Here is a 113059-nt window from a genome sequence, read left to right as displayed (position 1 = left end):
GGAGCCGGCGGGCCGCGCCTCCCGCCGCGCGTCGCCTTCGACCGTCGCGGGCCAGGCCTAGCGGGCCGGGCTCAGCTCGCGATCGCGAGCGACGATTGGCGCACCTTGTGGGCCGACGCGCTGATCGACCCGGTCGCCTTCGCGATGCCCTCCATGCTGGCGGATATCGCCGCTACGCCCGCGGCCGCGGTCTGCATGTTGGTCGACATGGTGGCCGCGACCGCGTTCTGCTCCTCGACCGCGGCCGCGATGGCGCCGGAGATCTCGTTGATCGAGGTGATGGTCGCCGCGATCGCCTCGATCGCCTCGACGGCGTTCACGGTCGCGGCCTGGCTGCGCGCGATCTGGGTCTCGATCTCCTCCGTCGCCTTGCGGGTCTGGCATGCGAGGTTCTTGACCTCGGACGCCACCACCGCGAAGCCCCGTCCGGCCTCCCCGGCGCGGGCCGCCTCGATGGTGGCGTTCAGCGCGAGCAGGTTGGTCTGGCCCGCGATGTTCCCGATCAGGTCCACGATCTGCCCGATCCGCTCGGCGGAGGCGGCGAGGCCGGACACCACCTCGTTGGTCTCCTTCGCCTGCCGGACCGCATGATCCGAGATGCTCAACGCCCGTCCGAGCTGCTGGCTGATCTCCCCGATGGAAGCGCCGAGCTCGCCGACGCCGTGCGACACGGCGGTCACGTTGGCCGAGACGTCCTTGGAGGCGCCGGCGGCCCCGTTGGTCTGGGCGGCGACGTCCGAGATCGCGTCGCTGATCTCGCTGACGTCCCGGTCGATCATCACCTGCAGGCCGGACCGCCGGGCGCGATCCTGAACCTGGGCGGTCACGTCGGTCGCGAACTTGACCACCTTGAACGGAACGCCGTCCGGCGAGAGCACGGGGTTGTAGGAGGCCTGGATCCAGATCTCCCGGCCGCCGGCCCCGACCCGCCGGAACTCGGCCGATTTGTACTCGCCGCCACGAAGGGCGTCCCAGAAAGCTCGGTACTCCGCGCTCTGGGCGTGGGCCGGCTCGACGAACATGCTGTGATGTCGCCCGCGGATTTCGTCGATCGAGTAGCCGAGAACCGCGAGGAAGTTCGCGTTGGCGTCGAGCACGACTCCGTCCAGCGTGAACTCGATGACGCCTTGCGAGCGATAGATCGCCTTGATCTGCGCGTCGTCGTCAGCCGCCTTGAGCTTCTGCGCCGTGACGTCGACGGCGAGCTTCATGATCCTCACGGGCCTGCCGTGGCGCAGCACCGGGTTGTAGGAGGCCTGCAGCCAGACGGAGCGTCCGTCCTTGGCGATGCGACGGTACTCCGCAGAACGGTGCTGGCCGCTTCTCAGAGCCTCCCAGAAAGCCGCATAGTCCGGGCGGCGCGCGTCTTCCTCGGGGACAAAGATGCTGTGATGCTTGCCCCGGATCTCCTCGAGCTCATAGCCGACGACGTCAAGAAAGTTCCGGTTCGCGGTCACGATCTCGCCGTCCGGCGTGAACTCGATGATCGCCTGCGAGGTCTCGATGGCCGCAAACTTCGCCTGCAGGTCGTTGTGGAACAGCTGCTTCATTGCGGCCTCGGTGGATGGACCGCTGCAGCCTGCAGAACCTGCGTTGATTGTTCGTTAAATGCGACTGATCGCGGCGGTAACTCGCCCGTCACACGCGCCGGAACACCACCGGCGGCCGCTAAAAAAGCGTTAATTTCGCCGGCCGCAGCGCGCCCGTTCAGCAGGCGGCTACTCGGCCGCGGGAGGCAGGCTGGCGAACGCCGCCATGCTCCTGAGGGCCGCAGGCAGATCGCTGTCGGGCACCGACACCGGCTCGAAGCGTCCGGCGACGCCGCTTCCCGGCCTCCCGCGACGGCGCGCGACCTCCCGCTCGAAGGCGAGGAAATGGGTGGGTTCGCCGTCCGGCCCGAGAAGCGGCCGGCAGTCGATCTCCACGAGATATTTGCGGCCGTCTCCGCGATAATTCGTGATCTGCCCGTGGAAGCGCTGCTTCTCGGCGAGAGCTTTCGCGAAGAGGTCGAGGGTCGGGCGCCGGGTCTCGCGGCCCTGCATGAATCTTGGGCTGACGCCGATCACCTCCGCGAGCGGCCGGCCCGTGAGCAGCGCGAATGCGGGGTTTGCATAGAGGATCAGCGGCCCGGGCGCCGCAGGCTGGGCGTCCGTCAGGCAGATCGCGACCGGGCTGTCCTCGGCCAGCGCCCTGATCAGCTCGATGATCGTCATCTGCGCGATCCGAATGGGCGGGCGGCCGGATGGCCGCATCCGCCTTTTTTGGGTCCAGGGCCGGGCCGAACGGCGCGGATCCGCTCGGTCACCTCACGAAGAAATTCCGGAACTGCCAGGGATCGCTCTCGTCGATGTTCTCCGGGAACAGGCCGGGGCGATTCTCGAGCGGCGTCCAGTCCGTGTAGTAGCCCTTCACCGGTCCGAGATAGGGGCGCTGGATCTCGAGGCAGCGCTTGAAGTCCATCTCGTCGGTCTCGACGATGCCCTCGTTCGGGTTCTCCAGCGCCCAGACCATTCCGGCCAGAACCGCCGAGGTCACCTGCAGGCCCGTGGCGTTCTGGTAGGGCGCCAGCGTGCGCGTCTCCTCCAGCGAAAGCTGCGAGCCGTACCAGTAGGCGCCCTTGCCATGGCCGTAGAGCAGGACGCCGAGCTCGTCGACGCCGTCGACCAGCTCGTCCTCGTCGAGCACGTGCAGCCTGTCCTGCACCTTGCCCTCCGCGCCGAACAGCTCGTGCCACGACAGCACCGCGTCGTCGGCGGGATGATAGGCGTAGTGGCAGGTCGGCCGGTAGACCGGCTTGCCGTCCTCCCAGACGGTGAAGTAGTCGGCGATCGAGATCGACTCGTTGTGCGTGACGAGGAAGCCGTATTGCGGCCCGGGCGTCGGGCACCAGGTGCGCACCAGGGTCGCGGCGCCCGGCTGCATCAGGTAGATCGCCGGCGCGTTCGGATCCGGATGCCGCTCGGCGTTCGCCGGCGCCCACTTCTCGTGGGTTCCCCAGCCGAGCTCGGCCGGCTGAAGGCCCTCCGAGATGAAGCCCTCGACCGACCAGGTGTTGAGGAAGACGTTGCGCTCCTTCGGCTTCTTGCCGCGCTGCGTGTCGCGCTCGGCGATGTGCACGCCCTTGACGCCGATGTGGCGCATCAGCGCGGCCCATTCCTCCCGCGAGGTCGGCTCCGGCACGTTGAGCTTCATGTCGGAGGCGATGTTGAGCGCCGCCTGCTTGACGAAGAACGAGACCATTCCGGGGTTCGCGCCGCAGGTCGAGACCGCCGTGGTGCCGCCGGGGTTGCGGCGGCGCGCGTCCAGGGTCATCTGGCGCAGGGCGTAGTTGGAGCGCTCGCTCGGGCCCTTGGTCTTGTCGAAGTAGAAGCCGAGCCAGGGCTCGTTGACGGTGTCGATGTAGAGGCAGCCTAGCTCGCGGCAGAGCTCCATGAGGTCGACCGACCCGGTGTCGACCGACAGGTTCACGCAGAAGCCCTGGCCGCCGCCATTGGTCAGGAGAGGGGTGAGCAGCTCGCGGTAGTTCTCGCGGGTGACGGCCTTCTGGATGAAGGGCACGCCGTATTCGTCAAGAACGTGCTTGTTGAGGTCGCTCGGATCGATGGCGACGATGCGGCTCTTGTCATACTCGAAGTGTCGCTCGATCAGCGGCAGAACGCCGCGCCCGATGGAGCCGAAGCCGATCATCACGATGGGACCGTCGATCTTGGCGTACACCGGATAATCGGTCATTCCTCAAAACTCCTTCGCTCGGCGAGCCTGGTCGCCGGCGATAAAGGCCGAACGGGGCAGGACAATCAACCGCGCAGCGTGACGCGGACATGACGGTCTCCGCGTAACGCCGCCGGCTCTCTCCGCGTATCGCTTAACAAGGATCCCCGGTGCGCCATCAAGAACGGGACTGGGCCTCCTGGATGAAGGCGGCGCACGCCGGCGACGCAGCCTCCTACAGGCTGCTCCTCGAGGCGTTGACGCCCTTTCTCCGGGCGGTGGTTCGCAGACGCGGCGCGTCGCTGGGACTGGACGCAGCGGATGTCGAGGACGTGGTTCAGGAAACCTTGCTGGCGATCCATCTCAAGCGAGGCTCTTGGGATCCCCGGCAGCCTGTGGGTCCCTGGGTCGCGGCGATCGCGCGCAACAAGGTGATCGACGCCATGCGACGCCGCGGCCGTCGCATCAACGTGCCGATCGAGGATTTCCTCGAGACGCTGCCGGCGCCGGAGCCCGAGGGCGAGCTCTCCTCGCGCGAGGCCGAGCGGCTGATCGACGTCCTCAAGGGGCGCCAGCACGAGGTGGTCAAGTCGATCACCATCGACGGCGAGGACATCCGCGGAACCGCGGAGCGCCTCCAGATGAGCGAAGGAGCAGTGCGGGTCGCGCTGCATCGTGGACTGGCGGCCCTGTCGGCCGCCTATCGGAGTTTCAGGGAATGAAGACCGAGGCGCTGATCGGCGCTCTGACCGCGGACGCCGCAGCCAACAAGCCGCGGCGCCTGACCGGCGCGTTCTGGACGGCCGTGGCGGTCGGGACGCTGTGCGCCGCGGCGGCCTTCGCGCTGACCATCGGGCCGCGCTCCGACGTCCTGACCGCGGTCGGCTCCGTGCGCTACGTGTTCAAGTTCGTGGTCACGATCGCGCTCGCCATAGGGGCGGCGGCGTTCCTTCGGCGGCTGACGCGTCCCGCGGCGACGTCCGGCGCCGGCGCCCTGGCGCTGTGGGCCGCCCCGATCCTGCTCGCGCTCGGCGTAGGCGTCGAGCTGATGGTCATCCCGTCCGCGGAGTGGCCCGCCCGCGTCATCGGCTACAACGCGCTGCTCTGCATGGCGATGATCCCGCTGCTCGCGGCGCTTCCGCTCGGGGCGCTGCTCTGGGCGCTTCGCGGCGCGGCGCCGGCCTCGCCGGCCGCCATGGGCGCCATCGCGGGCGTTCTCGCCGCCGCGATCGCCGCGACGTTCTACGCCGCGCACTGCCGGGACGACTCGCCGCTGTTCGTGGCCGTCTGGTACCCGATCGGGGTTGCGATCGTGACCACAGCGGGCGCCGCGCTCGGCGCCCGTCTGCTGCGCTGGTGACGACGCGTCGCCGTCAGGCGGCGCGCCGCGGCTGAAGCCGGGGAGCTTCGCCGAACGGCAGCGCGATGGCGCCGGTGGGGCGCACCGGCCCCTCTGCGCCCGCAAGGGCGCCGTCGGCGAGCTCCAGGGCGAGGAAGCGCGCACGGTCCACCCAGCCCGGCAACGTCAGCCGCCCGGTGCGATCCGCCGAAAAGCCGAACCGCCCATAATAGGCCGCGTCGCCCACCAGCATCACCGCCTCGTGGCCGAGCTGGCGTGCCCGCTCGAGACCCGCCGCCATGAGCGCGGAGCCGAGCCCGAGCCCGCGCGCGGCTTCGTCCACCGCGAGCGGCCCGAGCATGAGGCCGGGCCGGCCGCCGAGCGCCACATGCCAGAAGCGCAGCGTGCCGAGCAGGCGGCCATCGGCGTCCTCCGCGGCGAAGGACAGGCCCTGAGCCGGCAAGCGCCGCTCGCGCAGCCGCTCGCACGTCTTCATGAACCGCGCCGGGCCGAACGCGCGATCGAGCAGCGCCTCGCGGGCCCCGGCGTCAGCCGGAGCCTCGTCCCTGATCAGGATCATCGACGCCTCCGTCAGATGACGTGCGAAGCGAGCGGCAGGAAGCCGTTGAAGGCCACCGCCGCATAGGTGGTGGTGTAGGCGCCGCAGGCCTCGATCAGAACCTTGTCGCCGATCGAGAGGCTGACCGGCAGGGGATACGGCGTCTTTTCGTACAGCACGTCGGCGGAGTCGCAGGTCGGACCGGCGAGGACGCAGGGCGCCGTCGCGCCGCCGTCATGGGCGGTGCGGATCGGGTACCGGATCGCCTCGTCCATCGTCTCGGCGAGGCCGCCGAACTTGCCGATGTCGAGATAGACCCAGCGGATCTCGTCCTCGGCGTCCGACTTCTTCGACACCAGCACGACCTCCGCCTCGATCCAGCCGGCGTCGCCGACCATGCCGCGGCCCGGCTCGATGATGGTCTCGGGGATGCGGTTGCCGAAATGCGCGCGCAGGGCCTCGAAGATCGACGCGCCATAGGCCTCGACCGCCGGGACGTCGCGCAGATAGCGGGTCGGGAAGCCGCCGCCGAGATTGACCATGGACAGCGCGAGGCCGCGCCGCTCGCACTCGCGGAAGATCTCCGCCGCGGAGGCGAGCGCGGCGTCCCACGCGCCGACATTGTTCTGCTGCGAGCCGACGTGGAACGACACGCCATAGGCGATCAGCCCGCGCACATGGGCGTGCTCGAGCACGTCCGCCGCCATCTCGGGCGCGCAGCCGAACTTGCGCGACAGCGGCCATTCGGCGCCCGCGCCGTCCGCCAGGATGCGGCAGAACACCTTGGCGCCGGGGGCGGCGCGCTCGATCTTCTCGACCTCTTCGCGGCAGTCGACGGCGAACAGGCGCACGCCACGGGCGTAGGCGGCCGCGACGTCGCGCTCCTTCTTGATCGTGTTGCCGAACGAGATGCGGTCGGCCGACGCGCCGGTCGCGAGCGCCATGTCGATCTCGGCGACCGACGCGCAATCGAAGCACGAGCCGAGCTCGGCCAGCAGCTTCAGGATCTTCGGATCGGGGTTCGCCTTGACCGCGTAGAACACGCGCGTGTCCGGCAGCGCGTGCGCGAACTTGGCGTAGTTCGCGCGCACGACCTCGCTGTCGACGACGAGCACCGGCCCGTCGGACTGGCCCTCGGCGAGGAAACGTCGGACTCGGTCGTTGCCGAGAGCGTCGAGATGGGAGGTCATGGCGGGAAGTCCCCAAGCAACGTCAGTGGCCGGTGGATGGACGCCCTCCGTTCGGCCGCGCTGTGGAGACGCGGCCGTCCGATAGATGCGCCGTTCCGTGACCGCCTCCCTCGGGGCTGCGGCCGTCGATCACGCCGTAGTCGCGACGACCTTCGGGACGGATGGAATCCGGCCGATCAGGTCTTCGCCACGCTTGGGACTTGGGATGAACCCGCGACCCGCGCGCCCGGCAAGGATGTAGTCGCCTCTTCAGTGACCCCGGCCTGTGGAGAGCCGGGAGAGACCAAAAAAGCCCTCTACGTCGTTGCTTCACGTCGCGTCCGCCGCCGGAGAGGCGACTTAGAGCCGGTTGGGATTTCCGGCCATCGGGTTGCCCGGCGGGGAGTTCCCGCCAACCCGACACACGACACAGGCACGCGCGAAATTGGGCAGGCGCGGAGATAGGGGCGTTCGCGCCGGCATGCAAGCGGCATCTTCGGTTCGTGACAGGGTTTTTTGGGGCTGCGCCCGTTCCGCAACGGCGATGCGAAACGCGGACCGCTGCTTGCCGGCCGCCGCGCTCCCCGTTTAGAATCCGCCGACGGCCGAAACCTCCCCTCCGGCCGCCGGCGCGCAACCTTCTCCGAGTAAACGCAGGCCGCCTCGCGGCCTGCCGCGAGTCCTGATCCGCATGACCGACAGCGTCACCCGCCCGCTCAGCCGCCGGCGCGCGCTTGGCCTCGGCCTCGCCGCGGCCGGCTCCGCCCTGATAGGGGGGCGGGCGGCGGCCCAGCAGCCGGAGCCGGCCGCCTTCGGCTATCAGGACGTGCTCAGGCGGGCGCGCGAACTGGTCTCCAAGCCCTACGACCCCGGGGTGAGGGAGCTCCCGCAGGAGCTCCGCAACCTGAACTTCGACCAGTACCGGGAGATCCGCTTCCGGTCCGACCGCGCGCTGCTCGCGGGCGGCGGCGGGCAGTTCCGCATGCAGATGTTCCACCCGGGCTTCCTGTATCAGCGCCCGGTGGTGGTGAACGTGGTGCGTGACGGGATCGCGACCCCGGCCCCCTATTCGGGCGCGCTGTTCGACTACGGCGCCAACAAGTTCCAGCGGCCGCTTCCGGTCGATCTCGGCTTCGCGGGCTTCCGGCTGCATTACCCGCTGAACGATCCGCGCGTGTTCGACGAGCTCATCTCCTTCGTCGGCGCGAGCTATTTCAGGGCGCTCGGCCGGAACCAGGTCTACGGCCTGTCGGCGCGCGGCATCGCGGTGAACTGCGGCGGGCCGGAGCCGGAGGAGTTTCCGGACTTCCGCGAGTTCTGGGTGCAGATGCCCGGCCCCGACGACGAGAGCGCCACCATCTACGCCCTGCTCGACGGCGCGTCGCTGACCGGCGCCTATCGCTTCACCGTCTACCCGGACGTCGAGACCGTGGTCGACGTCACCGCGACGCTGATCCCGCGCAGGCCGATCGCCAAGCTCGGCGTCGCGCCGCTCACCTCGATGTTCTTCTACGCCGAGAACCAGCGCCGGCATTTCTCGGATTTCCGCCCGGAACTGCACGATTCGGACGGGTTGCTGATGCAGACCAGCGGCGGCGAGTTCGTCTGGCGGCCGCTGCGCAACCCGAAGACGCCGCAGATCTCGGCCTTCTGGGACCGCGACCCCAAGGGCTTCGGCCTGATGCAGCGCGACCGGCTGTTCGAGCACTACCAGGACCTCGACCTGAACTACCAGATGCGGCCGAGCTACTGGATCGAGCCGCACGAGGGCTGGGGCGAGGGCCGCGTCGAGCTCGTCGAGCTGCCGACCGACGACGAGAGCAACGACAACATCGTCGCCTTCTGGGTGCCGTCCGCGCCCGCCGAGGTCGGCAAGGAGCGCAGCTTCGGCTACCGCATCCGCGCCATGACGTCGGACGCGCGGCTGCATACCGGCGGACGGGCGGTGAACACCTATCCGACCCGCGCCGCCGCGCTCGGCTCGGCCGAGCCGGTGCCGCCCGGCACGCAACGCTTCATCATCGACTTCTCGGGCGGCGACCTCGGCTTCTTCCTGGCCGATCCGGCCCGCGTCTCGGTCGTGCCGTCGACCTCCTCGGGCTCGATCCTGCGCACCTTCGTGACGCCCAACCCGAAGATCGGCGGCTTCCGGGTCGGGGTCGACGTGCAGGCCGACACCGGCAAGACGATGGAGCTGCGCGCCTTCCTGAAGGCGGGCGACCGGGCGCTGACGGAAACCTGGACCTTCCCCTACGCGCCCGAGAACGCGACCTAGGCGCGGCTGACCGCGACGCTCTTCACCAGCGCGTAGACGACGCGGCCCGGGGCGAGATCGAGCTCGGCGGCCGCGCGGCGGGTGATCTCGGCGCGCAGCACGGCGCCGCCGACGTCGACCGAGACCGACGCGTAGGGGCCGTCGCCGCGCTTCACGCCGCGGACCACCCCGGAGAGCACGTTGCGCACCGAGGAGCGCTGCGGCGGATCGAGCGCGATCGCCACGTCGCGCGCGAGGAATCGCAGCCGCGCGGGATCGCCCGGCGCGCCGATCAGGCCCGGGACCCAGACCCGGTGGCCGCCGAGCGCAAGCCCCGTCAGGCCGTAGCGTTCGTCGCGCTCGGCGATGGTGGCCTCGACCGTCACGCCGTCGAGCAGGCGGTCTCCGGCGCTCGCAAGCCCCGCGGCCGCGATGGTCTCCTCGATCGCGCCCGCGGCGACGATCCTGCCGCCCTCCAGCACGATGAGCCCGCGGGCGAGCCGACGCGCCTCCTCGAGCGCGTGCGTGACGTAGAGCACCGGCAGCGAAACCTCCTGGATCAGGGCCTCCAGGAACGGCAGGATCTCGGCCTTCCGCTCGGCGTCGAGCGCCGCGAGCGGCTCGTCGAACAGCAGGGCGCGCGGGCCGGAGAGCAGCGCCCGCCCGATCGCCACCCGCTGCCGCTCGCCGCCCGAGAGCGAGCGCGGCCGGCGCGACAGCAGATGCCCGACCCCCAGGGTCTCGACCACCTGGTCGAAGGCCGGGGCCGCGGCGTCGCGTCGCCGCCTGCGGCCGAACAGCAGGTTCGAGCGCACCGACAGATGCGGAAACAGACGGCTTTCCTGGAACACGACGCCGATCCGCCGCTTGCGGACCGGCAGGTTCACGCCGGCTCCGCTGTCGAACAGGACGGTTCCGTCGAGGTCGATGTGGCCCTCGTCCGGCCGCGCCAGCCCCGCCACGGCCGCCACGAGGGTGGACTTGCCGGCGCCCGAGCGACCCACGACGGCGGTCACGCCGGCCGGCGCGGCGAATGCGACGTCGAGCGAGAAGGCTCCCGCGCGGCGGCTTATCTCGACGTCCAGCATCAGCGCGCCCCGATCATCCGGCGATCCGCGAAGCCAGGCGCCGCGCCAGCAGCTCCGAGGCGATGAGGGCCGCAAGCGACAGCGCGATCGCGATCAGCACGAGCTTGCCGGCGGCGGCGTCTCCGCCCGGGGTCTGGGTGAGCGTGTAGATCGCGGCCGGCAGGGTGCGGGTCTCGCCCGGAATGTTCGACACGAAGGTGATGGTCGCGCCGAACTCGCCGAGGGCCTTGGCGAAGGCGAGCACCGCCCCCGCCAGCACGCCCGGGAGCGCGAGCGGCAGGGTGACGGCGAACAGAACCCCTGTCCGGCTCGCCCCGAGGGTCGCGGCCGCGTCCTCGAGCCTGCGGTCGACGGCCTCGAGCGACAGCCGGATGGCCCGCACCATCAGCGGGAACCCCATGATGCCGGCCGCCAGCGCGGCGCCCGTCCAGCGGAACGAGAACACCACGCCGCAGCACGCCTCGAGCGCCTCGCCGATCGGCCCGCGGCGACCGAAGCCGATCAGCAGCAGGTAGCCCGTCACGACCGGCGGCAGAACCAGCGGCAGATGCACGAGCCCGTCCAGCAGCGCCTTGCCCGGGAACCGTCCGCGGGCGAGGGCGAGCGCCACCAGCACCGCGAACGGCAGGCTCGCCACCGTGGCGACGCTGGCGACCAGCAGGCTCAGCCGGACGGCGACCAGGTCCTCGGGCGCGAGCCCCAGAGCGGCGGCGAGCGCGTCCAGCGATCAACTCCCTGAGGCGGGGGCGAGCACGGCGAAGCCCGCCGCCTCGAAGATCTTTCGCGCCGGCGCCGAGGCGAGATACTTCAGGAAGGCCGCGGCCTGGCCATTGTCGGAGGTCGTGAGCCGCGCCGCCGGATAGACGATCGCCGGGTGGCTGTCCGCCGGGAAGGTCCCGACGATCCTGACGCTCGGATCGGCCGCCGCATCCGTCTTGTAGACGACGCCGAGCGGCGCCTCCCCGCGAGCGACCAGCGCCAGCGCCGCCCGCACGTTCTCCGCGCCGGCGACCCTGGAGGCCACGGACTCCCAGAGGCCCAGGCTCGTCAGCGCGGCCTTGCCGTACCTGCCGGCTGGAACCGAGTTCACGTCGCCCATGGCGAGCCGTCCGGCGCCGAGCGCGCCCGAGAGGTCGAATCCCGGCCCGAGGTCGACGTCGCCCTTCTTCCAGTCCGGCCCGGCGACGAGCACGAGCCGGTTGCCGAGCAGGTCGAGGCGGCTGTCGGCCGCGATCAGCTTCCTGTCCGCCACATAGTTCATCCAGGCCGTGTCGGCGGAGATGAACAGGTCCGCCGGAGCGTCCTGCTCGAGCTGCCTGGCGAGCGCGGAGGAGGCGGCGTAGCTCGCCTTGACCTCGACCCCGCTGGATCTGGTCCACTCCCTGGCGACGGCGTCGAGCGCGTTCTTGAGCGAGGCCGCGGCGAACACCACCACGGGCTTGTCGGCGGCGTCGTCCCGGGCGTGCGCCGGCAGCGGCGCCGTGGCGAAAGACAGGCCCAGCAAGAGGGCCGCGAAAAGATGGCGAGCGAAAGTCATCTGCGGTCTCCGCGCCGCGAGCAAGGCTCCGGCGTTCATCGAATGGCGGCCGCGGCGAGCCTCCATCGAGGCGCGGCGCGCGGTGGCGGAAACCGCCGTCAGCGGCGGAAGACGGCGGACGATGCCGCAGACGCCGTCCTGCGACAAGGCCGCCGTCTCTCGCGCTTGTCGTAGAGGCGTTGGAGGATCATCTAAGCGCCAGATGACCCGACATGAACCCGCGGCCGCGTTCGAGCCCGCTTCGCTCACGCTTGACATCGAAGGGATGCACTGCGCGGCCTGCGCGACGCGCATCGAGAAGGTGCTCGGGCAGACGCCGGGCGTTGCTTCCGCGGTCGTCAATCTGCCGCTCGAACGCGCCGATGTCCGTTTTTCCGGCCCGGCCGATCCCGAGGCCGCCGTGGCGGCGGTGGAGCGCGCCGGGTACGAGGCCCATGTGCGGCCCGCAGGCGCCGCCGCGCGGCGGCAGGCGGAGGCCGATCGCGCGCTTCAGCGCCGCGAGGACGAACGCCGCACGCTCCTGCTGCTGATCATGACGGCCGTTCTGGGCGCGCCCTTCCTGATCGAGATGATCGGAATGGCCGCCGGGGCGCATCAGATCATCCCGGGCTGGCTGCAGCTCGCGCTCGCGACTCCGGTGCAGGCGCTGGTCGGCTGGCGCTTCTACCGCGGCGCCTGGGCGTCGCTGCGCGGCGGCGCCGCCAACATGGACGTGCTGGTCGCGCTCGGAACCAGCGCGGCGTTCTTCTGGAGCGCCGGCCAGCTGCTCGCCGGCGGCCACGGGCCTCTCTATTTCGAGGCTTCGGTCGCGGTGCTGGGCTTCGTCCTGCTGGGCAATCTGCTGCAGGCGCGGGCGACGTCGGGCGCCAGCGCGGCGCTCACCGCGCTGAGCGAGCTCACGCCCGCCGTCGCGCGTCGGCGGACGGCCGACGGCGGCGAGGAGCAGGTCTTGGTGGAGGCCGTGGCGCTCGGGGACGTGGTGCTCGTCAGGCCCGGCGAGCGCATGCCGGTCGACGGCCAGGTCCTCGAAGGCGAAAGCGCGCTCGATGAATCCCTGATCACCGGCGAGAGCAAGCCTGTTCCGAAAGCGGTCGGCGACCTTGTCGTGGCGGGATCGCTCAACGGCTCGGGCTTCCTGGCGATCGCCGCGACCGCCGTCGGCGAGGACGCGACGCCCGCCCGGATCGGCCGCCTCGTCGCGCGCGCCCAGCTCGCCAAAGCGCCCGTGCAGCGGCTGGTCGACCGTGTCACGGCGGTGTTCGTGCCGGTCGTGGTCGCCATCGCGGTCGTGACATTCGTGGGCTGGCTGATCGCCGGGGCCGGTTTCGGCGCAGCGCTCGGCCACGCCATCGCGGTGCTGGTGATCGCCTGCCCGTGCGCGCTCGGGCTCGCGACCCCGGCCGCGCTCGTCGCCGGCACGGGCGCGGGCGCTAAGGCCGGCATCCTGGTTCGCGACATCGAGGCGCTCGAGCGGGCGGCGCGCGTCACCGCCGTGGTGTTCGACAAGACCGGCACGCTCACCGCCGGCCGTCCCGCTCTGGTCGCCGCGGAGGCGGTGGACGGCGACACGGCCAGACTGCTGGCGCTGGCCGCCTCGGTCGAGCGCGGCTCCGAACATCCCCTTGCGCACGCCATCGTGGAGGCCGCGGAAGCGCAGGGGCTCGCGATACCGGCCGCGGCGTCGATCCGGGCCGATCCCGGCGAGGGCGTGGTCGGCGAGGTGGACGGCCTGAAGGTCGCGATCGGCAGCGTGCGGATGCTGGAGGAGGCCGGCGCGCACACGGCGCCGATAGAACCCATGCTGGCGCGTCACGCCGCCGAGGGGCGCACCGCAGTCGCGGTCTCCGAAGGACGGCGGGCGCGGGGCGTGCTGGCGTTCGCGGACGCGCCGCGCCCGAGCGCCGCCGCGGCGGTCGGCCGGCTCGCGCGGCAGGGCATACAGGTCATCATGCTGACCGGCGACAGCGCGGAGGCCGCCGCCCCGATCGCCCGCGCGGTCGGGATCGAGCGGGTCGAGGCCGGGGCCCGCCCGGCGGACAAGCTGGCGGCGATCCAGCGGCTCAAGGCGGAAGGCGCGCAGGTCGCGATGGTGGGCGACGGCGTCAACGACGCGCCGGCGCTGGCGGCGGCGGATCTCGGGATCGCGATGGGCGGCGGCGCGGACGTCGCGCTCGAGAGCGCCGGCGTCGCGCTGCTGCGGCCAGACCCGGAGCTGGTGTCCGGCGCGCTCGCCCTGTCCCGGCGCTCCGTCGCCACGATCCGGCAGAATCTGGCCTGGGCCTTCGCCTACAACGTCATCGGCCTGCCGCTCGCGGCGTTCGGTTTCCTGTCGCCTGCGATCGCCGGCGCCGCTATGGCGCTGTCCTCGGCGAGCGTGGTGCTGAACGCGCTCCGGCTCGCCCGCTGGCGGCCTGAATAGCCGCCTCCGTTTCCTCGCCTTATTTCGGTTATAAGCGCCGGCAGCTCAATCCGGCGCCAGGTCCGCACCATGTCCCGCTCGCGTCTTCCCGATTTGCAGTCCGCTCATCTGCTCGACCGCCGGACGGTGCTCCAGATCGCCTTGGCGGCGCAGGCCGCGCTGGCGTTCGGCGGCCCGGCCAGGGCGGCCGGGACCGACCGGTTGAAGTTCGGGAAGCCGGAGCCGTTCAGCTATGACGGCCTGAAGGCCTTCGCCAGGAACCTTGCCGGCAAACCTTACCAGCCGCCGGCGGCGCCCGACCCGGCGATCGTCCAGAAGATCGACTACGACGCCCACGGCAAGATCAAGTTCAAGCCGGAGGACGCGCTCTACGCCGAGAGCGCCGGGGCCTATCCGATCACCTTCATGCATGTCGGAAGATTCTTCCCCAAGACCGTCCGCATGCATGCGGTGGCGGACGGGCAGTCGCGCGAGATCCTCTACGATCCCAGCCTGTTCGACATGCCGGCGGACAGCATCGCGCGCGGGCTGCCGCCGCAGCCGTCGGCGTTCGCCGGCTTCTGGGTGCGCGAGGCCAAGGACCAGGTCACCGACAAGGGCGACTGGAAGGCGCGCGAGCCGTTCGCGACCTTCCTGGGGGCCTCCTACTTCCGGGCGATCGGCGCCGCCGGGCAGGTCGGCATGTCGGCGCGCGGCGTCGCGCTGTTCCCCGCGCCGGGCGCGGCCGAGGAGTTCCCGGACTTCATCTCGTTCTGGTTCGAGCCGGCGAGGACGAACGGCGAACCCGTCACGGTGTTCGCGCTGCTCGATGGCCCGTCGCTGTCAGGCGCCTATCGCTTCCTGATCCATCGCACGGCCGGCACGCTGATGGAGATCGAGGCCGAGGTGACGATGCGCAAGGAGGTCGCCCGGCTCGGCCTCGCGCCGCTGACCTCGATGTACTGGTTCTCCGAGACCGCCAAGCCGAACCTGATCGACTGGCGCCCCGAGGTCCACGATTCCGACGGGCTCGCGATGTGGACCGGCGCGGGCGAACGGATCTGGCGCCCGCTCAACAACCCGCCGCGCATCATGACCTCGACCTTCTCGGACGAGAATCCGAAAGGCTTCGGGCTGCTGCAGCGCGACCGTGACTTCGATCACTACGAGGATGGCGTCAGATACGAGGACCGGCCTTCGACCTGGGTGGAGCCGGTCGGCGACTGGGGCAAGGGCGCGGTCCAGCTCGTCGAGCTGCCGACCGACGACGAGATCCACGACAACGTCGTGGCCTACTGGATCCCGGAGCAGTCCGCGGCTCCGGGCGCCACGATCGCGCTCGCCTACAAGCTGCACTGGCAGGACGACGAGCCTTTCCCGACGGGGCTCGGCCGCTGCGTGGCGACCCGCCTCGGCCGGGGCGGTCAGCCCGGCCTTCCGCGGCCGGCCGGCGTCCGCAAGTTCATCGTGGAGTTTCTTGGCGGCCCGCTGGCCGACATCCCTTACGGCGAGACGGTCGAGCCGGTGCTCTGGGCGTCGCGCGGCAAGTTCTCGTATGTCTTCGCCGAGGCGGTGCCCAGCGACATCAAGGGCCACTGGCGCGCGCAGTTCGACCTGACGGTCGAGGGCCCGGAGCCGGTCGAGATGCGCTGCTATCTGAAGGCGGGCGGCCAGGTGCTCACCGAGACCTGGCTCTACCAGTACCATCCGGCGCCCTGAGGGCGCCGGAACGCCCTGTCAGCGGCCGAAGTCGAACGAGTAGGCGACGCCGAGGCCGACCGTGAACACGTTCTTGGTGCCGAGCTTCTTCGCCACCGGGCTGTCGGCGGCCTCGCCCACCAGCCGGTCGTAGCGGCCGAACGCGGTCGTGCTCCAGTGGTTCGTCCAGTCGTAGGTGATCGCGCTCGCGAGACCGACGGACTTGACGCCGCCCTTGGCCTTGTAGGGCGTCACGCGGCCGTTCCGCGCGGCCTCGCGCGCCGAGACCCCGTAATAGGTGTCCATGAAGCGGCTGTCGCCGATCTCGGTGCGCGGGCCGATCGAGACCACCATCCGGTCGAAGCGCTGGATGTAGTCGGCCGCCACATTGCCGACGAAGCCGTGATGGCCCCAGAAGCCATGCCGCAGCTCGCCCCGGATCCTAATCATCTCGAGCGGATAGAATTCGACGAACGCGCCGGGCTCGATCCCGTAGTCGACGTCGCGGAAGCCGCGGAACTTGTGGTCTTCGCTGGAGTCGCGCTCGCCGCGGACGCGGGCCACCGGTCCGAACTGGAAGGAGGGCGTGTTGATCAGCGCGAAGCCGAAGCCGTCGTCGGGCGCGCCGAACTTCCAGGGCTGGCCCGGGCGGCGGATGCTGAGGCTCGCCATCCCCGAGACGCCGTACTTGCCCGAGCCTTCGAATTTGGTGGTGTAGATCCCGGTCCCCTTCAGGGTGACGATCCAGCCCTGCTGCACCGCTTCGACCGCGACCGGCGTCTCGAAGGAGGGCAGATCCGCTGCGACCGCGGGGAGGGCTGCGACGGAGAGCAGCGCGGCGAGAGCGGCGGAACGGTAAGCCATGACGGATCCTGACGAAGCGCGACGGGTCTTCAGCCGCAAACTAGCCCACTTCGCTGAGCGGAAGATGAAAACAAGCCGCCCTCGGCGGATGACCCCGGTACCGTTGCGCCGCGGCAACGCTCCATCCGCCCCGGGGCGGCGGGTCCGCCGCGGCGCGCGGAACGCTTCAGTCGCGCAACGACAAGGTCGCGATCCGGACGCCGATGTCGTCCGGATCGGGCGCTATGGCGAAGCCGAGCTCGCGGCAGACGGCGAGCATCGAGCTGTTCTCGGCGAGAATCTGGCCCGTGATCGCGCCCCAGCCCTCCGCCTTCGCGAACCGGATCAGGGTGCGCATCAGCCGCCAGCCCAGCCCGCGGCCCTTGAAGTCGGAGCGCAGCAGGATCGCGAATTCGCCGGCGTCGGCGCCCGGATCGGCGTGAAGCTGGACGACGCCCAGGACGGCGCCGTCGGCGCCTGACGCCAGCAGCACCATCGTGCGGGCGTAGTCGATCTGGGTGAGGCGCGCGATGAAGGCGCGCGGGACCTCGCTCATCGGGGTGAAGAAGCGCTGGCGCAGATCCTCCGCGTCCACCTGCCGGAAGAACGCCGCGACCGCCGGCTCGTCCTCCGGCCGCACCGGACGGACGGAGATCTTCGACCCGTCGCCGAGCGTGAGGCCGGTCTCGAGCTGCTTCGGGTAGGGGCGGATCGCGAAACGGGCGTTCGCGACGCCGGCCCCGCCGCCGCGCGGCGCCGGAGCGACCCGAATGCGGGCGTCGAACGCGAAGGCCCCGCGCGGGGTCACCACCAGCGGATTGATGTCGAGCTCGCGGATCTCTGGCATGCCCGCCGCGAGCTGCGCGAGCTTCACCAGCACGAGCGCGGCCGCGTCGCGGTCGACGGCCGGCAGGTCGCCATGCCCTCCGAACAGGCCGCCGAGGCGGGTCTGGGCGATCGCGTCCCGCGCCAGGCCGAGATGCAGGGGCGGCAGCGCCACCGTGGAGTCGCGCAGCAGTTCGATCGCGCGGCCGCCGGAGCCGAACACGACCACCGGCCCGAAGGCGGGGTGGTCGGCGAGGCCCGCGAAGGCGTCCTGACCGTCCTCGGGCCTGATGTGAGGCTGCACCAGGAAGCCGTCGATGCGCGCTGCGGGCGCGCGGACCGCCGCGCGGGCGAGCATCGCGCGCGCGGCCTGTTCGACGGCCTCGGGGCTGTCCAGGGCGGTGCGCAGGCCGTCCACCATCGACCGGCGGGGGATGTCGGGAGAGACGATCTTCAGCGCCGCCCCGCTCGGCCCCATCAGGCCGCGCGCCACCTCCGCAGCCTCTTCAGGGGTCGCCACGAAGGTCTGCGGCAACAGCGGGATGTGATAGGCGGCGAGCACTTCCGCCGCGTCGGTCGGCGACAGCCATTCGCGGCCGCTGGCGAGGCAGGCGGCGATCGCCGCCTTCGCGCGCTCGGCGTCGGGCGAAAAGCTCTCAGGGGCCGAAGGCGGCGCGGCCAGCAGAGCGGCCTGGCCTTCGACATGCCGCACGAGGTGCATGAGACCGGCGACCGCGGTTTCCGGCGTCCGGAAGAACGGCACGTGCGCCGCCTCCAGCGCGGCGCGCGGCGCGGGATCGGAGCCCAGGAAGGCGGCGAACACCGGCTTCGGCGGGTAACGCCGGCTGCGCGCCCGCTTCGCGGCGGCCACCACGGCCCGGGCGCAGCCGAGCGCGCTCGAGAGCCGCGTCGGCGCATAGAGCGCGAGCGTCGCGTCCACCTCCGGATCGTCCAGCGCGGCGTCCAGCACCGTCTCATAGAGCTCGGGCGCCGCGTCGCCCCGCAGGTCCGCCGGATTGAGGCTTCCGGTCTTCTCGGGCAAAGCGGCGCCGATCCGCTCCGCCGTTTCGGCGGAAAAGCGGGCGGCCACGCCGCCGAGTTCCGCCAGCCGATCGGCGGCGAGCGTCCCGAGCGCGGCGCCGTTGGCCACGATCGCGATGCGCTTGCCGATCAGCGGCGCCACATGGGCGAGGGTTTCGGCGGCGGAGAACAGCTCGGAAAGATCCGCCACCCTCAGCAATCCGGCCCGCCGGAACGCAGCCTCATGCACGGCGTCCGACGTGGCGAAGCTCGCCGCATAGGACGACCAGGGCCGGCCATCGGGCTCGCGCCGGCCGCCCTTCACGACCACGACCGGCTTGATGCGGGCGGCCGCGCGTGCGGCCGACAGGAAGCGCGGCGCGTCGGTCACGGCGTTCAGGTAGAGCAGGATCGCGTGGGTGCGGCGGTCGAGCGCGAAGTGGTCGAGCAGGTCGCCGACATGGACGTCCGCCATGTCGCCAAGCGAGACCACTCCCGAGAAGCCGATGCCGCGCGCGCTCGCCCACTCGATCGTCGAGGCCATCACGGCGCCCGACTGGGACAGCAGAGCGAGGTCGCCTGCCCGGGCCTCCGGAGCGATGCTGACGTTCAGGCGGACATAAGGGCTCTGGACGCCCAGGCATCCCGGGCCGACGAGCCGCAACCCGGTCCGCCGGGCGGCCTGTTCTGCCGCCGCGCGGGGGGAGCCCGGGCCCGCGCCCAGTCCGCGGGTGACGACGACCGCCGCCCGGGCGCCGGCCGCGCCGGCGTCTGCGATGATCGAGGGAACAGCGTCGGGCGGCGCGGTGACCACCACCAGATCGGGCGGATCGGCCAGCTCCGCGAAGGTTCGGACGGCGGAGAACTCGTCGATGCGCGCGTGATCGGGATTCACGAGCCCGATCGGTCCGGCGAAGCCCGCCTCGCGCAGGCCGGCGAGGATGACCCGCCCCGCGCTGCCCGGCCGCGGACTGCCTCCAGCCAGCACGACCGAACGCGGCGCGAATACGGCGTCGAGGTTCCGAACCGTCATCGCGCCGCCGTCAGCCCTCCTCGCCAAGCCGCCGAGGCTCGCCTGCGGCGAGCCCCGTTACAAGCCCCGGTGGGGGCGTCAGGGCTGGGTCTGCGAGGGCGGGTCGCTCGCCGGGAAGCTCTCCTCGATCGCCTCGTCCAGCTCGTCCTCGTCCTCCTCGGGCTCCGGCTCCTTAGCGGGAGAGGCCGGCTCCCCGTCGCCCGGCTTCTTTGGGTCCGCGGCGAGCGTCGAGCCGACGCGCGGCTCGGCGGGCGTCGAGCCCGCGGGAGCGGCGGCGGATTCCGGCACGCTTTCGATCGCGGCGGCCTCGGGATCAATCAGCACGATGTGCAACCTCCGTGGTCCATGGGCGCCCATCAGCAGGATCTGCTCGATGTCGGCGGACCGGGACGGTCCCGTGATCCAGTTCACCGTGCGCGGCATGACCCCCGCCCCGAACCGGTCGCGAACCCTGCCCCAGACATCCTCATAGGTGGCGGCCACATCCGCCACGTCGAGGACGACGATGTGATTGTCCGGCAGGAAGTTCAGCGTGGTCGGGTTGTCCTCCCCCGAAACGAGCACGAGCGTGCCGGTCTCGGCCACCGCCCCGAAGGCGGCGCTGACGCCGGCGGCGTCGTCGCCGAAGGTCCGGCCGGTCGCGACCTCGAGCGTCGTCCGCTCCCAGGGAAGCGCCTCGAGACGGGGATCCGTCCCCCGGCGCAGCGCCGGCGCGAGATTGTGCGCGCGCAGGAACTCCGCGATGGCGGCGGGCGCCTGCTCGGGCGCGTTCACGATCGAGACAGTGGCGGCGGAGGCCTCGGCCATCTCCACGAACAGCGCGACGCGCTCGCGGGCCGACTTCTCGGTCGCGCGGGCCGGCAGCACGCCCGCCGGCCTCAGCGCCAGCCGCTCCTCGACGATCATGCGGCGGGGCTTTTCCTCGCCGGTCGACCCGAGCGAGCGGCGGATGTTGGCGAAGATCTGCTCGCGCGGGGTCATGCGCGGTCCTTTCGGGCCGCCCACTGGGCCTGGAAGGTCGACCCTTCGGGCGCGGCGAAGTCCCGCGTCGCCGTCCAGCCGCCGGCGAGCGGCAGCGAGCGGAAGCGGCCCTTGCGGCGGCCAAGCAGAGCGAGCGCGCCCATGGCGGTGCGGGTCGCCAGGCGATAGAGCCGCGGCCGCCGGGCGAAGAAGCCCCAGAGCCTGAGGCCGGACCGTACGGTCGCGGGTGAGAGGTGACGCTCGAACTCGCGCTCGCGCCAGTGCCTCATCAGCTTCGGCAGCGGGATGCGGACCGGACAAACGCTCTCGCAGCGCCCGCAGAAGGTCGAGGCGTTCGGCAGATGGCCGGCCTTGTCCACGCCGATCAGGGAGGGCGACAGCACCGAGCCCATCGGCCCCGGATAGACCCAGCCATAAGCGTGCCCGCCGACCGCGTGGTAGACCGGGCAATGGTTCATGCAGGCCGCGCAGCGGATGCAGCGGAGCATTTCGCGGAACTCGCCGGCCAGCATGGCGGAGCGGCCGTTGTCGAGCAGGACGACGTGATATTCCTCCGGCCCGTCCACGTCGCCGGCGCGGCGCGGACCGGTTGAGAAAGTGGTGTAGACCGAGATCTCCTGCCCGGTGGCGGAACGCGCCAGCACCCGCAGCATCTGGCTGGCGTCCTCGAGCGTCGGCACGAGCTTCTCGATCGAGGCGAGCACGATGTGGACCCGGGGCAGGGTCTGGCTGAGGTCGCCATTGCCCTCGTTGGTGACGATGATCGAGGTGCCGGTCTCGGCCACCAGGAAGTTGGCGCCGGTGATGCCGACGTCGGCCTCGAGGAAACGCTTGCGCAGCACGCCGCGCGCCTCGGCGAGCAGCGATTCCGGCGCATGCAGGTCGCGCTCCGCCGGCAGGTCGCTGTGGACGCGCCGGAAATCGCTCTCGATCTGGTCGCGGTTGAGATGGATGACGGGCGCCACGATGTGGCTCGGCCGCTCGCCGCGCAGCTGGATGATGTACTCGCCGAGGTCGGTCTCGATCGGCTTCACGCCCGCCGCCTCGAGATGGGCGTTGAGCTCGATCTCCTCCGAGATCATCGACTTGCCCTTGGCGACCGTGCGGGCGCCGACGCGGCGGCAGATGTCGGTGACGATCTTCGACGCGTCCTCGGCCGTCGGCGCGAAATGCACATGGCCGCCGGCGGCCGTGACCTTCGCCTCATAGGCCTCGAGATAGAGGTCGAGATGGGCCAGCGTGTGGTTCTTGATGTCGCGCGCGCTGTCGCGCAGCGCCTCGAACTCCGGCAGCTTGTCGGCCGCCTTGCGGCGCTTCGCGATGAAGCCGCTCTCGACATTGCCGAGCGCGCGCTGAAGCGCCGGGTCGTGCAGCGCCTGGTGGGCGTTCTCCTTGAACGCCGGCGAGGTGAAATGCGCCGTCATCCTGTCACTCTCCCCGCGTCGGCTCGCCGATGGCGGGCTCCTCGCCCATGCCGGCCAGCACCTCGGCGACGTGGCGGACGCGCACCGGCCGGCCCTCGCGCTGAAGCTTGCCGGCCATGTTCATGAGGCAGCCGAGGTCGCCGGCCAGCAGCGTTCCGGCGCCGGCCGCGACCACGTTGTCGGCCTTCTTGGCGACGATCGCGTCGGAGATCTCGCCATATTTGACCGCGAACGTGCCGCCGAAACCGCAGCACACGTCCGGATCCTTCATCTCGGCGATCGTCAGGCCCTGCACGCTCTCGAGCAGCTTGCGCGGCTGCGCCTTGACGCCGAGCTCGCGCAGGCCCGCGCAGCTGTCGTGATAGGTCACGACGCCGTCGAAACGTGCCTGCACCGAGGTCATCCCGCGCACGTCGACCAGGAAGGTCACGAGCTCGAACACCTTGGCCGCGAAGGCGTCGGCGCGGCGGGAGAGGTCGGGCTCTCCGGCGAACAGCTCCGGCACGTGCTTCTTCAGCTGGCCCGCGCACGAGCCCGAGGGCGCGACGACGTAGTCGACGCCCTGGAAGGCGTCGATCGCCTGCAGGGCGAGGTCGCGCGCCGTGGCGCGGTCGCCATTGTTGAAGGCCGGCTGGCCGCAGCAGGTCTGCGGCGGCACCACGACCTCGCACCCCGCCTGTTCGATCAGGTTCGCGGCGGCGAAGCCGACCGACGGCCGGATGAGGTCGACCAGGCAGGTCGCGAAGAGGCCGACGCGGGGACGCGCGGGCGCGGAGGCGGCGGACACGGCAAGCTCCGAAAGCGGCGGACAAGTCGACCGTGATGGCCCGTTTGAATATTGAGGGCAAGGCGATCGGCGCAAGGCCGCCGCCCGCGCCGCAGGCTACCCGCGACAGGCGGCATGACTTAAGACTGATTCCAAACCTCGCCCGGCGCGCGTGCCGCGAACGAGGATCCATGGGAGGAGACGATGACCGGGATCGCCATGCCGGCCGCCAATCCGCGCATCCTGGCCCGCCGCGACGAGATCGTCGCCGGGCTGCGCGCCCTGGTGCCGGGCGAAGGCGTGATCGTCTCCGAAGACGAGCGCCGCGCCTTCGAGACCGACGCCCTGACCGCCTACCGCCGCATGCCGCTCGCCGTGGTGCTGCCGTCCACGACCGAGCAGGTCGCGGCGGTGCTGGCCTTCTGCGACCGCGAGGGCGTTCCGGTGGTCCCGCGCGGCGCAGGCACCTCGCTCGCCGGCGGCGCGCTGCCGCAGGAGGACGCGATCGTCATCGGCGTCTCCAAGATGACGCAGGTGCTCGACGTCGATCTGGCGAGCCGCACCATGCGGGTGCAGACCGGCATCACCAATCTGGGCGTCTCGGCCGCGATCGCGCATGAGGGGTTCTTCTACGCGCCCGATCCGTCGTCGCAGCTCGCCTGCACCATCGCGGGCAACATCGCGATGAACTCGGGCGGCGCGCACTGCCTGAAATACGGCGTCACGACGAACAACCTGATGGGCGTCACCTTCGTCACCATGCGGGGCGAGATCGTGGAGATCGGCGGCGACGCCATGGACGCGCCGGGCCTCGATCTGCTCGGCGTGATCTGCGGCTCGGAGGGCCAGTTCGGCATGGTCACCGAGGCCACGCTGCGCATTCTGCCGATGGCGGAAGGCGCCCGGCCGATCCTGTTCGGCTTCGAGACCAGCGAGGCGGCGGGCGCCGCGGTCGCGGCGGTGCTCGGGGCGGGCATCGTCCCGGTGGCGATCGAGTTCATGGACAAGATCGCGATCGACATCTGCGAGGACTTCGCGCACGCCGGCTATCCGCGGGACGCGGGCGCGCTGCTGATCGTTGAGGTGGAGGGCTCTCCGGTCGAGCTCGACGAGCAGCTCGCCCGCATCGAGATGATCGCCCGGCAGCACGGCGCGACCTCGTCGCGGCAGGCCAAGACGGCGGCCGAGGCGGCCGCGATCTGGAAGGGCCGGAAGTCGGCCTTCGGCGCGATGGGCCGGATCTCCGACTACATCTGCATGGACGGCACGATCCCGACCGGGCGGCTGCCCGAGGTGCTTCATCGCATCACGGAGATCTGCGACGCGCAGGGCCTCAAGGTCGCGAACATTTTCCACGCCGGCGACGGCAACTTGCACCCTCTGGTGCTGTACGACATGAACGATCCTGTTTCGCTCGCAAAGGCCGAGGAGGCCGGCGAGGAGATTCTTCGAGCCTGTGTCGAGGTCGGCGGCTGCCTGACCGGCGAGCACGGCGTCGGCATTGAGAAACGCGAGCTGATGACGGTCCAGTTCACCCATGTGGAACTCGCGCAGATGATGCGGGTGAAAGAGGCGTTCGATCCGAACTGGCTGATGAACCCGGCGAAGGTGTTCCCGCTCGAGATGGCGCGGCCCTCCGACGTAAAGGTCGCCGCGTGACCTCTGCGTTCGGCGAGGAAGCGATGACCGACGTGGTCTCTCCGCTCGATGAGGCGGGCGTCGAGGCGGTGGTGCGCGACGCGCTGGCCCGCAAGGCGCCGCTCGCCACCCGGGGCGCGGGCACGCGCGCGGGGCTTGGCCGGCCGGTGCAGGCGGCGCGGACGCTCTCCACGGAGCGGCTGACGGGCGTCACCCTGCTCGAGCCTTCGGAGCTCGTGGTGTCGGCGCGCGCCGGGACCCCGGTCGCCGAGGTCGAGGCGGCGCTGGCCGAGAAGGGGCAGCGGCTCGCCTTCGAGCCGTTCGATCATCGTCCGCTCTACGGCACGTCGGGAGAGCCCACGGTCGGCGGGCTCGTGGCCGCCAACGCGTCCGGCCCCCGCAGGGTCATCGCCGGCGCGGCGCGTGACGCGCTGGTCGGCATCCGGATGGTGACCGGCCGGGGCGAGGCCATCCGCTCCGGCGGCCGGGTGATGAAGAACGTCACCGGCTATGACATCGTGAAGCTCGCGGCCGGCTCGCACGGCACCATCGGCGTCGTCACCGAGGCGACCTTCAAGACGCTGCCGATCCCGGAGAGCGAGACGACCCTGGTTCTGGAGGGGCTGGACGACGCGGCCGGCGTCGCGGCGCTCTGCGCCGCCATGGTCACGCCGTTCGAGGTCACGGGCGCCGCCTATCTGCCGGCCCGCGAGGACGCTCCCTCCTGCACCTGCCTGCGCCTCGAGAATTTCGAGAGCCAGCTGCGCTACCGGATCGGCGCTCTCGAAGCGGCGCTCGGCCATCGCGGCCCGACGAACCGGCTCGATTTTCCGACATCCCGCGCGCTGTGGCGGGAGATCGCCGAGGCCGCGCCGCTGCTGGGGCCGGAAGACAGGCTGATCTGGCGGATATCGGTCGCGCCGAGCCGGGCGGCCGAACTGGTCGCGAAGCTCCGCCCGATCATCGCGTCACATTTCTACGACTGGAGCGGCGGCCTCGTGTGGATCGCCGTGGAGCCGTCCGACGACGCCTGCGCTGCGGTCCTGCGCCCGGCGGTTCAGGCCGCGCGGGGGCACGCCACCCTGGTGCGGGCGCCGCTCGCCACCCGCGCGGCGGTCGACGTCTTCGAGCCGCAGGCGCCGGCGCTCGCGCGGCTGACGCGCGCGGTCACGGCCGCGTTCGACCCCGAAGGGATACTCAATCCCGGACGCATGCATGCGCCCTGAAGCTGTCCCGAACCTGCCATCCGTCGAACGCGCCTGCCTGATTTTCTCGGTCCTCTGCATCGCGGTCCTGGCCTGCGGCCTGGCCGCGATGGGGCGTCCGCTGATCTGCCCCTGCGGAACGATCGAGCTCTGGCACGCGAACGCCAACGACGCCGGGACCTCGCAGCATCTCGCCGACTGGTACTCGCCGTCCCATGTGATTCACGGCTTCCTGTTCTATGCGCTGGGCTGGCTCCTGTTCGGACGGGGCCGGCACCCGCCGCTCGGCAGGATGCTGCTGCTGGCGGTCGCGGTCGAATGCGCGTGGGAGCTGGTCGAGAACAGTCCGCCGGTGATCGAGCATTACCGGACCACGACGGCGTCGGACGCCTATGCGGGCGACAGCGTGCTGAACTCGGTCGCGGACGTCGCGTGCATGATTGCGGGCTTCTTCGTCGCCCGCTTCGCTCCCGTATGGGCGACCACCACGGCGGCGATCGCCATGGAGCTCGCCGCGCTTTACGTCATCCGGGACAACCTGACGCTCAACGTCCTGATGATCCTTTATCCCGCGGACGCCATCTCGGCGTGGCAGTCCGCCCGGTGAGCCTTTAGAGCCTTCGATGCAAACCGCTTTCGCCCCAGAACGTCTCGCCGCCGACCCGCAGCTCGCCTCGTCGGAAAAGATCCTCCGCACCTGCGTGCATTGCGGGTTCTGCACCGCGACGTGCCCGACCTACCTGCTGCTGGGCGACGAGCTCGATAGCCCGCGCGGCCGCATCTACCTGATCAAGGAGATGCTGGAGGAGAACAAGCCGGCGACGCCGGAGATCGTGAAGCACGTCGATCGCTGCCTCTCCTGCCTCTCCTGCATGACGACCTGTCCGTCCGACGTGCACTACATGCACCTCGTCGACCATGCCCGGGCCTATATCGAGGCGACCTATGAGCGGCCGCTCGCAGACCGGCTGACGCGCCGGCTGCTCGCCTTCACGCTGCCCTATCCCGGGCGCTTCCGGCTCGCCCTGTTCGGAGCCTGGCTCGCGCGTCCGCTCGAAGGCTTCTTCAGCCGCACGCCGGGCCTCTCCCGGATCGGCGCGATGCTTCGGCTCGCGCCCGCGAAGCCTCCGCTCGCGCCGGCCAGCCGAGGGCCGGCGACCTTCCCGGCGACCGGGCCTCGCCGGGCGCGTGTCGCGATCCTGCAGGGCTGCGCCCAGCCGGTGCTGGAGCCATCGATCAACGAGGCCGCGGTGCGGTTTCTCACCCGGCATGGCGTCGAGGTGGTGCAGGCCAAGGGCGAGGGCTGCTGCGGCGCGCTCGTCCACCACATGGGCCGGGAGGATCAGGCGCTCGCGCAGGCCCGGCGGAACGTCGACGCCTGGACCCGGGAGATCGAGACCGGCGGCCTCGACGCCATCATCATCACCACCTCGGGCTGCGGCACGACGATCAAGGACTACGGCTTCATGCTGCGCGAGGACCCCGCCTACGCCGAGAAGGCGGCGCGGGTTTCGGCGCTCGCCAAGGACGTCACCGAGTTCGCCGCCTCGTTCGAGCTCAAGCCCTCGCGCCAGACGGGGCTCGCCGTGACCTATCACTCCGCCTGCTCCATGCAGCACGGCCAGTCGATCCGCGAGGAGCCGAAGGCGCTGCTTCGCGCCGCGGGCTTCACGGTGAAGGAGCCCGCCGAAAGCCACATCTGCTGCGGCTCGGCCGGCACCTACAACATCATGCAGCCCGAGATCGCCACCAAGCTGCGCGACCGGAAGGTCGCCAACATCGAGCGCACCGCGCCGGAAATCGTCGCCACCGGCAATATCGGCTGCCTGACGCAGATCCGGACCGGCACCAGCGTTCCCTGCGTCCACACGGTCGAGCTCCTCGACTGGGCGACCGGCGGACCGCTGCCGGAGCCGTTGCGCAAGCGGCTGAGCGAGAGAGCCGCCGAGCAGCAGGCGAGCTGAGAAAACTCCCCCGGCCGCCACGAAAAGACCGTGGCGCGCTCCGGATCCAGCCTTATCTCCAGTGGAGATTCATCCCTTCGGGAAGCGGGGAGCTGGAGCCGGTCAATGAACGCTCACGAACGCAGTCTGATCGCGGGCCTGTTCGAACGCATCCGAGGCGCGGAAGCGGCGTATCGGGACCCCGAGGCCGAGACCTTCATCGCCGATCAGGTCCGGCGACAGCCGCACGCGCCCTACGCGATGGCGCAGACGCTGATCGTCCAGAACCAGTCCCTCGAGGCCGCGAAGGCGCGGATCGAGGAGCTGGAGCAGCGACTCCGCGACGCCGAGGCTTCCGCGCGGCCGCAGACCTCGCCCTGGGGCCCGCGCGCCGGCGACGCGATGGGCGCGCCTTCCTCCTTCGGCGCCGGGGATCCGGGCCGGCGGGGCTACGAGCCGCAGCAGCCTTTTGGCGGGCCGGCCGGTCAGGGCGGACAGGCTTATGAGCAGCCCTCGCGCGGCGGCGGCTTCCTCTCGGGCGCGCTGCAGACGGCCGCGGGCGTCGCAGGCGGCGCCCTCCTGTTCCAAGGCCTCCGCTCGATGTTCGGTGGCGGAGAAGCGCAGGCCGGCGAGGCCGCAAAGCTCGCCGACAACCCGACGGCGGACCAGGAGGCAGGCTCCGCGGCCAACGCCGCGGGTCAGGATGAAGGCTGGTTCTCCGGGCTTCTGGACAGCGTCGGAGGGCCGCAGCACGACGGACCGGGCGAGCCGGGACCGGAGGATCTGGGCGGCCTGGGGCCGGATAACGACGACGATTGGATCTGATCGGGCGAACCGAACGCGGCGCTCGTCGTTGACCCTCGTAAGCAGGGGCGAGGATCCCGCCACGATGCGGGACGTGAACAGTGGAGTGCGCCCATGGCCGCTCGGCACGACAATGATCGCGAAGAGCTCAAGCGTCCGGGAGGTTCGGACGCTGACCTGCTCGAGCTTCCGATCGAGGACAGCCTTGAGCCCGAGGGCGGCGCGGAGGATTCCGGCGTCAGCTCTTTCCTGGACCGCTTTCTGAGGCCGGCGCCGCCGCGCGCTGGCTGAGGCGGACTTCCGGCAGATCGTCAGGGATGACGGCGGGCGCCCGCGTTCGCCGCCACGAGGCGCTCGATCGCCCGCTGGTCATAGGGCTTCGAGATGAACGCCGCGTCGCGCAGCTCGTCCGGCGCGTCATCGGCGTCGGAGCCCGACACGAAGGCGAACGGCAGGCTGCGGTCCTTCAGCGACCGGGCGAATTCGTAGGACTTGCCGTCCTGCACGTCGACGTCGAGCAGGGCGAAGTCGAACCCGCCCGACAGGGCGCGGCGCGCCTGAGCGACCGAGCGGCAGGAGGTCACGTCCGCGTCGGTCCAGCAGCACACGATCGTCGCCAGATCGAGGGCCAGAATTGCGTCGTCTTCGAGAATGAGGACCCGGAAAGGCGCCATCGTGGATACTCCGACACAGCACGACCCCGGCGCCATAACGCGCGGCCGGGGTGGGAGTTTCGTGGTGGCGGCCTCGCGGCGAAAAATAAAAAGTGTAGTGAAAATTAGGCGTTAGTTAACCTGATGGAGTCCGCCGCCGAAGCGGCGGACCCGGCGGACACAGGCCCTAGATCACCTTGACGGTGGTGCCGATCCCGACGCGCTCGTAAAGGTCCATGACGTCCTCGTTGGTCATGCGGATGCAGCCCGACGAGACGGCGTGGCCGATCGTCCAGGGCTCGTTGGAGCCATGGATGCGATAGAGCGTGTTGCCGAGATAGAGCGCCCGCGCCCCCAGAGGGTTGTCGGGCCCGCCCGCCATCATCACGGGGAGCTCCGGGCGACGCTTCCGCATCTCCGCAGGCGGGCGCCAGTCCGGCCATTCCTTCTTGTTCGAGATCTTCTCGACGCCCTTCCAGCTGAAGCCTTCCTTGCCGACGCCGACCCCATAGCGGATCGCGGAGCCGTCGTTCTGGACCAGGTAGAGGTAGCGCGCCTTGGTGTCGATCACGATCGAGCCGGCCGGCTCCGAGCCCCGGTAAGGCACCACGGTGCGGGCGAATTTCGGGTCGATCGAGCGGCGGACCTGGCCCGCGCCGGCCGCGGAGGGCGGGCCGGCGAGCCGCGTCCCGCGCCGGACCTCCGGCTCGCGGTCGTACGGGTCGTACCGCGGATCCTCGTAATAACGATAGCTGCGGGCGTCGCGGCTATACGGATCCGGCCCGTCATAGACGTCGTAGTCTCGCTGGCGGCTGGTCGGGATGCGGCGGGGCCGCCCCTCGTAGCGGTAGATCGTGTCGCCCGGGTCGTCGAACATGTCCTCGACATAGCCGCGCCGGTAAGGGCGGCGCTCCACCCGGCGAATGACGCGGCCGTCCTCGTAGTAGCGCTCGACGACCCGGGCCTCGCCTCTCGGAATGTAGTCCGGGGCCGGGATGACGATCGGATCGGCCAGGGCGGGCGCGGCCCAAAGGGCGCCGACGCCGAGCGCAAGGGCGCCGCAGACTGCGGCGACGGAGGCGCGGACGAAGATCACCGTGGAGACTCCTTGGGAGGCGAGTGACGGCGGGGAAGCAATTGTGGCTCCACGCCATTTACGCGGGATGAACGATTGCGTTCCTGTCGGCCGGGAAAGTGGCGAAGATAGGCCCTGGACCGCCGCGGCGCGCGCCGCCGGGCCGGTTCCGGACGAACCTCAAGCCGACTTGATCGGATCGCGGACGAGGCGCCCGCCGCGGCGCTGCGTCGCCTTGCGCCGCTCCCGCCCCATAACCGAGACGCAGCGGCGGCGACGCGCTTCAGGAGCTTGTGCGACACATGTCGGAATTCGTGATCCGGGAAGCGACGGACGATGACGCGCCCGCGCTCGCGCGGCTGATGGGCGACGCGGCCGAGGAGCGCTCCCCGGACGGGTCGGGACCCGAGGCGCTCGATCGCCCGGCGAGCTTCTTCGCCGATCGCGGCGGGCGGCTGTGGCTGGTGTTCTGCGAGGAGGAGGTCGTGGGCTCGCTCGGCCTGACGCCGCACGGCCGGCCGAGGGAGTTCGAGCTCTCCATGATCTGCCTGAGGCCCGGAACCCGCGGCAAGGGACTGGCGGCCGCGTTGCTCGCGGGAGCGAACGCGTTCGCGGCCGCCTCGGGCGGCGAACGGCTGTCCCTGTGGGCGGACGTGACGTTCGAGGACGTCCAGCGCTTCTGCGAGCGTCAGGGCTTCATTCGCGAGCCGGGGGTTCGCGCCCGCCACGACCGGGCAGGGGCGCTCGAATGCCGCTTCTCGCGCGCCGTGGCGGTCTGAGGCCTCAGCCGACGGCCTTGCGAAGCTCGCCCAGCCTGCGCCGCGTGACCTGCCAGGAGCCGAAGCCGAGCCGCCCCTCCATCTCGGTCTGGGCGAGCCGCCACAGCGGCAGCGCCCCGTCGAGCGCCGCGCGGCCCTTGTCCGTGAGCGTCGGCTTGCGGCGGCCGTGAGGGCCCTTCTCGGGAGCCACCAGGCCTTCCTTCCGCAACAGTTGCAGGTTGCGGACGAGCGTCGTCCGTTCGAGGTCGATCAGGTCGGCGAGATCGGTGATCGAGGCCGCCTCGCCCGCCTCGATCGCGGCGAGCAGGATGAACTGCGTCCCCTTGAGCCCCGACGGCCGCAGCGCCTCGTCATAAAACCGCGTGACCGCGCGCGCCGCCATCCGCGTGTGCGAACAGGCGCACATGGTGTGGATATCGACGATCTCTTCGCGAGTCGGCATCGACCTGACGATCGGCGCTAAACTGAAGGGAATCAAGCGGAGAAGCAGGGCGGCGGCTCTGTCGTGCGACGTTCGCCTCGTGTATCCGGTCAGGTCCGATCGGCCTCGAAAGGAAGCGTGATTGCAAGACGACTGCGTAGTTCGCGATCGGCCCCCGGTCCCAGCCGCCCGCGCCTCCACCGAGGCGCGGCGCAGCCTCAGCGACGCGCCCCGTCCGACGCCTGCCTCGCCGGGCCCTGGCGACCTCGAGCTTCCGGCCGTCCCGGACGTCGTCCTTGAGCATCGCCCCGGCGAGGATCGCCGCGACCTGATCGTGGTCTGCTCGCCGAGCCGCCGGTTCATCCTCTACCGCTACGCCTTTCCGGGCGACGCGCTGTTCGTCTCCGACCTCAAGGGCTTCTACTATCTCGCGGTCGCCCGGAAGCTGGCGCGCGAGCTGGTGCGGTTCATCGACCGGGGCGGCTATGAGCGCGTGCTGTTCCTCGGGACCAGCAAGGGCGGCTTCGGCGCGCTGCTGCTGACGCGGCTCTGCGCGCGCCTGAGGCCGGACCGGACGTTCCGCGCGCTGGCGTTCAGTCCGCAGGTGCGGCTTCACCCGCTCAACGCCGATCTGTATTTCCCGAGCTATCGCAGGTTGCGCCGGGTCGCCCGGACCCGGTTCGCCATGCGCGCCGCCCTGCGCCTGCATGGCGACGTCTCGCGCGTGGCGGACGCGTCCAACGTCCATGCGACCGTCGTCTACGCCACCGACAACCCCACGGATCTCGCGGAGGCGAACCGGCTGGGCGGCCGGAATCTCCGCAAGGTCCCGATCGCCGGCACGAGCCATGGCTCGATCCTCTATTTCACCCTTCAGGGCCGTCCCGAGAGCTATGTGCGCGGCCGCATCGCCCGGATCTACGCCCGCGCGAAGCGCCGCGGCCAGGATCACGACCAGGACCTCTTCGCATCGCGGCCGAAGGACCCCGAGCAGTTCCTGCGGGAGATCATGCTGGCGCCGAGCTACCTGCCCACGCTCGAAGGCCTGCTGCAGGAGGCCCTCGCCGCGGCGCCCCGGCCGTTGTCGGCCGGCGAGCGGATGGCGGCTTCGGTCCGCCGTCTGGCGCAGATCGCGGGCGGAGCGTGCCGCGGCTTTTCGAGGGAGCGGCAGGTCAGGGGCCACCCGGCCGGCGGGCGTCCGGCGAGGGCGAAAAATTCCTCCACGGGGCCAATTCCGAAATCTTGACAGCCCCCGGGGCCGTTCGTATCTCCTCGGCGCGTTAGCACTCAGCCGCAAAGAGTGCTAACAACCCCGGCGGACCTTGCCGCCGGCAAGATTTTTGGAACGCGAAGCAGTTGCGCGCGCTCGAGAGGATTTAACCCATGAACTTCCGTCCGCTGCACGACCGCGTGGTCGTCCGTCGCCTGACCGCCGAGGAAAAGAGCAAGGGCGGGATCATCATTCCCGACACCGCGAAGGAGAAGCCGCAGGAAGGCGAAGTCGTCGCCGTGGGCCCGGGCGCCCGTGACGAGAGCGGCAAGGTCGTGGCGCTCGACGTCAAGGCCGGCGACAAGATCCTGTTCGGCAAGTGGTCCGGCACCGAGGTCAGGATCGACGGCGAAGAGCTGCTGATCATGAAGGAGTCGGACATCATGGGCGTGATCGCCTGATCGTCCCGAATTTTTCAGCCGGCGGGGCCCGATCCCAGGGGATCGCGGCGAGCCGGTCTTATCCGACACAAGCTCAAAGGAGCGAATGAACATGGCAGCGAAAGAGGTACGTTTTTCGGCTGACGCCCGCGAGAAGATGCTCCGCGGCGTCGACATCCTCGCCAATGCGGTGAAGGTCACGCTCGGCCCGAAGGGCCGCAACGTCGTGATCGAGAAGTCCTTCGGCGCGCCGCGCATCACCAAGGACGGCGTCACCGTCGCCAAGGAGATCGAGCTCGAGGACAAGTTCGAGAACATGGGCGCCCAGATGGTGCGCGAAGTGGCCTCGAAGACCAACGACCTCGCCGGTGACGGCACCACCACCGCGACCGTGCTCGCCCAGGCGATCGTCCGCGAGGGCGCCAAGTCGGTGGCCGCCGGCATGAACCCGATGGACCTCAAGCGCGGCGTCGATCTCGCCGTCGCCAAGGTGATCGAGAACCTCAAGGCCTCGTCGAAGAAGATCGCCACCTCGGCCGAGGTCGCGCAGGTCGGCACGATCTCCGCGAACGGCGACAAGGAAGTCGGCGAGATGATCGCCAACGCCATGCAGAAGGTCGGCAACGAGGGCGTCATCACGGTCGAGGAGGCCAAGAGCCTCGAGACCGAGCTCGAAGTGGTCGAGGGCATGCAGTTCGACCGCGGCTATCTCTCGCCGTACTTCATCACCAACGCCGAGAAGATGATCGCGGACCTCGAGGACCCCTACATCCTCATCCACGAGAAGAAGCTCTCCGGCCTGCAGGCGATCCTCCCCGTTCTCGAGGCGGTCGTGCAGTCGGGCAAGCCGCTCGTCATCATCGCCGAGGACATCGAGGGCGAGGCTCTGGCCACGCTCGTCGTCAACAAGCTCCGCGGCGGCCTCAAGGTCGCGGCCGTCAAGGCGCCGGGCTTCGGCGATCGCCGCAAGGCGATGCTCGAGGACATCGCGATCCTGACCAACGGCCAGGTGATCTCGGAAGACCTCGGCATCAAGCTCGAGAACGTGACCCTCGACATGCTCGGCCGCGCCAAGAAGGTGACGCTCGAGAAGGAGAAGACCACGATCGTCGACGGCGCCGGCGAGAAGGACGCGATCGAGGGCCGCGTCGCCCAGATCAAGGCCCAGATCGAGGAGACCACCTCCGACTACGACCGTGAGAAGCTCCAGGAGCGTCTCGCCAAGCTCGCGGGCGGCGTCGCGGTGATCCGCGTCGGCGGCGCGACCGAGATCGAGGTCAAGGAGAAGAAGGATCGCATCGACGACGCCCTCAACGCCACCCGCGCGGCGGTCGAGGAAGGCATCGTTCCGGGCGGCGGCGTCGCCCTGCTGCGCGCCAAGGCCGCGATCCGCGACGTCAAGAACGACAACCCGGACATCCAGGCCGGCTACAACATCGTTCTGAAGGCGCTCGAGGCTCCGATCCGTCAGATCGCGTCCAACGCGGGCGTCGAGGGCTCGATCGTCGTCGGCAAGCTGCTCGAGACCGACAACGCGACCTCGGGCTTCAACGCCCAGACGGAAGAGTATGTCGACATGATCCAGGCCGGCATCGTGGACCCGACCAAGGTCGTCCGCACCGCGCTGCAGGATGCGGCTTCGGTCGCCGCGCTGCTCATCACCACCGAGGCGATGGTGGCCGAGCTGCCGAAGAAGGACACCGCCGGCCCCGGCGCCGGCATGCCGGGCGGCGGCATGGGCGGCATGGACTTCTGATCCACGCCATCTGGCGAAACGAGAAGGCCCCGGAGCGATCCGGGGCCTTTTTCTTTGGCGGCACGACGACGATGGTCGCCCGGCCGATCACCTGAACTCCACGACCGTCTTCTCCGGCTCGACGAGCCTGCCGAGCGTCTCCGCGTCCCAGTTCGTCAGGCGGACGCAGCCATGGCTTTCCGTCTTGCCGATCTTCGACGGCTCCGGCGCTCCGTGGATCCCGTAGGTCGGCTTGTCGAGGTCGATCCACATGCTGCCGACCGGGCCGTTCGGGCCGGGCCTCAGCGTCAGCTTCCGCTTGTTCTTGCCCTGCTGGAAGTTCTTCTTCGGGTCGTATTTGTAGACCGGGTTCAGGTAGGGCTTCGTCACCTTGACGGTTCCGGTCGGGGAGGGGGTGTCGCCCGAGCCCACGGTGGCGGGGGCCGCCATCACAAGCGCTCCGCCTTCGTCGAACGCGCGAAGCTCGTTCTCGGCCTTGTCGACCAGGATGCGGAGCACGCGCCGGTCGGGCGCGGGATCCTCGCCCGTGGCGGCGACCAGGATCTTCGATCCCGCCTTGTCGAAGTCGGCCTCCGGATTGAGGCGGCGCATCAGGCCTTCGTCGAGATGGAACCGCTCGGCGAGCATCTCGGCGGCGTCACGGAAGCCGATCCACTTCATCTTCGCGAGCTTGGCGTAGTCGGTCGGCAGGGGTTTGCCGACATACCGGCCTTTCTCGTCCTCCGGCGTGATCTCGTAGACCAGCGTCGCCTTCGCCTGATCCTCCGACAGTCTCGCCCAGGCCTCGGCGTCCAGCTGATCGCCGGCCGGCAGCCCCCGCATCTCGCGGAAGGCGCGGACCGCGCGACGCATGTTGTCGCCGTAGAGCCCGTCGATCGCGCCCGGCGAGGCGTGCGCGCGGTCGAGCAGGATCTGCGCGCGGATCAGGAACGGGTCCGGCGCGTCGCCGGCCTTGGGGAGCGCCGCGAGCCTGTCCCGGGCCTCTCTCCGTTCGCGCTTGTTCCTGGCCTTGGCGATCGCGTCCTCGGCCGCCTTGCGATCCGCCTCCACGGCCAGGCGCGCGTCGTCGCGGGCGCGCCAGTCCTCGAAGGTCGCGGCGTCGATCGCCTGCTCGGTGAGCTCGGGAGGGGCGGGCGGCGCGGGCTGCTCCGGCGCCGCAAGGGCTCCGGCGCACCACAGAATGGCGGCGATCGCGCCGCCCAAAGCTTTGATCTTCATGCCGTACGCCCTCGCTCGCCCCCCACCCAAACGTCAGAGAGGCCGGATAGGGTCCGGGATCGGCGGACAGCACAGCGGGACACGGCGGTTAGCTTAATTGATGCGTTTCCACCTTTTGGCCGCGCGCGCAGGGTAAGCGGGGCCGGAATGGCGCGCGGGCGCCGCATTCGGCGAACCATCGCCTGGGGTCAGAGGGTTGCGGATGAGCCTCAAGAGCGTGGCCTACGTTGTCGCCACGGCGTTCATGATGGGCGGCGCTTTCGCGGCGGAGCCGCTGCGGGACGAGGCCACGGGCCTCGCGGTGCTTCCCCCGGAGGGCTACGAGGCTTCGCGCGCGGAGGGAGACGCCCGCTACGCCGTCGTGTTCGCGGTGCAGAAGGCCAACGAGGCCGAGACCGGGTGCAAGATCGCGTTCCAGGCCGCGCCGCAGAACGCCGGGCTCAGCCAGGCGGAGATCAACGCCTTCACGCAGAAGAAGGAATGGACGGAGCTGATCCGGGCCACGCTGTCGCTGCGCTACGACGTGGAAAGCGTCATGCCGTTCGAGCAGGGCGGGCTCGCCGGCGCGGCCGTGGTCGCCGACTTCAAGTCCACGGAAGGCGAGCCCAAGGCGGCCGAACTCCGCTCCTATCTGGTCCTGATCGACACGCCCAAGGGGCGCACGACGGTCGTCTGCGTCGGCGACAAGGCGGGCTTCGAGGGCCGCAAGCCGGAGTTCGAGGCGATCGCCCGCGCAGTCTCCCCGCCGCGATGAACTGTGCGTGAGGGTCGCTTCCTGCGACGCGTGCGATGTAGGGTCGGCGACGCACGCCGCGCATCGCGGCGCATAGAGGCGTCCTCATGAAGCTTCGGCCAGAACAGCGCGTGATCGCGCTCTACGACCGCTACACCCATGGCGAGCTCGGGCGTCGTGCCTTCTTCCAGCGGCTTGTCGCTCTGGTGGGCTCCGTGGCGGCCGCCAACGCGACGCTCGGGGTCCTCTCGAACGACTACGCGCGGGCCGCGATCGTGGCGCCCGACGACCGCCGCATCGTCACCGAGAAGGTCACCTTCGAGACGCCCGCAGGGCCGTATTCGGCGCTGCTCGCGCGTCCGGCCGGCGAGGCGAAGCGGCCCGGCGTGATCGTGATTCACGAGAACCGCGGCCTGAACCCCCACATCGAAGACGTGACGCGCCGTCTGGCCGTGTCGGGCTTCCTGGCGCTCGGCGTCGATCTGCTGTCGCCGGTCGGCGGCACGCCGCCCGACGAGGACAAGGCGCGCGAACTGACCGCGGCGCTCGATCTCGCAAAGGCCACCGAGGCGCTTGTCGCCGCGGTCTCGTTCCTCGCCAAACGCCCTGAGAGCAACGGCGCGGTGGGCGCTGTCGGCTTCTGCTGGGGCGGCGGCATGGCGAACAGGCTCGCGGTCGCCTCGCCCGACCTCAAGGCGGCGGTGGCCTATTACGGGCAGACGCTCGAGCCGGACCAGGCCGCCGACGTGAAGGCGCCGTTGCTGCTTCACTATGCGGGGCTGGACGAGCGCATCAACGCCGGCGTGCCCGCCTTCGAGAAGGCCTTGAAGGAGGCCGGCAAGGACTACCAGCTGTTCATCTATGAGGGCGCGAACCACGCCTTCAACAACGACGCCAACCCGGCGCGCTACGATCGCAAGGCGGCCGCGCTCGCCTGGGACCGCACGATCGCCTTCCTGGAGCAGCGGCTCGGAACCGCGCTGCCGCCGCTCCACTGAAGGGGCCGAAGATTTTTTTTGTCGTGGCGGAACCGCCAGCCTGATTCGCCGTTCTACGCTCGGAAGCTCGCAACGAGCTTTTGAAAAAAGCCGGCTAGCCCCCCGACTGGCCGACTTCATGAGGCGGAACCGCTACCCCCCGAGGCGGTTCCGCCTTTTCCTTTTTCAGCTCCCCAGCGCGCCGAACAGATCCTCGACCAGAGCGGGCGAAGGTTCGAACACGTCCTCGAGCGTCGAGACCGTGACGGCGCCCGCGCCGGCCGCGGACAGCGCCTCCACCAGATCGAAAACGGCGCGCTTCGGCGCATGCAGCACCAGCGGCGTCCCGGGCGCAGGCGCGCCAAATGGCGCGCGCGCGTCGAACCGCGCCGCGAGGTCGACGATCAGCCGCTCGACGCGGCTCGGCATCATCGCCCTGACTTCGCGCACGCTGCGGGCGCGCACCTCGGCCGCGATCCGGGTGAGGATGGTGCGGGCGGCGTTGCGGGCCGCGGGGCTCCAGTCGGCCTGCAGGCTCGCCACGAGCTGCGCCTGGCTGCGCAGGATCACGCCGTCGTCCAGCACCCTGAGCCCGTTGGCGACGAGCGTCGCGCCCGTCGTGGTGATGTCCACGATCACGTCCGCCGAGCCCGCCGCCGGCGCGCCCTCGGTGGCGCCGACGCTCTCGACGATCCGGTAGTTCGAGACCCCGGGGCCGCTGCGTCCCTCGGCGGGCTTCTTCCAGGCGAAGAAGCCGCGGGTGAGGTTGACGTATTTGGTCGCGACCCGAAGCCTGCGGCCATGGCGGCGGCGCATGTCCTCGGCCACGTCGTCGAGATCCGACATCGTGCTGACGTCGATCCACGCCTTGGGCGCGGCCACCACGACATTGGCGTAGCCGAAGCCGAGCGGCTGCAGCAGCTTCACCCGCTGGTCGGCGTCCGGGATCGTCTCGCGGACCAGATCCTCGCCGGTGACCCCGAGATGGGCCGCGCCGCTCGCGAGCTGGCCCGCGATGTCGGAGGCCGACAGATAGGCGATCTCGACATCCGGCACGTCGGCGATCGCGCCGCGGTAGTCGCGCGAGCCGCCAGGCTGCACGAAGGTCAAGCCGGCGCGCGCGAAGAAGGCCTGCACGTTCTCCTGCAGGCGCCCCTTGGAGGGCACGGCGAGAACCAGTCCGCTCATCGCGCGGTCTCCTCGAAGCGGTCGAGCCAGAGCGCAAATCCGACCGCCGGGGCGGGCTGCTTCGCGCCGAGCGCCTTGAGCAGCCCGTCATAGCGGCCGCCGCCTCCGAGCGGCTCTCCGCCGCCCGGACGGGCCAGTTCGAAGACCAGGCCGTCGTAATAGTCGAGCCCCTGGCCGGTGCCGGCCGAGAACCGCATGGCGTCGACCGGAAGCCCGGCGGCCGAGAACGCGGCGATCCGCTGGTCGAAGGCGTCGGCCGCCGCGCTTGCGCCGAGAAGCTCGCGGATGCGGGCGCTCGCCTGCGGCGCGGGCGCGTCGATCGCGAGGAAGCTCTTGAGCGCCTGGCGCTGCGCCGGCGATACGACGGCGGAGCGCGCGGCGGACCGTTCGATGAAGCGCTCGGCGATCTCGGCCGGGGTGCGGCCGCCGACCGCCGTGATGCCGGCGAGCGACAGCACGTCCTCGATCACGCCCCGCGCGGCCTCGGGGCCGGCGGCCTCCAGCGCTGCGAACAGGCCGGCGTGCTCCGCGTCGCCGTCGGCCTTCGTCGCCAGGCAGTCGAGCGTGCCGCCGAAGGCGATCTCCCGCTTGATCCGCCGGCGAAGCGAGGCCGGCGCCTCCACGGCGTTGACGGCCGCCTCCACCAGCGCGCGGTCGCCCAGCCGGATCTGCGGCGCGCGCAGCCCGAGGGCGGCGGCCGCCTCAAGCGCGAGCCCGAGCACCTCGGTCTCGGCGGCCAGCCGGTCCGAGCGGCCGAAGCTCTCCACGCCGACCTGCGTGACCTCGCCGCCATTCGCGCCGTGCCGGAACACCGGGCCCGCATAGGAATAGGACGCCGCCCGGCCGGCCTCGCCGCCCGCGAGGTGCAGCAGCGCGGTCGGGATCGTGAAGTCCGGCCGCAGGCAGAGTTCGCGGCCCTCGGCGTCGAGCGTGAGGAACATGCGCTGGCGCAGATCCTCGCCCATGACGTCCAGAAACGGCTCGGCGGGCTGGAGGATCGGCACGTCCACGCGCGCGAAGCCGGCGGCCTCGAAGCGGTCGATCAGGGTCTTGAGCAGGGGACTCGACATCGGATGGGCGGGCCAAAGGTCAGGATTTCACGGCGCGTCTAGCAGTCGAGCCCGCCGGGCGCGACTTTTTTCCGCGTAAGCGAGGCCGCCGGCCTGGCGGGCGAGACGTTTGGTCCCTGTCCATCTGCCCGCCCGGCGGCGTAGAGATGAGGCGTGGCTCTCTTGTTCCGATCCCGCCGGGAGGACCCCGGCCGCGCCGACGCTTCCCGGCGGATCGCCGCGCTCGTCCGCGGCGCGCTCTCGCTCGGCGAGGACGACGCCGTGACGGTCAGCGAGATCGACTGCGGCGACCCGGCCTGCGGCGGCGCCGAGACCGTCGTGCTGATCATGCGCCCCGGCCGCAAGACCGAGGCCGTGAAGTTCATGAAGCCGATGGCGCAGGTCACCGAGCAGGACGTGCGGGAGAAGTTTTCCGCGGGCGCCTAGACGTGCCGGGAGAGGATCGCCCGGACCTCCTCGACCAGCCGCTCCTCCGGCACAGTCACCTGCGCGGGCCGGCTCTCGGTCCACTCGGAGCGGTCCGAGATCGCGGCCGCGGCCTTGGCGCCTTCGATCAGGTCCTTGAGCGTCACCTCGCCCTTTTCCCGCTCGTCGGAGCCCTGGATCACCACGCAGGGGCTGTGGCGGCGGTCGGCGTATTTCATCTGCGCCTTCATGCCGGAGGCGCCGAGATAGACCTCGGCGGCGATGCCGGCGGCGCGAAGGGTCGCGGCCTGCGCCATGGAGCGGCCGATGTGCTCGCGGTCGAGCGCAAGCACCACCACCGGCCCGAGCGCCGCCGCGGCGTCGGCCCCCTTCAGCGCGCGCAGCGCGGCCTGAAGGCGCGAGACGCCGATCGAGAAGCCCGTCGCGGGCACGTCGTCGGCCATGAAGCGACCGACCAGCCCGTCATAGCGGCCGCCGCCGCCGACCGAGCCGAACTGGATCGGCCGGCCGTGCTCGTCCTCGATCTTGAAGGTGAGCTCGGCCTCGAACACCGGGCCGGTGTAGTATTCCAGGCCGCGGACCACCGACGGATCGAGCTCCACGCGGTCGCCGTAACCGGCCTGGTCGATCAGCGTGGCGACGGCCGAGAGCTCGCGCGCGCCCTCCTGGCCGGCGCCCGGCTTCGGGAACTCGTCGAACAGCCGCCGGGCCGTCTGCAGATTATCAGCCGCCTTGGCCTTCAGGATGTCGAGCACGCGAACCGCCGCATCCGCGTCCAGCCCTGCGCCCTTGGTGAAGTCGCCGCTCTCGTCCTTGCGGCCCTCGCCGAGCAGGGCGCGGACGCCCTCCGGCCCCAGCCGGTCGAGCTTGTCGATGGCGCGCAGCACGATCAGCCGGCGGCCGGCGTTCTCGGGGCCGCCGAGGCCGATCGCCTCCATGACGCCGTCGAGGATCTTGCGGTTGTTGACCTTGACGACGTAGTCGCCGCGCCGGATGCCGACCGCCTCGAGCGCGTCCGCCATCATCATGCACATCTCGGCGTCGGCCGAGACCGAGGGCGCGCCCACGATGTCGGCGTCGAACTGCAGGAACTGGCGGAAACGCCCTGGTCCCGGCTTCTCATTGCGGAAAACGGGGCCGAACCGGTAGCTGCGATAGGGCTTCGGCAGGCGCTGAAAATTCTCGGCGACGAAGCGGGCGAGCGGCGCGGTGAGGTCGTAGCGCAGCGACAGCCACTGCTCGTCGTCGTCCTTGAGCGAGAACACCCCGGCGTTCGGCCGGTCCTGGTCGGGCAGGAACTTGCCGAGCGCGTCGGTGTATTCGAAGAACGGCGTCTCGATCGCCTCGAACCCCCAGAGCTCATAGGTCCGGCGGATGGCTTCCGTCATCTCCCGCGTCGCCGCGAGTTCGGCCGCGCCGCGATCGGCGAAGCCGCGCGGCAGGCGAGCGGGCGTGAGGTCGGTGCGGCGGGCGTTCATCGCGTTCAGGTCTCGAAGCTTCGGAGGCGCGGCCTGCTCCTAGAGCTTTTCGGCGCGCCGGGAAACCCTGCGGGTCAGGCCGCGCAGGCCCCGAGCAGTTCCGCGACCGTCTCCTCGGCGACCGCGAAGGCCGCGCTGGCGCCGAAGCCGGAGGCCGCCACGACGACGCGGACATTCTCCTCCGGCGCCTCGACCACCACCGGTCGGTCCGCCGAAAACGCGTAGGTCCCGCTCCAGCGCGAGACGACATGCTTGGGCCGCTTGCCAAACACGGCCGCGAGCTCGTCCAGGATCAGGTCGTCGATCGTCTGGAGCAGGAACGGGTCCGGCGTCGCGTCGAGGGTGCGGCTGGCTCCCACGACCAGCGAGCCGTCCGCGGACTGCGAGGCGAGCAGCACGACGCCATGCTGGAGGTGCTCGGGCTGCTCGGCCTCGAGCCGCGCGCGCAGCGCGTCGGCCCCCTCGGCGTCCTGGAGCGCCGGCATGCGGACGGCGGAGAGGTCGGTGGAGACCGCGCCGGGCAGCTCGAAGCTCTCGTCGTAGCGCACCCGCATCATCTGCGACTTCGCCCGGGTGAGTCCAAGGCTGGACAGCCGGTCGCCGAAGAGCGACCGCAGATCGTCGCCGGGGCAGACCACCGCGCATTTGGCCCGGACGGGCCCCTGCGAGGTCGCGAGCGCGCCGTCGCCGATCGCGCTCACCGCGGTCTCCCACCGGAACGCCACGCCATGCGCGTCCTCGAGCCAGGCCGCGATCTTCGGCAGAGCGGATTTGGCCTCCACCCTGATCTCGTCGGGACTCCAGAACACGCCCGCGATGTCGCCGCGGAACTGCGGGAACAGGGCGTGCGCGTCCTCCGGCGCGTAGAAGACGCAGCCCGGAGCGGGTTCGGTCGCCGCATAGGCGGCGAGCACGCTGGCGGCCTCCGGCCGGCGGGCGACGATGGCCAGCCCCTCATGGTCGACGCGCACGCCCGCATGGGCGCAGACCTCGCCCCAGATCTCGCGGGAGCGCCTGGCGCGCCGGGCCGCCGCGCCGGTCGGATGGCCGGCGACGCTGACCAGCCCCGACATGCGCACCGATGCGCCGTTCGCCCGCGCGTCGCGGTCGATCACCACGACGCGCCGGCCGCTTCGGGCGCCCGCCAGCGCGTGAGCAAGCCCCAGAATGCCGCCGCCCACGACGGCCAGGTCGAAGTCTTCAGCCAAATGTCCCGCCTCGATCGTCAGGCGGCGGACGCTGGCCCTAACAGCGCCCCGGCGTCAACAGCGGCGCGGGGCCCAGGATGCGGGGTCAGGCCCAGCGCTCGCGCTTGCGGTAGATCGTCGAGGGGCTGATCTCGAGCGCCGCCGCGGCGCGCGCCGTGTTGCCCCCGAACGCTTCCACGGCGCGCTCGATGATCCGCCGCTCCTGGACCCAGAACGGCTCGATGATTTCGGGGTCGCAGACGGAGGAGGCGGCGGGCGGCCCCGCCCGCCTGAGCTCGGCCGGCAGCATCTCCGGCGTGATCTCGTCGCCTTCGCCAAGGACGATGGCGCGGCGGATCACGTTCTGCAGCTCCCGCACATTGCCCGGCCAGTCGTAGCGCCTGAAAAGCTCCGCCGCCGCCGGGGACAGCCGCCAGATCGCGCGGCCTTCCTCGCGGGCGAAGCTCTCCAGAAACGCGCCGGCGAGGGCGATCACGTCGTCGCCGCGCTCGCGCAGCGCCGGCAGGCGGATGGGCAGCACGTGCAGCCGATAGAACAGGTCCTGCCGGAAGCGTCCGGCCGCGACCTCCGCGAACGGGTCGCGATGCGTGGCGCACACGATCCGGACGTCCGCGCGCCGCGGGCGGGGATCGCCCACCCGGCGGAACTCGCCGGTCTGCAGCACCCGCAGGAGCTTCGCCTGCAGCGAAAGCTCCATCTCGCCGATCTCGTCCAGGAACAGCGTGCCGCCGGCCGCCGCCTCGACCGCGCCGACGCGGTCGTCGGTCGCGCCCGTGAAGGCGCCCCGGACATGGCCGAACACCTCGCTCTCCATCAGTTCGCGGGGGATTGCGCCGCAGTTCAGCGCCACCAGCGGCTTCGCCGCGCGGCCCGAGCGGGCATGGATCGCCTCGGCGCAGAGCTCCTTGCCCGATCCGCTCTCGCCGGTGATGAAGACCGGGGCGCGGGAGGGCGCGATCCGGGCGATCTCGCCATAGAGCGCCTGCATGGGCGAGGAGCGACCGACGAAGCCGGCGAAGTCCCGCGGCTCGTCAGCGTCCGGCCCGGCCTCGATCGGCGCCTCGACGGGCTGCCGCCGCTCCTCCAGCCGTGGCGCAAGCCGGCGCGCGAGCGTCTCGGGCGAATAGGGCTTCAGCACGAAGTCGACCGCGCCGCGCCGCATCGCCTCGACGGCGAGCGCCACGGAACCTGCGCCGCTCGTCGCCACCACGATCAGGCCGCTCGCGCCGAGCGCCTCGATGATCGGCAGCGTCGCGCGGTCCGGGACGTCCACGATCGCGATGTCGGCGAGCCGGGAGCGGACGAAACCCACCGCCGCCGCCGGCTCGACCGCCGCCAGGATCTCGCCGCCGGCGTTGGCCACGGCGGCGGTCGCCACGCGCACCGCGGCCGCGTCCGCGTCGACCAGCAGGACGAGCGGCCGGCGCGCATCGGCGCGGGTCGCGGGGTCCGAGGTCTGCGGAAGCGGCATCGGGCGTCGGTCCTTGGATGATGCCGGCGTCGCAGGTCGGCGGCCGCCGGGCTTCCAAGGTGTCCCAACAGGGTAAACGAATGGTGATCGGCGGCTCAGGACGCCGCGGGACGCGCCTCGAATCCGGCCGCCGCCACCGCGCTCGCGGCTTCCTCGGCGCTCAGCCTGGTCTCGGCCTCCACCCGGCCCGTCTCCCGAGAAACCGTGACGACCGCCCCGGGATCCTTGCCGGTGATCGCCTGACGGACCGACTTCTCGCAGCCCTCGCACACCATTCCGGACACTTCGAGCGTGACCATGTCGCCTCCTTCTGATTCATCTCATGTGGAGGCCGGGCGCCCGACCTTCGAGGGCTTGGCCGGCGAATCACGAATCGGCGATGATGTCGTACGCCGTCCGGAAGCCGAGCCACATGACGAAACCCGCCGACTTCTTTGTCGCCGCCGCGATGGCGGTGACGTCGGTGTGCGTGGGCGTCATCGCAGCCTACGGGCTCGGCCTCGGATTCGCGTCGGCGTCGCTGGCCGCGCTGGCGGCGCTCGGCGGCATGGCCGTCGTCCACCTGGCTTTCATCCGCACCCCTGCGCCGCCTGACGGCCGGATCGACGACCTCGACCGCGTCGCGACCGAGCTGCAGAGCAGGCTCGAGACGGTGGAGCTCCGGCTCGCGACGCTCGACGGCGCGGCCGGCGAGCGCGCCCGCGCGGCCGTCAAGCCGATCGTCGAGGAGCTCGCGGCGCTGGGCGCGCTGGTCACCTCGATCGCCAAGGAGGTCGCCGCGCACGACGCCAGGCTCGGGCAGCTCGCGGCGGCCCGCTTGCTGGAGCAGGCGACCGCCGCGCCCCCCGCCGGCCCCGCGGCCACTTCGCCGGCCCCCGCGCGAGCGCAGCCGGCGCCGATCTCGCTCGAACCGCGTCGGACAAGGCCCGACCTCGAGCCTTTCGACCCGGACGAACCCGAAGCGCCGGCCGAGCCCCTGCGGCGCGCGGCGGCGCCGGACCTCGGGCTTCTGGCGCGGCTCGAGCTCGCCCTGCGCGACGACCGCATCGACGTCCATCTTCAGCCGGTGGTGTCGCTGCCGAGCCGGCGCATCCTGCATTACGAGGCGCTGTCGCGCCTGATCGAGACCGACGTGGTCACCGAGGCCGCGGGCTTCATGGACGTCGCAGCGGCGGCCGGCAGGCTCGCGGAGATCGACCGTCGCGCGCTGGAGCGCGCGGCCGGGGTGGCGTTGCGGCTCGCGGCCAGCGGGCGCACGGGGTCGGTGTTCGTGAACATCGCGCCGGGCACGCTCTCGGACGACGCGGCCGTCGCGGCCATCAGGGCGACGCTGGATCGCCAGTCGGAATGCGCGCGTCTGGTCGTGCTCGAACTGCGGCAGGCGGAGTTCGAGCAGCTCGACGCGGTGCAGCGGGCCGCGCTCGACGGCTTCCGCGAACGCGGGGTGCGGCTCTCGATGGATCGTACGACCGATCTGAGGCTGGAGCCCCGCGATCTCGCCCAGAAGGGCGTGCGCTTCGTGAAGGTCGCCGCCGAGCGGCTGCTTGATCCCGACGCGGTGCGGGGCGCCTCGATCCATCCGGCCGATCTCGCCGGCCTGCTCGCCCGCCATGGCATCGACCTGGTGGCGACCAATGTCGAGGAGGAGCGGACCGTTCCTGAACTGCTCGACATGGACGTGCGGGCGGCGCAGGGGCTGCTGTTCGGGGCCGCGCGTCCGGTGCGGCCGCCTTCCGAGCGGGACGGCTCGACCCCCGGAGGGGCGGCGCTCCGGCTCGTTCCGCGCAACGCCGCAGCGAGCTGAGCCGCGTCGGCCGCGCCCGGACGCGGCGGCGGAACTTGACGCCGGGGCGCCCGCCGCTTAGCGCAGCCTGATGTCAGATACTGAATCCTCGCCGGTCTTCGGCCGTTTCGCGCCCTTCGCCACCGCCTATGACGTCGTGCTCTGCGATGTCTGGGGCGTGCTGCACGACGGCATCCACGCTCACGAGGCGGCCGCCGACGCGCTCACCCGGTTCCGGGCGGGCGGCGGCGCCGTGGTGCTGGTGTCGAACGCGCCCAAGTCCTCGGAATGGGTGGTCCAGAACCTCGACCAGAAGGGCGTGCCGCGCGGCGCCTGGGATGCGGTCGTCACCTCCGGCGACGTCACGCGACGCATGCTGGCCGAGCGCGACGTCCTGCGGGTGCATCACATCGGCCCTCCGCGCGACCTGCCGCTGCTCGGCGACGAGCGCATCGAGCGGGTGGCCCCCGAGGACGCCGCGATGGTGGTGGTCACCGGCCTGTTCGATGACCAGACCGAGGTTCCGGAGGACTATGCGGACCGCCTCGCCGCGTTGAAGGAGCGGGGCCTGCCGATGATCTGCGCCAACCCTGATCTCGTGGTCCAGGTCGGGGACCAGCAGCTCTGGTGCGCGGGCGCGATCGCCGATCTCTACGAGAAGATCGGCGGCGAGACGCATTATGCCGGCAAGCCCTATGCGCCGGTCTATGACGCGGCCCTCGGCCTCGCCGAGGAGATCCTGAACCGCAGCGTCGACCGTTCGCGGGTCATCGCGATCGGCGATGCGGTGCGGACCGATCTGGCGGGCGCGACCGCCGCCGGGATCGACTGCGTGTTCATCGCCGACGGCATCCATGGCGAGGAACTCGGGCGCGGCTCGCCTGACCCCGAGAAGCTCGCCGCGCTGTTCGCCGAGCATGGCTACAGCCCCGTCGCGGTCATGCCCCGGCTCGTCTGGTAGGCCGCTCAAAGTTTTTCTTATGTGGACGCCCCTCGGGGCGTCCCGAATAACGGGCGCCCGGCTGTGGCCGGCGCGTCAGATGACAGAACTCGAGGAGACCACGAATGAGCAACCGAATCGTCCTCAGGACCGGCGAGGCGCTCGTCGCGGGCGGCCCTCCCGGCACCGCGGCCGAGCCGGAGGTCGTGATCGGCGAGCTCGACGGGCCGGTCGGCACGGCGCTCGCCACCCTCACGGGCGACCAGGTCAAGGGTCACACCCGCGTCTTCGCCCTGCTCAACACCGACGTGATGGTGCGCCCGGTGACGCTCTGCGTCTCCAAGGTGACGGTCGACAATCCGCGCTACACCAACATCCTGATGGGCACGGTGCAGTTCGCGATCGCGAACGGCGTGCTGGACGCGGTGCGCGCCGGGTACATCCCGAAGGAGAAGGCGAACGACCTCGGCATCATCTGCTCGGTCTGGCTCGCGCCGACGATCGTCGACGTCGAGAACCTCGACCACAAGGTGCTGTTCGACATCCATCGCAAGGGCATGCTGGAGGCCATCCGCAAGGCGATGGCGTCCGAGCCCTCGATCGACTGGCTCCTGGAGAACCAGGAGAAGATCACCCACAAGTACTACCAGATGGGTCTCGACGGTAAGGTCTGAGCCATTCGAGCCGGTCCGGACGCCTCAGGCGCCCGGGCCGGTCATCTGACCTTCCTCAGCCTTCCTCGGAGGCGGCTGCGGCCCGCCAGCCGATGTCGCGGCGGCAGAAGCCTTCGGGCCAGTCGATGAGGTCGACCGCCGAATAGGCGTTCATCTGCGCCTCGGAGGCGTCTGCGCCGGTCGCCGTCACGGCGAGCACGCGGCCCCCGGCCGCGACCAGCCTGCCGTTCTCGATCGCGGTTCCTGCGTGGAACACCGTGACGTGCGGCCGCTTCTCCGCCGCCTCGATCCCGCGGATCTCCGAGCCCTTCCGGTAGGCGCCCGGGTAGCCCTTCGCGGCGAGCACCACCGCGAGCGCGGTCTCCGGCCGGAACGCGGGCTTGCGGCCCGCAAGCCGGCCATCGACCGCCGCCACCATCAGCTCCAGCAGGTCGTCCTTCAGCCGGGGCAGCACCACCTGCGCCTCCGGGTCGCCGAAGCGCACATTGTACTCGACCAGCCGGGGACCATCGGGGCCGACCATCAGGCCGGCGTAGAGGAAGCCCACGAACGGCGTCCCGTCCTCCTTCATCGCGGCGACCGTCGGGCGGACGATCTCCGCCATCGCTCTCTCGATCAGCGCGTGGCTCAGCACCGGCGCCGGCGAATAGGCGCCCATGCCGCCGGTGTTCGGCCCCTCGTCGCCGTCGAAGGCCCGCTTGTGATCCTGCGCGTCGCCGAACAGCAAGGCCGTGGTCCCGTCGCAGAGCGCGAACAGGCTGGCCTCCTCGCCGTCCATGAATTCCTCGATCACGGCCTCCGCGCCGGCTGCGCCAAGGTCGCCGCCGAACACGTGATCGACCGCCGCATGGGCTTCCTGCAGCGTGGTGGCGACCACGACGCCCTTGCCGGCGGCGAGGCCGTCGGCCTTCACCACGACCGGCGCGCCGAAGGCCTCGACGGCGGCGTGTCCCTCTTCGGCGGTGCGGCAGCGGCGGAAGGCGGCGGTCGGGATGCCGCGCCTTTCGCACAGCTCCTTGGTGAAGGCCTTTGAGCCTTCGAGCCTCGCCGCGGCGGCGCTGGGGCCGAAGGCCTTGATCCCGGCTTCCGCGAGCGCGTCGACCACACCCGCGACCAGCGGCGCCTCGGGGCCCACGACCACGAGGTCGACCTTCTCGGCCTTCGCGAGGGCGACCACGCCCGCGACGTCGTCGGCCGCGACCGGCCGCAACTCGGCGTGCTGGGCGATTCCGGGATTTCCGGGCGCGGCGATCAGCTTCGTGAGAAGCGGGCTGCGCGCGATCGACGCCGCCAGCGCGTGCTCGCGTCCGCCGGAGCCTAGGAGAAGTACGATCATAATGAAAACGTCGCCGGCTCTTGTGGGACCCGGCGACGTTCTAGCTGCGTTGGCTCTTTCGCGAAAGCGAAGCGCCGTTACTCCACGATCACCTTACCCTTCATCACCGCCGAATGCGGCGTGCAGATGTAGTTGTAGGTGCCCGGCTCGATGAACTTGACCGCATAGGCCTCGTTGACGTTGAGCATCGGGCCCATCGCGCCCTTCACGGTCTTGGCCGGGCCCTGACGGAAGTGAACGTTGTGCGCGACCGCTTCCTTGTTGGTCCAGCGGACGATCTGGCCGGACTTGATCTTCACCTCAGGCGTCAGGAACGCCATCTTGTCGATGTCGATCTCGGTGATCTCACCGGTGGCGGCCTTGGCGTCGGGCAGAATCTCGATCGGGTCGGCGGCGTGTGCGGCGCTGAGCGGGAGCGCGACGCACAGCGCCGCGAGCAGCATGGAACGCATGGAACGTGTCCTTGGAAAGCCCGGGCGTGAGGAGGTGCGTCGCCGCCGTCCCGGAACCGGCGGCGGCCGAAGTCGGATCAGGCCTGAATGGGGGAGCCTGAACGGCCGAAGAGCGAGGCGTCGCTGAGACGTCCCAGCCAGTTGGCGCCGAAGAGCGTCACCGCCTTTGGCGGGGTGACGAAAGAAAGCGGACCGCTGTCGACCATCAGTCGATCTCCAAGCCGCGGCGGGCGTCGCCTCCGCCACGGCGAGAGCATTAGAGTTCCACTTCCGGGGGAGCAATCGAAGAAGGGTTCCAGCTTGGTAAGAAGAAAATGATCGCTCCGTGATCGGCCTCAATGACGCAGGCGGCCCTCCGGCGCCGGCCCGGGAGGCGGTCGCCTCGCGCCCGCGAAGCGGCTAAGTTCGGACGCCCGCCTCCAAGGACCCCCATGCCCGAACCCGTTCTGTCCAACGCTCCGGAAATCTCCGTCACCGAGCTCAGCCAGGCGCTGCGCCGGACCGTCGAGGACACCTTCGGCTATGTCCGGGTGCGGGGCGAGGTGTCCGGCTATCGCGGGCCGCATTCCTCCGGCCACGCCTATTTCTGCCTCAAGGACGAAGGCGCGCGCATCGACGCGGTGGTCTGGCGGACGAGCTTCTCCAAGCTGAAGTTCAAGCCCGAGGAGGGCATGGAGGTGATCGCCACGGGGCGGCTCACCACCTATCCGGGCAAGTCGACCTACCAGATCGTGATCGACGTGCTGGAGCCGGCCGGGGTCGGCGCGCTGCTCGCGCAGCTCGAGGAGCGCCGCAAGCGGCTCGCCGCCGAGGGGCTGTTCGACGAGGCCCGCAAGCGGCCGCTGCCCTATCTGCCCGAAGTGATCGGCGTCGTGACCTCGCCGACCGGCGCGGTGATCCGCGACATCCTGCACCGCCTCGCCGAGCGTTTCCCGCGCCGCGTGCTGGTCTGGCCGGTGCGGGTGCAGGGCGACACCGCCGCGGCCGAGGTCGCGGCCGCCGTCCGCGGCTTCAACGCGCTGCCGGCCGGCGGCAAGATCCCGCGGCCCGACGTGCTGATCGTGGCGCGCGGCGGCGGCAGCCTCGAGGACCTTTGGGGCTTCAACGAGGAGATCGTGGTGCGCGCCGCCGCCGAGAGCGCGATTCCGCTGATCTCCGCCGTCGGCCACGAGACCGACACCACGCTGATCGACTTCGCCTCCGACCGGCGCGCCCCGACGCCGACGGCTGCGGCCGAGATCGCCGCGCCGGTGCGCGCCGAGCTGATCGCCGCGACCGAGGACCGCGGCGCGCGGCTCCGGTCGGCGCTGGCGCGCGGGCTCGACCTGCGCCGCCGCGAGCTGCGCGCCGCCGCCCGCGCGCTGCCGAGCCTCGATGCGCTGACCCAGGTCCCGCGCCAGCGGCTGGACCACGCGGCCGCGCGGCTCGGGCCGGCGCTCGCCGCCAACGCCGGCCGCCATCGCGCCCGGCTCGCCGCCGCGGCCGCCCGACTGTCGCCCGCCGCGCTGACGGGCCGGGTCGCGCTGTGCGGCGAACGGGTCGCGGCGCTGCACGGCCGCCTGGCGCGGGCCGAGCGGGCGCTGACGGAACGCCGCCGCGATCGGCTCGAAGCGGTGTGGAAGCTCGCGCGCAGCCTGAGCCACGAGGGCGTCCTGGAGCGCGGCTACGCGCTCGCGCTCGGCGCCGACGGCCACGTCCTGTCGCGCGCCGCCTCGGTCGCGCCCGGCCAGGCGCTGACGCTCAAATTCTCGGACGGCGAGGTGGCGGCCACGGCCGACGGCGGCGAGGACCGCCCGGCGCGAAAGCCCGCCGGCAGGCCGCGCCCGTCCGGAACTCCCCAGGCCGATCTGTTCGGGTGAGCCCCATGGCGTCTGAGACCCTGCCCGATCTGTTCCCCGGCTTCGCGACCCGGCGCACGCCGGTCGGCGACGTCGAGATCTTCGCCCGGATCGGCGGGGAGGGGCCGCCGCTGCTGCTGCTGCACGGCTTCCCGCAGACCCACGCCTGCTGGCGCGGTCTCGCGCCGGCGCTCGCCGAGCGGTTCACGGTCGTGCTGCCGGACCTGCGGGGCTATGGCGCCTCCTCCGCGCCGGAGCCCGCGCCGTTCGGGGCGAACTACGCCAAGCGCGCGATGGCCGAGGACATGCTCGGGCTGATGACCGCGCTCGGCCATGAGCGCTTCGGGATCATCGGCCACGACCGGGGCGGACGGGTCGGCTACCGGCTCGGGCTCGACCACCCCGACAAGCTCACCCGGCTCGCCGTGCTGGACATCGTGCCGACCCATCGGATGTGGGCCGCCATGAACGCACGGCTCGCCGTCAAGGCCTATCACTGGAGCTTCCTGGCGCAGCCCGCGCCGCTGCCCGAGAGGCTGATCGGCGCCGACCCCGACTTCTTCCTTGAGACCACGCTGGCGAGCTGGACCGCAGCCCGCAGCCTCGCGCCGTTCGAGGGCGCGCTCGAGCACTACCGCGCCGCCTTCCGCGACCCCGCCCGCATCGCCGCCGCCTGCGGCGACTACCGCGCCGGCGCGCATGTCGACGTCACCCATGACGAGGTCGACCACATCGCCGGCCGCCGCGTCGCCGCGCCGCTGCTCGCGCTGTGGGGCGAGAGCGGCTTTCCGGGCGAGACCGAGGGTCCGCTCGAGACCTGGCGGCGCTGGGGCGCCGAGGTCGAGGGCAGGGCGCTCAAATGCGGCCACTTCCTGCCCGAAGAGGCCCCCGAGGAGACGCTCCGGGAACTGCTCGCGTTTTTCGCCCGGGGCTGAACGCCGCTTCTTCTCCCTCCTCGCGGCGGAGCCGTGGGGAGGGTGGCCCTTCGCGCAGCGAAGGGTCGGGTGGGGTGGGGGCGTGGGGCGCAGCCCGTCTTCGTCGGGCCTTCGATGGACCCGCAGGCCCGCCTCGCCGTCATGCCCGCTTGCGGGCATCCACGACTTCCTTCTCCGTCCCGCGCGATTGAAGTCGTGGATACCCGCGCGAAGGCGCGGGCATGACGCGGAGGTTCGGGTGGTTCCGTTTGAAGACACCCCACCCGGCCGGGCTTCGCCCGTCCACCCTCCCCTCTGCGAGGGAGGGATAAGACCGCCCTTCGTCCGTGCCGCGCCGCCTCTTCTCCCTCCTCGCGCGCAGCGCGGGGAGGGTGGCCCTTCGCGCAGCGAAGGGTCGGGTGGGGTCTTGGGCGTAGAGCGCACCCTTGAATCCCGGCGCTGAGCTCGCGTCCGGAACCGACCCTGCGCAGAAGACCCTCCGCCGCCGGCTTTCCCCTCCCGTCATGCCCGCCTTCGCGGGCATCCACGACTTACCTTCCAGCCGCGCCGCCTTACGCCCAAGTCGTGGATACCCGGCCTGCGGCCGGGCATGACGGTCGAGGGTCCGGCGCTTCACGGCAGGCGCGTGCGATCCGCCGGGTCGCACGGCTCCAAATCCTTCATCCGTTTCAAACAGCGACAGCGGAAGGCGCGGAGCGCCGGGCCACCGTGGTTTTACGCGTATTTTGGCCGGTCGCCCGGCGCTCCACGCGCGGCGGCTTGTTCATCAGCTGGCGGAAGCCGCGCTCCGGTCGCGGGCGGCCCGTTCTCCCTTGCGGGGTCGCGCTCTTCCCTACACCGACAAACCGTTTGCGTGTCGGTTTAGGGTCCCCGCCTCTCGCCCGTGTGACACGATCCCTTTTTACGGCAGAGCCCGCAACGCGCTAGTAGCCGACATTGGTCCCTAGCCAGACTCCGGACATTCGGTACTAGCGCTTGGGGCATCCGCCATACCGGTTATGCAATCTATCTACCAGAACGCTCTAGCCGCCCTTCTAGTCCAGTCCGCGACGGCCATTTGGTGCTAGGGGCAAGCTGCCCGCCGAACTGAAGGGATCACCGAGCGCCCTGCCTTGCGTGGCGTGCTGACTCCCACGTAACTATGGCGGCCCAAAGGATTGATACCCTATGCCCGAAGCCGGCCTAATCAAGACGATCCTCGCCAAGGAGGCACCCACCTACGGCGCCGGGCTTTCGGAAGGCGACGCCTTCGAGCGCTTCACCGCCAAGACGATCCTGAAGCGGTTCGGTCTCAACTTCGATCAGATCGAGGATGGCATCGTCGACGGCCAAGACGACGGAGGGATCGACAGCGTCTACCTCTTCGTCAACCGCGCGCTGATAGCCACCGACACGGACATGGGGCTCTTCAAGGAGCCGGTCGTGATCGATCTCTACGTGATCCAGTCGAAGCTAGAGCCGGGTTTCAAGGAAGCCGCCATGACCAAGCTGGCGACCGCGTTGCCGAGCCTGATGACCCTGAAGGCGAAGCCCCTCGACCTTGCAAAGGTCTACAACGACAAGGTCTGCGAGAAGTTTGAGACCTATCGGAAGGCTGTTGAGGACCTCGCGGGCGAATTCCCTAAGATCAACGTGCACGTAATCTACGTGACTTTGGCAAAGCACGGCAACGACAAGGTCACGGCACTGAGGCCGACGCTGGAGGCCACAGTGGCCAAGGTGCACCCTAATCTTGAATGCAAGGTGGAGCTGTGGGACGCGGCCCGCCTCTATGCGGAGGCGCGTAAGCAGAGCCGAAATATAAAGCAGCTCCGATTCGAGAAGACCGCCGTATCACACGGCAAAGGCTATGTGTTCCTGGCCAAAATCAAGGATTATTACGACTTCATCAGCGATGAGGGTGAGATCATTGACACCTTCTTCGAGTTCAATGTCCGAGACTACAATAAGACGGCGTCTGTCAACAAGGAGATCGGCAAAACCCTTGCGACTGAAGGCGATCCTGCAGACTTCTGGTGGCTCAACAACGGCGTGACGATGCTGGCGGAGGACGCGAACGCCCAGGACAACGTCATGACCATCCGAAATCCGCTGATCGTCAACGGCCTACAGACGTCGCATGAGGTGTTCAACTTCTTCTCCAAGGGCGGAAAGGATGACAATCGCGCTGTCTTGGTCCGGGTCCTCCAACTCGAGGACACCGAACTGCGCGATAGGGTGATCAAGGCGACAAATTCCCAGACCGCAATCAAAGCCGCCTCACTCCACGCCACCGAACCGTTCCAGCGGAAGATCGAAGACTTCCTGGAGCAGCTGAATATATTTTACGATCGGCGGCGCGACTATTGGCGCAACAAGGGAAGGGCGGCGGACCGGATCATTGGCCTCGAACGCCTGGCCCAGTCCGTGGCGGCGATCCTTCTGGAACGTCCTCATGATGCGCGCGGCCGCCCCACCACCATCCTTCGCGTCGAACAGACCTATGACGAGATGTTCTCCTCGGACACAGACCTGAACATCTATAAGGTCTGCGCGGAACTCTACTTCCGTGTGGACGGCTACTTCAGGAGCGAGCGCAAAGCGATTTCCACCATCCACCGCAACAACCTGCGTTACCACTTGATGATGTCGCTCGCCTGGCGCCTCAACGGATCGCGCCCCATACACGCCGCTGCCCTCGCCAAGCTAAAAGTGGGCACATTGACGGACGCCAATATGAAAGAAGAGCTGGCGCATCTGATCAAGCTCTTCGACCAGGCAGGTGCCTCCGACAAGACGGCTAAGGACGCCGCTTTCACTGCTACCTTGATCAAGAAAGCCAAGGTCAAGACCTCGATCCTTGGCAAGGAACCGGCAAAGGCCAAGACTTAGTTGGGTTTGATTGCGGTGTGACAGCCGGCCCACAGCACCTGCGGATTCAACGCTGGGGCGCTGCCTTGGCCCCTTGCGCCAAGTTCACGGGCGGGTGTAGTCCGAGAAAGACAATTGCTAGCGGTCGCAATCTAAAAAGTCGGGCTTCCGTCGGTGCCAAAGCTGAGCGAGGCTTTTCGAAAGCAACTACCTAGTCCAATCGCGACTCGACTTCGCACACGATGCCGTTGTGTTTCAGCACAGCCGCGAACGCGGTTGCATAGGCACAAGCTCGGTCGATGGATTGGGTAGTTCCGACCGCGAAAATTTGTGCGCCAGACCGGTGGTGGCGGTGGGCACGGCCCGTATTCACTGCCCCACCGCGCAAAGCCGCGTCGGGCGTCAGGGACGCGAACCCACGCGAAGCCGCACAATCCATCCATCTCTATTCCGAAACCCGAGATGGACATCGGTGTCGGCACGGTGCTCGCGGCTGCCAATCGTCCCGCTTCCGCGGCAAGCTCGAAAATCGCCGCCCATTTGTCGTCGCCCTCCCTGTCGGGGGAAGGACAGCAGGAGGAGATCACGGGTGACGGCTGATGTCAAGGAATAAAAGCCTAAACGACGTCCGGCCCGCCGCCAAAATGCTTGCGCAGCAGCTTCATGTTGCGGCGGTTGGCCTTGAAGGCGAAGTCGAACACTGTGCCGACCACCGGAACGCTGCCCACCACGGTGTCGAGCACGACGTTGCCGACCATCCGGGCGAGCACATGGCTCGGGGCGCCGAGCTCATGGGCGCGCTTGATCATGTAGGCCGAGACCAGCCCTGTCGCGACGTCGCCCGCGACGGGCACGAAGCTCGCGATCCCGTCGATCCCGAACCGCCAGCCGAGCCCTGGCACGCGCCACCTGGTGTCGAGCAGATGGGCGAGCCGCTCGAGATGGTCGAGCGTCTCCGCCTCGCTGGCGCGCGGCATGCGCCCGGCGAAGCCGGGGGTGGGACGGGCGGCGCGGGCGGCTGTCATCTGCGCATGATCACCCAGATCGCGTGGATGATGCCCGGCACGTAGCCGAGGATCGTGAGAAGGATGTTCAGCCAGAACTGAAGGCCAAGTCCGACCTGCAGGAACACGCCCAGCGGCGGGACCAGGATGGCGATCAGGATGCGTACGACGTCCATCGAGCAAAAACCCTGCTTGCTTAACCGGGACGAACGCGCGAGCAGACGAAATCGTTCGCGGGACGACGCTTCGTGATGGCCCGGCCTCCGGTCTCCCGCCGCTGGAACGCTGGGAAATGGCGGCGCGGGCCCCGGGTCGCCGCCCCTGCGACGGCCGGGCGTGCTAGCGTCGCCTTCCGTTCCACGATTCCCGGAGCCGTCCGGCCTATGCCCATCCGCCTGCTCGACGACACGGTCGCGAACCGGATCGCCGCCGGCGAGGTGGTGGAGCGGCCGGCCTCGGTGGTGAAGGAGCTCGCCGAGAACGCGCTCGACGCCGGCGCGCGGCGCATCGAGATCGTGCTCGAGGGCGGCGGCGCGCGGCTGATCCGGGTCGTCGACGACGGCTGCGGCATGGATCGCGACGACCTGGCGCTGGCGGTCGAGCGTTTCGCGACCTCCAAGATCTCCTCGGAGACCGACCTCGGCGAGGTCGCCACGATGGGCTTCCGGGGCGAGGCGCTGCCGTCGATCGGCGCGGTGGCGCGGCTGGCGATCGAGACCCGCACGGCGGACGCGCCGCATGGCTGGCGGCTCCAGGTCGAGGGCGGCCGCAAGGGCGCGCCGGAGCCGGCGGCCCTGCCGCGCGGCACGCGCATCGAGGTCCGCGACCTGTTCTTCGCGACGCCCGCGCGGGCCAAGTTCCTGAAGTCCGAGCGGGCGGAGGCGCAGGCTGCGGCGGAGGTCGTGCGGCGGCTGGCGCTCGCGACCCCCTCGATCGACTGGACCCTGGTGGTGGAGGACCGCACGCTGCGCTTCCCGGCGGTGGCGGACGAGGCCGGCCGCGCCGAGCGGCTGGCGCAGGTGCTGGGGGCGGACGTCTCCGGCGCCGTGATCCCGGTCGTGGGCGAGCGCGGCGGCGCGCGGCTCGCCGGCCATGTCGGCCTCAGCCATCTGCACCGCGCCACGGCGGGCGCGATCCACCTCTCGGTCAACGGCCGGCCGGTCAAGGACCGGCTGCTCGTCGGCGCCCTGCGCGCCGCCTATCAGGACGTGATGCCGCGCGACCGCTCGCCGGTCGCGGCGCTCGACATCCGCGTCGGGCCCGGAGAGGTCGACGTCAACGTCCATCCCGCCAAGGCCGAGGTGCGGTTCCGCGATCCGGGCCTGATCCGGGCGCTGATCGTCTCGACCGTGCGGGCCGCGCTCGCCGACAGCGGGCCAAAGCCCTACGCGGCCGGCGGCGCCGAGATCGCGCGCTTCGCCGCCCGCCGCGCCGCCCCGCCTGCCGCCTATGCGGCCCCGCGGCCGGCCGCGCCTGTCCGCGGCTTCGCCTCCGGCGCGCAGGCGGCCTTCGCGGTCGAGGCGATGGACCTGCCGCCCGCCGCCAACCCGGCCGCCTTCGTGGACGAGCCGGCGGACGCCGTCCGCCGGCCGCTCGGCGCGGCCAAGGCGCATCTGCACGACACCTACATCCTCGCCGAGACCCAGGACGGCGTCGCGCTGGTGGACGCTCACGCGGCCCATGAGCGGCTGGTCTATGAAGAGCTGAAGCGGCTGCGCGAACGCTCCGGCGTGCCGCGGCAGGAACTGCTCGTGCCCGACGTGGTCGAGCTCGATCCGGCCGACGCCGAGCGGGTGCTGGCCGCGCGCGGGGAGCTGGAGCGGCTCGGGCTCGCGGTCGAGGCGTTCGGGCCGGGCGCGCTGCTGGTGCGCGCCACCCCGGCGCCGCTCGGCCCGTGCGACGGGATCCGGCTGGTGCGCGACGTCGCCGAGGCGCTGGCGGAGGGCGAGGCGGACGCCACCCCGATGGCGCGCCGGCTCGACCACATCCTGGCGACGGTCGCCTGTCACGGCTCGGTGCGGGCGGGCCGGCGGCTGAAGCCCGACGAGATGAACGCGCTGCTGCGCGCGATCGAGGCCGAGCCCGCCGCCTCGACCTGCAACCATGGCCGCCCGACCTTCGTGACGCTGACGACGGCGGATCTCGAAAAGCTGTTCGGCCGGCGGTGAGCGGCGCCTTCCCGGATACGGGGCTGCTCGATCTCGTCGAGCACGCCGTGCTGATCGCCGTCGGGGGGCGGGCGCTTCGCGTCGCGCCCAATCCGGCGGCCTGCCGCCTGTTCGGGATCGCCCACGAAGCGAACCTCCGCGTCCCCCTGTCCCGGCTCGTCGGCCGGTCCGCGGCGGCGGAGCTCGCGACCTTCGCCGAGCGGCTTCCGATGAACGGCCTCGGCGCCCGCACGGCGATCTCCTGCAAGACGCCGCGCGGCGCGCTGCTGCTCGCGGCCGACGTCGCGCGCGCTCCGGGCCGGACCGACGTCTTCGTGCTCACCCTTCGGGAGGAGACCGCGGACGCCACGGCGGTCGAGGCGCTTTCGCAGGCCAACATGGTGCTGCAGTCGCTGCCGGTCGGCATCGAGCTCTACGACCGGCGGTTCAACGCCCTGTTCTACAACAGGAAGTCCGACGAGCTGTTCGACTATTCCGAGCGCGCCATCATCAACCACGCCGACTGGTGGGATCTCGCCTTCCCCGACGCGGAAAAGCGCGAGGCGGCCCGCGCGGAGTGGGCCGTCGTCACGGCGGCCGCCGAGGCCGATCCGACGCAGGCTCATATGGCCGAATGGGCGGTGATGTGCCGCGACGGCGTCACGCGCGACATCCAGTTCTACTATCGCCGCGCCGGGGAGGGGTTCTCGCTGGTGCTCTGGGACGTCAGCGACCGCCGCCGGCTGGAGACGGAGCTGCGCGAGCTCGCGCTGACCGACAGCCTCACCGGCCTGCCGAACCGGCGCTGCTTCTTCGAAACCGCCCAGTCGCTCCTCGACAACGCGCCGCCGAACCGCGCGCTGACGGTGCTGATGCTCGACGTCGACCACTTCAAGGCCGTCAACGACCGCTTCGGCCACAGCGTCGGCGACGAGGTCCTGAAGGCGGTCGCCGCGCGCGGCAAGGCGGCGCTGCGCAAGGAGGACCTCATCGCCCGCGTCGGCGGCGAGGAGTTCGCGGCGCTCCTGCCCGGAACGGAGGCCGCGCACGCCGCCTGCGTCGCGCGCCGGCTGCGCGAGGCGATCATCGCTGAGCCGGTCACGGTCGGGGCGGTGGCGATCCCGGTGACGGTCAGCATAGGGGTCGCGGGCCGGCGCAGGGACGACGCCGCCGCCGAAGTCATCGTGGAGCGCGCCGACGCGGCGCTCTACGCGGCCAAGAGCGCCGGGCGCGACCGGGTGGCGGTGGCCGACGAGAACCTCGTGGGCGGCTAGGCGGCCCGCAGCAGCGCGACCTTCGCGTCGCCATAGGTCCGGACCTCGAGGGTCTCGAAGCCGGCCGGCGCCGCCGCTTCGGCCTCGGCGCTCTCCTCCCAGACCACGAGCGCGCCCGGGGCGAGCCAGCCGCCGTCGCGGGCGGAGGCCAGCGCGCGCTCGCCGAGCCCCTTGCCGTAGGGCGGGTCGGCGAACACGAGCTCGAACGGCGCCATGCCGGCGGGCCCCAGCCTGGTCGCGTCGCGCCGGAAGATCTTGGTCGCGCCGCCGAGCCCGAAGGTCTCGATATTGGCGCGCAAACAGGCGCGGGCTTCCGCCCCCTCGTCGACGAACAGCGCGAAGCGCGCGCCGCGCGACATCGCCTCGAGGCCGAGCGCGCCGGTGCCGGCGAACAGGTCGAGCACGCGCGCGCCGTCGGCCGGATCGCCATAGGCGTGGGCGAGCACGTTGAACACCGCCTCGCGCAGCCGGTCGCTGGTCGGCCGGATCGCGCGCGAGTCCGCCGAGGGGCCTTTCAGCGCGCGGCCCTTGAACCTACCGCCGACGATCCGCACCGCCCGGCCGTCCTCTGCCGCCGCCGCCAGTCGGTCGTCCGCCGGGCTTGCCGCCGCCGCCCGGCCTGCCGCCGCCCGGTCCGCGCGGCTTGAAGCCGCCGCCGGGCTTTCCGCCGGGCCCGCCTGGCCTGCCGCCCATCGGTCTGCCGCCGGGCTTGCCGCCAGGACGACCCCCGCCTGCCGGCCGGTCGCCGGAAGGCCTGTCGCCGCGCGGCGGACGGCCGCCGGCGGGACGCTCGCCGCCGTCGCGGCGCGGAGGACGACCGCCCTCCGGACGCGGCGGACGCCCGCCCTCGGGACGGTCGCTGCGTTGCGGCCGATCGCCGGCCGGCCGCCGGGGCCGTTCGGCCGCGCCCGAGGACGCCTCGTCACGCCAGCGCGGCGCAGGCGCGCGCGACGCCGACGCGCCGGACTCGGTCGGGGCCCGGTCCGGACGCTCGGGGCGCGGTCCGCGCTGCGGACGGTCGCCGAAGGCGCGCTGGGGCCGCTCGCCGCGCTCCGGGCGGGGCCTGTCGTTGAAGGGCCGCGGGCCACGGGCCGGGCGTTCTCCGCCCTCCGCGCGCTGCGGCCTGTCGCCGAAGGCGCGCTGCGGCCGTTCGCCACGCTCCGGACGCGGCCTGTCGCCAGCCGGCGCGCGGAACGGACGGTCGCCACGCTCGCGGGGCCGGTCGCCGGACGGCGCGCGGCGCTCGAAGCGCTCGCCGCCTTCGCCACGCGGCGCGCGATCGGGTCTCTCGGGTCGATCGCCGCGCGGCGCGGGCTTCGCGCCGGGACGCGTCGGACGTTCGGGCCGGCCCGCCGCGCCGAAGCGCTCGGCCGCGCCGGCGTCCTTGCGGCGCACCCGCTTCGGGGCCTCGTCGCCGGCCGCGCGGGCGACGCGTTCGACCGCGACCTTGCGGCCGCGGCGGTCGGCGACCGGGGCCGCGCGCTTGACGCGGGCCGGCTTGTCCTCGGCGGGCGCGGCGGCGGCCGGCGGCGCCATGTCGCGCGGGCGGGCGATCGGCGCGCGCCGCCCGACGCGCTGCGACGGATCGCCGAGCCGGGCGCGGTCGCGCGGATCGGGGCCCGAGCGGGCCCCGCCGCGCCCGCCGGTCACCTTCGGCGCCTGGTCGTCGCGCGTCACGGCGGCCTCGAAATCGCAGCCGGCCTCTTCGGCCAGGCGCTTGCCGAGCTGGTCCATGAGCGTGCGGGTGCGCACCTCCTCGGCCTCGCCCTCCGGCAGCGAACCCAGCTGGAACGGCCCGAACGAGATCCGGATCAGCCGGTTGACCGCGAGCCCGAGATGCTCGGCGAGGCGCTTGACCTCGCGGTTCTTGCCCTCGCGCAGGCCGATCATGAGCCACACATTGTCGCTCTGCTGGCGCTCGACCTCGGCCTCGACCGGGCCGTAGGCGAAGCCGTCGATCTCCACGCCGTCCTTGAGCGCGTCGAGCTGCGCCTGCGTCACGCGGCCGAAGGCGCGCACCCGGTAGCGGCGCAGCCAGCCGGTCTCGGGAAGCTCCAGCACGCGCGCCAGCCCGCCGTCATTGGTGAGCAGCAGCAGGCCTTCGGTGTTGATGTCGAGCCGGCCGATCGTCATCACCCGCGGCAGGCCGGGGGGCAGGATCGAGAACACCGTCTCGCGCCCTTCCGGGTCGCGGTTGGTCGTCACATAGCCGCGCGGCTTGTGGTAAAGCCACAGCCGCGTCCGCTCCCGTTCGGGAAGCGGGCGGCCGTCGACCTCGACGCGGTCGTCGCGGGTGACGTTGAAGGCCGCGGTCGTCACCGCCGCGCCGTTGACCTTCACGCGGCCTTCGCCGATCCAGATCTCGGCGTCGCGGCGGGAGCCGAGGCCGGCGCGCGCGATCGCCTTGGCGAGGCGCTCGCCGGGGCGGCGCGTGGCGTGGTCCTCCGGCGCGTCCCCTTGGGGCTCGCCGGGCGTTTCGGTCGGTTCTGTCATGACGAGCGGGCGATAGCATGCGGGCGAGGCGTTGACGAGGACCAACCGCGCCTCACCCATGGATCGCGCGCTGGAGGAGGCGCGCGCCGCCGCCGCGCGCGGCGAGACGCCGGTCGGCGCCGTCGTCACGCGCGACGGCGCGGTGATCGCCGCGGCCGGCAACCGGCCGCGCGAGCGGTGCGATCCGACCGCGCACGCCGAGATCCTGGCGATCCGCGCGGCCTGCGAGGCGCTGGGCTCCGAGCGGCTGGTCGGCTGCGACCTGTGGGTGACGCTCGAGCCGTGCCCGATGTGCGCGGCGGCGATCTCCTTCGCCCGCATCCGGCGGCTCTATTTCGGCGCGCAGGACCCCAAGGGGGGCGCGGTGGTGTCGGGCGTCCGGCTGTACGACCAGCCCACCTGCCACCACGCTCCGGAGGTCTATCCGGGTTTCGCCGAACAGGACTCGGCCGCGCTGCTGCGCGACTTCTTCCGCGCGAGGCGCTGAGCTCCTTCGGCTCCGGCGTCTTGCGGCCAAGGCCCCTCGGGGCGTCGCGCCGGTCCGGCCGCCATCCCGCAATGCGCCCGTGGGTCTTGCTCTCGCGGGTTGTGGCGGTCACATGGAGCATCTCTGTCTGGAGCGCCCATGGAACACGCCTCCGTCGCCGGCCCGCTGATCGGCGCTCTCATTTTCCTTGGAGCGGCGGTCGTCGCCGGGCCGCTGGCGCGCCGCTTCGGGCTGGGCGTCGCGGTCGGCTATCTGGTCGCCGGCGTGATCATCGGGCCCTCGGCCCTCGCGCTCATCAAGGATGCGGGCGCGGTGCTGCAGGTCGCCGAGATCGGCGTCGTCATGCTGCTGTTCCTGATCGGCCTCGAACTGCGCATCGAGCGACTGATCGCGCTGCGGAAGCTGATCGTGGGCTTCGGCGGGCTGCAGATCATCCTGAGCGGCGCGGCGTTCGCGGGCCTCGCCCTGCTGGCGGGCCTCGACGCTCCCGCCGCGATGGCGATCGGCATCGCGCTCGCCTTCTCGGGCACCGCCATGGCGGTGCGCATCCTGCAGGAGCGCGGCCATCTCAACCGGCCCTATGGCGAGCGGACCTTCGCGGTGCTGCTCGCGCAGGACCTCGCGGTGGTGCCGGCGCTCGCGCTGATCCCGATGCTGGGCGACGGGCCGGCCGAGCACGCGACCGACTGGATGCAGGCGCTGGGCTCCGCCGCGATCGGCGCCGGCGCGCTGGCGGCGATCGTGCTCGCCGGACGCTATCTGCTGAACCCGCTGTTCCGTCTGCTCGCCGAAGTCGGCGCGCGCGAGGTGATGACGGCCGCGGCGCTGCTGGTCGTGCTCGGCGCCGCCGAGATCTCGCACGCGGCCGGCCTGTCGATGGCGCTCGGCGCCTTTCTGGCCGGCGTGCTGCTCGCCGGCTCGTCCTACCGGCTCGAGCTCGAGGCGGACGTCGAGCCGTTCCGCGGCCTGCTGATCGCCCTGTTCTTCATGGGCGTCGGCATGACGATCGACCTCCGGACGGTGGCCAGCCATCTCGTGGCGCTGCCGCTCGCGGTCGTGGCTTATCTCGCGGTCAAGACGGTGATCGCGACGGCGCTCGCGCGGCTTTTCGGCTCGCCCCTGAGCTCGGCGCTGCGCATCGGGGCGCTGCTGGGAGCGGCGGGCGAGTTCGCCTTCGTGCTGATCCCGCTGTCGGCGACCGAGGGGCTGATCGACGCGGAGACGTCGAGCATGCTTTCGGCGCTGGCCGCCCTCAGCCTGATGCTCGCGCCGGCGCTGGTGGCGCTGTGCGACAGGCTGGCGACGCGGCTCGAGCCGCAGACTGACGGGCCGACGCCGGACTACTCGGACGCCAAGGGCCAGGTGCTGGTCATCGGCTTCGGCCGCGTCGGCCAGATCGCCGCCCAGCTGCTGCTCACCGAGGGCGTCGAGACTACGCTGATCGACGCCAACGCGGCCCGCGTCGAGCAGGCGACCCGGTTCGGCTTCAAGGTCTATTACGGCGACGGCTCGCGGCTCGACGTGCTGCGCGCCGTGAAGGCCGACGAGGCGCGCGCCATCGTGGTCTGCGTCGACGACCAGGAGATCTCGCGCCGGATCGTCGACACCATCCAGAAGCACTTCCCGCTCGCCCAGCTCGTGGTGAAGGCCTACGACCGCGGGCACGCGCTCGACCTCTACGGCGCGGGCGTCGAAAACGTCGTGCGCGAGACGTTCGAGAGCGCGCTGGCGCTCGGGCGTCTGGCGCTCGAGTCGGTCGGCGTCGATCCCGAGCGCGCCGCCGAGATCGAGGCGGATGTCCGGCTGCGCGACCTGCAGCGCCTGCAGATCCAGCGGGTGGAGGGCATCTCGGCGGGCCGGCACCTGTCCTACACCAACCGGCCGACGCCCGAGCCGCTGTCGGAGCCGCGCCGCAAGGGCCAGAAGATCGACGGCGAGGGCGCCCCGGACGCCCGCGCCGGCGCGCCGGCCGCGGCCCCCGCCGAATAGACCTGGGCGCGCCATTGGCGCGTCTTCGGAGGGCGCCATAGTCTTGCCCCGGGCGAGCGCCGGAAGCGCGCCGCCGGGAGGGGACGCCATGATCAACATGTTCGAGCTGTTGCGGCAGGCGCAGGGCGGCGCGGCGTTCGACAACCTCGCCCGGGCCTATGGCGTCTCGCCGGAGCAGATGCGCGCGGCGGTCGCGGCGCTGACCCCGGCCTTCGCGCAGGGCTTCCAGCGCCAGCCGCAGAACGACGAGGCCGCGCGCCGCTTCGCCGAACTGCTGCAGACCGAGACCTATGCGCGCGCCTTCGAGGCTCAGGCCAGCGCCTTCGATCAGGCCGCCGCCAGCGCGGGCGAGGAGGCGCTCGGCGCGCTGTTCGGCTCCAAGGAGGTGTCCCGCGCCGTGGCCGCGCAGGCGGCCGCGGCCTCCGGGGTCCAGGCGGAGATCATCCGCAAGGTGCTGCCGGCGCTGGCGAGCATTCTGGTCGGGGGCTTCGCCAAGGCGGCGCAGGGCTCGATGGGGGCGGGGGCTGCGTCCGGCCTGCCGGGCGCGTTCGGCGCGTTCTGGGGCGAGGCGATGCGCGCGGCCTCCGGCGCCGCGCAGCAGAAGCCGGCGGGCGGCGCCCCCGGCAATCCTTTCGAGGAGTGGACGCGCGGCTTCGCGCCGGGCGGCAAGGCCGGCGGCGGCGGCCCCCAGGAGGCCGGCGCGATGATGATGGGCGACATGATGGCCGAGATGCTCAAGGGCATGTTCGGCGGCGCCGGCGCAAGGCCGTCCGAGGAGCGCGAGAAGACCAAGGAGCCGCCGGCCGGAGCGGGGGACGAGCCCCGGCCGGCGGAGAGCGCGCCCGGCGGCTTCGACGAACTCGTCGCCACCGGTCGCGAACTGTCGGCGCAGAACGCGCGCGCCATGGAGCAGATCTTCGACGCCTTCTTCGGCGCGAAGGAGCGCTCCGACAAATCCTAGAACCGTCCGGGCCGGCCGTTCCGGGTGGCCCAGAGCGACCATTCGGCGGCCGCGCCCGCCGGTCCGGCGTCGGCCGGCGCGCGGTCCGGATCCGCGGCCAGCTTCCGGCGCCCGAGCGATGCGCCGAGAGCGCGCAGCGCCGCCGCGGCGGCGCGAACGAAGCGGGCGGCGGCCTGCGGTTCGATCGACACGGGAGCCTCCCTGCCAAATCAGCCTGGAGCATCTGGATAGCTCCGGCCGTTTGATCAGTGAAACGAATGTTAGTAATGTAGGTCATCATTCCGAGTGATGGGGCCGCCATGGTCGCGCTTCTCGACGTCGATCAGCTCCGAAGCTTCGTGGCGATCGTCGACACCGGCTCGTTCACCCGCGCCGCGGACGTGGTGTTCAAGACCCAGTCCGCGGTCTCGATGCAGATGAAGCGGCTCGAGGAGCGGGTCGGGCGGGCGCTGTTCGCGCGTGACGGCCGGGGCGTCCGGCTCACCGAGGACGGCGAGCGTCTGCTGGATTACGCCCGGCGCATCATCCACATCTCGCGCGAGGCGGTCTCGGCCTTCGCGGACGACGCGCTGACCGGCCGGGTGCGGCTCGGCCTTCCGGACGACTACGCGGAGCGCTACCTGCCCGAAATCCTCGCCCGGTTCTCGGCCTCCAACCCGCTGGTCGAGGTGACGGTGGTCTGCGAGCCTTCGGTGCAGCTGGTCGAGATGATCGACCGCGACGAGCTCGACCTCGCGATCATCACCCATGCGGCCCGCAAGCCGATGGGCGAGGTCATCCGCCAGGAGCCGCTGCTGTGGGTGACCTCGCAGCGCTCGGTGGCGCATGAGGAGCCCGTGCTGCCGCTCGCGCTCAGCCACGCCGCCTGCGTCTGGCGCGAGTCCGCGATCGGCAAGCTGCAGGAGATCAAGCGGCCGCACCGCGTGCTCTACTCGAGCCGCAATTTCGCGGCGGTCGGCGCGGCGGTGCTGGCGGGGCTCGCGATCTCGGTCGTGCCGGAATCCGCGCTGCGGCCGGGCATGCGGGTGCTCGGGACGGCGGAAGGCTTCCCGGCGCTGCCGAGCTGCAAGATCGCGCTGCTGCGCAACCCCGGCGCGGTCACCGAGACCGCCCAGGCGCTCGCCGACCACATCGTCGCGAGCCTCGACAACATGTCGCCCGGGGCGCAGGCCGAAGCCGCCGAATAGCCCGCCGGCTTGAAGCCGGGCGGGTCCGTCGCGATCTCAGCCCGCTGAGGAGACAGCGCAGATGCACAGGTCACGTGGCGACCACGCCGCCCAATTCGAGCACGAGCACCGCTTCCTCGGTCGCGACCACGCCCGCAACGCGCGCCGCACCCGCATCGCGATGACCGTCACGGCCGTCGCGATGGGCGTCGAGATCGTGGCCGGCTGGGCCTATGGCTCGATGGCGCTGCTCGCCGACGGCTTCCACATGGCGACCCACGCTGGCGCGATCGGGGTCGCGGCGCTGGCCTACCGGATCGCCGCCGCGCGCTCGAACGACCCGCGGCTCGCGATGGGCGCCGGCAAGGTCGGCGACCTCGCGGGCTTCGCCAACGCGATCGTGCTCGGGGTGGTGTCGCTCGCGATCGCCTGGGAGTCGCTGCTGCGGATCGCGAGCCCGCAGGAGGTGCTGTACCGCGAGGCGATGATCGTCGCTGTGCTCGGCCTGCTGGTGAACATCGTCTGCGCCTTCGTGCTGGGTCATGGCGGGTCCGCCGGCCATGCGCACGGCCATGATCACGCCGGCCACGCGCATGAGCATGGGCATGGGCGCCCGCATGACCATTCGCCGGCCGACGGGGTCGAGGACCACAATCTCCGCGGCGCCTATCTGCACGTGCTGGCCGACGCGCTGACCTCGGTGCTGGCGATCGCGGCGCTGTTCGCCGGCTGGACGCTGGGGTGGCGCTGGATCGATCCGGCGGTCGGCCTGCTCGGCGCGGCCATGATCGCCTCCTGGTCGGTGTCGCTCGCCCGCCAGACCGCCGCCACGCTGGTCGACGCGCCGGCCGATCCGAATCTCGAGCGCAAGATCCGCGAGCGGCTGGAGGTCGGCGGCGACCGGGTCTGCGACCTGCATCTGTGGCGCGTCGGGCCCGGCCATCTGTCGGCGATCGTGGCGCTCGTCACCCACGAGCCGCGCGAGCCCGAAATCTACAAGGCCAAGCTCGCCGACCTGCGGGAGCTCAGCCACCTCACGGTCGAGGTCAACCGCTGCACCGACGCGCGCTGCGCCGCCGCCTGAACGCGCGCCCTAGTAGGCGAACTCGGCGAACACCGGATCGACGCTGCGGCCCCAGTCGCCCTCGTATTTCTGCAGCAGCGTCTCGGCGAGCGAGCGCTTCTCCTCGACCACCCGCAGCAGCGGGGCGAGATGGATGCCCTCGTGGTCGCCGAAGCTGTTGCGGCGGGCCCGCGCCGCGAGCCCTGCCTCCGAGAGCGCGAGCGCGTCGCGGGCGACCTCGAGCGCGGTGCGGTTGCCGATGTGGGCCGCCAGCCCCTGCGCCGGGACGGCGTCGCGCAGCGCCTGGCGCTCCTGCGCCGACCAGCCCTTCACCAGCTCCCACGCCGCGTCGAGGCTCGGCTGATGGTAGAACAGCCCGACCCAGAAGGCCGGCAGCGCGCAGATCCGGCTGGTCGGCCCGGAGTCCGCGCCGCGCATCTCCAGGAAGCGCTTCAGCCGGACTTCGGGGAAGATCGTCGACAGATGGTTGGCCCAGTCCGCGACGGTCGCCCGCTCGCCCGGCAGCTGCGGCAGGCGCCCGGCCATCAGGTCGCGGAACGAGGCGCCGGCGACGTCGTGATAGTGGTCGCCGCGCTTCACGAAATACATCGGCACGTCGAGCGCGTAGTCGACGTAGCGCTCGAAGCCCATGCCGTCCTCGAACACGAAGGGCAGCATGCCGGCGCGGGCGTTGTCGGTGTCGCGCCAGATCTCCGAGCGCGCCGACAGGAAGCCGTTCGGCTTGCCGTCGGTGAAGGGCGAGTTCGCGAACAGCGCGGTGGCGATCGGCTGCAGCGCGAGGCCGACGCGCATCTTGCGCACCATGTCGGCCTCGCTCGAGAAGTCGAGGTTCACCTGCACGGTCGCGGTCCGGTACATCATGTCGAGGCCGCGCGAGCCGACCTTCGGCATGTAGCGGGTCATGATGCCGTAGCGGCCCTTGGGCATCACCGGCGTCTCGGCCAGCGACCACTTCGGGCTCATGCCGAGCCCGAGGAAGCCGAGCCCGAGCGGGTTGGCGATCTCGCGCACCTGCGCCAAGTGGGCGTGCAGCTCGGAGCAGGTCTGGTGCAGCGTCTCGAGCGGCGCCCCGGAGAGCTCGAACTGTCCGCCGGGCTCCAGGCTGATCGCGCCCCCGCCGGTGACGTCATAGAGGCCGATGATGTGGCCGGCCTCCATGATCGGCTCCCAGCCGAGCAGGCACTGCATGCCGTCGAGCAGCGCCCGGATGCCGTTCGGCCCCTCATAGGCGACGGGCGAGAGGTCGGCGCGCCGGAACGGAAACTTCTCGTGCTCGGTGCCGATGCGGAACTGCGCCGAGGGGCGGCAGCCCGCCTCCAGATAGGCCACGAGCTCCTCGCGCGACGCGATCGGAGTGGAGTCGGTCAGGTCACGCGCCATCGGGGATCCCGCGATAAACAGCGCCGTCAGTTAGGCTCTCGGCGGGCGCCCGTCCAGTAGGGCCGGGAGCGCGCGTTCGGCGCCCCGGCTCTTCCTGGCTTCGGCCTCCGGTCGACGCGCCTCGCGTCAGCCCCTGATCAGCACCCGCGTCCCGACGCCGGCCCGGTCGTAGAGATCGATGATGTCGTGGTTGAACATGCGGATGCAGCCCGACGACATCGCATGGCCGATCGAGCGCGGCTCGTTGGTGCCGTGGATGCGATAGGAGGAGTCCCGGCCGCCCTGGTAGAGATAGAGCGCGCGCGCCCCGAGCGGGTTCTGCAGGCCGCCGTCCATGCCGCCCGCCCAGCGCCCGTAGAGCGTCGGGTTGCGCCGGATCATGGCCGGCGTCGGCGTCCAGCGCGGCCACTGCGCCTTGCGCTGAACGGTCGCCCGGCCGCTCCACTCGAAGCCCTCGCGGCCGACGCCGATGCCGTAGCGGATCGCCTTGCCGCCGTCCTGCACGAAGTAGAGGTGCTTCTCGGCCGGCCGCACCACGATGGTGCCGGGCGCCTCGCCGGTCGGATCGGTGACGCGGCGGCGCAGCACCGAGGGGTCCAGCGTGCGCCAGTTCATCGCCGGCAGCGGGAACTTCTCGTTCGGCTTGGCGCCGTAGATCTCCGAATAGTCGAAGCCGCTGTCGCCGGCGAACAGGTCGCCCATGTCCATGTTCGGCCCGGCGGCGCAGGCCGCAAGCGCGAGCGGGGCCGAGGCCACGAAGGCGCGGCGGGTCAGCCCAGCGGGCGCTGGCGCGAAGCGGTCTCGATCGGTCATGCAGGGTCCGTCCACTGGATCAAAAAGACGAATGGCCGGACCGCCCCCCGGACGGTCCGGCCATCTGATGGCGGGCGCTTGCGCACCCGCCGCGAGCCCGCTCGCCCCCCGGCGCGGGCTCGAACTCCTGCATCAGGACCGGACGACCACCTTGGTGCCGAGCGGCACGCGCGAGTAGAGGTCGATCACGTCCTGATTGAGCATCCGGATGCAGCCTGAAGAGACCGCCTTGCCGATCGAGTAGGGCTCGATCGTGCCGTGGATGCGGAACAGCGTGTCGCGGTTGCCTTCCCACAGCGCCATGGAGCGGGCGCCGAGCGGGTTGCCGGGGCCGCCGGGCATGCCGTTGGCGTAGGGCCGGGCGTGCGGGTCGCGGGCGACCATCTCGGCCGGCGGGTGCCAGTCGGGCCATTCCAGCTTGCGGCGGATATAGGCGGTGCCGCTCCAGGCGAAGCCCTCGCGGCCGACGCCGACGCCGTAGCGGATCGCGGTGCCGTCGTCCTGGACGAGGTAGAGGTGGCGTTCGCGGGGATCGATCACGATGGTGCCCGGCGCCTCGCCCGTGGTGTTCGGGACGACCTGCTTCAGGAATCTCGAGTCGATCTTCTCGAGGTTCACCGGCTTCACCGGGAACGGCTCGTCCGCGACCTCGCCGTAACGGCTGTTGTCGGTGATGTTCGGCGTGAAGGCCGGCGACGTCGGGACCGGCGCGGGAGCGAACGCCATCGGGTCGGTCGCGCCGGCCGGCGGGAGAGGCCTCGAACCCGCGCAGGCGGCGAGCACCAGAGGAACGGCCAGCACGGCCGCCCGCCGCAGCCAGACCGAGAACGAGGTTGCGACGCTGCGCGAGAAGAAACCTGTCGACATGGAGGTTCGCACTGACTCGTAGAAAGTCCGTCGCATGTCGACGGCGCCATTACGCCTATACGCCGGTAGCGGGCCATCCGGCTCGCCAAGTTCGCTAAATGTCGCCGAGTCCCGCAATGGTGCGGCATTTGGGCAACGCAGTCTTGGAGCGCCCGCGCGGCGGCCAGCCCCGGGAGAACCATGGCCCGGCGTGGTTAACAGAAGGTCAAGCCGGGCCGGCCGGCCAGTCTCCGGCCACGGCCTGCACGAGCGTCAGCGCCGCGACGGCGGCCGTGTCGGCGCGCAGGATCCGCGGCCCGAGCGACAGCCGGACCACGGACGGCAGGCGCAGCAGCGCGGCCCGCTCCTCGGGGGCGAAACCGCCCTCGGGGCCGATCAGCACGGCGATCGGGCGGCCGGCGAGCGGCCGCAGGGCCGCGACCGGATCCTGGGCCTCCGAATCCTCGTCGCAGAAGGCGAGGGGAGCGTCCGCGGGCCAGCTTTCGAGCGTGCGCGCCAGCGGCTCGGGCTCGTCGATCTCCGGCAGCGCCAGCACGCCGCATTGCTCGGCGGCCTCGACCGCGTTGGCGCGCATCCGCTCGACATTGACGCGGCTCGCCTGGGTGCGGCGGGTGATCACCGGCGACAGCCGGGAGGCGCCCATCTCGACCGCCTTCTGCACCATGTAGTCGAGCCGGGCGTGCTTGAGCGGCGCGAACAGATAGCGGAGCTTGCCGGCCGGCGTCTGCGGCCGGGTCCGGCGTTCGGCGACCAGCGTGACGCGCTTCTTGGCCACGTCGGAGATCCGCGCGCCCCATTCGCCGTCGCGCCCGTTGAACAGCAGCAGCCCGTCGCCGGCCGCCATCCGCATCACGTTGCGGACGTAGTTCGCCTGCGCGTCTTCCAGCACGAGCTCGGCCCCCTCGGCGAGCGGGGCGTCGACGAACAGGCGGGTGGAGGAGAAGTCGTAGGCGGCCAATGCCCGGCTCCTGAAGGTCCGGCGGCCGTCTTAAGCCGTCCGGCGGCGCAGCCCAAGTCTCCCGACCCACCTGTCGCGGCGCCCGGCTGCGCTTGACCGGCGCGGCGCGATGGCGTCGCCTGTGACGATCCGGTAGCTGAGCGTCCATGTCGCAGATCAACGCCCCCGTCGCCGATGCGCCGCCCGCGAACTGGGTCGACCGGCGCGCGCCGGCCGCCTGGCGGCCCTATCTGAGGCTGGCGCGCGCCGACCGGCCGATCGGGGCCTGGCTGCTGTTCTGGCCGTGCGCCTGGTCGAGCGCGCTCGCGGCCGTCGCCTCCGGCGCGCCGTGGCCGAACCCGTGGCATCTCGCGCTGTTCGCGATCGGCTCGGTCGCGATGCGCGGCGCGGGCTGCGCCTATAACGACCTCGTCGACCGCGACATCGACGCGCAGGTCGCCCGCACCCGCTCCCGCCCGCTGCCGTCGGGCCAGATCACCCCCAAGGCGGCCGCGGTCTTTCTCGGCGTCCTGCTGCTGGTCGGGCTCGCGGTGCTGCTCGCGCTGCCGCCCTTCGCGATCCTGGTCGGGTTCTGCTCGGTGCTGCCGGTCGCGCTCTACCCGTTCATGAAGCGCGTCACCTGGTGGCCGCAGGCGATGCTCGGCGTGTGCTTCGGCTGGGGCGCGCTGATGGGCTGGAGCGCGACGTTCCAGAGCCTCGCCGCCGCGCCACTGCTGCTGCACGCGGCCGCCTTCCTGTGGATCATCGGCTACGACACGATCTACGCCCACCAGGACAAGGAGGACGACGCGCTGGTCGGCGTCGGCTCCACGGCGCTGCTGTTCGGGGCGCGCACGCGGCCGATCCTGACGGGGTTCTATGCGGGCGCGGCGGCGCTGCTGGGGCTCGCCGCATGGGCGGCGGGCGCCGGAGCCCTGAGCTTTCTCGGCGTCCTGGGCTTCGCGGCGCATTGCGCGTGGCAGATCGCCCGGCTCGACATCGAAGACCCGGCGCTATGTCTGATGCTGTTCAAGTCGAACCGGGAGGCCGGCGCGCTCGTCTTCCTCGGTTTCTGCGCCGACGCTCTGCTGAGGATCTGAGACCCGCATGACCGAGCCCGCCGTGAAGGATCCGCTGCCGCCTGAGCACAGGCGCTTCGTGCTGTTTCAGGCCGGCCTCAGGCTGTGGATCGCGCTCGCGATCCTGGTCGCGCTGGGAGCGTGGTTCTTCACGCGCGGCTGAAGGTCAGTCGCGCGCGATGATCTCGCGCTCGTCGCGATGCACGGGCGTCTCCGGCGTCAGGCTGCCGGTCCGGCGCTTCGCCTGGAAGCGGGTGCGGCGGTCCTTGAGCAGGCTGTGCCGGCGGCGCGGCCGCGTGCGGCCGACCTCGAGCTCGCCGACGCGGGCGTTGAGCGTCATGCGCCGGCCGTCGAGCTCCTCGATCAGCAGCGGCAGCTTCAGAGCGCGCGCCCAGGAGCGCCATTCGGCCAGCGCCTCGCCGTCACGCGGCTCGGTCGCGAGCGGAACGTCGAGCGCCCGGTCCGGATGGGCGAGCACGACCTCGACCTGGTCCTCGCGCGGGTCGGCCCCCGGCGCGACCCGCATCGCCACCCCCGTGAAGGTGGAGAGCGGCGCGACGATCCGCATCGCGATGCGGCGGACCATCCGGTCCACCACGACACGGCCGGAATCGACCGTCACGCGGCGTTCGCCGCCGTCCGCGGCTGGGTCCGGAGCGGCGAACCGCACCGGCAGGGTGAAGGGGTCGAGCCGGTCGGCCGTCCCCGTTCCGGCGCGCGTGTGCGCGCAGGCGTCGCTTTGACTAACCAATGTCCAGTCTCCCAGAAGGCCCAATGCTGCGGGCTCTTCGTTCGTTGCTGGAACATACGCTCGAGGACTGCTTTACCGGCTTAACAGAGCTGGTGAATGTTTTCTGACCCTAGCCTCTCACAGGCCTGTTCTTCCGCCATGCTGAAGAAGAGCTTGCCAGAGAGGGTAAGAATGTGATGAACGCGGCGTGGCGCTTGCGTCAGCCCTGCTGTCCCACCACCTTGGGGCCAGCGCGCACCCCGCGCGGCCCCCTCGAACCGGATTGCCCGCCATCGTGCCTTCAACCGACGCGCCGATCGATCTCGAACGCCTTGCGGGCGTGCTCGCCGAAACCGTGCGGGAGGGCGGCGCGATCGCGGCTCGGATGTTCCGCGAGGGCGCGGAGCGCTGGACCAAGTCCGACAACAGCCCGGTCACCGAGGCCGACCTCGCCGTCGACCGCTTCCTCGCCGAGCATCTGCCGCCGCTGGTCGACGGCTCCGGCTGGCTGTCGGAGGAGACGGCCGACACGCCCGAGCGGCTGACGCGCCGGCGGGTCTGGGTGGTGGATCCAATCGACGGCACCCGCGCCTTCATCGAGGGCCGGCCCGAATGGGTGGTCTCGGTCGCGCTGGTCGAGGATGGCGCGCCGGTCGCGGGCGTCGTGTTCGACGCCTGCAACGACGTCACCTTCGAGGCCTTCCGGGGCCTCGGCGCGCGGCGCAACGGCGAGCCGATGGTCACGCCCGATCCGCCGCTGCTCGAAGGCGCCCGGGTCGGCGGCCCGAAGTCGCTGCTCGGCCCGCTCGAGTCCTACGGGGTCAGCCGCGGGCCCTGGCTCTACGCGCTCGCCAACCGGCTGGTGAAGGTCGCCTCCGGCGGGCTCGACGCGGCGATCGCGCGGCCCAACGCCCATGACTGGGACATCGCCGCCGCGCATCTGATCCTCGAGGAAGCCGGCGCCCGCCTGACGAATTTCGACGGCGCCGTTCCGGCCTATAACCGCGCGACGACCCGCCATGCCGGCCTGGTCGCCGCCCCGCCGGCGCGCCACCGCGCCCTTCTCGCCGCGCTCCACACGGAGCGCGAGACGCTTGCAGCCCTGGAGCCCTATCGATGAGCGACGTCTTCCCGCAGCAGCCGCTGTATCTGGTGTTCGGCGGCGAACTGGAGGACGTCTCCGGCGTCTCGTTCCGCGACGTTCAGGGGCTCGATCTCGTCGGCATCTTCTCCGACTACGACAGCGCCCGGGCGGCCTGGCGGGCCAAGGCGCAGGCGACCGTCGACGACGCGCATATGCGCTATTTCGTCGTTCATCTGCACAAATTGCTGGAGCCCGAAGCGGCGCTCGCGGCCGGCTGACGGCCGCTCACCTCGGCGGGGCCGGCTCAGGCCTTGCCGAGGGCGCGGGCCAGGGCTTCCTGCGGACCCGCATAGGCCTCCTGGCGCTCGACGCTCCAGTAGCGCAGCTCCTCGAGCGGGATGGCCACGCCCGTGACCGCGCAGCGCACGAAGGCGCCGGGCCGCATCACGCGGAAATCGGCGTCCAGATAGCGGACTTCGGCCTCGTCCGAAGAGGACGGCCGCTCGTAGCGGTTCATGGCGTTCAAGGCTCCTCGTCCGCGCCCATATAGGCGCGGCGAGGCGTCCGCGCAAACCGTCAGGGCCGCGCGGGCTTCTCGGAAAACAGCGCGTCGACGTCGGACTGCTCGATCGCGACGCCGCGGTCCTGCGGCCCGTTCAGCAGCAGCTCGCGCGCCCGCCGCTCGCGCGGGTCCTCGGCCGCGGGGGCGCCCGGCGCGGTCGTCTTCACGGCGGCCGCGAAGCGTCCGATCCGCTTCTCGATCTGCTCCAGCGTCTCGACCACGCGGGCGATGCGCTGCCCGGTCAGGTCCTGGAACGAGCAAGCCTCGAAGATCGTCATGACCTTGTCGTTGACGATCTTCTTGAACGCCGCCTCGTCCTCGCCGCTCGCGGCCAGCATCGCCTCGGCGGCCTCCATGATGGCGTTCGTCGCCTCCTCGGTCGCCGCGACGATCGCGCCGAGATGCTCGCCCGCCTTCGGGAGCCGGTCATTCTGCAGCTCGCCGGCGCGCAGATGCGCGATCTCGCTGCGCAGATTGGTGATGTACTCCGCGATCTCGCGCAGCTCGCGATAGATCGTGCGATCGATCGCCGCGAAGAAGGTCTGCATCGAATCGGCGGTGATCTCCGCCAGCGCCACGACGTCGCCGAAGGAGGCCTCGCCCTCGCTCTTGCCGGAGACGTACTCCCGCACCCGGTCGAAGGGCTGCTTCAGAATGCTCTCGCCGCCCGGACCGCGGCTCATTCGCCGAACACCGCTTGGATCTTGGACTTCAGCGTGTCCGCGTTGAACGGCTTGACGATGTAGTTGTTCACCCCGGCCTTCTTGGCGAGGATGACGTTCTCGGTCTTGGCTTCCGCGGTGACCATGATGAACGGCGTGCGGTTGAGCTTGTCGTCCGCGCGAACCTCCCGCAGCAGCTCGATCCCCGTCATCGGCTCCATGTTCCAGTCGGAGATCACCAGCCCGTAGCGCTTGTCGCGCATCTTGCTGAGAGCCTGGGTGCCGTCCGAGGCCTCATCCACGTCCTCGAAGCCGATCTGCTTCAGGAGGTTGCGGATGATCCGCAGCATCGTGCTGTAGTCATCGACGATGAGGACCGGCATCGAGTGGTCGAGCGCCATCCTGGAGACTCCATCTACTCATCGGGAGAGCCGCCTCGTCCCGACGCTGAACTCGTGTGTCGACGGCGTCCTGCCGCTCGCCGGGGACGATGCGGCGCCTCCGGTTGAAATTCCGTTTCGCCTTCACTCCCGCGCGTCCGACAAAAGGCGCGTTGCGCCGCAACAGGCCCCGCCGCAGAGTGCGGCCTCTTTTGGGGACCGGCCGCCGGCATGAACGCAGCCCTTCAATCGCTGGACGACGAGCACCAGACGCGCCCGCAGATCGCGTTCGAGGATCTCGAGGTCGGCCAGACCGCCGAGATCCGGCACGAGGTCTCCGAGGAGGGGGTGCGCAACTTCGCGGCGCTGACCGGCGACACCAACCCGATCCACCTGTCCGAGGCCTATGCGGCCAACACCCGTTTCGGCGGGCGCATCGCGCACGGTCTCTACACCGCGAGCCTGATCTCGGCGGTGCTGGGCACCCGCCTGCCGGGGCCCGGCGCGGTCTATCTCTCGCAGACCATCAAGTTCCGCGCGCCGGTCCGGATCGGCGACGTGGTGACCGCGCAGGTCGAGATCACCTCGCTCGATCCGGCGCGCCAGCGCGCGACCTTCTTCTGCACCTGCTCGGTCGGCGACAAGGTCGTGCTCGACGGCGAGGCCCAAGTCATGGTGCCGACGCGCGACGAGATCGACGCCGAGCTCGCCTGAGCCCTGCGGCCGCGGGCGGTCCCGCAGTCTTGACGATGCGGCCGCCGCGGGGCCATCTCGCGCCCGCGAAGACGGCCGGCTCCTTCGGCCGTTCCGCCCCGCGCCGGATTGAGCCTTGCTGATCGACCCGCCAGAGCTTCCCGCGTCGCTGCGCGACGGCCATGTCGTGGTCGGCAATTTCGACGGCGTCCATCGCGGGCACGCGGCGGTGATCCGCGAGGCCGCCGCGCCCGCGCATGCGGCCGGGCGGCCGGTCGTGGCGCTGACCTTCGAGCCGCATCCGCGCACCTTCTTCCGGCCCGAGCAGCCGCTGTTCCGCCTGACCGGGCGCGACGAGAAAGCCCGCATGCTGGCGCGCGCCGGCGCCGACGAGACCGTGGTGCTGACCTTCAACGAAGCGCTCGCGGCGATCGAGGCCGAGGCCTTCGTGGCGGACGTGCTGGCGCGGCGGCTTGCGGCCCACACCGCGGTCGTCGGCTGGGATTTCCACTTCGGCCGCAACCGCGCCGGCTCGCCCGCCTTCCTGGCCGAGGCCGGGCCGCGCCACGGCATGTTCGTCGAGGTGGTGCCGCCGTTCGGCGGGCCGACGCCGGTCTCCTCGAGCGCGATCCGCGACCGGCTCGACGCCGGCGACCTGCAGGGCGCCAACCGCCTGCTCGGCCGCCGCTGGATCATCGAGGGCGAGGTCGTGCACGGCGACAAGCGCGGCCGCGAGCTTGGCTATCCGACGGCGAACATCGTGCTCCCGCCGGAGACGCGGCTCGCGCATGGCGTCTACGCCGTGCGGGCGCTGGTCGGCGACCGGATCGTCGACGGCGCGGCGAGCTTCGGCCGGCGCCCGCAGTTCGACGACGGCGCGCCGCGCTTCGAGACCTTCCTGCTCGACTTCTCCGGCGACCTCTATGGCCTACGCCTGAGGATCGAGCTCGTGGCCTATCTGCGGCCGGAGCTGAAGTTCGACAGCGTCGAGGCGCTCGTCGTCCAGATGGAGCGCGACGTGCTGGACGCGCGCGCCGCGATCGCCGCCCCCGAAGACCCGCTGGCCCCGAGCGCGCTGGTCTGAGGCCGGCGTTTACTTGCCAGACGCGTCCGCCCTGCTAAACCGCTCCGGCCTTTCAAGCGGACGCCCAAATGCCTTCTGACGCCAAGCCTCGCGACTATTCCGAGACGCTGTTCCTGCCGCAGACGGATTTCCCGATGCGCGCGGGCCTGCCGCAGCGCGAGCCCGAGTTCCTGGAACGCTGGAAGCGCGTCCGGCTCTATGAGCGGCTGCGCGAGGCCGCCGCGGGGCGGAAGAAATACGTGCTGCATGACGGCCCGCCCTACGCCAACGGCCACCTGCACATCGGCCACGCGCTCAACAAGGTGCTGAAGGACGTCGTGGTGCGGACGCGCCAGATGGCGGGCTTCGACGCCAACTACGTGCCCGGCTGGGACTGTCACGGCCTGCCGATCGAGTGGAAGGTCGAGGAGGGCTATCGCGCCAAGGGCCTGAACAAGGACGAGGTGCCGGTCATCGAGTTCCGGCGCGAGTGTCGGGAATACGCCGACAAATGGATCGGCGTTCAGTCGGAGGAGTTCCAGCGGCTCGGCGTGACGGGCGACTGGGCGGACCCCTACACGACCATGAAGTTCTCGGCCGAGGCGCAGATCGCCCGCGAGATCATGACGTTCTCGCAGACCGGCCAGCTCTATCGCGGCTCGAAGCCCGTGATGTGGTCGGTGGTGGAGAAGACGGCGCTCGCCGAAGCCGAGATCGAATACGCCGAGTTCCTGAGCGACACCGTGTTCGTGGCGTTCCCGATCAGCCGTCATCCCGGCCGCAGCGAAGCGGAGAGCCGGGATCCTGCGCAGGATCAGGCGTCTTCTTCCCCGGACGGTGCCGGGGCTGCGCCTTCGGCTTCGGCCGGGACGACGCTCGCCGGCGCCTCCGTCGTGATCTGGACCACGACCCCCTGGACGCTACCGGGCAACCGCGCCGTCGCCTACTCGCCGAAGATCGCCTACGGCGTCTATGAGGTGACCGAGGCGCCCGAGGACAACTGGGCCAGGGTCGGCGCGCGCTACCTGCTCGCCGACGCGCTCGCCGAGGGCGTCTTCAAGGCCGCCAAGGTCGCGGGTTTCCGCAAGGTCGCCGATGTGTCGGCCTCCGAACTCGAAGGCGTCGAGGCCCAGCACCCGCTGGCGCATCTCGGCTACGACTTCTCCGTTCCGCTGCTGGCCGGCGACCATGTCACCGAGGACGCCGGGACCGGCTTCGTGCACACCGCCCCCGGCCACGGCCGCGAGGATTTCGAGCTGTGGATGGACCACCGCTCGGATCTGGAGAAGCGCGGGATCGCGACCCGCATCCCCTACACGGTCGACGCCGGCGGCTTCCTCACCAAGGACGCGCCGGGCTTCGAGGGCCGCTCGGTGATCACCGAGAAGGGCGACAAGGGCGACGCCAACCAGGCCGTGATCGAGGCGCTGGTCGCGGCCGGCCGGCTCGTCGCGCGCGGCAAGCTGCGGCACCAGTACCCGCATTCCTGGCGCTCGAAGAAGCCGGTGATCTTCCGCAACACGCCGCAATGGTTCATCGCGATGGACCGCGACATCGACGGTCCGGCCGACACGCTGCGCAGCCGTGCGCTCGCGGCGATCGAGGCCACCGCGTTCTTCCCCCCGCAGGGCAAGAACCGGCTGCGCGGCATGATCGAGAGCCGGCCGGACTGGGTGGTCTCGCGCCAGCGCGCCTGGGGCGTGCCGATCTGCGTGTTCGTGAACAAGCAGACCGGCGAGCCGCTGCGCGATGAGATGGTCGACCAGCGCATCGCCGAGGCGTTCGAGCAGGAGGGCGCGGACGCCTGGTTCGCCAGCGACGGCAGCCGCTTCCTCGGCAACCACTCGCTGGAGGACTACGAGAAGGTCACCGACATTCTCGACGTCTGGTTCGATTCCGGCTCCACCCACGCCTATGTGCTGGAGCGCCGGCCGGACCTCGCGCCGCGGCGCGCCGTCGACGGCGGCGAGGACACGGTGCTCTACCTCGAGGGCTCCGACCAGCACCGCGGCTGGTTCCATTCCTCGCTGCTGGAGAGCTGCGGCACCCGCGGCCGCGCGCCGTATGACGCGCTGCTGACGCATGGCTTCGTGCTCGACGAGCAGGGCCGCAAGATGTCGAAGTCGCTCGGCAACGTCGTCGCGCCGCAGGACGTCATCAAGCAGTCCGGCGCCGACATCCTGCGGCTGTGGGTCGTGATGTCGGACTACGAGGACGACCTGCGGATCGGGCAGGAGATCCTCAAGACCACCACCGACGCCTATCGCAAGCTGCGCAACACGCTGCGCTGGATGCTCGGCGCGCTGGCGCATCTCGGCGATGGCGACGCCGTGCCGATCGCCGAGATGCCGGAGCTCGAGCGCTACATGCTGCATCGTCTCGCCGAGGTCGACGGCGAGATCGGCGCGGCCTACGAGGCGTTCGACTTCAAGCGCGGCTTCGCGAGCCTGTTCACCTTCCTGACCAACGACCTCAGCGCGTTCTATTTCGATGTCCGCAAGGACGCGCTGTACTGCGACCCGGCCTCGTCGGTGACGCGCCGCGCCTGCCTCACCGTGGTGGACCGGCTGTTCCGCGCGCTCGTCACCCGGCTCGCGCCGCTGCTGCCCTTCACGGCGGAGGAGAGCTGGCTGTCCCGCTTCCCGTCCGAGGACGGCTCGGTGCATCTCCAGATGTTCGCGCTCGCGGACGAGGCCTGGCGCGACGAGGCGCTGGCGGAGAAGTGGGAAAAGGTCCGTCGCGTGCGCCGCGTGGTGACGGGCGCGCTCGAGATCGAGCGCGCGGCCAAGCGCATCGGCTCCTCGCTCGAGGCCGCGCCTGTCGTGCATGTGACCGATCCGGAGCTGATGGCCGCGCTCGAAGGCGTCGATCTCGCCGAGGTCTGCATCACCAGCGCGATCAGGGTGACGGTCGAGGAAGCCCCGGAAGAGGCGTTCCGGCTGGCCGAGGCGCCGGGCGTCGCCGTGGTCCCGGCCCGCGCCGAAGGCCGCAAATGCGCCCGCTCATGGAAGGTCACGCCGGATGTCGGCGCCGACCCCGACTATCCCGACATCACGCCGCGCGACGCCCAGGCGATGCGCGAGTGGGAAGCGCGCCGGGGGAAGGCCGCGTGAGGCGCGCGCCGTCATCCCGGCCGAGGCGTGAGCCGAGAGCCGGGATCGCGACCCGGATCGAGCGCACTTCGCCGCGCACGATCCCGGCTCTCCGCAGCTTCGCCGCTGCGGCCGGGATGACGACGGTCCCATGAGCCCGCTCGCCCGCCGCGCCATGCTGCTCGCGGCGCTGATCTTCGTGGTCGACCAGGCCGTCAAACTCTGGGCGCTGTTCGTCTTCGAGCTCGCCGAGAAGGGCCGCGTGCCGGTGCTGCCGGTGTTCGACCTGATCCTGATCTGGAACCGCGGCGTCAGCTACGGGATGCTGCAGCAGGACGGCGAGCTCGGCCGCTGGCTGCTGGTCGGTCTTCATGTGGTGGCCTCGGTCGGCATCGCGTTCTGGATCACGCGCGAGCGCCAGCCGGCCTCGGCCTACGGCCTCGCCCTGATCCTCGGCGGCGCGCTCGGAAACGGGGTGGACCGCATCGCCTATGGGGCGGTCGTGGATTATGCGCTGCTGCACTGGGGCGACGTCACCTGGTACGTGTTCAATGTCGCGGACGCGGCCATCGTTGCGGGCGTGGTGCTGCTTCTGTATGGTTCCTTCCGCGGCTCGAAAGGCGCGCGCGAGGTAGCCTGATGGCCTTGCCGCCCTTCGCCGGAAGGAGCAGCGAACCATGCGCCAAATCACAGCGTGCCTCGCCAGCGCGTCGATCGTCCTAGGGGCGAGCGCGCTCGCGGTCCCGGCCCACGCCGCGGACGACATGGGCTCGAACCCGATCACCGAGCTGTTCGACAGCTTCGGGATGGGGGACAAGGAGAAGCCCGAGATCAGCTATCAGGAGCGGGCGCCGCTGGTGCCGCCGCCCACGACGGCGCAGCTTCCGCCGCCGCAGGCCAAGGGCGCGGCCGGCCGCGCGACCGGCCAGTGGCCGAACGATCCGGACGAGCAGCGCCGCGCCGAAGCCAAGGCGCGCGGCGACGTGCTGCCGACGGAGACCAACAACTGGCGGATGGACCGCAATTCGCGCCTGATGCCGAGCGAGCTTCAGCGCCGCCGCATCGAGGGCGCGAACGTCACCACCGCGCCGGGCGACCCGATCTATGGCGACACGAGCCGGCTTTCGCCGAGCGAGCTGCGCGCCAAGAGGACCGCGGGCGCCGCGCCCACCACACCCGGCCCGCGCACGCGGCTCAGCGATCCGCCCCCCGGCTATCTGGTCGGCGACGGCGTGACCGCCTCCGTCCAGACCGAGAAGAAGGCCTGGTACTCGCGGCTGCTCGGGAACTGAGCGCCTCCTCCATTACGCAGGTTTAACGGCCCGATCCTCCGCCCGGCGCGCATGCGCCTCGCGGAGGGCGGGCCGTTCGCCTATATGATGGCGCGACCCCCGGGCTTATCGCCGTCGCCCGGGCGGGTCCCCGATCTCTCACGGAGGCTTCCCGAACGTCATGGCAGCAGCCACGCCCGCCGGCGCCGTCGCCGAACTGAAGCCTCAGACGCCCGCCGACGCCGCCCGCGGCGCCGGGCCGGACGTGGCCTCCTTCACGCTGGCGAACGGCCTGCAGGTGGTGGTGATCCCCGACCGGCGCGCGCCGGTCGTGACGCACATGATCTGGTACAAGGTCGGCTCGGCCGACGAGTCCCCCGGCGTCTCCGGCATCGCGCATTTCCTCGAGCATCTGATGTTCAAGGGCACCGCGAAGCACCCGGCCGGCGAGTTCAGCCATGTGGTCGCGGAGCTCGGCGGGCAGGAGAACGCCTTCACCTCCTACGACTACACCTCCTATTTCCAGCGCGTCGCCCGCGAGCACCTGAAGACCGTGATGGCCTTCGAGGCCGACCGGATGACGGGGCTGCAGCTCACCGACGAGGTCGTGAACCCCGAGCGCGACGTGATCCTCGAGGAGCGCCGGTCGCGCGTCGACGGCGACCCGAGCTCGCAGCTCGGCGAGGCGGTGGCGGCCGCGCTGTTCGTGAACCACCCCTACGGCACGCCGATCATCGGCTGGGAGCACGAGATCGAGAAGCTCGACCGCCATGACGCGATCGCCTTCTACGAGCGCTTCTACACGCCCAACAACGCGATCCTGGTGGTCGCGGGCGATGTCGACGCCGAGGAGGTGAGGGGACTCGCCGAGGAGACCTACGGCAAGGTCGAGCGGCGCGTCGACCTCGGCCCGCGCGTCCGGCCGCGCGAGCCCGAGCCGCGCGCCGCGCGGCGGGTCCGCCTCGCCGACCCGCGCGTCACGCAGCCCTCGCTCCAGCGCAACTATCTGGCTCCCTCCTACGAGACCGCGACGGGCGACGAGGCCTATGCGCTCGACCTGCTGTCGCAGATCATGGGCGGCGGCTCGACGAGCCGCATCTACCGCGCGCTGGTGGTCGAGCGTGGCGTCGCGGCCAACGCCGGCGCCTGGTACTACGGCGACGCGCTCGACGAAGGGCGGTTCGCGATCTACGCCATCCCGCGCGCCGGCGTGCCGCTCGCGGATCTCGAGGCGGCGATCGACGAGGAGCTCGCCCGCTTCATGGCCGAGGGCCCGACGGAGGCCGAGCTCGACCGCGCCAAGACCCGGCTGATCGCCGACACGATCTATGCGCAGGACAGCCAGGCCACGCTCGCCCGCATCTACGGCGCCTCGCTCGCCACCGGCGGCACGATCGAGGAGGTGCAGGCCTGGCCCGCGCGGATCCGCGCGGTGACGTCCGGGGCGGTGCGCGACGTCGCCCGCGCCGTGCTCGACCCGCGCCGCTCCGTCACCGGCGAGCTGCTGTCCGCGCCCGCGCCCGAGCGGCTGGCCGCCGAATAATCCGGCCGCGCCTCCGCATTCGCCCGACCCGAAGGACCTTGTCCGCGATCATGTCTTCCGCCTCGACCGCCGCCGCGCCGCAGGCGCACGTCACCCGCATCCAGCGCGTCGCCGCGTCGCACGGGGCGGAGGCGTGGCTGGTCGAGGAGAACACCGTGCCGGTGGTGGCCGTCGAGGTCGCCTTCCGGGGCGGCTCGGCGCAGGACCCGGCGGAGCTGCCGGGCGTCGTCGGGCTGATGGCCGCGTTGCTCGACGAGGGCGCGGGCGAGCTGCGCGCGGAGACCTTCCAGGAGACGCTGGAGGAGAAGGCGATCGAGCTGTCCTTCTCGTCCAACCGCGACGCCGTGACGGCGAGCCTGCGGACGCTGCCGGAGAACCTCGACGAGGCCTTCGGCCTGCTGTCGCTCGCGCTGTCGCGCCCGCGCTTCGACGACGACGCGGTGGAGCGCATCGGCTCGCAGCTTTCGGCGCAGCTCCGCCGCGACGCGCTGGACCCCGAGGATCTCGCCGGCCGCACCTTCTTCGCCGAAGCCTTTCCGGGCCATCCCTATGGCCGGCCGCCGCGCGGCACGGTCGAAAGCCTCGCGGCGATCGGCCGGCAGGAACTGCTCGGCGCGCACCGGCGGCTGATCACCCGCGACAACATCGTCATCGGCGCGGTCGGGGCGGTCTCGCCCGAACGGCTCGCGGGCCTCGTCGACAGGCTGCTGGCGGACCTTCCGGAAGCCGCGAGCCTGATCGCGGTGCCGACCGTCGCGCCGGCCGCCATCGGCCGCACCGAGATCGTCACGCTCGACGTGCCGCAGACCTCAATCGTGTTCGGCCGCAGCGGCCCGCTGCGCAATGACGACGACTTCATCCCGGCCTATGTGGCGAACCACATCCTGGGCGGCGGCTCGTTCTCGTCGCGGCTGTTCACCGAGGTGCGCGAGAAGCGCGGCCTCGCCTATTCGGTCTACAGCTATCTGTCGCCCTATGACCACGCCGGCATGTTCCTGGGCGGCGTCGCGACGCGCAACGACCGCGCCGGGCAGTCGATCGACCTGATCCAGGCCGAGATCCGCCGCATGGCCACCGAGGGGCCCACGCCGAAGGAGCTCGACGGCGCCAGGAAGTACCTGATCGGCTCCTATGCGCTCCGGTTCGACACCTCGACCAAGATCGCCAACCAGCTCGTCCACCTGCAGCTCGACGAGCTCGGCATCGACTATGTGGCGAGGCGCAACGATCTGGTCGCGGCCGTGACCGAGGACGACGTGCGCGCGGCCGCCCGCAAGCTGTTCGGCGACGGCGAGCTGCTGGTGGTCGCGGTCGGGCAGCCGACCGGCCTGCCGGGCGCCCGCGTCCGGCCCGCTCCGGGCAGCGCGGAGAGCCACGCCCCCGCGATCGTCACCGCGCGCGGCTGAGCGTCAGCCGCCTTCGACGATCCGGCGCACCAGGATCAGGTCGGCCGGCTTGTCGACGTCGACCGCGGCGCGGCCGAACGGCAGCTCCACCACGCCCGCGCTCGCGCCCAGCACCCGTCCGGCGGCCGCCGCCGCACGGGCGAGGGTGAGGCGGCCGAGCAGGTAGGACAGGATCGCGCCGGGCCCGAGCCGCACCAGCATCTTGAGCGGCTTCTTGCGGAGCGCCTCGACCTCGCGCCAGCGGCGCACAGCCTCGACCGCCGAGGCGTCGCGCAGGAAGAACATGTTGCAGCCCGAGAAGGCGCCGTCTGAGAAGCGCAGGAAGGTGCGCTTGGTGTCCGGCGTCGCGGCCATGACGTTCTCGGAGCGCGCCAGCCCGGCCGCGACCGTGGTCTCGGGCAGGTGGTCAAGGAAGTAGCCGACCCATTCGGGCTCGAGCAGCGCATGGTCGGCGGTCGTCACGAACAGCGGCGCGCCGAGCTTCTCGAGCGCGTCCGAGACGCTGGCGCTCAGCGTCTGCCCCGAGCGCAGCACCTCGACGTCCGGCCGCGTGACGAGCTCCGGGCGGTCGATCGACACCACGATGCGGTCGATCCGGCCGCTCGCCCGCAGGGCGTCGACGACCCGGTCGAGCATCGCGACGCCGCCGATCGGGATCAGCGCCTTGTGGCTGACGCCGGCGAATTCGGCGAGCGGGTCGCCGCCGGGCCGGACGCCGGCGAGCACCAGGGCCGTGGTCACGCCGTGAGCTTCTTCGAGTAGACGCGATAGGTCTTGTAGGCCCTGCCGCCGCCGAGCGCCTCGCCGATGTGGCGCATCGGCGTGTTGCTCTCGAGAACCCAGGACATCTCCACCCACTTCACCTTCCGGACGCGCCCCTCCTCGCGGAACTTCTGGAAGATGTAGAGCGGCATCGTCTTGCCCAGGAAGCTGCGGTGGTACTCCCGGCGCACGCCCATCAGGGCGACGCGGCCGGACCTGTAGGTCCGCCGCTTCAGCCGCCACAGCAGCTTGGCCCAGCCGAAGGGCAGCAGTTCGCCGTCGAGGTCGCGGATGATCTCGTTCAGATTCGGCAGCGCCACCCCGAAGGCGGCGGGCTTGCCCGACATCTCCACGATCCAGACAAGCCGCTCGTCGATCAGCAGCTTGAGCGACTTGGCGAGGTGCTGGAGTTCGTCCTCGCCGAGCGGCACGAAGCCCCAATTGTCAGCCCAGGCGTCGTTGAAGATTTCGACGATGGCCCGCAGCTCGTCGTCATAGCGGCTCCAGTCCATGTGCCGCACGGTGAGCTCCGGCGGGGTGGGACGCGCCAGGATGCGCTCCACGGCGGGCGGAAACGGCGTGTCGACGTCGTGCAGATAGGCGTAGAGGTCCATCGCCTTGGCGTAGCCCTCGGCCTCCACGCGCGGTCCGACATAGGGCAGGTCGTGCGGCATCAGCAGCATCGGCGGCGTGTCGAAGCCGTCGACCAGAAGGCCGGATTCCTCGTTGATGCTGAGGTTGAACGGGCCTTGGATCTCGGCCTTGCCGCGCGCGCGGTGAAACGCCTCCACCTCGCGGAACAGGGCGCTGAAGACGGCCGGGTCGTCCTCCGCCGCGATCATGCCGAAATGGCCGACGTCGCCGGTGCGGCGGTCGGCCTGCGCGCTGATCCGTCCGACCGGCTTGCCGTCGCGCCACGCCAGCCAGAAGGCCCAGTCCATGTAGTTGAACAGCGGGTTCTTCTTCGGCGAGAGCGCCTCGCGTCGCTCCATCTTGAGCGGCGCCACATAGGTCGGGTCGTTGGCGTGCAGGCGGCCCGGCAGGGCGATGAACTGCTCGAAGTCGCGCTTCGAGACGACAGGGCGAACGTCGATCGAGCTCAATTCTTGGCCTCCGCCAGGCGCTTCGCCGGTTGCGCCCTGGTCGCTCGCGGCGGCCAGCCGCCGTCGATGCGGAAGATCCGGTAGGCGCCGTAGATCGCGAACACCACCAGCGCCGACCACGCGCCGATGGCGGGGCTGACGACGCCGGTCAGGGCGAGCGTGGTCAGCAACCCGTCGGAGAGCAGGAAGATCAGTCCGGCCGTCATGGCCAGCACGCCGCGCCGCCCGGTGCGGGCGTCGCGCCAGTTCACGAGCGCCGCCGGCATGGCGAGCAGCACCATCACGATGACGCCGAGGGGCCCCGCATACACCCGCTCGATGAGCGTCTGGTAGAACGGCAGCGGCGCATTGGGCGTCATCTCGCCGGCCAGCACCGCGCGCGCCGCCGCCAGCGAGACGCGGCTTTCGGGGGTGAGCGACGACAGCACGTCGTCGGGCGTGAGGCTCGTCTCCCACACCCCGTCGGCGGGCGTGCGCTCGTTGAAGTTCTCGCGCGTCCAGAGAACCCGCTCGGCGTCTTTGAGCGTCCATCTGCCGTTGCGGTAGCGCGCCTCGGCCGCTGTGGTGCGCGCGGTCACGACCTTGTTCTGGTCGCGATCGTAGATGCGCACCGACCTCAGCCGCCTGCCGCGCTCGCTGACCCGGTCGAAGGAGACCACCGCGTCGCCGATCCGCAGCCATGTGGCCTTGGGGTTCTTCGACGCCTCGTCGGCCTGGCGGTCGATGCGCTGCGTGAGCAGGATCGCGAGCCGCGCCTCGGTGTGCGGCGCGACCACGTCGATCAGCGTCGACTGGAACAGCACCAGCACAAGCGCGCCGGGCAGCATCGACAGGAACAGCTGGGCGGTGCTGCGCCCCGCTGACCGCATCGCCACGATCTCGCTGTTGCGGGCGAGCAGCAGCAGAACGAGCGTCGCGCCGACCAGCGCGCCGAGCGGCAGCGAGCGCGTCAGCAGCGTCGGCATTCGCAGCACGACGTAGCGCAGGATGCCGTAGAGGCCGTCGCCCTGGTCGAGGATGTCGCCGGCGTTGTCGACCAGATCGAGGATCTGCGCGATGAACGCCAGGATGAAGGTCGCGGTGAGCGCCATCCGGACGAGCGACACGCTCAGATAGCGGGTGAGGCGCATCAGCTCTTGGCCGCCTGCAGCCGCGCGCCGACACGGCGCGTCAGGCTTTCGATGACCCGTCTCACCCTGTCGAGCGCGCGGGACACGACGGTGTCGCCCGGCCGGTCCGTGCTGGTCCGGTAGAGCCAGAGCGCGAAGGCCACATAGACGAAGAACGGCGCCCAGCAATCGAGCGGCGCCCAGCCAATGCCCTTGTGCGCGAAGGTCTGGCCGATCTGCAGCGCGTTGTGGAACAGCACCATCAGCACCGCCGAGGCGGCCGCGTTGCCGACCCGCGCGTTGCGCCGCATCGTCATGCTGAGCGGCACGATCAGCAGCGGCAGGAAGGGCAGCGACAGCGAGCGCGCCAGCCGCGAGTGGAACTCGGCCTGCAGCTCGTTCAGCGGCGAGGACGGCATCGGCGAGTTCATCTCGCTCCACAGCTCGCTCAACGTGAGCTCGCGCTCATTGCCGCCGCGCGGCCGGAACGGCGGGGCCTGCAGGTCGAACTTCTTGTCGAGCACGAGCTCCTGGAAGCGCAGCGTGCTCGGCCGCGCCGCGCCGTAGTCGCGCACCACGACGCCGTTGTGCAGCTTGAGCTGGATCTGGGTCTTGTCGGGCGTCAGCTCGAGCGTGCCGGCGACCGAGGAGGTGACGACGTCCGCGCCCTGGTCGCGGTTCTGGATGAACACGCCCTTGAGCTGCCGGCCTGTCTTGTCGACCTCGTCGGCGGTGATCGTCAGCCCGTCCTTGACGCTGATGAAGGTGGCCGCGGGCGCATGCGCGCGCCACGCGTAGGCGACGCTCGAATTGATGATGTCGCGATAGGCGTAGCGGCAATAGGGGGCCAGGTATCCCACCACCAGGATGCTGATCAGCGACAGGATGCAGCCCAGCGCGACCAGCGGCCGCAGCACGGACTGGATCGAGACCCCGGAGGCGAGCATCGCCTCGAGCTCGGCCCCGAGGCTCAGCCGCGAGACGGCGCTGAAGATGCCGAGCGCGAAGCCCGCCGGCAGCGCGAAGCCGAGATAATGCGGGATCAGGTTCGTGGAGAGCGAGACCACCAGGATGATCGGCGCGCCGGCGGTCGCCAGCATGTCGACCAGGCGCAGCACCCGTTCGAGCAGCAGCGCCGTCAGCACGACGCCGAGCGACATCAGCATGGGCCGCAGCGTCAGGGCGAGGACGTAGCGGTCGAGCAGGCGCAGCCGGAACCAGCCGCCGCTCGCGCGAGCGTCCGCCATCAGGCCGCGGCCCAGCGCGAGCGGAGCTCGGCCGTCAGGGCGGCGAGCGCATCGGGGTCGAGGTCGACGCCGCGCGCAAGATCGGGCGGCCCGGGCCATCCGGCGTCCCCGAAGGTCGCGCCGCCGAACGAGCGCTCGCCCTCGTAGCGCGGGATCACGTGAAAATGGACGTCGGGATCGACCATCATGAGCATCAGGTAGTTGATGCGCTCATACCGCACGAACGCCTTCAGGACGCGCTCGATCTCCGCGACAGCCGCGCCGAGATCCACGAAGGCCTGCGGGGAGAGCTGGGAGAACGCCCCGGCAGGCTCGCGGCATATAAGGACGAGCGAGCCGAGCGCCAGCTGTTTCGGGCGGACCTGGATTGTCCATGCGCCCACCTCCGCGACCACGGAGGCGGGGTGGCCGAACTTCTCCATCGTCTTGTTGGCCATCTGGGGTCCTGTGACGATCGGCGCCGCCGCGCTGGAAAGGCCGGAAGTTTGTCGCTAAACGACACGCCCATAGTGTGGCCTGCGCAGGAACTGCAAGCACAAATGACGGATGCGACACGCCCGGCCTCGGCGCCGACCGCCCTTCTCGTCGGCGCCTCTGAGGTCCGCATCTGGGGAATGAGCGCCGCGGAGCGTCTCAGAAGGCAGCTGAAGCGCGTCGGCGTGACCGACGTGCGGGACACCCCGGTGGCGCCCGCGGGCGGCCGCACGCTGCTGTTCAGGCTCGATCACGCCTATGAGCAGCGACTGGTCGAGGCGCTGGCCGAGCGCCCGGGCGCGACGCTCGTTTCGGGCGGCGTCGCGGTCGCGGCCAATGTCGCGGGAGCGGAGGCCGCGGCGGCCGCCGCCGCGCTTGCGGAAGGGCGCGTCCCGGCAGGCACGGAAGCGCTGGATTCCGAGGGACTCGCGGGCTCCTACAACCGCAAGCTCCGCAAGCGCGAGATCGCCTATGTGGCGCCCCTGAACCCGCAGACGGCGGCCGATTTCGAGGCGCGCAGCTTCGCCGGCTCCTACAAGGGGGTGACCGACGTCATCACCAAATATGTCTGGCCGCTGCCGGCCCGGATCGTGACCAAATGGTGCGCCGTGCTCGGCGTCACGCCGAACCAGGTGACGACGGTCAGCCTGCTGCTGGTGTTCGTCGCGCTCTGGCTGTTCTGGACCGGCCACTATGGCTGGGGGCTGGTCGCGGCGTGGATCATGACCTTCCTGGACACGGTCGACGGCAAGCTCGCCCGCGTCACCATGACCTACTCCAAGTTCGGCGACGTGCTCGACCACGGCATCGATCTCATCCACCCGCCATTCTGGTGGTGGGCCTGGATCGTCGGCCTTCCGGCGGTCGGCATGCCCCTGGAGCACCCCGGGCTTGCGGTCGGCGTCATCGTCGGCGGCTATGTGGTCCAGCGCCTTCTGGAGGGCGCGTTCCTGCGGCTGTTCGGCATGCACATGCATGTCTGGCGGCCGTTCGACAGCTTCTTCCGGCTGATCACCGCGCGCCGCAACCCGAACCTCGTGATCCTCACCGTTTTCACGCTGTTCGGCCGGCCGGACCTCGGCATGATCGTGGTGCTGTGGTGGATCGTGCTGTCGCTCGTCGTCCACGCGGCGCAGGTCGTGCAGGGGATCATCGCCAGCCGCAAGGGGCCGGTGACCTCCTGGCTGTCGGCGTGAGCCGGCTCGGGATCGTCGCGAACGGCCGGAGCTGGCGCAACCGCAACGCAGGCGCGCGCGCCACGCCGCCCCGCGACGCGCTGTTCGAGGCGCCGGAGTCCCCCGCCGACTATCCCGAGGTGATGCGCCGGTTCGCGGCCGCCGGCGTGACGACGCTCGCGGTCGACGGCGGCGACGGCACGCTGCGCGACGTGATGAGCGCGCTCCCGCCCGCCTTCGGCGAAGCCCTCCCGCAGATCGCGCTGCTGCCGAACGGCAAGACCAACGTCGCCGCGGCCGATGTCGGCGGGGCCGGGCGCGGGCCGGAGGCGGCCGAGAGGCTCGCGGCCGCCCTGAGAGGCGGCTCGCCGCTCGCGACGAGCGTGCGCCGCCCGATCGTAGCCTCGTTCGACGGCCGCTCCGTCCACGGCTTCGTGTTCGGCCTCGGCGCCTTCGAGCGCGCCACCCGGCTGGTCGACGAGCGGGTTCACGACCGCGGTTTCGCGCAGAAGCTCGGCGTCGCGCTCGGCGTCGTGGCGTCGGGCTCCGCGGCCCTGTTCGGGAAGGACCGGGAGGCGTGGCGGCGCGGCGTGCCGCTGTCGCTCGCGCTCGACGGCGGGCCAGAGGTCGCCCATGACAGTTTCGCGCTGCTGGCGACATCGCTGCGGCGCTGGGTGCTCGGCCTCTGGCCGTTCTGGGGGCAGGGCGCCGGCGTGATCGCGGTCACCGAGGTGGCCGCGCCTCCGAGACGGCTCGGCCGCAATCTCGTGACCGCCGGACTCGGGCGGCCGCGCGCGTCGGCGGCCGCCGAAGGCTGGCGCAGCGAACGCGCCGACCTGATCCGCCTCGGTCTGCGCGATCCCTTCATCATCGACGGCGACAGGTTCGCCCCGGGGCCCGACGGGAGGGTCGAGCTCCGCGCCGGCCCGCCGCTGACATTCGTCAGGCTGTGACGGAGCAGGAGGCGGCCATGAGCGAGACGCCGCTGGTCGCTTTCATCCAGGACGAACTGAACCGCCCGGTCGCGCCCGCGATCCGCGCCTTTGCGTCCGGGATCGCGGCGCGCGGGCGCGGCGGCGTCGTCGCCGTCCTGTTCTATGGCTCGGCGCTGCGCACAGGCGAGACCGACGGCCTGCTCGACTTCTATGTCCTGCTCGACGATCTCGCCGCCTGGGACTGGGGGCGCGCCGCGCGGGCCGGGGCGCGCATGCTGCCGCCGAACATCGAATACGCCGAGCATGACGCCGGCGACGCCAGGCTGCGCGCCAAGATCGCGATCATGACGCTCGCGCAGTTCCGCGACCATGCGCGGGCGCAGAGCCTCGACACCACCATCTGGGCGCGCTTCGCGCAGCCCGTGGCGATCGTGGATGCGCGGGACGCCGAAGCGTGGTCGCAGGCCGCCCGGGCGGTCGCGGGCGCGGTGCGCGGCGCGGCCTGGTGGGCGGCGCGGCTCGGCCCCGCCGAGGCCCGGGGCGAGGAGTTCTGGCGGGAGCTGTTCCGGCGCACCTACGCCTCGGAGCTGCGCGTCGAGGGGACCGGCCGCGCCGGCTCGATCGTCGACAGCGCGCCGGAGCGCTACGCCGCGGTGCTGCCGCTCGCCTGGGCGGCCGATGGGCTCGCTTTCGCGCAGACGCCCGAGGGCGGCCTCGCGCCGGCGCTGACGGCCTCGCAGCGGGCTGATGCAGAAAGGGCCTGGCGCCGCCGCAAGCGGATCGCCAAGCCCCTGAATCTGGCGCGGCTCGCGAAAGCCGCCTTCACGTTTTCAGGCGGGGTGGACTACCTCGCCTGGAAGATCGAGCGGCACTCCGGCCACCGCGTGGAGGTCACGCCATTCCAGCGCCGACATCCGCTGCTCGCCGCCGGGCCGGCGCTGTGGCGGCTCTGGCGGAAAGGCGTTCTGCGCTGACGCGCGGGAACGGGGTGACGTTGGAGTATTCCGGAGCCTCCGGAAGGATGCCGAACTCGCGGCCGACGCGGGTCATCAGCGCGATCGCGAAGTCGATGTGCTCCTCGGTGTGCGCCGCGCTCACGCTCGAGCGCAGGAAGGCCGAGGAGTTCGGCGTGGCGGGCGGCAGCGCGAGGTTGAGGTACATGCCCTCGTCCACGAGCCGTTTCCAGAACATGGTGGCGACCGCCGGATCGTTGAGGATGACCGCGACGATCGGGTTCGCCTCCGGGCCGACCGTGAAGCCGGCGTCCTTCAGGCCGTTGTAGAAGCGGCGCGAATTGGCCCGCAGCTTGGCGCGCCGCTGCGGCTCGTTGCGCAGCGTCTCGAGCGCGGAGAGCGTCGAGGCGATGATCGCCGGCGGCAGCGAGGCCGTGAACATGTAGGGGCGGGCGGCGAGCCGCAGGATGTCGAAGCCCTCGACGCTGGAGACGCAGAAGCCGCCGACGCTCGCCAGGCTCTTGGAGAAGGTGCCGACCACGAAGTCGACGTCTTCCTCGACGCCCTCGCGCTCGGCGAGGCCGCGGCCGCGCTGGCCGAGCACGCCCATCGAATGCGCCTCGTCGACCATCAGGTAGGCGCCGAACTCGCGCTTGACGTCGACGAACTCCTTCAGCGGCGCGGTGTCGCCGAGCATCGAATAGATGCCCTCGACCACGATCAGCTTCTCGCCGGGCTGGTCCTTCAGACGGGCCAGCCGCTTCGCCAGATCCTCGGGATTGTTGTGCCGGAAGCGCACCACCGGCGCGTGGCCGAGGCGCGAGGCGTCATAGATCGAGGCGTGGCTGTCGGCGTCGATGATCAGGTGGTCGTCCTTGCCGACCAGCGTCGAGATCATCGCGAGGTTCGCCTGGTAGCCGGTCGAGAACACCATGCAGTGCTCATGGCCGTAGAAGTCGGCGAGCTCGCGCTCCAGCTTCTCGTGCTCGCGGTAGCTGCCGTTCGCGATGCGCGAGCCGGTGGTGCCGGTGCCGTGCTTGCGGATGGCGTCGATCGACCGCTCCATCGAGATGGGGTCGAACGTCAGGCCCAGATAGTTGTTGGTGCCGAACAGCAGCGTGCGCTTGCCCTTCACCACGCCCTCGACGGACGAGATGATGTCGTCGAACTGGATCGAGAAGGGATCGCCGCCGCTCGCCTTCAGCTGCTCGTAGCGGGCAGCGAGGCCGGAGAACTTATCGAGAATAGCCATCACGCATTACTCCGCAGCGTCTCGATCGTCGACGCGAGGTCGTCGACCGTCACGACGCTGGCCATGTCATGCAACGGGATCGAGATGTCGAACCGATCTTCCAATGCCATGCAAAAGTTCATCACTGCGATCGAGTCCAACCCGAGATCATTCACGATATTCATGCCCGGTTTCAGCTCGATCGCCTTATTCGTCACGGTCTCTAGTACTTCCGAAATCTCGGAAATGAGGGCGACTCTGTCTTCCGTCATTCTTTAGGCCTTGGCAGACTCGCCACTGCAGACCTAGGTCGACGGCGGCAAACTAGAAACCCGGCGCGGCGCTGTAAAGTTCAAGAAGCCGTTGGGGAAACACTAATCAATGCAGGATGTTACAGGCTGATATCCCGACTGAAACACGAATCGCGCGACCCCCGAAAGGAGCCCTGGGAGGATGCGCGCGAAGTGTTGCCGAAATGTCGTAATCGCTCCTGCGGCAGACCTTCGGACCGTTCTGGCGCGAAACGGCGAAGCTGCGGCTGACCGCCGGCTCATCTCGCTTCATCGCAATCGCCTCAAATTTCTCGCGAATTCGGCGGACTGACCGAACCGTTCGGTCAGAGCCCGCCGCGCCGTCGACGCCTTGGGAGAAGGCGTCGGGCGACGCTCGTCAGTGCCACAGGTACGGATGGCGGCGGCGGAATGCGCGCGATTGAAACATTCCGGCGCCGAATGTGTTCAGGCGCCGTCGGCCTGCAGCGAGAGATAGAGCGCCCGCGCGCGGCTGCGGCTGAGCTTTCCGGAGGAGGTGACCGGCAGCGCGTGAGCGCCCACGAGCCGCACCGTCACAGGCGTGCCGAACCGCAGCCGGAGCAGCGTGCCGACCTGCTCGACCAGCGCGGCGCGCGCCTCCTCGGCCGAAGTCCGGCACTGGACCAGCGCCACGACCTCCTCGCCGTCCTGGGAGTCGACCGAGAACACCGCGACGTCGCCGCTTCGCACGCCTTCGATCTCGGCCTCGACGGTCCATTCCAGATCCTGCGGCCAGACGTTGCGGCCGTTCACCAGAATCAGGTCCTTGGCGCGCCCGGTGATCACCAGCTGGCCGTCGGCGAAATAGCCGAGGTCGCCGGTGTCGAGCCAGCCGTCCGGCGAGATGGTCTCGGCGGTCGCCTCCGGTTCGCGGAAATACTCGCGCATCAGGCTCGGGCCGCGCGCGAAGACGCGGCCCACGCGCCGTTCCGGCAGGGCGGCGCCGTCGGGCGAGCGCACCTCGATCTCATGGTCCGGCAGCGCGGGGCCGCACAGCACGAACTCGCGCGAGCGGGCGCCCTCGGCCCCCGGGGCCGTCGCGACGCCCTCGCTCTCCAGCCGGTCGAGGTCGACGGTCTCGGCCTTGAGGCCCTCGCCGAGCGGCGCGAACGTCAGCGCCAGCGTGGCCTCGGCCATGCCGTAGCTCGCCACGTAGCGGTCGAGGTCGAAGCCGTGGCGGCGGAACCGGTCCGCGAAGCGCCGCAGCACGTGCGGTCGGATCATGTCGCCGCCGATGCCGGCGCAGCGCCAGGACGAGACGTCGAGATCGCCGAGATCGAGGGTCGCGGCGCGCTGCGCGCTGAGCTCGAAGCCGAAGCTCGGGCTGTAGGAGATCGTCGCCTTGTGGCGGGCGATCAGTTCGAGCCACAGCAGCGGCCGGCGGGCGAAGTCGCGGGTGGCGAGGTAGTCGACCGTGAGCCCCGCCACGATCGGGGTCAGCATGAATCCGACCAGGCCCATGTCATGGTAGAACGGCAGCCAGGAGACGCAGCGGTCGCCCTCGCGCACCACCAGCCCGTGCCGGCTGATGCCGGTCGCGTTCGCCATCAGGGCGCGGTGGGTGACGCAGATGCCCTTCGGGAAGCGCGTGCTGCCGGAGGAGAACTGCAGATAGGCGAAGTCGTCGGGCGCGGGCCTCGACAGCTCGCCCGGCGCCGGCTCCACCGCGGCCAGGTCCTCGATCGTCCCGACCAGCGCGAGCGGCAGGCCGGCGGCGGCCTCGACCAGCCAGTCCCGCATCGCCGCCGGGGCGAAAGCGGCGTGCGCGTCGGCGCATTCGATCATCCGGCGGACATGCGCCAGATAGGCCTCGCGCCCGCCGAACGCCATCGGCAGCGGCATCGGCGCCGGCACGATGCGGGCGTAGCTGCAGGCGAAGAACAGCCGCACGAAATCCGGCTCAGTGTCGGCGATCAGCGCGACGCAGTCGCCGGGCTTCAGCCCCGCGCCGAGCAGCCGGGCGGCGAGCGCCTGCGCGTCGGCGACGAGCTGCGAATAGGGCAGGGCGGTGGTCAGCACGCCCTTGCCGGAATGGAAGTTGAAGCCTTCCGGGCTCAGCGCGGCCGCCTCGAGCGCGTCAAGGATGGTGTGGTCCGCGTCCGCCGCGGTCGCCGGCGAGACGATGGGCTCGGCGAGATCAGTCATTCGAAATCCTCGTTGAGAGACCGCTGCGGCCGCCGTCAGGCGACTCCGTCGGCGGCTGCGCGCGCGGCTTCGTCGTCGGTGGCGGTCGACCATCCCGAGCCCGGCCTGTCAATCGCGACAAGCCGGCCGCGCTCCAGCCGGACCACCATGTCGGAGGCCCGCTCCCAGGCGGGCTGATGGGAGATCGCCAGCACGGTGAGGCCGGTCGAGCGCGCGAGCTCGATGACGTTGCGGACGATGTTGGCCTCGGTTTCGGGGTCGAGCGCCGTGGTGGCCTCGTCGAGGATCAGCAGCTTCGGGCGGTGGATCAGCGCGCGCGCGATCGCGATGCGCTGCCGCTGTCCGCCCGAAAGCCGCGCGCCACGCTCGCCCAGCACCGTGTCGAGCCCCTCGGGAAGGGTCGCGACGAAGCCGGCCGCGCCCGCGCCGGCGAGCGCCCGCGCGACGTCCTCGTCCGAATAGTCGGGATTGCCGAGCGTCAGGTTGGCGCGCAGCGTGTCGTGGAACAGGATCAGCTCCTGCGGGACGTAGCCGATCATCCGCCGCCACGCGGCGAGGTCGATCTCCGGCAGCGGCTGGCCGTCGATCAGCACCACCCCGCTGCTCGCCTCGTGAAGCCCGAGCAGCACGTCGACCGTCGTGGTCTTGCCGGCGCCCGAGGGGCCGGTCAGCGTGGTGACGGAGCCCCTGCCGATCTCGAAGCTGACGTCGCTGAGGATCGGCGCGCCGTCGATCGCGCAGGACACGTCGCGGAAGGCGATGCCGCGCTCGAGGCTCGGCGGCAGGCCGCCGGAGTCGGATTCGCGCATGGCGCGCGCGCCGTCGATCATGTTGGCGATCGCCGAGAACGCCGCCTGGGCGATCCGGACCGCCTGCAGCGCCTGCTGGGCCTTGCCGATCGAGGTCACGACGCGGGCGAGCACCAGCGCCATGACGAGCACATGGCCGGGCGACATGCCCCACAGGCCGACGGCGACATAGATCGTGCCGGCCAGGAAGATGGCCAGGAACGGCTCCTGCAGCGCCTTGTTGGCCTCGCGGGCGAAGGACTGCTTCACCTGCGCGCGGCGGATCCGGTTGGCGTCCCGTTCGAACAGCGCCTGGAACCGCGCGTGGCGGCCCATCGCCTTCATGGGCTTGATGCCGACCAGCAGGTCGACGAGGCCGGCGACCAGCGCGCGGATGTGCCGCTTCTGCTTGCGCGCGGTGCGCTTGGCGATGGTGATGAAGCGGTTGAGCGTCAGCACCATCAGCAGGCCGATGCCGAGCGACAGCAGGCCGAGCCGCCACGAGATCAGCGTGGCGACCACCACATAGGTCGCGACCTGGATGGCCTCCGCCGAAAACCGGGCGGCGGCGTTGTAGGCCTCGCCGGCCTGGCTCGACTCGGCGCTGAGCGCGGCCGAGAAGCGGCCGACCGGCTGGCGCACGTAATAGCCCCAGCGGGCGGCCAGCAGCGCGTCGATCAGGTCGAGGCGCATCTTGTTGGCGACGTCGGCGGTCGCCTGGCCCACCCGGTACATCGCGAGCAGCGTCAGGGTGGCCTTGATCACCATGCCGCCGACCAGCAGCGACAGGAAGAAGCCGAGCGTGGGCTCCAGCCCCATGCCTTCGATGATCTGGACGATCTGGCCGCTGACGCCCTTGGGAGCGCCGCCCTCCGGCCCGATGGCCGACAGCAGCGGCAGCAGGCTCGCGACGCCGAGGCCCTCCGCGACGCCGGCGAACACCAGGCAGCCCAGGATGGCGAGCGTCCGCCGGAGCGGGATGACGGTCACGATGCGGCGCAGCGTGTAAAGCGGCGCCTTCCGCTGTTTCAACGGCGTATCGTGCTCAGAGGCGATCGACATGGCGGCCTTGTTCGAGGCGGCGCGGCCGCGCCGGGGACGGGCGGCGGGCCGCTCGTCGTGCGGGCCTTCTCCTATGGGGAAAAGCGCCGCGCCTCAAGCCGAGCCGCTTGACCTTCGCGTTGACGAGGCGCGGTCGCCGCCGCATTGAGGGCCGAGCGGGCCACGGTCCCGCGCGTCCCGACGAAAGCGTCATGCCCCAAGGCCAACAGCGGACCGGCCCGACGATCTGGCTGCTCACCGACGACCGACCCGGAAACCGCACGCAGGCGCTCGGCGCGGCGCGCGCGCTCGGCCTGCCGGCCGTGGAGAAGCCGCTGCGTTTCCGGAGACGCAAGGCGCGCACGGTGGGCGGGCTCGGTCCCACGCTCTCGACGCTGGACGACGCCTCCAGGGCCGCGATCGCGCCGCCCTATCCCGATCTGGTGATCGCCGCCGGAGGCCGCGTCGCCCCGGTGGCCGCCTGGCTGCGGCGCGAGGCCGGCGCGGCCGTGGCGTTGATCGGCCGACGCACGCCCGAGGCCTATGCGGATCTGGTCGTGCGGCCGGGCTATCTGGTCCAGCCGCCGCACCCCAAACTGCTGCAGCTCGACCTGCCGCTGACGCGGATCGACCCTGAGGCGCTCGACGCCGCCCGCCGCGAGCCCGATCCGCTGGCCGGCCTGCGGCCGCCGCGCGTCGTGCTGCTGGTCGGCGGCCCGACGGGGCAGCATGAGATGACGCTCGACCAGGCCGCCCGCATGGCGGCCGAGGTGGCGGCGGCCGTCGACGCGCTCCGGGGCGGGCTGGCGATCTTGACCAGCCGCCGCACGCCCGCCGGCGCGGCCGAACGCATGGCGGCCGCCGCGCCCGCGGCGCGCGTCATCGCCTGGTCGGCGGACGCTCCGAGCCCCTATGACGCGTGTCTTGCGCAGGCCGATCTCTTGGTCGTGACAGGAGAGAGCGAGTCGATGATCGCCGAGGCCGTCGCGGCCGGAAAGCCGCTCACCATCTACCCGCTCGCGCCTAAGGCGCCGCCGCTCAAGAGCCGGCTGCGCGCCGCGATCGCGCGCCGCGCGCGGTCCTCGGGGCCGCTCGCGGCGCTCTGCCGCAAGATCCTCGCCGATGGCTGGGTCTCGCCGCGCCGCGATCTCGACGACATGCACGCTCTGATCGTCGCCCGCGGCTGGGGACGGCTGTTCGACGGCGCGCTCAACCGCGCGCAGCCCGCCCCACATGACGAGCGGCGGCTGCTCGCGGCGCGGCTGCGGGCGCTTCTCGAGCGGGGCCAGGCAGGGTGATGGGCATGTTCAGCGGCGGCCTGCGGGAGGCGCTCGGCGTCCGGCTCGAGAAGTCGCGCTCGCTGCTGCTGATCGGCGACAGCGAGCAGGCCTTCGAGGCCGCGGCGCCGTTCATCGAGGCGGTCGGCAGGCGGTTCGAGCGGTTGCGGATCGTGCTCAGCGGGCCGCCCGAACTGCGCGACCGGCTTCAGCGCCGGTTCCCGGAAGCGCTGACGCACGCCGCGCCGCTTCCTCTGCTCTCGACCTGCCGCCGCTTCGTGCGCAATGGCGGCTTCCGCTCGATCGTCGCGCTCGACGACGTCCGGCTGCCGCGGGCGATGATCACGGCGGTCGGCTACGAGGGCATGGCCCTGCTTGCGATGCGGACCTCGCGCGCCGCGCCGCCGGCCGATCCCGCGACAGCGCGGGCCGCCGAGGCGACGCTCGACCTCGGAGGAGCGGACGGCGCCGGCGGGGACAAGGCGCTGGAGCCGGCGCTCGACATTCTGCTCCGCTTCCTCGCCCGCGACTTCAAGAAGCGCCGGCGGAAGGAGCCGCTCAGCCCGTCCGCGCTGGTGCTGGAAGGATCGCGCCGGCCGTTCTGGCGGCGGCTGCTGGCGGGGCGAATCCAGCGGATCGAGACGCTGGAGGAGCTGCGCGCCCGGCTCGGCGCGCCGCAGACCATTCTTTGCCTCGGCAACGGTCCGTCCTCGGAGGATCCCCGCCTCGACGGCCACGCCTATGACGCGCTGTTCCGCGTCAACGAGAGCTGGCGCAAGCGGGGCCGGTTCGTCGATCCCAAGGTGGTGTTCACGGGCGGGCGCGACGTCATGGAGAACCTGCAGTCGGTGATCCTCGGCCTGCAGACGGACCACGCCGAGATCCGCCTCGCCAAGGGGCGGGCGCTGGCGCCGTCGCGCAAGGGCGCCGTGTTCTTCCGCGCCGACGAGACGGCGCCGGCGCTGCGCGCCCATGACTGGGGCGCCTTCCGGCCGAGCAACGGCGCCGCCATGATCGCGACCGCCGTGGCGCTCCAGCCCAGAAAGCTGGTGGTGGCCGGCATCGACCTGTTCCGCCATCCGCAGGGCGCCTATCCTGGCGATCCCAGCACTCCGAACGCTTTCGTCACCGCCCATGACGCCGACGCCGAGGCCGAGTTTCTGCTCGACCAGTTCGCCGCCTACCGGGGCGAACTGGTGATCCTCAGCCCGGTTCTCGACGCCGCCTGGGCGGATCGGCGGCGGCGCCAGTTGCCTGAGGAGGCGCAGCGGCAGTAAAACTCGCGCAGGCATGTCGCTGACAGGCCGTCTCGTTTCAACAGTTCTAGATTGCGATCGATCGTGTCCAAGAATCCAGGGCGGCATAGCCGCTACGAGACTAAGTGGTACCACCGCCAGCCGGGCTATTGGTTCCGCAAGGACCGTCCCCGTCCGGAGGGACACCGCGAGACGCCCGAGGTCGTTCGCTTCGACGTGGAGCCGGGCGTGACGCCGAGCGGCAAGCCGCCGGTGCGCATCTTCCTCGGAACCGAGCCGCTGCAGGCGCGCGCCGAGCGGATCTTCTTCTGGTCGGTCAAGCGGCGCCGCGACCCGTCGCGGGTCTACGAGATCTATCTGATGAAGGATCTCAAGGGCTACGACCGCCACGGCTGGAAAACCGGCTTCACCAATTTCCGCTACGCCATCCCGGGCCTCGCCGGGGGCACGGGCCGCGCGATCTACAACGACGTCGATCAGGTCTATCTCGCGGACCCGGCCGAGATGTTCGACCTCGACATGCAGGGCAAGGGCGCGCTGGCGATCAATCCGGGCGAAGACTCGGTGATGCTGATCGACTGCGAGATCATGGCCAAGCACTGGCCGATCGAAGAGGTCGGCCTGCCGGGCATGAAGAAGAAGCGCTTCCGCAACGCCGCGACCGACCTCAAGCTCTGGGGCGTGCTGCCCGGCGTGTGGAACGCCCGCGACGACGAGTTCAACCCGTCGCAGTCGAAGTGCTTCCACTTCACGACGCTGCAGACCCAGCCCTGGCGGCCGTTCCCGGACCAGATCCGCTACTCGGATCATCCGGACGGCGAGGTGTGGTTCGCGATGGAGCGCGAGGCCGACGCCGCGCGCTTCAACGGCTTCACCCGCGAGCGTCCGGGCAGCCGCTTCGCGGAGGCGCTGGCGCGCGGCGGCAACGGAGCTCCCTCCGCGGCCGGCGACGAACGCCGCCACGCCGATGCGGTCGGCAGGCTGATCGCCGCGACGGGCGCCAAGACCGTCCTCGACTACTCCGCTCCGCAGGCATCCGGCGGCCCGCGCAGCTTCGCCGGCGCCGCGGTGACGAGCCGCGACGTGACGCACGCCCCCTTCGCCAAGCCGGTCGAAGGCCGGTTCGACGGCGTGGCCTGCATCGACGTGCTTTCCGCCATTCCGGAGGAAGACGTTCCGTGGACGCTCGACGAACTGTTCGCCGCCGCGGATCGCTTCCTCTACGTCGCGGTGGTGGGCGATCCGGCCCGCACCTATGGCGGCGCCGAGCCGCTGCCGCCGGAATGGTGGCGCCTGCAGATGGAGCTTGCCGCCAAGCGGAACCCGGGCCGCGTCTGGAACCTTACGGCGATCGACGCGGCGGACGGGCGGGCGCAGTCCTACTCTGGCGATGCTCCGGCGGCGCGAGCCGCCTGATAGGGCTACTTTCCGGGTTCGAGCACCAGCTCGGACTCGGAAACGTGCCTCAGATGGCCGTCATCGAGACACTTCACCCGGTAGCCGGGCTGACCGTTCTCGGGTGGCAGGCAGGCGACGACCTCCGCGGGCTGCGGCTTCGGCCCGAGGGGGCTGCCGATGAAGTGCGCCTGAGTGCCGACCTGAAATGCGTGCATCGTCAATCTCTCTCCTGCAGAGGCCGACAAATGACGCGTCGGGCGGGTTCGGCCAGAGGGCAGGAGGATAAATTCCTGCGGCCGGGGACACGGCGTTTTCATTTCCGTGAAACCGTCGTTGGGGGGACAATCATTCGCCGGCCTCCCGCAGGGCCGACCGCGGCGACGCGTGTCGGGAAGGGCGCGGAGCTCCGCCCGCGCGCCAAGCGCGTCCATGGGAGGCCGCGTCCCTAAAGGCGGATCCAAGGAACTCGATGGCGCGCCCGGCCTACCTCATCCTGACTCTCGCGCTGATCGCAGCCGGCGGCGCGGTTGCTTGGCGAGCGCACTGGGGCGCCGACGCGGCGGTCCCTCAACAACAGGCCTCGACGCCGTCGATCCCGGTGCAGGTGGCTTCGGCCCGCCGGGCCGACGTCCCGATCTGGCTGTCGGGGCTCGGCACCGTGCAGCCGCTCAACGTCGTCACCGTCACGAGCCGCGTCGACGGCCAGATCATGCGGATCGGCTTCGAGGAGGGCCAGACGGTGAAGGAGGGCGATCTGCTCGCGCAGATCGATCCGCGCCCCTACCAGGCGGCCCTCGATCAGGCCAAGGCGCGGAAGGCGCAGGACGAGGCCCAGCTCGCCAACGCGCGGCGGGATCTCGCGCGCTACGCCCAGCTGGCGCAGAACAATTACGCCTCCCGCCAGCAGCTCGACGCGCAGAAGGCGACGGTGGCGCAGCTCGAGGCGGCGGTCATGGGCGACGAGGCGGCCGTCGAGAGCGCCAAGGTCCAGCTCGACTACACCACCATCCGCGCGCCGATGACCGGCCGCGCCGGCTTCCGGCTCGTCGACCAGGGCAATCTGGTGCGGGCCAGCGACGCGGCCGGGATCGTGACGCTGTCGCAGATCGAGCCGATCACGGCGGTCTTCACCCTTCCGGAGCGGGACTTCGCCGAAGTCGCCGCGGCGGAGAAGCGGGGGCCTGTCCCGGCGACCGCGGTCTCTCCCGACGGGCGCGAACTCGCGCAGGGCGAGCTCACCGTGCTGAACAGCCAGATCGACCAGGCCACCGGCACCTTCAAGGCGAAGGCGACCTTCGCCAACGCCGACCGCGCCCTGTGGCCCGGCCAGTCAGTCACCGTGCGCGTCCGGATCGACACGTTGCGAGACGTGGTGACGGTTCCGGAGGACGCCCTGCAGCGCGGGCCGGGCGGATATTTCGCCTTCGTGATGACGCCGGACCAGACCGCGGAGCGTCGCGGCGTGACGGTCGCGCGACAGGCGCAGGATCTTGTGGTGGTCGCCAAGGGCCTCGACGCCGGCGACCGGGTCGTGACGGCGGGCGCCTCGCGCGTCCAGTCCGGAGCGCGGCTGGAGATCTCTGAAGCCGCGCTCCCCCAGGAGACCGGGAGCGTGAGCGCGGCGCCATGATCGGCGGCGGCTCAGGCGGGGTCTCGGGCCCATTCATCCGCAGGCCCGTCGCGACCTCGCTGCTGATGGCGGCCGCGCTGCTGGCGGGCCTCGCGGCCTTCCCGCTGCTGCCGGTCGCGCCGCTGCCGCAGGTCGATTTCCCGACCATCCAGGTCAACGCCAATCTGCCGGGCGCGAGCCCCGAGACCATGGCGTCCTCGGTCGCGCAGCCGCTGGAGCGCCAGTTCGCGCAGATCCCGGGCGTGACCGAGCTGACCTCGGTCAGCGCGATCGGCGCGACCTCGATCACCGTCGAGTTCGACCTCGACCGCAACATCGACGCCGCCGCGCAGGACGTTCAGGCCGCCATCAACGCGGCCGGCGGCCAGCTGCCGCCCAACCTTCCGTCGCCGCCGAGCTACCGCAAGACCAATCCGGCCGACAGCCCGATCCTGCTGCTCTCGGTGCGCTCCGACACGATGCCGCTGACCGAGGCGAACGACCTCGCCGACACCAGGATCGCCCAGCAGATCAGCCAGATCGCGGGCGTTGGACAGGTCACCATCGCGGGCGAGCAGACGCCGTCGATCCGGGTGCAGATCGATCCGCAGAAGATTGCGGCCAAGAACCTCACGCTCGAAGAGATCCGCGGCGTGATGGCGACGGTCACGAGCGACAGCCCCAACGGCACGCTGGACGGCGAGCGCCGCGCCTTCACGATCTATTCCGACGGGCAGCTGACCGAAGCCGCCAAGTGGAACGACGTCATCCTCGCCTATCGCGACGGCGCGCCGATCCGCGTGCGCGACGTCGGACATGCGATCGAGGGCCCGGAGGACCGCTTCCAGGCCGCCTGGGTCAACGGCAAGCGCGGCCTGTTCCTGGTGATCCGCAAGCAGCCGGGCGCGAACGTCGTCGACACCGTGGACGCCGTGAAGGCCGAACTGCCGCGCCTGACCGCGGGGCTGCCGCCGGCGCTCAAGGTCGAGATCATGAGCGACCGGACGACGACCATCCGGGCCTCGCTGCACGAGGTCGAGCTCACGCTGCTGATCACCATCGCGCTCGTGGTCGCGGTGATCTTCGTCTTCCTGCGGAGCGTGTGGGCGACCACCATCTCCGCGCTCGCGGTGCCGATCTCGCTGCTCGGCGCCTGCGCGGTGATGTATCTGTTCGGCTACAGCCTGAACAACCTGTCGCTGATGGCGCTGGTGATCGCGGTCGGCTTCGTGGTCGACGACGCGATCGTCGTGATCGAGAACATCGCTCGCCATGTCGAGGACGGGATGCGGCCGTTCGAGGCGGCGCTGAAGGGCGCGGGCGAGATCGGCTTCACCATCGTCTCGATCAGCGTGTCGCTGATCGCGGCCTTCATCCCGCTGCTGCTGATGGGCGGCATCGTCGGCCGGCTGTTCCGCGAGTTCGCCATGACGGTCGCGATCACCATCGTGGTGTCGATGGTGGTGTCGCTGACGCTCACGCCGATGATGGCGGCCCGTTTCCTGAAGAACGAGAAGGAGGCGCGGCACGGGCGCGCCTATGCGCTGATCGAGCGCGGCTTCGACGCGATGCTGCGCGGCTACGGCCGCGGGCTCGACGTCGTGCTGCGCCACCAGTTCGCGACGCTGCTGGTGTTCATCGCGACGGTCGGGCTCGCGGTCGCGTTGTTCGTCGTCATCCCCAAGGGCTTCTTTCCGCAGCAGGACACCGGCCTGATCACCGGCGCGAGCGAGGCCGCCCAGGACGTGTCCTTCGCAGAGATGTCGCGTCGCCAGGAGGCGATCGACGCCGTGCTGCTGAGCGATCCGGCGGTCAGCACCGTCGGCAGCCTGATCGGCGCCGGGGGCGGGGCCTCCGCGCCGAACGCCGGCCGCAGCTTCATCACCCTGAAGCCGCTCGAGGAGCGCGACGCCTCCGCCGCGGAGATCATCGCGCGGCTGCGTCCGAAGCTCGCCGAGGTCGAGGGCGCGACCATGCTGCTGCAGTCCGCGCAGGACGTGCGCCTCGGCGGCCGCCGCAGCCGGACCCAGTTCCAGTACGCGGTCCAGGACGCCGATCTGGAGGTTCTCGACGAATACGCGCCGAAGATCCTGGAGGCGCTCAGGAAGCTGCCGCAGCTGCGCGACGTGGCGAGCGACCAGCAGGATTCAGGCGCGACGCTCACGCTCGAGATCGACCGCAACCAGGCTTCGCGCTACGGCATCCAGCCGCAGGCGATCCAGGACACGCTCTACGACGCCTTCGGCCAGCGCCAGGTGGCGCAGTTCTTCACGCAGCTGAACAGCTACAAGGTGATCCTCGAGGCGCCGTCCACGCAGCGCGGCGACGTCGAGACCCTGAACCGGCTCTATGTGCGCTCGCCCAACAGCGGCGAGCAGGTGCCGCTGGCGGCGCTGGCGCGCTGGCGGCTGGACAAGACCTCGCCGCTGACCATCAACCATCAGGGCCAGTTCCCGGCCGTCACCTTCTCGTTCAACCTCGCCGAAGGGGCGTCGCTGGGAGAGGCCACGGCCGCCGTCGAGCAGACGATGCGCGATCTCGGCGCGCCAGCCTCGCTGGTCGGCTCCTTCGCCGGCACGGCGCAGGCCTTCCAGGACTCGATCAAGACGGTGCCGCTGCTGATCCTGGCCGCGCTGGTCGCCGTCTACATCATCCTGGGCGTGCTCTATGAGAGCTACGTCCATCCGCTGACGATCCTCTCGACCCTGCCGTCGGCCGGGGTCGGGGCGCTCGGCGTGCTCTATCTCGCCGGCTTCGACTTCAGCCTGATCGCGCTGATCGGGCTCGTGCTGCTGATCGGCATCGTGAAGAAGAACGGCATCATGATGGTCGACTTCGCGATCGCGGCCGAGCGCGACGAGGGGCTCGCGCCCGAGCAGGCGATCCGCAAGGCCTGCATGCTGCGCTTCCGGCCGATCCTGATGACCACCATGGCGGCGATGCTGGGCGGCGTGCCGCTGATGCTCGGAGCCGGCGTCGGCTCCGAGCTCCGCCAGCCGCTCGGCTACGCGATGGTCGGCGGGCTGCTGGTCAGCCAGCTGCTGACGCTCTTCACCACGCCGGTCATCTACCTCTATCTCGACCGGCTGGCGCTGCGGCTCAACCGCGGCCGAGAAGGGCGCGCGTCTCCCGCGGCCGCGCCGGCCGAGTAGGGCGGCCCGGCGCCGCCCGTTCCGGCTCCCATTGCGCCGGGCGGATTTTGTGGCAGCTTCCCGCCGGATGGACCGCTTCCCCGACCCGCCCTCCGCGCCGACATTCGCCGAAGCCGCGCGCGTCTGGGCGATGATCGGCGTCCTCAGCTTCGGCGGCCCGGCCGGCCAGATCGCCCTGATGCACAGGGAGCTGGTCGAGCGCCGCCGCTGGATCGGCGAGCAGCGTTTCCTGCACGCGCTCAATTACTGCATGCTGCTGCCGGGGCCGGAGGCGCAGCAGCTCGCCATCTATGTCGGCTGGCTTCTGCATCGCACCGCCGGCGGGCTGGTCGCCGGACTGCTGTTCGTGCTGCCCGGCGCCCTTGTGATGCTGGCGCTGAGCGCGACCTACGCGGCCTATCACGACGCGCCGCTCGTCGAGGCGGCGTTCTTCGGCGTGAAGGCCGCGGTGCTTGCGATCGTGGTGGAGGCGGTGCTGAGGATCGGCCGCCGGGCGCTGCGCAACCGGGCGATGGTCGCGATCGCGGCGGCCTCCTTCCTCGGCATCTACGTCCTTCGCCTGCCGTTCCCGCTCATCGTCCTGCTTGCGGCGCTCGTCGGCTGGATCGGCGCGCGCCGGGCGCCCGGGCTGTTCGGCGCCGGCCGAAACGGTCCGGAGGCGGAAGCCGCGTCCTCGGCGGCCGTGGTGGACCAGATGTTCGAGCGCGGCCTGCTCGCGCATGCGGAGCCGACGCTCGGGCGTTCGCTCGGGGTGCTGGCCGTGTGGCTGCCGATCTGGCTCGGGCCGGTGGCGGCGCTGCTGCTCATCACGGGGCCGCACAGCGTCTGGACCCAGATCGGCGGCCTGTTCAGCGTCATGGCGGTGGTCACGTTCGGCGGCGCCTATGCGGCGCTCGCCTATGTGGCGCAGGCGGCGGTCGAGGCCTATGGCTGGCTCGCGCCGGGCGAGATGGCCGATGGGCTCGGCCTCGCCGAGACGACGCCGGGGCCGCTCATCCTGGTGCTGCAGTTCGTGGGCTTCATCGCGGCGCATCGGGCTCCGGGCGCGCTCGATCCGCTCGTGGCCGGCGGCCTCGGGTCGCTGCTCGCGCTGTGGGCCACCTTCGCGCCGTGCTTCCTGTGGATTTTCCTCGGCGCGCCCTACGTCGAAGCGCTGCGGGCCAACCTCCGCGTGGCCGCCGCGCTCTCCGCCGTGACGGCGGCCGTGGTGGGCGTGATCCTGAACCTCGCGGTGTGGTTCGCGCTCCATGTCGTGTTCCGCGAGGTCACGCCGATGACGGTCCACGGAATCGGTCCCGATCTGCCGGCGCTCGCCTCGATCGACTGGCGCGCGGCCGCGTTGGCGGCGGCCGCCATGGTGGCTATGCTTCGATTCAAACTCGGAATGGCGCCGACGCTCATTGCATGCGCGCTACTTGGGCTGCTTTTCGCGCCCGGAGGAGCCTGAATAGCGGGGAGAACGGGGGGTCGCGTCAGCGTTTAATCTTGCAGCAACAATAGTCGTATTCCGTACCGCGGCGCCTTGAACTGAACGCTTCGGGCGCAATCGTCTGGGTGCAGGAGGTCTATGCGCGCTACGTCCAAAGGCTCAGGCCGCTCCAAGCTGATCGCCGCTCTCGGGGTGCTTATGGCCGCGAGCGTGACGCTTGCGGCCGTCGCGCTGCTGACGTGGCGGCACGGGGAGGTCATCGCCACTCACAAGGACGGGCTGCGCAACGTCTCGACCCTGCTGGCCTCCCAGACGGAACAGGTGTTCCAGGGCATCGACGTCGTCCAGAACCGGCTGATCGAGCGCCTGGAGATCGAGCAGGTCCGAACCCCCGACGATCTGCGGCGGTTCGGCGCCACGCGGGAGGCGCACGAGCGTCTCGTCGGGTTCACCCAGTCGCTCGACATGCTCGACGCGATGGCGATCATCGACGACCGGGGCCGCCTCCTGAGCTCCTCGCGGGCCTGGCCGGCGCCTGAGGTCAACATCACGGACCGCGACTACTTCCGCGCGCTGTCCGCCCTCGGGGCGCCCGCGGCCTATTGGAGCGCGCCGGTGCGCAGCAGGGGCAACGGGGCCCGGACGATCTATTACGCGAAGCGTCTCTCGGCTCGCGACGGCGGCTTCCTGGGACTCGTCCTCGGGATGGTGCTGGTCGAGAAGCTGGAGCGGAACTTCGCCGCGGTCGCCCTTCCGGGCACCAGCGCGATCGATCTGGTGCGGAACGACGGCGTCACGCTTGTGCGCCGGTCGCCTCGCGAGGCCACCGAAGAGGAGGCGCGCCGGCTCGAGCCCGCCACGATCCTTTCGTCCAAAGCGGGCGAGGCGGATCAGCGCGAGGTCATCACCGCGACCGCCCCGGTCGCCGGATACCCGCTTGCCGTGATCGCGAGCATTTCCGGCGACGCGGCGCTGGGCGGCTGGCGGCGGGAAGCCGGCGCCATCGGGGCGCTGGCCCTGGTGCTCAACCTGACGATCGCGGCCGCAGGCCTGCTCGGCGTCCGCCAGCTGCGCGCCAGCGACAAGGCCTTCATGGCCGAGCAGGCGGCGGCGCGCCACGACGTGCTGACGGGGCTGCCGAACCGGACCTATTTCCGCGAGCGCCTCGACCATCTGCTCGCGACCCGGAAGGAGACGCGCCAGGACTTCGCGCTGCTGCTCATCGACCTCGACCATTTCCGGGAGATCAACGACGCGCTCGGCCATGCCGCCGGCGACCAGACGCTGCGCGCCGTGGCCGGCCGCCTCCAGAACGCGATCGGCCCCGGCGATTTCCTCGCGCGGCTCGGGGGCGACGAGTTCGCGATCATCCATCCCGACCAGGGCAGCGGGCTCGAGGTTCCGACGCTCGCCGAGAACGTGCTCGACCGCCTGTCCCGCCAGGTTCGCCTCGTCGACGGGGAGATCCGCATCTCCTGCAGCATCGGGACGGCGATCGCGGGCCGCGACGCCGAAAGCGCCGCCGACCTCCTCGCTCACGCCGACCTTGCGCTTTCGCGCGCCAAGGAGGCGGGCCGGACCGCGATCCGGGCCTACACGGACGACATCGGGGCCGAGCGCAAGCAGCGCCTGTCCCTGCTGAGCGATCTCAGGCGCGCGATCGACGAGCAGCGGCTCTCGGTCTACTTCCAGCCGATCGTCAATCTGGAGACCCGCAAGGTCGTCAGCTTCGAGGCGCTGCTGCGCTGGAAGGACGAGCGCCGGGGCTTCGTGCCGCCCTCCGAGTTCATTCCGCTCGCCGAGGAAAGCGGCATGATCGGCCGGCTCGGCCAATGGGTGCTGGAGGAGGCCTGCCGGCAGGCGGCGACATGGCCCGAGGGGGTCAGGGTGTCGGTCAACCTCTCGCCCGTGCAGCTTCGCACCCAGGACGTCTTCGCCCAGACCTATGCGGCGCTGCACGCCGCCGACCTGCCGCCGCGGCGGCTGATCCTGGAGATCACCGAGTCGGTCCAGCTCGAGCAGACCCACGCCGGCATGACGCTGCGCAACCTGCGGGACCTCGGCGTCGGCGTGGCGCTCGACGATTTCGGCACGGGCTACGCGTCGCTGAGCTATCTGCGCAGCTTCCCGTTCGACCTGATCAAGATCGACCAGTCCTTCGTGCGGGACATGCATCGCTCGGTGGAATCCGAGGTCATCGTCCAGACCGTGCTGACGCTCGGCGGCCGCCTCGGCATGAAGGTCACGGCCGAGGGGGTGGAGACCTTCGAGCAGCTCGAGACCCTGCAGCGGCAGGGCTGCAGCAAGGCGCAGGGCTATTTGTTCGCGGCCCCGATGGCGGCCGACGAGGTGCTGCCGTTCCTCGCCACCTGGCGCTTCCCGGGCTCCGAAGGCGCGCCGCCGATCGCGCTGGTGCGTTCCGGCGGCGTTCCGCCCTCGGCGGCGGGCGCCTAGCGTTCGTAGATCCGGTCGAGGATCTCCGCCACGTCGCTCATGCGCTCGATTTCGGGCGAGAAACCCTCGCCGGCTGCGAGCCGGCGCGACCAGTCGGCCGCCGCCTTGCCGCCCCAGTCGTTCTCGAGCGGATGGACCGCTTCGCGGGCGGTGCCCCGATAGCGCTCCGTGACGAAATCGTAGAACGATCCGTCGACGTTCCGCAGCTCCGCGCCGCCCTCGGTCCCATAGAAGGCGGCCGAGATCACCGCATCCTGGCCGGCGTTGAGCCGCCACGAGCAGGCGAGCCGCACGGTCGTGCCGCAGCCGAGCTCGACGGTGGCCTCGGCGAAATCCTCCACCCGGTCCGGATGGCCCGCGAGGCGCTCGCCGCCCGCGAACAGCCGCGCCGAGACGTTCGTGGCCGCGGGGAAGCCGAGCGTCCACAGCGCCAGGTCGACGAGGTGCACGCCGAGATCCATGACGCAGCCGCCGCCGGACTGGGCGGGGTCGTAGAACCACGGCTTGTCCGGCCCGTAGGCGTTGTGGAACACGAGGTCGACCGCGAACACGCGGCCAAGCTCGCCGGCCTGGGCAAGCTCGCGGATGCGCCGCATGCCATGGGTGAAGCGGTAGGACAGGTCGACGGCCAGCAGCCGGTCGGCGGCCCGCGCGGCGTCGACCACCGCCCGCACCTCGCCGGCGGTTCTGCCCAGCGGCTTCTGGCAGAACACGGCCGCGCCGCGCTCCAGCGCCCGGATCGACTGACCGGCGTGCAGCGAGCTCGGGCTGGCGATCACCACGCCGTCGAGATCCTGATCGAGCAGCGCGTCGAGATCCGCCGCGAACGCCGCGCCGGGCGCGACCTCGGCCGCTCGGGCCGCCATTTCGGGCGAGGGGTCGCAGATCGCCGCGACCTCGGCCGCGCCGGCGCCCAGGATCGCCTTCATCCGGTCGAGCCCGATCCAGCCGACGCCGAGGAAGCCCAGCCGAGGCCGTTTCGCGACGGCGCGCGCCTCATGGTCCGGGACGGCAAGCGTCATGCGAAGGTCACCAGAGCCTTGAGGAAGCCGTCGGGGCGGTCGCGGGTGGCGTTCAGCGCGTCGTCCAGCCGCTCGAGCGGATAGCTGTGGGTGTAGAGCGAGCGCGGGTCCAGCCGCCCCGAGGCGAGCGCGTCCACGGCCTCGCGGATGCCCGCCATGTAGACCTTCGGGTCGCGCTCATGCGCGTTGATCACGTCCAGACCGCGCCAGTTCCACAGCCACATGTTGACCTGTCGCGGGCCGTCCTGGTGGTAGCCGGCGACGATCAGCCGGCCCCGCTCGCGGGTAAGCTCGGCGGCGAGATCGAGCGGCCACTGATAGCCCACCGCCTCGATGACGCGCTCGCAGAACGCGCCGCCGGTGAGCTCCTTGACGCGCTCGATGATCGCGGTGTGGTCGTCCATCACGATCGTCTCGGCCGCGCCCATGCGGCGGGCGACCTCCAGCGAGAACGGCCGCCGCGAGATCGCGATGACGCGCGCGCCGGCGTCGCTCGCGAGCCGGGTCAGGATCGCGCCCAGAAAGCCGACGCCGATGATCGCGACGGTCTGCCCCTCGCTGATCTCGCTGCGGCGGAAGATGTTCATCGCGCAGCCGAGCGGCTCGCCCGGCAAGGGCTGCCCGCTGAGCTGCTCCGGCAGGGGCAACACCGCGTCGGCCTCCGCGAGGTCGTATTCGGCATAGCTGCGGTAGGACAGGGCGGCGACGCGCTGGCCGATCGCTAGCCCCTCGACGCCGTCGCCCAGGGCGTCGATCACGCCCCAGCCTTCATGGCCGAGGTCGCCGGGCCTGGTCGGGAAGCTCATCCAGTCCGGACCGGACCACGGCGTCAGGTTCGAGGCGCAGACCCCGCAGCCTTCGAGGCGGATGCGGAC

Annotated in this window: 103 protein-coding genes (1 of these 103 running past the window's edge); 52 read left to right on the top strand and 51 right to left on the bottom strand. The window is 71.0% G+C overall.

Annotation, left to right across the window (positions count from 1 at the left end; translation table 11 throughout):
• Nucleotides 1–71: 71 nt before the first annotated feature.
• The 3 genes from GGR24_RS16935 to GGR24_RS16925 form a co-directional block, all read right to left on the bottom strand.
• Nucleotides 72–1550 (bottom strand): methyl-accepting chemotaxis protein, encoded by a 1479-nt coding sequence (locus GGR24_RS16935; protein ID WP_183396576.1) that lies wholly within the window; start codon nt 1548–1550, stop codon nt 72–74.
• A gap of 168 nt (nt 1551–1718) precedes the next feature.
• The gene (locus tag GGR24_RS16930; protein WP_183396575.1) at nt 1719–2213 is read right to left on the bottom strand and encodes a PAS domain-containing protein; all 495 of its coding nucleotides are present in this window, start codon (nt 2211–2213) and stop codon (nt 1719–1721) included.
• Nucleotides 2214–2301: 88 nt separating this feature from the next.
• Entirely contained in the window at nt 2302–3732 is a 1431-nt protein-coding gene (locus GGR24_RS16925; RefSeq protein WP_183396574.1) for a homospermidine synthase, read from the bottom strand.
• Between the two features lie 149 nt (nt 3733–3881).
• Between GGR24_RS16925 and GGR24_RS16920 the strand changes: the two genes are divergently transcribed.
• Both GGR24_RS16920 and GGR24_RS16915 read left to right on the top strand, forming a co-directional pair.
• A complete protein-coding gene (locus GGR24_RS16920) occupies nt 3882–4433 on the top strand; it encodes a sigma-70 family RNA polymerase sigma factor (protein ID WP_183396573.1) in 552 nt (183 codons plus the stop codon).
• Nucleotides 4430–5071, top strand: coding sequence for an NrsF family protein (locus GGR24_RS16915; RefSeq protein WP_183396572.1), 642 nt, complete (start codon nt 4430–4432; stop codon nt 5069–5071). Before GGR24_RS16920 ends, GGR24_RS16915 begins: the two co-directional genes overlap by 4 nt.
• Before the next feature lie 13 nt (nt 5072–5084).
• On the opposite strand, the gene GGR24_RS16910 is transcribed toward GGR24_RS16915, so the two are convergent.
• Both GGR24_RS16910 and GGR24_RS16905 read right to left on the bottom strand, forming a co-directional pair.
• The gene (locus GGR24_RS16910; RefSeq protein ID WP_183396571.1) at nt 5085–5630 is read right to left on the bottom strand and encodes a GNAT family N-acetyltransferase; all 546 of its coding nucleotides are present in this window, start codon (nt 5628–5630) and stop codon (nt 5085–5087) included.
• Nucleotides 5631–5641: 11 nt separating this feature from the next.
• Nucleotides 5642–6799: a type III PLP-dependent enzyme gene (locus tag GGR24_RS16905; RefSeq protein WP_183396570.1), complete on the bottom strand. Its 1158-nt coding sequence runs from the start codon at nt 6797–6799 to the stop codon at nt 5642–5644.
• A 670-nt stretch (nt 6800–7469) separates the two neighbouring features.
• Between GGR24_RS16905 and GGR24_RS16900 the strand changes: the two genes are divergently transcribed.
• Nucleotides 7470–9053, top strand: a complete 1584-nt coding sequence (locus GGR24_RS16900; protein WP_183396569.1) for an OpgD/OpgG family glucan biosynthesis protein — start codon at nt 7470–7472, stop codon at nt 9051–9053.
• On the opposite strand, the gene modC is transcribed toward GGR24_RS16900, so the two are convergent.
• The 3 genes from modC to modA are packed head-to-tail and all read right to left on the bottom strand — an operon-like array spanning nt 9050 to nt 11657.
• Entirely contained in the window at nt 9050–10120 is a 1071-nt protein-coding gene (gene modC / locus GGR24_RS16895) for a molybdenum ABC transporter ATP-binding protein (RefSeq protein WP_183396568.1), read from the bottom strand. The two genes, GGR24_RS16900 and modC, sit on opposite strands and share 4 nt — an antisense overlap.
• Before the next feature lie 13 nt (nt 10121–10133).
• Nucleotides 10134–10844: a molybdate ABC transporter permease subunit gene (gene modB, locus GGR24_RS16890; RefSeq protein ID WP_183396605.1), complete on the bottom strand. Its 711-nt coding sequence runs from the start codon at nt 10842–10844 to the stop codon at nt 10134–10136.
• Between the two features lie 3 nt (nt 10845–10847).
• Entirely contained in the window at nt 10848–11657 is an 810-nt protein-coding gene (gene modA / locus GGR24_RS16885) for a molybdate ABC transporter substrate-binding protein (protein WP_183396567.1), read from the bottom strand.
• A 202-nt stretch (nt 11658–11859) separates the two neighbouring features.
• On the opposite strand from modA, the gene GGR24_RS16880 reads away from it, so the two are divergent.
• Complete coding sequence (locus GGR24_RS16880; protein WP_183396566.1) at nt 11860–14076, top strand: heavy metal translocating P-type ATPase; 2217 nt, start codon at nt 11860–11862, stop codon at nt 14074–14076.
• 69 nt (nt 14077–14145) lie between these two features.
• Nucleotides 14146–15774: an OpgD/OpgG family glucan biosynthesis protein gene (locus tag GGR24_RS16875; protein ID WP_183396565.1), complete on the top strand. Its 1629-nt coding sequence runs from the start codon at nt 14146–14148 to the stop codon at nt 15772–15774.
• A gap of 18 nt (nt 15775–15792) precedes the next feature.
• On the opposite strand, the gene GGR24_RS16870 is transcribed toward GGR24_RS16875, so the two are convergent.
• From GGR24_RS16870 to GGR24_RS16850, 5 genes are all read right to left on the bottom strand, one after another.
• Complete coding sequence (locus GGR24_RS16870) at nt 15793–16617, bottom strand: MipA/OmpV family protein (RefSeq protein ID WP_183396564.1); 825 nt, start codon at nt 16615–16617, stop codon at nt 15793–15795.
• Between the two features lie 166 nt (nt 16618–16783).
• The gene (locus tag GGR24_RS16865) at nt 16784–19474 is read right to left on the bottom strand and encodes a bifunctional acetate--CoA ligase family protein/GNAT family N-acetyltransferase (RefSeq protein ID WP_183396563.1); all 2691 of its coding nucleotides are present in this window, start codon (nt 19472–19474) and stop codon (nt 16784–16786) included.
• Nucleotides 19475–19552: 78 nt separating this feature from the next.
• Nucleotides 19553–20455: a LutC/YkgG family protein gene (locus GGR24_RS16860; protein ID WP_183396562.1), complete on the bottom strand. Its 903-nt coding sequence runs from the start codon at nt 20453–20455 to the stop codon at nt 19553–19555.
• Complete coding sequence (locus GGR24_RS16855) at nt 20452–21879, bottom strand: LutB/LldF family L-lactate oxidation iron-sulfur protein (protein WP_183396561.1); 1428 nt, start codon at nt 21877–21879, stop codon at nt 20452–20454. The genes GGR24_RS16860 and GGR24_RS16855 overlap by 4 nt, the downstream gene beginning before the upstream one ends.
• 4 nt (nt 21880–21883) lie before the next feature.
• Entirely contained in the window at nt 21884–22666 is a 783-nt protein-coding gene (locus tag GGR24_RS16850) for a (Fe-S)-binding protein (RefSeq protein WP_343066287.1), read from the bottom strand.
• Between the two features lie 183 nt (nt 22667–22849).
• Between GGR24_RS16850 and GGR24_RS16845 the strand changes: the two genes are divergently transcribed.
• The 6 genes from GGR24_RS16845 to GGR24_RS16820 all read left to right on the top strand — a co-directional run bounded on the left by GGR24_RS16845 (nt 22850) and on the right by GGR24_RS16820 (nt 28526).
• Nucleotides 22850–24304: an FAD-linked oxidase C-terminal domain-containing protein gene (locus GGR24_RS16845; RefSeq protein ID WP_183396559.1), complete on the top strand. Its 1455-nt coding sequence runs from the start codon at nt 22850–22852 to the stop codon at nt 24302–24304.
• Nucleotides 24305–24327: 23 nt separating this feature from the next.
• Nucleotides 24328–25509 carry an FAD-binding protein gene (locus GGR24_RS16840; RefSeq protein WP_183396604.1) on the top strand — a complete coding sequence of 394 codons (1182 nt, stop codon included), beginning with the start codon at nt 24328–24330 and terminating at the stop codon, nt 25507–25509.
• Nucleotides 25499–26095 (top strand): DUF2585 family protein, encoded by a 597-nt coding sequence (locus tag GGR24_RS16835; protein WP_183396558.1) that lies wholly within the window; start codon nt 25499–25501, stop codon nt 26093–26095. Before GGR24_RS16840 ends, GGR24_RS16835 begins: the two co-directional genes overlap by 11 nt.
• A gap of 16 nt (nt 26096–26111) precedes the next feature.
• Nucleotides 26112–27452, top strand: a complete 1341-nt coding sequence (gene glcF, locus GGR24_RS16830; protein WP_183396557.1) for a glycolate oxidase subunit GlcF — start codon at nt 26112–26114, stop codon at nt 27450–27452.
• Between the two features lie 105 nt (nt 27453–27557).
• Nucleotides 27558–28256: a DUF2076 domain-containing protein gene (locus GGR24_RS16825; RefSeq protein ID WP_183396556.1), complete on the top strand. Its 699-nt coding sequence runs from the start codon at nt 27558–27560 to the stop codon at nt 28254–28256.
• A 93-nt stretch (nt 28257–28349) separates the two neighbouring features.
• Nucleotides 28350–28526: a hypothetical protein gene (locus tag GGR24_RS16820; RefSeq protein WP_183396555.1), complete on the top strand. Its 177-nt coding sequence runs from the start codon at nt 28350–28352 to the stop codon at nt 28524–28526.
• Nucleotides 28527–28546: 20 nt separating this feature from the next.
• On the opposite strand, the gene GGR24_RS16815 is transcribed toward GGR24_RS16820, so the two are convergent.
• On the bottom strand, nt 28547–28909 hold the full coding sequence (locus GGR24_RS16815; RefSeq protein WP_183396554.1) for a response regulator: 363 nt from the start codon (nt 28907–28909) through the stop codon (nt 28547–28549).
• A gap of 166 nt (nt 28910–29075) precedes the next feature.
• On the bottom strand, nt 29076–29984 hold the full coding sequence (locus GGR24_RS16810; RefSeq protein ID WP_343066285.1) for a L,D-transpeptidase: 909 nt from the start codon (nt 29982–29984) through the stop codon (nt 29076–29078).
• Between the two features lie 281 nt (nt 29985–30265).
• Between GGR24_RS16810 and GGR24_RS16805 the strand changes: the two genes are divergently transcribed.
• The gene (locus GGR24_RS16805; protein ID WP_183396553.1) at nt 30266–30742 is read left to right on the top strand and encodes a GNAT family N-acetyltransferase; all 477 of its coding nucleotides are present in this window, start codon (nt 30266–30268) and stop codon (nt 30740–30742) included.
• A gap of 4 nt (nt 30743–30746) precedes the next feature.
• On the opposite strand, the gene GGR24_RS16800 is transcribed toward GGR24_RS16805, so the two are convergent.
• Complete coding sequence (locus tag GGR24_RS16800; RefSeq protein ID WP_183396552.1) at nt 30747–31184, bottom strand: MarR family winged helix-turn-helix transcriptional regulator; 438 nt, start codon at nt 31182–31184, stop codon at nt 30747–30749.
• Between the two features lie 121 nt (nt 31185–31305).
• Here GGR24_RS16800 and GGR24_RS16795 point away from each other — a divergent pair, with 121 nt between their 5' ends.
• The 3 genes from GGR24_RS16795 to groL all read left to right on the top strand — a co-directional run bounded on the left by GGR24_RS16795 (nt 31306) and on the right by groL (nt 34569).
• On the top strand, nt 31306–32409 hold the full coding sequence (locus GGR24_RS16795; RefSeq protein ID WP_183396551.1) for a hypothetical protein: 1104 nt from the start codon (nt 31306–31308) through the stop codon (nt 32407–32409).
• Between the two features lie 137 nt (nt 32410–32546).
• The gene (groES, locus tag GGR24_RS16790) at nt 32547–32834 is read left to right on the top strand and encodes a co-chaperone GroES (protein WP_183396550.1); all 288 of its coding nucleotides are present in this window, start codon (nt 32547–32549) and stop codon (nt 32832–32834) included.
• 91 nt (nt 32835–32925) lie between these two features.
• On the top strand, nt 32926–34569 hold the full coding sequence (groL, locus tag GGR24_RS16785; protein WP_183396549.1) for a chaperonin GroEL: 1644 nt from the start codon (nt 32926–32928) through the stop codon (nt 34567–34569).
• Between the two features lie 87 nt (nt 34570–34656).
• On the opposite strand, the gene GGR24_RS16780 is transcribed toward groL, so the two are convergent.
• On the bottom strand, nt 34657–35787 hold the full coding sequence (locus GGR24_RS16780) for a L,D-transpeptidase family protein (protein WP_183396548.1): 1131 nt from the start codon (nt 35785–35787) through the stop codon (nt 34657–34659).
• A 202-nt stretch (nt 35788–35989) separates the two neighbouring features.
• Here GGR24_RS16780 and GGR24_RS16775 point away from each other — a divergent pair, with 202 nt between their 5' ends.
• Both GGR24_RS16775 and GGR24_RS16770 read left to right on the top strand, forming a co-directional pair.
• A complete protein-coding gene (locus tag GGR24_RS16775; protein WP_183396547.1) occupies nt 35990–36541 on the top strand; it encodes a hypothetical protein in 552 nt (183 codons plus the stop codon).
• Nucleotides 36542–36627: 86 nt separating this feature from the next.
• Nucleotides 36628–37518: a dienelactone hydrolase family protein gene (locus tag GGR24_RS16770; RefSeq protein ID WP_183396546.1), complete on the top strand. Its 891-nt coding sequence runs from the start codon at nt 36628–36630 to the stop codon at nt 37516–37518.
• A 165-nt stretch (nt 37519–37683) separates the two neighbouring features.
• Here the strand turns inward: GGR24_RS16770 and hisG are convergent, their stop codons facing one another.
• Entirely contained in the window at nt 37684–38685 is a 1002-nt protein-coding gene (hisG, locus tag GGR24_RS16765; RefSeq protein WP_183396545.1) for an ATP phosphoribosyltransferase, read from the bottom strand.
• Entirely contained in the window at nt 38682–39755 is a 1074-nt protein-coding gene (locus GGR24_RS16760; RefSeq protein ID WP_183396544.1) for an ATP phosphoribosyltransferase regulatory subunit, read from the bottom strand. The genes hisG and GGR24_RS16760 overlap by 4 nt, the downstream gene beginning before the upstream one ends.
• A 153-nt stretch (nt 39756–39908) precedes the next feature.
• On the opposite strand from GGR24_RS16760, the gene GGR24_RS16755 reads away from it, so the two are divergent.
• A complete protein-coding gene (locus GGR24_RS16755) occupies nt 39909–40181 on the top strand; it encodes a hypothetical protein (RefSeq protein ID WP_183396543.1) in 273 nt (90 codons plus the stop codon).
• On the opposite strand, the gene hisS is transcribed toward GGR24_RS16755, so the two are convergent.
• From hisS to GGR24_RS16735, 4 genes are all read right to left on the bottom strand, one after another.
• Nucleotides 40178–41659, bottom strand: coding sequence for a histidine--tRNA ligase (gene hisS, locus GGR24_RS16750; protein WP_183396542.1), 1482 nt, complete (start codon nt 41657–41659; stop codon nt 40178–40180). The two genes, GGR24_RS16755 and hisS, sit on opposite strands and share 4 nt — an antisense overlap.
• 74 nt (nt 41660–41733) lie before the next feature.
• A complete protein-coding gene (locus GGR24_RS16745) occupies nt 41734–42867 on the bottom strand; it encodes a TIGR03364 family FAD-dependent oxidoreductase (protein WP_183396541.1) in 1134 nt (377 codons plus the stop codon).
• 85 nt (nt 42868–42952) lie between these two features.
• The gene (locus tag GGR24_RS16740) at nt 42953–44338 is read right to left on the bottom strand and encodes a sigma-54-dependent transcriptional regulator (RefSeq protein ID WP_183396540.1); all 1386 of its coding nucleotides are present in this window, start codon (nt 44336–44338) and stop codon (nt 42953–42955) included.
• A gap of 95 nt (nt 44339–44433) precedes the next feature.
• Nucleotides 44434–44637 (bottom strand): heavy-metal-associated domain-containing protein, encoded by a 204-nt coding sequence (locus GGR24_RS16735; protein ID WP_183396539.1) that lies wholly within the window; start codon nt 44635–44637, stop codon nt 44434–44436.
• 113 nt (nt 44638–44750) lie between these two features.
• On the opposite strand from GGR24_RS16735, the gene GGR24_RS16730 reads away from it, so the two are divergent.
• The 3 genes from GGR24_RS16730 (at nt 44751) to GGR24_RS16720 (ending at nt 47735) form a co-directional block, all read left to right on the top strand.
• Complete coding sequence (locus GGR24_RS16730; RefSeq protein ID WP_183396538.1) at nt 44751–46142, top strand: EAL domain-containing protein; 1392 nt, start codon at nt 44751–44753, stop codon at nt 46140–46142.
• A gap of 70 nt (nt 46143–46212) precedes the next feature.
• Nucleotides 46213–47082 (top strand): TIGR01459 family HAD-type hydrolase, encoded by an 870-nt coding sequence (locus GGR24_RS16725; protein ID WP_183396537.1) that lies wholly within the window; start codon nt 46213–46215, stop codon nt 47080–47082.
• 104 nt (nt 47083–47186) lie between these two features.
• Complete coding sequence (locus tag GGR24_RS16720; protein ID WP_183396536.1) at nt 47187–47735, top strand: formaldehyde-activating enzyme; 549 nt, start codon at nt 47187–47189, stop codon at nt 47733–47735.
• A 55-nt stretch (nt 47736–47790) separates the two neighbouring features.
• On the opposite strand, the gene purD is transcribed toward GGR24_RS16720, so the two are convergent.
• The 3 genes from purD to GGR24_RS17810 all read right to left on the bottom strand — a co-directional run bounded on the left by purD (nt 47791) and on the right by GGR24_RS17810 (nt 49729).
• Nucleotides 47791–49071 carry a phosphoribosylamine--glycine ligase gene (gene purD, locus GGR24_RS16715; protein ID WP_183396535.1) on the bottom strand — a complete coding sequence of 427 codons (1281 nt, stop codon included), beginning with the start codon at nt 49069–49071 and terminating at the stop codon, nt 47791–47793.
• 77 nt (nt 49072–49148) lie between these two features.
• Nucleotides 49149–49523, bottom strand: a complete 375-nt coding sequence (locus GGR24_RS16710) for a plastocyanin/azurin family copper-binding protein (RefSeq protein WP_183396534.1) — start codon at nt 49521–49523, stop codon at nt 49149–49151.
• Nucleotides 49524–49600: 77 nt separating this feature from the next.
• Nucleotides 49601–49729 (bottom strand): hypothetical protein, encoded by a 129-nt coding sequence (locus GGR24_RS17810; protein ID WP_281375428.1) that lies wholly within the window; start codon nt 49727–49729, stop codon nt 49601–49603.
• Nucleotides 49730–49954: 225 nt separating this feature from the next.
• Here GGR24_RS17810 and xseA point away from each other — a divergent pair, with 225 nt between their 5' ends.
• The 3 genes from xseA to GGR24_RS16695 all read left to right on the top strand — a co-directional run bounded on the left by xseA (nt 49955) and on the right by GGR24_RS16695 (nt 55167).
• Nucleotides 49955–51382, top strand: a complete 1428-nt coding sequence (gene xseA / locus GGR24_RS16705) for an exodeoxyribonuclease VII large subunit (protein ID WP_183396533.1) — start codon at nt 49955–49957, stop codon at nt 51380–51382.
• Between the two features lie 5 nt (nt 51383–51387).
• A complete protein-coding gene (locus tag GGR24_RS16700; protein WP_183396532.1) occupies nt 51388–52296 on the top strand; it encodes an alpha/beta fold hydrolase in 909 nt (302 codons plus the stop codon).
• Between the two features lie 1167 nt (nt 52297–53463).
• A complete protein-coding gene (locus GGR24_RS16695; RefSeq protein WP_183396531.1) occupies nt 53464–55167 on the top strand; it encodes an AIPR family protein in 1704 nt (567 codons plus the stop codon).
• 596 nt (nt 55168–55763) lie between these two features.
• Here GGR24_RS16695 and GGR24_RS16690 read toward each other — a convergent pair.
• Both GGR24_RS16690 and GGR24_RS16685 read right to left on the bottom strand, forming a co-directional pair.
• The gene (locus GGR24_RS16690) at nt 55764–56171 is read right to left on the bottom strand and encodes a DUF4112 domain-containing protein (protein ID WP_183396530.1); all 408 of its coding nucleotides are present in this window, start codon (nt 56169–56171) and stop codon (nt 55764–55766) included.
• Nucleotides 56168–56326 carry a YqaE/Pmp3 family membrane protein gene (locus tag GGR24_RS16685; protein ID WP_183396529.1) on the bottom strand — a complete coding sequence of 53 codons (159 nt, stop codon included), beginning with the start codon at nt 56324–56326 and terminating at the stop codon, nt 56168–56170. Before GGR24_RS16685 ends, GGR24_RS16690 begins: the two co-directional genes overlap by 4 nt.
• 207 nt (nt 56327–56533) lie before the next feature.
• Here GGR24_RS16685 and mutL point away from each other — a divergent pair, with 207 nt between their 5' ends.
• On the top strand, nt 56534–58318 hold the full coding sequence (gene mutL / locus GGR24_RS16680; protein WP_183396528.1) for a DNA mismatch repair endonuclease MutL: 1785 nt from the start codon (nt 56534–56536) through the stop codon (nt 58316–58318).
• Nucleotides 58315–59571 carry a diguanylate cyclase gene (locus GGR24_RS17890; protein ID WP_183396527.1) on the top strand — a complete coding sequence of 419 codons (1257 nt, stop codon included), beginning with the start codon at nt 58315–58317 and terminating at the stop codon, nt 59569–59571. The genes mutL and GGR24_RS17890 overlap by 4 nt, the downstream gene beginning before the upstream one ends.
• Here GGR24_RS17890 and rsmD read toward each other — a convergent pair.
• Together rsmD and GGR24_RS16665 are read right to left on the bottom strand one after the other, a co-directional pair.
• On the bottom strand, nt 59568–60125 hold the full coding sequence (rsmD, locus tag GGR24_RS16670) for a 16S rRNA (guanine(966)-N(2))-methyltransferase RsmD (protein ID WP_183396526.1): 558 nt from the start codon (nt 60123–60125) through the stop codon (nt 59568–59570). The two genes, GGR24_RS17890 and rsmD, sit on opposite strands and share 4 nt — an antisense overlap.
• Nucleotides 60106–62064, bottom strand: a complete 1959-nt coding sequence (locus tag GGR24_RS16665) for a pseudouridine synthase (protein WP_183396525.1) — start codon at nt 62062–62064, stop codon at nt 60106–60108. The genes rsmD and GGR24_RS16665 overlap by 20 nt, the downstream gene beginning before the upstream one ends.
• A 58-nt stretch (nt 62065–62122) precedes the next feature.
• Here GGR24_RS16665 and GGR24_RS16660 point away from each other — a divergent pair, with 58 nt between their 5' ends.
• The 3 genes from GGR24_RS16660 (at nt 62123) to GGR24_RS16650 (ending at nt 65501) form a co-directional block, all read left to right on the top strand.
• Nucleotides 62123–62551 carry a nucleoside deaminase gene (locus tag GGR24_RS16660; RefSeq protein ID WP_183396524.1) on the top strand — a complete coding sequence of 143 codons (429 nt, stop codon included), beginning with the start codon at nt 62123–62125 and terminating at the stop codon, nt 62549–62551.
• Nucleotides 62552–62689: 138 nt separating this feature from the next.
• Entirely contained in the window at nt 62690–64540 is a 1851-nt protein-coding gene (locus GGR24_RS16655; RefSeq protein WP_183396523.1) for a monovalent cation:proton antiporter-2 (CPA2) family protein, read from the top strand.
• 88 nt (nt 64541–64628) lie between these two features.
• Nucleotides 64629–65501: a DUF937 domain-containing protein gene (locus tag GGR24_RS16650; RefSeq protein WP_183396522.1), complete on the top strand. Its 873-nt coding sequence runs from the start codon at nt 64629–64631 to the stop codon at nt 65499–65501.
• Here the strand turns inward: GGR24_RS16650 and GGR24_RS16645 are convergent.
• Nucleotides 65498–65692, bottom strand: coding sequence for a hypothetical protein (locus GGR24_RS16645; protein WP_183396521.1), 195 nt, complete (start codon nt 65690–65692; stop codon nt 65498–65500). The genes GGR24_RS16650 and GGR24_RS16645 overlap by 4 nt on opposite strands.
• A gap of 108 nt (nt 65693–65800) precedes the next feature.
• Here GGR24_RS16645 and GGR24_RS16640 point away from each other — a divergent pair, with 108 nt between their 5' ends.
• Both GGR24_RS16640 and dmeF read left to right on the top strand, forming a co-directional pair.
• Nucleotides 65801–66688 carry a LysR substrate-binding domain-containing protein gene (locus GGR24_RS16640; RefSeq protein ID WP_183396520.1) on the top strand — a complete coding sequence of 296 codons (888 nt, stop codon included), beginning with the start codon at nt 65801–65803 and terminating at the stop codon, nt 66686–66688.
• A 61-nt stretch (nt 66689–66749) separates the two neighbouring features.
• Complete coding sequence (gene dmeF / locus GGR24_RS16635) at nt 66750–67751, top strand: CDF family Co(II)/Ni(II) efflux transporter DmeF (RefSeq protein WP_183396519.1); 1002 nt, start codon at nt 66750–66752, stop codon at nt 67749–67751.
• A gap of 9 nt (nt 67752–67760) precedes the next feature.
• On the opposite strand, the gene GGR24_RS16630 is transcribed toward dmeF, so the two are convergent.
• From GGR24_RS16630 to GGR24_RS16615, 4 genes are all read right to left on the bottom strand, one after another.
• Nucleotides 67761–69131: a glutamate--cysteine ligase gene (locus GGR24_RS16630; protein WP_183396518.1), complete on the bottom strand. Its 1371-nt coding sequence runs from the start codon at nt 69129–69131 to the stop codon at nt 67761–67763.
• A gap of 126 nt (nt 69132–69257) precedes the next feature.
• On the bottom strand, nt 69258–69944 hold the full coding sequence (locus GGR24_RS16625) for a L,D-transpeptidase (RefSeq protein ID WP_183396517.1): 687 nt from the start codon (nt 69942–69944) through the stop codon (nt 69258–69260).
• Nucleotides 69945–70076: 132 nt separating this feature from the next.
• Nucleotides 70077–70811, bottom strand: coding sequence for a L,D-transpeptidase (locus GGR24_RS16620; protein WP_183396516.1), 735 nt, complete (start codon nt 70809–70811; stop codon nt 70077–70079).
• A 205-nt stretch (nt 70812–71016) separates the two neighbouring features.
• Nucleotides 71017–71769 carry a 16S rRNA (uracil(1498)-N(3))-methyltransferase gene (locus GGR24_RS16615; RefSeq protein WP_183396515.1) on the bottom strand — a complete coding sequence of 251 codons (753 nt, stop codon included), beginning with the start codon at nt 71767–71769 and terminating at the stop codon, nt 71017–71019.
• A 146-nt stretch (nt 71770–71915) separates the two neighbouring features.
• On the opposite strand from GGR24_RS16615, the gene ubiA reads away from it, so the two are divergent.
• The gene (gene ubiA, locus GGR24_RS16610; protein WP_183396514.1) at nt 71916–72848 is read left to right on the top strand and encodes a 4-hydroxybenzoate octaprenyltransferase; all 933 of its coding nucleotides are present in this window, start codon (nt 71916–71918) and stop codon (nt 72846–72848) included.
• A 7-nt stretch (nt 72849–72855) separates the two neighbouring features.
• Entirely contained in the window at nt 72856–72990 is a 135-nt protein-coding gene (locus tag GGR24_RS17805; RefSeq protein ID WP_281375426.1) for a hypothetical protein, read from the top strand.
• A 3-nt stretch (nt 72991–72993) separates the two neighbouring features.
• On the opposite strand, the gene GGR24_RS16605 is transcribed toward GGR24_RS17805, so the two are convergent.
• Nucleotides 72994–73578, bottom strand: a complete 585-nt coding sequence (locus GGR24_RS16605) for a DUF6101 family protein (RefSeq protein ID WP_183396513.1) — start codon at nt 73576–73578, stop codon at nt 72994–72996.
• A gap of 274 nt (nt 73579–73852) precedes the next feature.
• Between GGR24_RS16605 and GGR24_RS16600 the strand changes: the two genes are divergently transcribed.
• Nucleotides 73853–74677 carry an inositol monophosphatase family protein gene (locus GGR24_RS16600; protein WP_183396512.1) on the top strand — a complete coding sequence of 275 codons (825 nt, stop codon included), beginning with the start codon at nt 73853–73855 and terminating at the stop codon, nt 74675–74677.
• Nucleotides 74674–74919 carry a DUF4170 domain-containing protein gene (locus tag GGR24_RS16595; protein WP_183396511.1) on the top strand — a complete coding sequence of 82 codons (246 nt, stop codon included), beginning with the start codon at nt 74674–74676 and terminating at the stop codon, nt 74917–74919. The genes GGR24_RS16600 and GGR24_RS16595 overlap by 4 nt, the downstream gene beginning before the upstream one ends.
• Nucleotides 74920–74945: 26 nt before the next feature.
• Here GGR24_RS16595 and GGR24_RS16590 read toward each other — a convergent pair whose 3' ends face one another.
• From GGR24_RS16590 to GGR24_RS16580, 3 genes are read right to left on the bottom strand one after another with little or no spacing between them, the layout of a single operon-like run.
• Entirely contained in the window at nt 74946–75158 is a 213-nt protein-coding gene (locus GGR24_RS16590) for a DUF2093 domain-containing protein (RefSeq protein ID WP_183396510.1), read from the bottom strand.
• 59 nt (nt 75159–75217) lie between these two features.
• Nucleotides 75218–75886 (bottom strand): protein phosphatase CheZ, encoded by a 669-nt coding sequence (locus GGR24_RS16585; protein ID WP_183396509.1) that lies wholly within the window; start codon nt 75884–75886, stop codon nt 75218–75220.
• Nucleotides 75883–76266, bottom strand: a complete 384-nt coding sequence (locus GGR24_RS16580) for a response regulator (RefSeq protein ID WP_183396508.1) — start codon at nt 76264–76266, stop codon at nt 75883–75885. The genes GGR24_RS16585 and GGR24_RS16580 overlap by 4 nt, the downstream gene beginning before the upstream one ends.
• Before the next feature lie 210 nt (nt 76267–76476).
• Here GGR24_RS16580 and GGR24_RS16575 point away from each other — a divergent pair, with 210 nt between their 5' ends.
• From GGR24_RS16575 to GGR24_RS16545, 7 genes are all read left to right on the top strand, one after another.
• On the top strand, nt 76477–76959 hold the full coding sequence (locus GGR24_RS16575) for a MaoC family dehydratase (RefSeq protein ID WP_183396507.1): 483 nt from the start codon (nt 76477–76479) through the stop codon (nt 76957–76959).
• Nucleotides 76960–77074: 115 nt separating this feature from the next.
• Nucleotides 77075–78022 carry a bifunctional riboflavin kinase/FAD synthetase gene (locus tag GGR24_RS16570; protein ID WP_183396506.1) on the top strand — a complete coding sequence of 316 codons (948 nt, stop codon included), beginning with the start codon at nt 77075–77077 and terminating at the stop codon, nt 78020–78022.
• Nucleotides 78023–78090: 68 nt separating this feature from the next.
• Nucleotides 78091–81114 (top strand): isoleucine--tRNA ligase, encoded by a 3024-nt coding sequence (gene ileS / locus GGR24_RS16565; protein ID WP_183396505.1) that lies wholly within the window; start codon nt 78091–78093, stop codon nt 81112–81114.
• A 130-nt stretch (nt 81115–81244) separates the two neighbouring features.
• A complete protein-coding gene (gene lspA / locus GGR24_RS16560; protein WP_183396504.1) occupies nt 81245–81733 on the top strand; it encodes a signal peptidase II in 489 nt (162 codons plus the stop codon).
• Nucleotides 81734–81770: 37 nt separating this feature from the next.
• Nucleotides 81771–82385: a hypothetical protein gene (locus GGR24_RS16555; protein ID WP_183396503.1), complete on the top strand. Its 615-nt coding sequence runs from the start codon at nt 81771–81773 to the stop codon at nt 82383–82385.
• 160 nt (nt 82386–82545) lie between these two features.
• Nucleotides 82546–83907, top strand: coding sequence for a M16 family metallopeptidase (locus GGR24_RS16550; protein ID WP_183396502.1), 1362 nt, complete (start codon nt 82546–82548; stop codon nt 83905–83907).
• A 50-nt stretch (nt 83908–83957) separates the two neighbouring features.
• Nucleotides 83958–85313, top strand: a complete 1356-nt coding sequence (locus GGR24_RS16545; protein WP_183396501.1) for a M16 family metallopeptidase — start codon at nt 83958–83960, stop codon at nt 85311–85313.
• Between the two features lie 3 nt (nt 85314–85316).
• Here the strand turns inward: GGR24_RS16545 and GGR24_RS16540 are convergent, their stop codons facing one another.
• From GGR24_RS16540 to GGR24_RS16520, 5 genes are read right to left on the bottom strand one after another with little or no spacing between them, the layout of a single operon-like run.
• Nucleotides 85317–86054, bottom strand: a complete 738-nt coding sequence (locus GGR24_RS16540; protein ID WP_183396500.1) for an NTP transferase domain-containing protein — start codon at nt 86052–86054, stop codon at nt 85317–85319.
• A complete protein-coding gene (locus GGR24_RS16535) occupies nt 86051–87178 on the bottom strand; it encodes a GNAT family N-acetyltransferase (protein WP_183396499.1) in 1128 nt (375 codons plus the stop codon). Before GGR24_RS16535 ends, GGR24_RS16540 begins: the two co-directional genes overlap by 4 nt.
• Nucleotides 87175–88308 (bottom strand): LptF/LptG family permease, encoded by a 1134-nt coding sequence (locus GGR24_RS16530; RefSeq protein ID WP_183396498.1) that lies wholly within the window; start codon nt 88306–88308, stop codon nt 87175–87177. Before GGR24_RS16530 ends, GGR24_RS16535 begins: the two co-directional genes overlap by 4 nt.
• A complete protein-coding gene (locus GGR24_RS16525; protein ID WP_183396497.1) occupies nt 88308–89534 on the bottom strand; it encodes an LptF/LptG family permease in 1227 nt (408 codons plus the stop codon). The genes GGR24_RS16530 and GGR24_RS16525 overlap by 1 nt, the downstream gene beginning before the upstream one ends.
• Nucleotides 89534–89971: an HIT family protein gene (locus tag GGR24_RS16520; protein WP_183396496.1), complete on the bottom strand. Its 438-nt coding sequence runs from the start codon at nt 89969–89971 to the stop codon at nt 89534–89536. The genes GGR24_RS16525 and GGR24_RS16520 overlap by 1 nt, the downstream gene beginning before the upstream one ends.
• Before the next feature lie 102 nt (nt 89972–90073).
• Between GGR24_RS16520 and GGR24_RS16515 the strand changes: the two genes are divergently transcribed.
• Genes GGR24_RS16515 through GGR24_RS16505 form a run of 3 tightly spaced genes read left to right on the top strand, consistent with a single transcriptional unit; the run spans nt 90074 to nt 93092 of the window.
• Nucleotides 90074–91204, top strand: coding sequence for a CDP-alcohol phosphatidyltransferase family protein (locus GGR24_RS16515; RefSeq protein WP_183396495.1), 1131 nt, complete (start codon nt 90074–90076; stop codon nt 91202–91204).
• Nucleotides 91201–92136, top strand: coding sequence for a diacylglycerol kinase family protein (locus GGR24_RS16510; protein WP_183396494.1), 936 nt, complete (start codon nt 91201–91203; stop codon nt 92134–92136). The genes GGR24_RS16515 and GGR24_RS16510 overlap by 4 nt, the downstream gene beginning before the upstream one ends.
• 17 nt (nt 92137–92153) lie before the next feature.
• A complete protein-coding gene (locus tag GGR24_RS16505; RefSeq protein WP_210286259.1) occupies nt 92154–93092 on the top strand; it encodes a hypothetical protein in 939 nt (312 codons plus the stop codon).
• On the opposite strand, the gene spt is transcribed toward GGR24_RS16505, so the two are convergent.
• The 4 genes from spt to GGR24_RS16485 all read right to left on the bottom strand — a co-directional run bounded on the left by spt (nt 93010) and on the right by GGR24_RS16485 (nt 98608).
• The gene (spt, locus tag GGR24_RS16500; protein ID WP_183396493.1) at nt 93010–94323 is read right to left on the bottom strand and encodes a serine palmitoyltransferase; all 1314 of its coding nucleotides are present in this window, start codon (nt 94321–94323) and stop codon (nt 93010–93012) included. The two genes, GGR24_RS16505 and spt, sit on opposite strands and share 83 nt — an antisense overlap.
• Nucleotides 94323–94574, bottom strand: a complete 252-nt coding sequence (locus tag GGR24_RS16495; RefSeq protein ID WP_183396492.1) for an acyl carrier protein — start codon at nt 94572–94574, stop codon at nt 94323–94325. Before GGR24_RS16495 ends, spt begins: the two co-directional genes overlap by 1 nt.
• A gap of 465 nt (nt 94575–95039) precedes the next feature.
• Nucleotides 95040–96758: a fatty acyl-AMP ligase gene (locus GGR24_RS16490; RefSeq protein WP_183396491.1), complete on the bottom strand. Its 1719-nt coding sequence runs from the start codon at nt 96756–96758 to the stop codon at nt 95040–95042.
• A gap of 35 nt (nt 96759–96793) precedes the next feature.
• Nucleotides 96794–98608: an ABC transporter ATP-binding protein gene (locus GGR24_RS16485; protein ID WP_210286258.1), complete on the bottom strand. Its 1815-nt coding sequence runs from the start codon at nt 98606–98608 to the stop codon at nt 96794–96796.
• Nucleotides 98609–98799: 191 nt separating this feature from the next.
• Between GGR24_RS16485 and GGR24_RS16480 the strand changes: the two genes are divergently transcribed.
• The 3 genes from GGR24_RS16480 (at nt 98800) to GGR24_RS16470 (ending at nt 102536) form a co-directional block, all read left to right on the top strand.
• Nucleotides 98800–99885 carry an ELM1/GtrOC1 family putative glycosyltransferase gene (locus tag GGR24_RS16480; RefSeq protein ID WP_183396490.1) on the top strand — a complete coding sequence of 362 codons (1086 nt, stop codon included), beginning with the start codon at nt 98800–98802 and terminating at the stop codon, nt 99883–99885.
• The gene (locus tag GGR24_RS16475) at nt 99885–101141 is read left to right on the top strand and encodes a hypothetical protein (protein WP_183396489.1); all 1257 of its coding nucleotides are present in this window, start codon (nt 99885–99887) and stop codon (nt 101139–101141) included. Before GGR24_RS16480 ends, GGR24_RS16475 begins: the two co-directional genes overlap by 1 nt.
• A gap of 63 nt (nt 101142–101204) precedes the next feature.
• Nucleotides 101205–102536, top strand: a complete 1332-nt coding sequence (locus GGR24_RS16470) for a hypothetical protein (RefSeq protein ID WP_183396488.1) — start codon at nt 101205–101207, stop codon at nt 102534–102536.
• Between the two features lie 5 nt (nt 102537–102541).
• Here GGR24_RS16470 and GGR24_RS16465 read toward each other — a convergent pair whose 3' ends face one another.
• The gene (locus GGR24_RS16465; protein ID WP_183396487.1) at nt 102542–102739 is read right to left on the bottom strand and encodes a hypothetical protein; all 198 of its coding nucleotides are present in this window, start codon (nt 102737–102739) and stop codon (nt 102542–102544) included.
• Nucleotides 102740–102987: 248 nt separating this feature from the next.
• Here GGR24_RS16465 and GGR24_RS16460 point away from each other — a divergent pair, with 248 nt between their 5' ends.
• The 4 genes from GGR24_RS16460 (at nt 102988) to GGR24_RS16445 (ending at nt 111162) form a co-directional block, all read left to right on the top strand.
• Entirely contained in the window at nt 102988–104148 is a 1161-nt protein-coding gene (locus GGR24_RS16460) for an efflux RND transporter periplasmic adaptor subunit (protein ID WP_183396486.1), read from the top strand.
• Nucleotides 104145–107279 (top strand): multidrug efflux RND transporter permease subunit, encoded by a 3135-nt coding sequence (locus GGR24_RS16455; RefSeq protein WP_183396485.1) that lies wholly within the window; start codon nt 104145–104147, stop codon nt 107277–107279. The genes GGR24_RS16460 and GGR24_RS16455 overlap by 4 nt, the downstream gene beginning before the upstream one ends.
• A gap of 67 nt (nt 107280–107346) precedes the next feature.
• Entirely contained in the window at nt 107347–108726 is a 1380-nt protein-coding gene (gene chrA, locus GGR24_RS16450) for a chromate efflux transporter (RefSeq protein WP_183396600.1), read from the top strand.
• Nucleotides 108727–108846: 120 nt separating this feature from the next.
• On the top strand, nt 108847–111162 hold the full coding sequence (locus GGR24_RS16445; RefSeq protein ID WP_183396484.1) for a putative bifunctional diguanylate cyclase/phosphodiesterase: 2316 nt from the start codon (nt 108847–108849) through the stop codon (nt 111160–111162).
• Here the strand turns inward: GGR24_RS16445 and GGR24_RS16440 are convergent.
• Nucleotides 111159–112184, bottom strand: coding sequence for a Gfo/Idh/MocA family protein (locus GGR24_RS16440; protein ID WP_183396483.1), 1026 nt, complete (start codon nt 112182–112184; stop codon nt 111159–111161). The genes GGR24_RS16445 and GGR24_RS16440 overlap by 4 nt on opposite strands.
• Nucleotides 112181–113059 carry the 3' portion of an MDR/zinc-dependent alcohol dehydrogenase-like family protein gene (locus tag GGR24_RS16435; protein ID WP_246398606.1) on the bottom strand. Its footprint extends 108 nt past the window's final position, so 879 of the gene's 987 nt are visible here — the last part of the coding sequence; its start codon lies off the right edge, out of view; its stop codon occupies nt 112181–112183. Before GGR24_RS16435 ends, GGR24_RS16440 begins: the two co-directional genes overlap by 4 nt.

The sequence above is a fragment of the Hansschlegelia beijingensis genome (assembly GCF_014196425.1).
Classification (GTDB): domain Bacteria; phylum Pseudomonadota; class Alphaproteobacteria; order Rhizobiales; family Methylopilaceae; genus Methylopila; species Methylopila beijingensis.
This window is presented reverse-complemented; position numbering and strand designations above follow the sequence as displayed.

Coding starts and splice junctions, on each gene's coding strand:
- GGR24_RS16555 (WP_183396503.1), top strand. CDS start 81,771: ATGCGCCAAATCACAGCGTGCCTCGCCAGCGCGTCGATCGTCCTAGGG.
- GGR24_RS16740 (WP_183396540.1), bottom strand. CDS start 44,338: ATGCCGCTTCCGCAGACCTCGGACCCCGCGACCCGCGCCGATGCGCGC.
- GGR24_RS16445 (WP_183396484.1), top strand. CDS start 108,847: ATGCGCGCTACGTCCAAAGGCTCAGGCCGCTCCAAGCTGATCGCCGCT.
- GGR24_RS16735 (WP_183396539.1), bottom strand. CDS start 44,637: ATGGTCACGCTCGAAGTGTCCGGAATGGTGTGCGAGGGCTGCGAGAAG.
- mutL (WP_183396528.1), top strand. CDS start 56,534: ATGCCCATCCGCCTGCTCGACGACACGGTCGCGAACCGGATCGCCGCC.
- GGR24_RS17805 (WP_281375426.1), top strand. CDS start 72,856: ATGACCGAGCCCGCCGTGAAGGATCCGCTGCCGCCTGAGCACAGGCGC.
- purD (WP_183396535.1), bottom strand. CDS start 49,071: ATGATCGTACTTCTCCTAGGCTCCGGCGGACGCGAGCACGCGCTGGCG.
- GGR24_RS16495 (WP_183396492.1), bottom strand. CDS start 94,574: ATGACGGAAGACAGAGTCGCCCTCATTTCCGAGATTTCGGAAGTACTA.
- groL (WP_183396549.1), top strand. CDS start 32,926: ATGGCAGCGAAAGAGGTACGTTTTTCGGCTGACGCCCGCGAGAAGATG.
- GGR24_RS16700 (WP_183396532.1), top strand. CDS start 51,388: ATGGCGTCTGAGACCCTGCCCGATCTGTTCCCCGGCTTCGCGACCCGG.
- GGR24_RS16820 (WP_183396555.1), top strand. CDS start 28,350: ATGGCCGCTCGGCACGACAATGATCGCGAAGAGCTCAAGCGTCCGGGA.
- GGR24_RS16520 (WP_183396496.1), bottom strand. CDS start 89,971: ATGGCCAACAAGACGATGGAGAAGTTCGGCCACCCCGCCTCCGTGGTC.
- GGR24_RS16840 (WP_183396604.1), top strand. CDS start 24,328: ATGACCGACGTGGTCTCTCCGCTCGATGAGGCGGGCGTCGAGGCGGTG.
- lspA (WP_183396504.1), top strand. CDS start 81,245: ATGAGCCCGCTCGCCCGCCGCGCCATGCTGCTCGCGGCGCTGATCTTC.
- GGR24_RS16925 (WP_183396574.1), bottom strand. CDS start 3,732: ATGACCGATTATCCGGTGTACGCCAAGATCGACGGTCCCATCGTGATG.
- GGR24_RS16595 (WP_183396511.1), top strand. CDS start 74,674: ATGAGCGACGTCTTCCCGCAGCAGCCGCTGTATCTGGTGTTCGGCGGC.
- hisS (WP_183396542.1), bottom strand. CDS start 41,659: ATGAACGCCCGCCGCACCGACCTCACGCCCGCTCGCCTGCCGCGCGGC.
- GGR24_RS16545 (WP_183396501.1), top strand. CDS start 83,958: ATGTCTTCCGCCTCGACCGCCGCCGCGCCGCAGGCGCACGTCACCCGC.
- modA (WP_183396567.1), bottom strand. CDS start 11,657: ATGACTTTCGCTCGCCATCTTTTCGCGGCCCTCTTGCTGGGCCTGTCT.
- ileS (WP_183396505.1), top strand. CDS start 78,091: ATGCCTTCTGACGCCAAGCCTCGCGACTATTCCGAGACGCTGTTCCTG.
- GGR24_RS16900 (WP_183396569.1), top strand. CDS start 7,470: ATGACCGACAGCGTCACCCGCCCGCTCAGCCGCCGGCGCGCGCTTGGC.
- GGR24_RS16905 (WP_183396570.1), bottom strand. CDS start 6,799: ATGACCTCCCATCTCGACGCTCTCGGCAACGACCGAGTCCGACGTTTC.
- GGR24_RS16440 (WP_183396483.1), bottom strand. CDS start 112,184: ATGACGCTTGCCGTCCCGGACCATGAGGCGCGCGCCGTCGCGAAACGG.
- GGR24_RS16485 (WP_210286258.1), bottom strand. CDS start 98,608: ATGTCGATCGCCTCTGAGCACGATACGCCGTTGAAACAGCGGAAGGCG.
- GGR24_RS16590 (WP_183396510.1), bottom strand. CDS start 75,158: ATGAACCGCTACGAGCGGCCGTCCTCTTCGGACGAGGCCGAAGTCCGC.
- GGR24_RS16580 (WP_183396508.1), bottom strand. CDS start 76,266: ATGGCGCTCGACCACTCGATGCCGGTCCTCATCGTCGATGACTACAGC.
- GGR24_RS16620 (WP_183396516.1), bottom strand. CDS start 70,811: ATGTCGACAGGTTTCTTCTCGCGCAGCGTCGCAACCTCGTTCTCGGTC.
- GGR24_RS16870 (WP_183396564.1), bottom strand. CDS start 16,617: ATGGCTTACCGTTCCGCCGCTCTCGCCGCGCTGCTCTCCGTCGCAGCC.
- GGR24_RS16550 (WP_183396502.1), top strand. CDS start 82,546: ATGGCAGCAGCCACGCCCGCCGGCGCCGTCGCCGAACTGAAGCCTCAG.
- GGR24_RS16525 (WP_183396497.1), bottom strand. CDS start 89,534: ATGGCGGACGCTCGCGCGAGCGGCGGCTGGTTCCGGCTGCGCCTGCTC.
- GGR24_RS16930 (WP_183396575.1), bottom strand. CDS start 2,213: ATGACGATCATCGAGCTGATCAGGGCGCTGGCCGAGGACAGCCCGGTC.
- xseA (WP_183396533.1), top strand. CDS start 49,955: ATGCCCGAACCCGTTCTGTCCAACGCTCCGGAAATCTCCGTCACCGAG.
- glcF (WP_183396557.1), top strand. CDS start 26,112: ATGCAAACCGCTTTCGCCCCAGAACGTCTCGCCGCCGACCCGCAGCTC.
- modC (WP_183396568.1), bottom strand. CDS start 10,120: ATGCTGGACGTCGAGATAAGCCGCCGCGCGGGAGCCTTCTCGCTCGAC.
- GGR24_RS16655 (WP_183396523.1), top strand. CDS start 62,690: ATGGAACACGCCTCCGTCGCCGGCCCGCTGATCGGCGCTCTCATTTTC.
- GGR24_RS16800 (WP_183396552.1), bottom strand. CDS start 31,184: ATGCCGACTCGCGAAGAGATCGTCGATATCCACACCATGTGCGCCTGT.
- GGR24_RS16855 (WP_183396561.1), bottom strand. CDS start 21,879: ATGACGGCGCATTTCACCTCGCCGGCGTTCAAGGAGAACGCCCACCAG.
- GGR24_RS16935 (WP_183396576.1), bottom strand. CDS start 1,550: ATGAAGCAGCTGTTCCACAACGACCTGCAGGCGAAGTTTGCGGCCATC.
- GGR24_RS16625 (WP_183396517.1), bottom strand. CDS start 69,944: ATGACCGATCGAGACCGCTTCGCGCCAGCGCCCGCTGGGCTGACCCGC.
- GGR24_RS16780 (WP_183396548.1), bottom strand. CDS start 35,787: ATGAAGATCAAAGCTTTGGGCGGCGCGATCGCCGCCATTCTGTGGTGC.
- groES (WP_183396550.1), top strand. CDS start 32,547: ATGAACTTCCGTCCGCTGCACGACCGCGTGGTCGTCCGTCGCCTGACC.
- spt (WP_183396493.1), bottom strand. CDS start 94,323: ATGGCTATTCTCGATAAGTTCTCCGGCCTCGCTGCCCGCTACGAGCAG.
- GGR24_RS16880 (WP_183396566.1), top strand. CDS start 11,860: ATGACCCGACATGAACCCGCGGCCGCGTTCGAGCCCGCTTCGCTCACG.
- GGR24_RS16665 (WP_183396525.1), bottom strand. CDS start 62,064: ATGACAGAACCGACCGAAACGCCCGGCGAGCCCCAAGGGGACGCGCCG.
- GGR24_RS16585 (WP_183396509.1), bottom strand. CDS start 75,886: ATGAGCCGCGGTCCGGGCGGCGAGAGCATTCTGAAGCAGCCCTTCGAC.
- chrA (WP_183396600.1), top strand. CDS start 107,347: ATGGACCGCTTCCCCGACCCGCCCTCCGCGCCGACATTCGCCGAAGCC.
- GGR24_RS16860 (WP_183396562.1), bottom strand. CDS start 20,455: ATGACCCCGCGCGAGCAGATCTTCGCCAACATCCGCCGCTCGCTCGGG.
- GGR24_RS16775 (WP_183396547.1), top strand. CDS start 35,990: ATGAGCCTCAAGAGCGTGGCCTACGTTGTCGCCACGGCGTTCATGATG.
- hisG (WP_183396545.1), bottom strand. CDS start 38,685: ATGAGCGGACTGGTTCTCGCCGTGCCCTCCAAGGGGCGCCTGCAGGAG.
- GGR24_RS16845 (WP_183396559.1), top strand. CDS start 22,850: ATGACCGGGATCGCCATGCCGGCCGCCAATCCGCGCATCCTGGCCCGC.
- GGR24_RS16630 (WP_183396518.1), bottom strand. CDS start 69,131: ATGGCGCGTGACCTGACCGACTCCACTCCGATCGCGTCGCGCGAGGAG.
- GGR24_RS16835 (WP_183396558.1), top strand. CDS start 25,499: ATGCGCCCTGAAGCTGTCCCGAACCTGCCATCCGTCGAACGCGCCTGC.
- GGR24_RS16515 (WP_183396495.1), top strand. CDS start 90,074: ATGACGGATGCGACACGCCCGGCCTCGGCGCCGACCGCCCTTCTCGTC.
- GGR24_RS16575 (WP_183396507.1), top strand. CDS start 76,477: ATGAACGCAGCCCTTCAATCGCTGGACGACGAGCACCAGACGCGCCCG.
- GGR24_RS16725 (WP_183396537.1), top strand. CDS start 46,213: ATGTCAGATACTGAATCCTCGCCGGTCTTCGGCCGTTTCGCGCCCTTC.
- GGR24_RS16825 (WP_183396556.1), top strand. CDS start 27,558: ATGAACGCTCACGAACGCAGTCTGATCGCGGGCCTGTTCGAACGCATC.
- GGR24_RS16480 (WP_183396490.1), top strand. CDS start 98,800: ATGCCCCAAGGCCAACAGCGGACCGGCCCGACGATCTGGCTGCTCACC.
- GGR24_RS16730 (WP_183396538.1), top strand. CDS start 44,751: ATGACGAAACCCGCCGACTTCTTTGTCGCCGCCGCGATGGCGGTGACG.
- GGR24_RS16815 (WP_183396554.1), bottom strand. CDS start 28,909: ATGGCGCCTTTCCGGGTCCTCATTCTCGAAGACGACGCAATTCTGGCC.
- GGR24_RS16865 (WP_183396563.1), bottom strand. CDS start 19,474: ATGACGGTTCGGAACCTCGACGCCGTATTCGCGCCGCGTTCGGTCGTG.
- GGR24_RS16460 (WP_183396486.1), top strand. CDS start 102,988: ATGGCGCGCCCGGCCTACCTCATCCTGACTCTCGCGCTGATCGCAGCC.
- GGR24_RS16910 (WP_183396571.1), bottom strand. CDS start 5,630: ATGATCCTGATCAGGGACGAGGCTCCGGCTGACGCCGGGGCCCGCGAG.
- GGR24_RS16455 (WP_183396485.1), top strand. CDS start 104,145: ATGATCGGCGGCGGCTCAGGCGGGGTCTCGGGCCCATTCATCCGCAGG.
- GGR24_RS16505 (WP_210286259.1), top strand. CDS start 92,154: ATGAGCGAGACGCCGCTGGTCGCTTTCATCCAGGACGAACTGAACCGC.
- GGR24_RS16720 (WP_183396536.1), top strand. CDS start 47,187: ATGAGCAACCGAATCGTCCTCAGGACCGGCGAGGCGCTCGTCGCGGGC.
- GGR24_RS16640 (WP_183396520.1), top strand. CDS start 65,801: ATGGTCGCGCTTCTCGACGTCGATCAGCTCCGAAGCTTCGTGGCGATC.
- GGR24_RS16875 (WP_183396565.1), top strand. CDS start 14,146: ATGTCCCGCTCGCGTCTTCCCGATTTGCAGTCCGCTCATCTGCTCGAC.
- GGR24_RS16770 (WP_183396546.1), top strand. CDS start 36,628: ATGAAGCTTCGGCCAGAACAGCGCGTGATCGCGCTCTACGACCGCTAC.
- GGR24_RS16490 (WP_183396491.1), bottom strand. CDS start 96,758: ATGACTGATCTCGCCGAGCCCATCGTCTCGCCGGCGACCGCGGCGGAC.
- GGR24_RS16710 (WP_183396534.1), bottom strand. CDS start 49,523: ATGCGTTCCATGCTGCTCGCGGCGCTGTGCGTCGCGCTCCCGCTCAGC.
- GGR24_RS16475 (WP_183396489.1), top strand. CDS start 99,885: ATGGGCATGTTCAGCGGCGGCCTGCGGGAGGCGCTCGGCGTCCGGCTC.
- GGR24_RS16650 (WP_183396522.1), top strand. CDS start 64,629: ATGATCAACATGTTCGAGCTGTTGCGGCAGGCGCAGGGCGGCGCGGCG.
- dmeF (WP_183396519.1), top strand. CDS start 66,750: ATGCACAGGTCACGTGGCGACCACGCCGCCCAATTCGAGCACGAGCAC.
- GGR24_RS17810 (WP_281375428.1), bottom strand. CDS start 49,729: ATGGTCGACAGCGGTCCGCTTTCTTTCGTCACCCCGCCAAAGGCGGTG.
- GGR24_RS16685 (WP_183396529.1), bottom strand. CDS start 56,326: ATGGACGTCGTACGCATCCTGATCGCCATCCTGGTCCCGCCGCTGGGC.
- GGR24_RS16915 (WP_183396572.1), top strand. CDS start 4,430: ATGAAGACCGAGGCGCTGATCGGCGCTCTGACCGCGGACGCCGCAGCC.
- ubiA (WP_183396514.1), top strand. CDS start 71,916: ATGTCGCAGATCAACGCCCCCGTCGCCGATGCGCCGCCCGCGAACTGG.
- GGR24_RS16530 (WP_183396498.1), bottom strand. CDS start 88,308: ATGCGCCTCACCCGCTATCTGAGCGTGTCGCTCGTCCGGATGGCGCTC.
- GGR24_RS16690 (WP_183396530.1), bottom strand. CDS start 56,171: ATGACAGCCGCCCGCGCCGCCCGTCCCACCCCCGGCTTCGCCGGGCGC.
- GGR24_RS16805 (WP_183396553.1), top strand. CDS start 30,266: ATGTCGGAATTCGTGATCCGGGAAGCGACGGACGATGACGCGCCCGCG.
- GGR24_RS16660 (WP_183396524.1), top strand. CDS start 62,123: ATGGATCGCGCGCTGGAGGAGGCGCGCGCCGCCGCCGCGCGCGGCGAG.
- GGR24_RS16760 (WP_183396544.1), bottom strand. CDS start 39,755: ATGTCGAGTCCCCTGCTCAAGACCCTGATCGACCGCTTCGAGGCCGCC.
- GGR24_RS16695 (WP_183396531.1), top strand. CDS start 53,464: ATGCCCGAAGCCGGCCTAATCAAGACGATCCTCGCCAAGGAGGCACCC.